The following is a 113,765-nucleotide window of genomic DNA, read 5'->3' on the forward strand; positions in this document are numbered from 1 at the left end:
CCCGAGCTGGGGCCCTTGGAGTTCGAGTGCCGCGTCCTGCTGGTGCCGGAGACCGACCAGCGGATGATCGTCTACGTCCCCGAGCCCGGATCGCCGACCCACGCGGTGTTCCGCCGGATCGCCGAGCGCGTCGGCTCCTGAGCGCCGGGAACAGCGTGATTGACCCGCCGGGAACAGCGTGATGCCTCAGGGTCATCAAGATGACTCTGAGGCATCATGCATTCAGGAGACCTGCCCGCCGAGCGGCGGCCTCAGGTCAGCGGGGGACGTAGGCGAAGGTGTCCGGGTTCGGGCCCTGCCGCCCGGCCTCGCCCTTGTTCAGCGCGGTGATCCGCTCCATCGCCGTGTCGTCCAGCTCGAAGTCGAAGATCCGGGTGTTCTCCTCGATCCGCTTCGGCGTGGTCGACTTCGGGAAGATGATGTCGCCACGCTGCACGTGCCAGCGGAGCACCACCTGCGCCGGCGTTCGGTCGAGCTGCCCGGCGATGTCGACCACCGTCGGGTCGTCCAGCACCTTGCCCTGCGCGATGGGCGACCACGCCTCGGTGAGGATGTTGTGCTCGCGGCCGTAGGCGCGGACCTCGTCGTTGGTGAAGTACGGGTGCGCCTCGATCTGGTTGACCGCCGGCACGACGTCCGCCTCGGCGGCCAGCCGCTCCAGGTGCGCCACCTGGAAGTTCGACACGCCGATCGAGCGGGCGCGGCCGTCGCGCTGGAACTCCTCCAGCACCTTCCAGGTCGAGACGTAGTCGCCGTCGTACAGGGTCGGCAACGGCCAGTGGATCAGGAACAGGTCGATGTAGTCCATCTTCAGCGCCGCGAGCGTCGAGTCGAACGCCTTGCGGGCGTCGTCGGGGCGGTGAAAGCCGTTGTTCAGCTTGCTGGTCACGTACACCGAAGCCCGGTCGAGGCCGGACATGCGGACCGCCTCGCCGACCTCGGCCTCGTTGCCGTACATCTCGGCGGTGTCGATGTGCCGGTAGCCGGTCTCAAGGGCCGTGGTCACCGCCGCGACGGTGTCCTTCGGCTCGATCTGGAACACCCCGAAGCCGAGCTGCGGAATGGTGGTGCCGTCGTTCAGGCTGATGTCGGGAATGGTGATTGCCACTGCGGCTCCTTCGCGTCATCTTCGTTGCCTGTCATCCATACCCGGGTGTGCGGTCGGTGCACCGCCCAAACCGAGGTGACGAGCGCAACGCCGGGACGGTTCACCCGGTCGTGTCGAAGAGCACAGGCCAGGGCCGTGCCGCCGGCGGCGAGGTTCCGGCCGGCGCGGGCGGCGCGGGCTCGGCGTCGGCCAGCACCTCGGCGGCGAGCTGCCCGAACATCGACGCCGCCGGGTGCGCCGACCGGTCCGGCCAGGCCGCCGACGTCCGCTTGGCCAGCGGCGCGCCGGCGATCGGCCGCCAGGCGACGCGGGGTTCCCGTCGCGCCACCGTCGCCGGTTCCACGGCCACCCCGCCGCCGGCCAGCACCAGGCCGAAGAGGAACTCCGGGTTGCGGGCGGGGCGCACCCGGGCAGGTCGCCAACCCTGCTGTCGGCACACCGCCAGCAGGTGGTCGTGCCAGCCGGGAGCGGTAGCCCGGGGCGCGGCCACCAGATCCAGACCGGCCAGCGACGCGAGTGCCACCTCCCGGTCGCGGGCCAGCGGCGAGGTGCGGGGCAGCAACACCCCCAGGGGTACGTCCACCGGGGCGCCGAAGCGCAGCCCGTCCGCCGACACCGGGTGGTGCACGAGCCCCACGTCGAGGGTCCGCTCGGCGAGCATCCGCACCTGCTCGGCGGTCGTCAGCTCGTGCAGTTCGACGTCCAGGCCGGCTGCCCGGGTGGTGAGCCCGTCCAGCAGCGCGCGCAGCGTCACCGCGGGCGTCTCCGGTGGCACCCCGGCCCGGAGTACGCCCAGCTCACCGGCCCGGACCTGCCCCATCAGGTTGCGGAGCCGACCCTCACCCGCGAGCAGGTCCTCCGCCTCGCCGAGCAGCAGCTCACCGGCGGTGGTGAGGCGTACCTGGCGGCGGGACCGGTCGAACAACTCGACGGTCAGCTCCCGTTCCAGCCGCTGGATCGACTGGCTCAGGGGCGGCTGGGCCATCCCGAGCAGCTCCGCAGCCCGCCCGAAGTGCAGTTCGTGCGCGACCACCACGAAGTGCCGCAGGTGCCGGAGCAGATCCACGGCCGGACCCTACGCCAGCGCCGAAGCCTGGCCGCTGGATACCGTGCTGGCGTGGACGTCAGCGAGCGCATCGAGGCCATCTTCGCCGCCGTGGGGGTGACGGCCAGCCTGCACGTGGTGGACGTGGACGCCACCGACCCGACCCCCGGCGGCACCGCCGACGGCGTTCCGGAGATCGGGCTGCGGGCCGACGACCAGGTGGTGATCGCCTCGATCTTCAAGGTCCTGCTGGTGCTGGAGTTCGCCCGGCAGGTCGAGGCCGGTCAACTGGACCCCACCGAACGGGTCCTGGTCACCGCCGACGACCGGCTCGGTGGGTGGGGTCTGGCCGGCTGCACCGACGACGCCGAGGTGTCGCTGCGCGACCTCGCGTACTTCGCCATGTCGGTCACCGACAACACCGCCGCCGACCTGCTGCTGCGCCGGGTCGGCCCGGACCTGCTGCCGATGCTCGCCGCCGAGCTGGGGCTGAGCCGTACCCGCGTCCTCGGCGGCCCTCGGGACCTGGTCGAGTTGATGCTCGCCGACGTGGGCGCACGCACGGAGGCGGAGTTCGCCCGGATCTTCCCCACGTTGCCGGAGGAACGGGTCCGGGCGATGCGGGTCTTCGACCCTGAGCACACCACCTCCAGCACCGCCCGGGAGATCACCCGGTTGCTCACCCTGATCTGGCGGGACGAGGCCGGGCCGCCTGCCGCCTGCGCGATGGTCCGCACCTGGATGGCCCGGCAGATCTTCTGGACCCGGCTGGCCGCCGGGTTCCCGCCGGGCGTCCGGGTCTCCGGAAAGACCGGCACCCTGCCCGGTCTGCACCTGGAGGCCGGGGTTGCCGAATATCCCGACGGCGGCCGGTACGCGATCGCCGTCTTCGCCCGTGCCGACCGGTTGGCCTCGCGGCGGATCGACGTGGACCTGGCGATGGGGGAGGCCGCCCGGACGGCCGTCGAGGCGCTGCGCGGCGACTGATTCCGCACCCGCCGCAGCCTCGGCGCGTGGCACCTGAGCTGGCCCGATATCCGCTGACGTATCGGAGCCGGTCGTCTTCGATCTTGGACCGGAGCCCGGTGGCGCTGGTTGGCTCGTGGTCGACCAACCGCCCGACCACGGGGAGTGGAACCGCATGCCCAGTCTCGACCGCCGACGTTTCCTGCGCGACACCGCCGCCACCACCGCCCTGGTGACCACCGGTGGGCTCGCCGCCGGCGCCGCCACCCCGGCCCACGCCGCGACGCCGGCCGCCGCACCCACCCCCACCGCCCGCCGCAGGGGCGCGGTCAGCTTCCGCTGGTGGGGTACGGCCGGCTGGCGCGTCGACATCGCCGACCGCACCGTTCTCGTCGACCCGTTCCTCAGCCGGATCGACACCGGGCTGTTCACCGGCGCGTTCAGGACCGACACCCCGTTGACAGTGCGCGCCGACGTGATCGACCCGCGCGTCGAGAAGGCCACGACGGTGCTGGTCACGCACACCCACTGGGACCACTTCATGGACGTGCCCCACATCGCCAAGCGCACCGGCGCGCGGGTGTTCGGCACGCTGACCGCGTACCACCTCGGGTTGGCCTACGGGGTGCCGTCGACGCAGCTCAGCCCGGTCAAGGGTGGGGAGGTGCTGGACTTCGGGGACCACACCGTCGAGGTCGTCGGCTCGCTGCACAGCCGCAACCCGTCGTACTCCCTGGCCTTTCCGGGGGTGCGGGTGAGCCAGCCCGCGCAGCCGGCGACCATCGCGGACCTGCCGGAGGGCGACACGCTGGGCTACCTGCTGCGGGTCGACGGCGGACCGTCGGTGTACTTCACCGGGGCCAGCGACGTCGCCGAGCGGAACCTCACCGGCCTGTCGCCCGACGTGGCGATGGTGGCCCTGCAGAACGCCACCACCACCGGCGACTACCTGCCGCGTCTGCTGGCCGGCCTCGACTATCCGAAGGTCGTGGTGCCGGTGCACTTCGACAACTTCGAGACGGCGCTTCAGAACCCGCCGCCGGTCGCGCCGACCGACCGCACTCGGTTGAACGACATGATCGCGGCCGTGCGCCGGATCTCGCCGCGCAGCCGGGTGCTGGTGCCCGAGTACGAGACCGCGTACCACTTCTGAGCAGCGTCGGTGGGGGTCGCCGAGCCGCGGCCCCCACCTTGGTCAGGCGGCGGTCATCTCCGCCAGTGCCCGCACCGACTTCCAGTTGCGGCTGGTCGACACCACGCCGAGCTTCTTCTCCAGGTACGCGTTGGTGAACTTCGACCGCCCGTAACCGCCGTCGACGAAGTGCAGGAAGACCTCCCGGCCGGTCACCGTGAACGACACGTTCTCCCCACCGGGCACGGTCAGCGCGTCCACCGTGGACTTCTTCGGCGGGGTGGCGAGGAAGGCCACCAGCAGCCTCGTCGGGTCGTCCTCCCGGTCGGCGTACGGGTTGCCGCCGGCCACCGCCGCCAGCTCCCGGCCACTGCGCACCAGCACCGGCACCGTCAACGCCAGCTCGTCGGCGAGGGCCCGCTCGATGCCGGCGGCCAGCTTCTCCGCGTCGCGCACGGTGCTGTCGAAGGCCACGTTGCCGCTCTGCAGGTACGTCTTGACGTCCTCGTGCCCGAGGTCGGTGACGATCCGACGCAGGTCGGCCATCGCCAGCCGGGTGGTGCCGACGTTGACCCCGCGCAGCAGGGCGACGTACCGGGTCATGGCTCCTCCTGGGTTCGCGGCCGACCGGCTCAGCGTAGGCCGCCCGCGCGCCGGCCTCGCCGAGCAGGTCGGTGCCCCCGTCGACCTGGTGGTGCCGTGGTCGGTGGTCGCCGGGGTGGTGGGGCTGTGCCTGCTGCTCGCGGTGCTGGCGAGCGTGCTGCCGACGTGGCGGTCGCTGCGACACCGCCCCGCGCGGTCCTCGGTCGGGGTCGCCGGATGACCGCGTCCCCGCCCCCCGAGGAAGCGGCCGGGCCGCTACCGTCCACGGATGCGATTCGCGCGTTCGGTCGGCCTGCTGCTCTCCGCCGCCGCCGTGGTGCTCTGGGCGTACGGCGTGACCGTGCTGCAACCGCTTACCGAGCCGATCGGTCCGTGGTCGGAAAGTCTGCCGGGCAACAACGCCTACTGGGCGCGCGACCTGCGCTTCCTAGCGATCATGGCAGTGGCGATCGGGCTGGTGCTGGCCGGCCGGGGGCACCTGCGCTGGAGTCAACCGGCGGTGGCGCTCGGCGGTCTGTGGGTCGCCGCCGACGTGGCGATCGACCGGGCCGACCCGGCCGGCGTCGAGGCGACGGTGCTGCTCGCCGTCAGCGGTTGCGCCGTGCTCGCGGCGCTCGCGGCGGTGCTGCATTGGCGGGAGCGTGCCACGCCGCCAGCCCGGGAGCGTGGCACGCCCTCAGCGGTGGAGCGGAAGGCGTTGACCGGCGCGGCGTGTGTGGCCGGGGTTCTGGCGCTTGTGGCGGCCGGCATCGAGTCACCGACCGACCGGGAGCCGGAGCTGAACCAGGGCGCCCTGGCCACCGCGGCGTTGCTTGTCGTGCTGGCCGTCGGTGCCGCCCTGGCGGCGGCCCCGGCACGGACCCAGGCTCGCGTCGGGCTGGCGGCCGGTCTCGTCGTGGCGGCCCTGCTCGGCGTCGGGCTGGCGCGTGCCGCCCCGCCCGGCTCACGCCTCCTGCCGGAGGTCGCCCTCGGGGCGGTGCTGCTCACCGGGATCACAGTGCTGGCCTGGGACTGGCCGGGCGGTCGGCCGATCTGGTGGCACCACGCACTCGCCGCTCTCGTCGCGGTGGTTGGCCCGACGGTGTTCCTGCTGGCCACGGCAATTCCCATCATGATCCTGCTGCCGATCGGCGCGACGTTCACCAGGCTGGCCGGCAACAGCCCGATCAACGGCGCCGACTCCGACGTGCTGATTTCGCTGTTCGGGCTGCTCTCCGGGCTCGCGATGTCCCTGCTGCTGGCGCGACCGAGCGTCGAGGACCGTCGGCGGCTCCGGTAGCTCACTCGACGACCGGCAGCACGACCTCGTTGCGGCGCAGGAACCACGGTTTCCACGGCGGGTCGAAGCGTGCGTACCGGATCGCGCCCGTGGGTTGCAGCCCGGCGGCGGTGACCGACCGGCCGAGCATGGTTGCCCGCTGGCTGAACGCCTGCTCCGTCCACCGGCCGGAGAAGCGCATGGCCGCAGCCAGTTGCGCCGGAATCTCGCGGATCCGCACCCGGGCGTCCACCGGCTCGGGCACTGTGGCGGCGGTGAAGGTGGCCGGTATGACGAACTGGAGCAGGTACGCGCCCGGCCACTCACCCTCCACCTGCACCATCGGCACCGTCATGGCGATCTTCTCCGAGCCGTCGGACGCGGACGTCGCCGGCGTGTTCGACCCGATCGGGTGCCGAGCCCGGTTGGCACCCGCGAGGTACGCGGCCAGCGGCCGGAACGCCTCGATCGGCGCCCTGGTGAACGACGCCTGGATCTGCATCTCGGCCACCAGGTGGGCCGGGTACCGACGCAGCTCGAAGCCGGGGTGTCGGGACACCACCCGGTACGGCTGCTGTTCGGTCATCGCGCGGCTCCCAGGGTCTGCTGGGACAGACGCTACCGCCCGTCCGGCTCCCGCTCGGCCGAAGTCGACTGCTCCGGCCCCGGGGCGACAGCTCGCGCGGTCAGCCGCCAGTACTGCCGCTTGCTCTCGTCGCGCAGCACCACACCGATCAGACCCAGCTCCCGGCGCAGCTCCCGGGCGTCGTCGCGGCGGTCCCGCTCGATCGCCCGAACGCGCGCGCGCAGCAGTGCGTCCGCGCCGGCGGGCAGGCCGGGCAGGTCGGGCACCCACAGCCGGTACGCCGACCGGTGGGGGTCGTCATCCGCCCAACCCCAGCCGTGCGTCCGGAACGCCGCAGCCAGTTGGTTGGCCGGCAGGTCCGTCGGCTCCCGGACGAGTTCCGCGCCGTCGGCGTCGAGCAGCACCAGGTGCCCGTCGGTGAGGAAGACCACCCGGGCGTCGACCCGTGCGACGGTCCGGTCCTGGTCGGAGCGGCGCAGCCGGACCTGCGCCGGGTCGACGGTGACGATCAGCCGCTCGGCGGTGCCGATCCCGGCGATGACCAGACCGCCCAGGACGCCCACCGCGATCGTGCCGGCGGTGGCCTGCGGCTCGGGCAGCCGGTCCAGCCACTCGATCAGATCGCCGAACGGCACCCAGGGCAGCCGGGCGAGCCAACCCGTCGTGGCCGCGAGGAGCCATCCCACGCCCGCGCCGAGCAGCGGAAAGCCGCCCCACATGACCGCCAGCTCCACCGGGCCGCCGCTGACCACGGTGCGTGGTCGGTAGCCGGCCGTGTCCATGGTCAGGACACCTCGCGGCGGAGCGTCCGGAACAGCCCGGCGGCCAGTGGCAGGACCAGCCAGACCAGCAGGGACACCACGATCCGTCCCCACTGCTCCCCGGTGAGGGCGTCACTGCTGAACAGCGGTTCCATCGTCTTGCTGGTGTCGAGCCATTCGGAGGGGCCGCGCAGAGGCCGGACCATCTCGCCCAGCACTCCCCAGATGGTGGGCAGCAGGAAATAGCCGACGATGGCCACCGGCGGGTTGAGCAGCAGCAGACCGAAGGCGGCGCCCATCAGCACGCTGGTGACCTGGAGGATCACCGCGTTCACGATCAGCGACCCGTCGAGCTGCCAGGTGCCGGCGCCGCCGATGGCGGAGGCCACCAGCGTCCCGACGGCGGCGAGGGCGAGGCTCGCCAGCACCGAAGCGAGTGCCGCCACCATGACCGCGACCAGCTTGGCGGTCACCACCCGCTCCCGACGGGGCACCAGGGCGTACGTGGTGAGGGCGGTCCGTTGCGACCACTCGCTGGTGATCGAGAGGATGCCGAGCACGGGCAACAGCACCCCCACCGGCAGCAGCGAGGGGACGAAGAAGTTGGAGAACGTCTGGTCGGCGTCGTCCGCGTAGATCAACTGGAGGGTGACGACCACTGCGGCGATCAGGCCGATGGTGATCAGCAGCCAGCGGCCGGCCCGGGTATCGACGAGTTTGCGCAGCTCCACGACGGTGAGCCGGAGCAGCGACGGTCGGCGTACCGGATTGTGCTGCTGGGGCGCGACGGCGCTCGCGGCGGGCGCGGTGGTGGTCATCGGACGGCCTCCTTGGTGGATTCGCCGGCGGTCAGGGTGAGGAAGAGTTGTTCGAGGCCACCGCCGCTGGCGGGGCGCAGCTCGGCCAGCGCGACGCCGGCATCCGCGGCGGCCTGGCCGACCACCTCGGCGTCGGCCTGCACGAGCAGTCCTTCCGAGCTGTCGGCGGCGCTCAGCCCGGCAACCTCCAGCGCCCGGCGCAACGCCGCGCCGTCGCGGGCCCGGACCACAGTGCCGCCGCCGGCCAGCAGCTCGTTCTTGTTGCCCTGGGCCACGATCCGGCCACCCCCGATCACCACCAGCCGGTCCGCGACCGCCTCCACCTCGCGCAGCAGGTGGGAGGAGAGCAGCACCGTGCCGCCCCGGTCGGCGAAGTCGCGCAGCAGGCCGCGCATCCAGAAGATCCCCTCCGGGTCCAGGCCGTTCGCCGGCTCGTCGAGGATCAGCACCCGGGGGTCACCGAGCAGCGCATGCGCCAGGCCCAGGCGCTGGCGCATGCCCAACGAGTACGCCCGGACCCGGCGCTTCGCGGCCACCGCGTTCAACCCGACCAGGTCGAGCTTCGCGGCGACCTCGCGCCGGTCCAACCCCATGGTGTACGTGGACAGCGTCAACGCCTCGCGGCCGGTCCGCCCGGCGTGCTGAGCGGAGGCGTCCAGCAGCACCCCGACCTCGCGCCCCGGGTTGGGCAGCTCCCGATAGGGGCGCCCGGAGACGGTGGCGCGGCCGGCGGTCGGCGCGGTTAGCCCGCAGATCATGCGCATGGTGGTCGACTTGCCGGCGCCGTTGGGGCCGAGGAAGCCGGTGACGGTCCCCGGCTCGCAGTGGAACGAGACGTCGTCCACCGCCGGGTGTGGCCCGTATCGCTTGGTGAGGTTCTCCACGGTGATCATGTGGTCGAGCCTGCCCGCGCCGCCCGGCCATCCGCTGCGGCCGCCGGTCGATGCCGTACCGACCTTGGTCGACCGGCGGGTCTCGACTTTGGTAGCTGGTCGTGGCGCCCTTCGGCTGCCTAGCATGGTGCCGTGACCAGCCTCGCCGTGCCGGAACACCCCTGGCTGCTGCCCGGGGCGCTGGCCGGCGCGACCAGCCCGGAGACGGCGACCCGCCGGCCCCGGCGGACCACCCGGGACTGGGCGGTCGACACCCTGGCCTTCCTGATCAGCCTGCTCTGGGTGCTGTACGCCACGGCGGACGCCCTGTCGCCGAACCCGGAGACGGCGGTCGCGCTGCCGCACGACTGGATGGTCGGCGTGGACGCGCTGATCGGGCTGGTCTGCTGCGGGCTGCTCTGGCTGCGGAGGCGGTGGCCGCTCGGGTTGATGGTGGCGACCCTGCCGTTGAACCTGTTCTCGATGGCCGCCTCCATCCCGCTGTTGATCTTCTACTTCACCGTGGTGGTCCACCGGCGCACCGCGGTCGCGGTCGCGGTGACCGGCGTCGGTCTCATCACCAACCTGGTCTACAGCTGGACTCGTCCGGATCCGGTCATGCCCTACTGGGCCACCGTCGCCTGGGGTGTGGTGATCACTCTCACCGTGCTCGCCTGGGGAATGTTCGTCCGGGCCCGGCGGCAGTTGATCGTGTCGCTGCGGGATCGGGCCGAGCGGGCCGAAGCCGAGCAGCAGCTTCGGGTCGCCCAGGCCCGTCACCTCGAACGCACCCGGATCGCCCGGGAGATGCACGACGTGCTGGCCCACCGGATCTCGCTGCTCAGCCTGCACGCCGGGGCGCTGGAGTTCCGCCCGGACGCTCCCGCGGACGAGGTGGCCCGGGCCGCCGGGGTGATCCGGGGCAGCGCGCACGCCGCCCTTCAGGATCTGCGGGAGGTGATCGGGGTGCTCCGGGCCGAGAGCGACGACGGCGACGCCCCGGAGCCGCCGCAACCCACCCTCGCCGACCTGCCAGCCCTGATCGCCGAATCGCGGGCAGCCGGGGTGCGCGTCAACGTCAGCGACAGCGTCGCCAGCCCGGGGGAGGTGCCGGCGGCGCTGGGGCGGGCCGCGTACCGGATCGTGCAGGAGGGGCTGACCAACGCCCGCAAGCACGCGGCCGGCGCGGCGGTCACCGTGGACGTCGCGGGCGGCCCGGGCAGCGGCCTGACCGTGGCGATCGGCAACCGCTGGCCGGTCGGCGCACCGGCCGGCGACACGCTGCCAGGCGCCGGCACCGGCCTGGTCGGCATCAGCGAACGGGTCACCCTCGCCGGTGGCCGGCTCGCCTACGGTCGCGACGACGCAGGCGACTTCCGGCTGGCCGCCTGGCTGCCGTGGCCGGCGTGACCGGCCCTTCCGGCGTGACCGGCCCTTCCGCAGCGGCGGGCCCTTCCGGCGCCGCCAACGCCTCCGGAGTGGTCGGCCCTTCCGGTGCGGCGGTGCCGCAGTCGGCAGTGTCGCCGGTGCGCGTGCTGATCGTGGACGACGACGCGCTGGTCCGGGCCGGGCTCTCGATGATCCTCGGCGGTCTGCCGGACCTGACCGTGGTCGGCGAGGCGGCCGATGGCGGTGAGGTCCCCGCCGCTGTCGCCGCGTACGCCCCGGACGTGGTGCTGATGGACATCCGGATGCCCCGGGTGGACGGGCTGACCGCCACCGAGGCCCTGCGTGCCCAGCCACACCCGCCGGAGGTGCTGGTGCTGACCACCTTCGACGCCGACGAGCAGGTGCTGCGGGCGTTGCGCGCCGGGGCGGCCGGTTTCCTGCTCAAGGACACCCCGCCGGCGGAGATCGTGCACGCCGTTCGTCGGGTGGCGGCCGGTGAGGCGGCCCTGTCCCCGACGGTGACCCGCACACTGATCGCCCACGTGACCGCCGCCACCCCCGGCCGGGCCGGCCCCGACCCGCGGCGGGAGCGGGCGCTGCGGTTGCTCACCGGGCTCAGTGAGCGGGAGCGGCAGGTGGCGGTCGCCCTGGGCCGCGGGCACACCAACGCGGAGATCGCGGGGGAGCTGTTCATGAGCGTGGCGACGGTGAAGGCGTACGTCTCCCGGCTGCTGACCCGGCTCGACCTCAACAACCGGGTCCAGGTGGCCCTGCTCGTGCACGACGCCGGCTTGGTCTGACGAGCCGTTCGCTGGGCCAGATGGCCAGGCATACCAACACGGATGAGGTTACACTCATTTTTGGTTGTTCCATTGTTGGTTGTGTCAGGAGTGATCGTGGATGGCTTTGTCGGACGGGACCGTGAACTCCACCTCCTCGGCGGCATGCTTTCTCGGGTGCAACGAGGTGGTCGTGCTGGTCGGCCTGGGCGGGCCCTTCTCATGCGCGGTCGCCGGCGGGTAGGCAAGTCCCGACTGGTGGAGGAGTTCGTCGAGCGGGCCGACGTGCCGTATCTCTTCTTCACCGCCTCCGCGCAGCCGACCGTCGCAGCCGACCTCGCACTCTTCGTGGAAACGGCGGCCGCCTCGACGCTGCCGGGGGCGCAGATCCTTAGTGAGCAGCAACCGCAGACGTGGGACGCCGCTCTGACCCTGCTCGCCGCCGCGCTGCCGTCCGACCGACCGAGCGTCGTCGTCCTGGACGAAATGCCGTACCTCATCGCGAGTGACCCGGGCTTCGAGGGAACGTTGCAGAAGGTCTTCGATCGCGAGTTGTCCCGGCGGCCCGTCCTGCTGATCTGCGTCGGCTCGGATCTGGCGATGATGGAGGCCCTGAACGACTACGGCCGGCCGTTCCACCAGCGAGCCACCGAGATGGTCATTCCGCCGCTGAGCCCAGCCGACGTCCGCGACATGCTCGACCTGTCCGCCGCCGACGCGTTCGACGCCTACCTGGTGTCCGGCGGTCTGCCGCTGATCCTCGACGAGTGGCCGAACGGCGCATCCGTCCACGACTATCTGAGCGAGGCGGTACGGGATCCGACCTCCGCTCTGCTGGTCAGCGGCGAGCGAGCACTGGCGGCGGAGTTTCCGCCCCAGTCCCAGGCAGGGCTGGTGCTGCGGGCCATCGGCAGCGGTGAGCGGACCTTCTCGCTGATCTCCCGCGCTGCGGGGGATCTTCCACAGGCGTCCCTGAACCGCGCCCTGCGCCTGCTGGCCCAGAAGCGGGCCGTGGAGGTCGCCGTTCCGCTGTCGACCAAGCCGTCGCGGGAAACCCGCTATGCGGTGGCCGACCCGTACCTGCGCTTCTGGCTGTCATTCCTGGGATCTCACCTGTCCGAGATCGAGCGCGGGCGAGGTGACCTGACCCTGGACCGGATCGTCCGGTCGTGGGCGTCCTGGCGGGGACGGGCCATTGAACCTGTCGTCCGAGAGGCGCTGCGCCGGCTGAGCGGCGACCACCTGCCGGCGGAGGCAGCGGTGATCGGCAGCTACTGGACCCGGACCAACGACCCGGAGATCGACCTGGTTGGCGCCGACCGGGGGCCCGTCGCTCAGCGCATCAGTTTCTTCGGTTCGATCAAATGGCAGGAGAGCCGGCCCTTCGACGCGCATGACCTGGGTCGGCTGCTGCTGCATCGGTCCCGGCTGCCCGGTGCCGACGACGCGGTGCCGGCCGTTGCCGTGTCGCGCAGCGGCACCGTCGTCGAGGGGATCCGAGTGCTGTCGCCGGAGGATCTGCTTACCGCGTACCAGAATTGAACTTTCGTCCGGTGCCGGCCGTACCCATGGCCGAGGATGTCGGTGCGGTGGGTCCGCCGTACCGCTGCCGAACTGCGGGAGGCCTGCCGTGCGAGTTGGTGAGCAGTCGACGGATCCCATCGATCAGGTACTGGGTGAGGTGCCGATGCCGGCATCGCTGACCCCGGAAGATGTCCGGCTGGCGGTTCGGGCGGTGGTCGTGCACACCGCCGAGGAGTGGCCCACCGGGCCGCTGTGCCGCAATGACGGCGCCTCCTACCCGTGCCGCCTGCACCGGTGGGGGCGACGGGTGTTGGAGACACACGGGCTCAACGAACGCCAGATCGAGGCGTTGATCCGGCACGGCAATCCGTTCGTGCACGTACCGTTCCCGTTCACGGCGACCGGGCCGTCTCCCGCACGTCCCGCCGGTAGCCGGCCGGCAACGACCGGCTACCAGGCGCCGGCCGGGCGTACCGGTGGGTTGCCGGCGCGGCAGCAGGCCGCGCGGGTCGTCCCACCGGGTGTACGGCCGACCGCTGCTGGCCGGCCGGTGACTCCCCCCGTCACCGCGCCGCGCTGGCCCCGGGCGAGCTGAGCGCACCCCTCCGCCCACCCGACCCGGGGCGACACCACGTCGGCCCGACGCGGAGATCCCCCTCCGCGTCGGGCCGACGTCGCGCCCAACAGATGAGTCGGTCGTCGCCGGCTCAGATCCCGCAGTCCGGCGCGGACCAGTTCGTCGTGTTCGAGCTGTTGTCCCTGTTGTTCTCCCGACGCGAGTCGACGTGCACGTGGTCGTCGTGGTCCGGGTAACCCGGACCGTAGATCCCGCTGAAGCCGTTGTTACGGGCGCCGCGGGCGACCTGGCACAGCGACGACGTCCGTGAGGTGACGTCGGCCGCGTTGCCGTACAGGTGCTGGCTGTCCGACGCGCCGCCGACCTGGTTGTTGCAGGCGCGGCTGCGGTATCCGCTGGACACGTTGAGCGGTTTGTCGCCGAGGCTCTTGCGCAGCGCCTCCAGCTTCCACATGGTGCGCAGCGCGTTCTGCTTGGTCTGGGCCGCCGACAGCGGACCGCCGCTCCACCCACTTCCGCCGCACCCGTTGTCGAGTTCGTTGTAGCTGAAGTGCGCGGGTGTGCAGTCGTTGTCCTGGAGCTGGTACAGCTTCGCGTAGGTCTGCGGGCCGGCGACGCCGTCGGCGCGCAGCCCGTACGCCTGTTGGAACCGCTTGACCGCGGCGGCCGTCTTCGGTCCGTAGCGGCCGTCGTTCTCCACGATGTTCCGGTTGCCGGCCCAGCCTGCGACCCGGATCTGCAGCTGTCGGACGTCGTCGCCGGAGCGCCCCTGGGCCAGGGTGCGGTTCCACGTGTAGCAGCCGTCCGCGTACGCCGCTGGCGCGGCGACCACCGCGGCGATCGCTGCCCCGGGCAGCGCCAGGGCGAATGCGATGGCAGCACGCTTCAAGGTGTTTACGCGCACAGAAGTCCTCCCGATAGGAGAGCGAATGGGGTGGCCACGGGACATCGACCGAGAAGTCCCGCGATCTCCACCCTGACACTGATCGGTGTGGTTGGAGGCGATTAACGAGAATCGTCCTCACAATCTGCAGTACCTGGGTATTGGCTGGGAATTAGGCTGATTTGCGAAACAGCCATTGATCGCCGATCGGCCCTTGCGGGATCAAGCGCACCGAACGTCGCAATCTGCCACACCGAGGGTGATGTTCCCTGGCTGGTGGCGGCCGGTAACGTCAGCCTCGGGCTGCGGACTGGCGGAGGTGCACGTGGCACGCGGTGGCGTCTTCTGTGTCGAGGGTCAGTGGCACCGCGACCTCAACGAGCGGGGCTCCGTCCTGCCCACCCTTGAGCTGCTGGAGCGGCTCGGCAAGATCCGTTTCATCCACAAGGACGCGGCCACCCGCGACGAGTTGTTCTACTTCCTGGACCGCTGGCTGCTCAAGCAGTACGCGGACCACCGGGTCGGCTTCTTCGCGATGCACGGCGAACCGAGCCGGCTGTGCCTCACCGACTGGCAGTCGGTGGAGTTGAACGAGGTGGCCGACCTGATGGCGGGCCGGGCCGAGGGGCGGCGACTCTATTTCGGCAGTTGCTCGGTCCTGCGGGCCTCCGACGCGGTCCTGCGCGAGTTCCTTGAGGTCACCGGAGCTGCTCTGATCTGCGGTTTCACCCGAGAAGTCGACTGGGTCGAATCGGCGGCTTTCGAAACCGTCCTCCTCGACGTGCTCGCCAACGGCCAGCGGCACAATGCCGCCGAGCTGCGAATGGGTTCGGCCCACTGGGCGCCGCTGGCGTCGTACCTCGGCTTTCGGGTGATCTACGCCAACGGTCGGGCCTGGCGCCCGTCCAGCCGCCCCCGGGTGCCCACCCAGGCGGTACACCGCTCCACGGCCCGGCCCCGCTGACCCGCTGCCGCCGCCCCGCCCGCACCCTGGTAGGAACGAGGAATGGCGCGCAGCATCGCACGGAACACCCGGGTCGACCGGGACAGCCTGCTCGACTTCCTCCGGCCGCGACACCGCGTGCTGCTGATGACCACCCGGGCCGACGGTCGCCCGCAGTCCTCCCCGGTCTCGGCGGGGATCGACGGGCAGGGCCGGCTCGTCGTCTCGACCTACCCCGAGCGGGCCAAGGTGACCAACATCCGCCGCGATCCGCGCGTCTCGGCGTGCGTGCTCAGCGACGACTGGAACGGCCCCTGGGTGCAGATCGACGGCACCGCCGAGGTGCTCGACCTGCCCGAGGCGCTGGAGCCGCTTGTCGAATACTTCCGCAGCATCTCCGGCGAACACCCGGACTGGGACGACTATCGGGCGGCGATGGTGCGCCAGGGCAAGTCGCTGATCCGGGTCACCATCGACGCCTGGGGCCCGATCGCCACCGGTGGCTTCCCCGCCCGCCTCGCCGACTGAGGTCGATCGCGCTCGGTAGGCCAGCGCGGCGCCCCGACCACCTCGACCACCGACGACCGCGGACACCCGAGGCGGAGGTCATGGGGTGGGGCCGCCGTGCTGTAGAGCTGCTCCGGATATGGGGCGGCCGGAGGCGGCAGGTCGCTGGCCGCGCTCGAGGTGCGGTGCGCTTGGGGTGCGGCGCGCTTGGCGTGCGGCGGGCTTGCCGGGACAGCTGCCGCCGCGTGCCCCACATCTGGGGCAGCTCTACAGCGGTGGCGACACACGGGTCGGGTCGGCGGCCTGACCTCCCGGCGTCACTGCCGCCGGGTCCGCGGAGGTCAGCGCCGAGCGGCGCGGCGGTCGTACCGGTCAGTCGAGCAGCGCGGCGTAGACGAGTTGACGCAGCTGGGAGCGCAGCGGGTAGGTGCTCGACGGCATCAGCTGGGTGAACAGCAGCGCGGTGATCTCCTCGGTCGGGTCCACCCAGAACGCGGTGCTGGCCACTCCACCCCAGTAGTACTCGCCGACGCTGCTCGGCACCCGGCTGGGGATCGGGTCGTCGGTCACCGCGAAGCCCAGGCCGAAGCCGATCCCGTCGAGGGTCGACTCCGCGAAGCCGCCGGTGGACAGGGTGCCCAGGTCCTGCCCGCCGGGCAGGTGGTTGCGGGTCATGAACCGCACCGTGCGCGGCCCGAGCAGCCGAACCCCGTCCAGCTCGCCGCCGCGCAGCAACATCTGGGTGAAGCGGTGGTAGTCGGCGGCGCTGGAGATCAGGCCACCGCCGCCGGACAGCAGGGCTGGCTTGCTGAACGCGAGCGAGCCGAGGCTGTCGTAGCGGACGGCCCGCCCGCTGCGCGGGTCCGGGACGTAGAGCGCGGCCAGGCGGTCCGCCTCCTCGCCCTCCACCCACCAGCGGGTGTCGGTCATGCCCAGCGGGCCGAAGATCCGGTCGGCGAAGAACGCGTCGAGGCTCTGCCCGGAGATCACCTCGACGAGCCGACCGAGTACGTCGGTGGCGACCGAGTAGCCCCAGGCCGAACCGGGCTGGAACAGCAGCGGCAGCTTCCCGAAGACCGCGCAGGCGCCGGCCAGGTCGACGTCCGCCGGCGGGTACAGGTCGTAGCCGGCGGCCCGGTAGAGCCCGTCGACCACCGACGTCTGCATGAAGCCGTACGTCAGGCCGGCGGTGTGGGTGAGCAGGTGCCAGACCCGGATCGGCTCGGTCGCCGGCACGGTGTACGGCTTGAGCACCGATCCCTTGGAGTAGACCCGTAGGTCGGCGAACTCCGGAAGCCAGCGGCTGATCTCGTCGGTCAGCTCGAACCGGCCCTCCTCCCACAGCATCATCGCCGCGACCGAGGTGACCGGCTTGGTCATCGAGTAGATCCGCCAGAGCGTGTCGGCCTCGACCGGTGCGCCCGACTCCCGGTCCCGCAGCCCGTACGTCGAGGAGTGCGCCACCTCGCCGCGACGGGTGACCACCACCTGCCAGCCGGCCAGCCGGCCGTCGTCGACGTACCGGCCGAAGTGCTCGTCGATCCGCGCCAACCGCGCCGGGTCGAAACCGATCTGATCCGGGTCCTTGCTCCGAGCCACACTCACGTCGCCGAACCTACTCGCCGGTTCGCCCGTACCGGAAGGGGGTCACAGCGGGCCACGCCGGCTGCGCGGCTGTCGTTGCTGGCCACTAGCCTGGCCGGATGCCGGAGCTGACCGAGGACGTGACCTACCGTAACGAGGACTGGTATGGCGAGGAGCTGACCGACCGACACTTCGTGGGTTGTGAGTTCTTCGACGTGGACCTGACCGAGGCGGTGAGCCGTGGAGCGGTCTTCACCGGGTGCACGTTCGGCAACGTGCGGTTCAACGCGTCCCGGCACGTCGACTCGGCCTTCACCCGTTGCGTGTTCCGGCGGTGCAACTTCTTCGAGGCCGAGTTCACCGGCTGCAAGCTGGTCGGCAGCACCTTCTTCGAGTGCGACCTGCGACCGTTGACCGTCGACGGCGGTGACTGGTCCTTCGTCGCCCTGCCCGGCGCTGACCTGCGGGGTGTTCGGCTGACCGGGGTGCGGATGCGCGAGGTGGACCTGACCCGGGCCAATCTCACGGGGGCCACCGTGGCTGGCGTCGATCTGTCCGGCGCGCAGCTGCTCAACGTCAAGCTGGGCGGCGCCGACCTGCGTGGCAGCGATCTCACCGCGCTCGACCCGACGGCCGTCGAGCGGGCCGGAGCCGTCATCGACGTCGGGCAGGCCGTGGTCATCGCGCAACTCCTCGGCTTCCGGATCGGCTGACGCGAGCGGCGCTCGTGGCCTGCCGAAGTGCCGGTTCCCGCGGGCGGGTTGTCCGGCAGCGTCCGGTTGCGGGCTGGACACGTCAGGCAGTCCGGATCTAGCGTGTCGTCCACGCCGGTACGAACGCGAAACGGCCCACAGTGGACGGTATGACGCGCGGCGGTCGACGGCGGCCGGGTGGTGGAGTTGGAGGGGTCGGTGTCGGACGAAGACCGCATGCGGGCGGATCCGGGTGCCGGGGACGCGCCGCCGAAGCACCGCTCGGGCGCCGGCACCTTCGGGCAGACCCTCGCCGTGCTGCGCCGTGTCGCCCGTGTCCGGCGGCGGCGACGTTGGGCGGTGGAGGGTGCGGCCGTACTCGCGTGTCTGGTGGTGCTGGTCGCCTACCTCGGCAGCCGGTCGGACCCGGAGCCCGGCGACGGCCAGGGTGGTCGCTCCGGCGATGTGACAGCGGGTGCCGCCCGTTCCCCCGGTCTCTCGGCCACCGACGGGCGCACCGGTGAGGGGGGGCCGGCGATGCCGGGCCTGCGTCCGCGGCAGCGTCCACCCTCGCCCGAGCCGACACCGTCGGCCAGCGCACCGGCTCCACCGCCGCCATCACCTGAGGCGTCGGCGCTGTCGGTCACCCAGGCAGAGATGCCCGCCGAGGTCGACCTCACCGCCGTGGGCGCCCGGGACTGGATGCACTGGGGGGAGCGCGGCGGCACCTCGACGGTCCGCAAGCGCGCCGGCTCCGGGGAGATCGCCGACGAGGGCGGTGCCGGCAGGCGGGTCGGCTGGGACGGCAACCAGGAGCACGTCCGCTGGTCCGACGGATCGTCCCAGCGGTCGGCGAGCGACAGCTCCAACGGCGTCTACACCTGCGGCGCCGGCAACGGTTTCCGCCTCGCCGTCGCCGGCAGCGGTGAGTCGCGCACGGTCCAGTTCTATGCCGGCACGTGGATGGCCCGGGGGCGTCTGGACGCGCGACTGTCCACCGGCGGACCTGTCAGGACCGCCGTGCTGGAGGACCCGTACACCGGTAAGAGCGCTCAGTTCACCGTCCGGTTCACGGTGCCGAAGGGTGCCAAACTGCTCCTGACCTGGACCGTCGAGAAGGTCTTCACCTCACACTGCGGCAACGTCGGCCTCCAGGCCGTGGCGGTGCGCTGACCAGCCGACCGCTGCGCGAACGCACAGCGGGACAGTTTGTCCGTCGCGGACCGTCGATATGGTCGTAACTTTCTGCTGTTCCCACCCGACCATCCAGTGTGGAGGCAGCGGAGATGAGCAGTAGCACCGCCCACCGCGTCCGTGGCGCCGCTTCGTCCGGTGCCGGTGAAGCGTCCGGGGAGGTGCTCCGCGACATCCCCCTGCCGCCGTACGTGACAGGCGAGGACACCCAGTTCGCGGTGCGGGCGGTGGTGGTGCACGCCCCCCGGCGGTGGTCCGGGGGAGTGGTCTGCCGCAACGATGCCAGCCCGCACCCGTGCCGCCTGCACCGCTGGGGCACCCGGGTGCTGGCGCTGCGCGGGCTGCGGGCCGCCGAGATCGACGCGCTCATCGAGCGTGGCGACCCGACGGCGGTGGTCCCCCCACCGGACCGACCGGCCTGAGCGCGCGCCCGGCCGGGAGGCACACCGGTGCCTCCCGGCCGCAGCTCAACAGGTGATCGGCTTGACCCAGGAGCACTCGACGCCCTCCGGGGTCCGAGGCGTCTCCGGCACCGCTGGCGGTGCCATCCGTGCCGCCGTCGCAGCATCCTCGCGGAACCCTGCCAGGGCCACGGCGATCTGATCCTCCAGCGACTTGACCGACGCCGTCAGGTAGTTGTTCAGCAGGATCGAGAACGCCAACAGGCGGCCGTCGGCGCTGGTGACATAGCCGGAGAGTCCGGAGACACCGGTCAGGCTTCCGGTCTTGGCGTGCACGTTGCCCGCCGCCGCGGTGCCGGCCATCCGGCTGCGTAGGGTCCCGCCGACGAACCGCTCGGGTTGCCCGGCGATCGGCAGGGCCGCGTACCAGGTCTCGAACCACGGTTCGGCGCGCACGGCGGCCAGCAGGTCGACGAACTCCGTAGCTGGCACCAGGTTGCGCCGGGACAGCCCCGAGCCGTCGCGCTGACGCAGCCGACCGGTGTCCATTCCGGTGTCGGCGACGTACTCGCTGATCGCGGTCAACCCGGCCGCCCAGGTGCCCTCGCCGGACAGCACCCGGCCGATCTCCTTGGTCAGCACCTCGGCGTGCCCGTTGTTGGAGAGCTTGAGGAACGGCGTCATCAGCTCGCCCAGGCTCATCGAGTCGTGCCGGGCCACCGGGTGGGCCGTCTCCGGTGTGGGCTGGCCGAGCACGGTCCGGCCGAGCACCCGCACACCGTGCCGGTGCAACGCCGACCGGAACACGTCGGCCGCGTAGCCGGCGGGCTCCCAGACGGTCACCCAGTCGCTGGCAGGCTCGTCACCGACGGCGATCTGGCCGGTGACCACGATGGTGTTGCCGCCGTGTTCGCGTTCGATCGAGATCGAGGTCTCGCCCTCTGCGACCGTCTCGGCCCGGTTGTCGACGCGGATGTAGCCGGTGGCCGGGGTGGTGCTGACCACCGGCGGGGCACCAGCCCGACCGGCCGGGGCGGCCTGCACGATCACGGTTCCGGCGTCGTAGTCGGTGTCCGGGGCCACGGTCAGCGCGGAGACCTGGGCGGCGTAGTAGTAGGGCTCGTCGTCCCAGGTCCAGTCGGGTCCGAGCCGGGTGCGGTCGTAGCGGGTGTCGTCGGCGACCAGGTTGCCGGCGACCACCCGTACGCCGTCGGCGGCGACCTGCGCGGCGAGCGCGTCGTAATCGGCGGCGAGCATGGTCGGGTCACCGCCACCGCGCAGGTAGAGGTTGCCGGAGAGCAGGCCGGCGCGGCGCTTGCCGCTGGTACGCACGTCGGTGGTGAAGCGGTGCCCCGGGCCGAGGAGCTCCAGGGCCGCCGTCGAGGTCATCAGCTTGGTGTTGGAGGCCGGGACGAGCCGGCGGTCACCGTTGCGGTCGTAGAGCGTCTGTCCCGTGCCGGTGTCGACCACGACCACCGACGCCTGAGCGCCAGCGAGTCGGGTGTCGGCCAGGATCGTGTCGATGGTGGCGTGTAGTCGGGTCGTCGCGGGGGTGGGCGACTCGGCCGTGGCGCCCGGCGCGCCGACGGTGGCCACGGTGGCGACCAGCGTGAGCAGCGCGAGGGCTCGGGGAAAGTGACGGCGATGCATGCGCTGATGCTGCCACGAAGGTATTCGCCGGAGAAGAGCAGCGCGCGAAAGTTACTGCCACGTGAGCTACGTCGGCCGGCCGACCGACTTCTCGTGCCCACCCCAGTAGTGCCGCTGCGCCCCCATCACCAGTGGAGCGACCAGGGCGGCGAGCGCACCGCCGAGCAGCGGGAAGACGATGAACACCCAGAGCTGCCGCAGGGCCACACCGCCCTCGAAGACCGCCGGGCCGAACGCTCGGGCCGGGTTGACCGCGGCGCCGGTGAGCGTCACGCCCACGAGTTGGGTGGCGGCGAGGGCCAGCCCGATGGCCGCCCCGGCGGTCCCCGGATTTTCGCTCCGGCTGGTCACCACCAGGACGACCAGGACGAAGAGGAAGGTCAGCACGATCTCCAGCACCGCCGCGCCGCCCCGGTTGATGTGCGCGCCGTATCCGTTCGAGCCCAGTGCACCGGTCTGGTCCGCGACGTCGCCCCAGCGGGTCAGCCCCCAGAGCAGGAAGGCGGCCACCGTCGCGCCGACGAACTGCGCGATCCAGTAGGCGATCGCACCGACCACCGAGATCTTGCCGGACAGCAGCACACCGAGCGTCACCGCCGGGTTGACGTGACTGCCGGAGAGCGGGCCGATCGTGTAGACGAGGGCGAGCATCACGAAGCCGAAGGCCAACGCGACCACCACCACGCCGCCCTGAACCCGAGCGGCCACCGCGCTGCCCACTCCGAAGAAGACCAGCAGCAGGGTGCCGAGAAACTCTGCCGCGTACCGACGGAAGTCGCTCATTCGCTCAGCGTAAGCGCAGGTCAGGTGACAGTCGCCGGAATGGCGGTCTGTGATCGGCGCGACGGTCGAAAGCGGGCACAGCGGTGCCGGACGCGGCGTTGTACACCGCGTGGACACCCACTCCGCGGACGTCGTGGTGATCGGCGCCGGTCAGGCCGGCCTGAGCGCCGGCTACCACCTGCGCCGGACCGGCTTCCCGCCCGGAATCGGCTTCGTCATCCTCGACGGCGACGACGGGCCGGGCGGGGCCTGGCAGCACCGCTGGCCCACACTGGTCTTCGACCGGGTGCACGGTTTCCACGACCTGCCCGGGCTGCCGCTCCCGCCCGCCGAGCCCAAGCGCCCGGCGGCCGAGCAGGTGAGCGCCTACTTCGCCGCGTACGAGAGGGCATTCGAGCTGCCGGTGCGACGGCCGGTGCGGGTACGTGCGGTGCGCTCCCGGCCGGACGGCCGGCTGGACGTGGAGACCGACCAGGACCGGTGGATCGCCCGGGCGCTGATCAACGCGACCGGCACGTGGACCCGGCCGTTTTGGCCGCACTACCCGGGTCGGTCCTCGTTTCGCGGCCGGCAGTTGCACACCGCCGACTACCGGGGCCCGGCCGAGTTCGCCGGCCTGCGGGTCGTGGTCGTCGGTGGCGGGACCTCCGCCGTGCAACTGCTCGGCGAGGTGTCCACCGTCGCGGCGGCCACCACCTGGGTCACCCGCCGGCCGCCGGAGTTCCGGGACGAGGAGTTCGGCGCGGAGCTGGGCCGTGCCGCTGTCGCCCGGGTGGACGAGGCGGTCCGGGCCGGCCGCCCACCGGGCAGTGTGGTGGGCGTGACCGGGCTGCCGGTCACCCCGGAGGTACGCCGGTTGCGTGAGCGGGGCGTCCTCGACCGGCTACCCGTGTTCGACCGGATCACACCCGACGGGGTGGCCTGGGCGGACGGGCGACACGTGTCGGCGGACGTGATCCTGTGGTGCACCGGCTTCCGCGCCGCCATCGACCATCTCGCCCCGCTGGGCCTGCGCGCGCCGGGCGGCGGTATCACGATGGACGGCACCCGGGTGGTCGCCGACGAGCGCGTTCACCTGGTCGGGTACGGCCCCTCGGCCAGCACGATCGGCGCCAACCGGGCCGGCCGCGCGGCGGTCAACGAGATTCGCGCCCTGCTGGCCCCGGCCCCCGCTCTCGACTGACCTGGCTCTATTTGACGGATCGCCGACCAGCGGGCACGGTGGAGATGACGGGGCCGTCAGCTGCCCCGATCCGATGCGACGGCGATGACCGCTCGCCCCTCCTGTCGCCTCCCACGTGTGCTCGTACGCGGGCCGACTGTCCGGTCTGCCCGTCATCCGACCGCGAGCCGAGAATCCACGAGGAGTTCCGCTCATGCTCACCATGACCGATAACGCTGTGCTCGTCATCCGTGACCTCGCCAACCAGCAGGACGTCGCCCAGGACGGCGGGGTGCGCATCGCCGCCGACACCGAGGCGGGTTCGCTCACCGTGGAGTTGGTGCCCGAGCCGGCGCAGGGCGACCGTGTGGTCGACAACCAGGGCGCCCGGATCTTCCTGGACGAGGATGCAGCCGAACTGCTCGGCGACGCGTCGGTGGACGCCACCGTCGACGACGAGGGCATCATCCAGTTCGGCTTCACCGAGAGGCAGTAACAGGGGCTTCACCGAGGCGTTCGCCCCCGCTGCGGCGGACCCGGCCGGGGGCGCCAGCTCGGCGCGATGTCGTCGTCCGGGCGGAGGGCGTCTTCGTCGGCTCCGGCATCTTCAAGGCCGGCAACCCGGCGCGACAGCGTCGCGAGCACGTACGCCAGGTGGTGGGAGGTGCTCCACGCCGCCCAGTTGGCGGCCGAGCCGGCGCCGGCGCCCCGACGGGCCCGGCGCAGCAGCTCGTGGTCGCCCCAGGAGAAGGCCGCGCCGGTGCTCGGCCAGTGCGGCGCGGACACCAGCGTGCGGCACAGGTCGGCGAACCGTTCCTCGCTGCGGCCACCTCGCCGCGCCCAGCGGTAGACCCACCAGCTGCCGTCGTCGGTGTATCGCACCGTCGGCAGCCGGTCACCGGGTTCGCCGGTGCCGGGCACGGCCGGGTGCACGCCGTAGTCGCCGTAGTCGACACCGACGTCGGCCAGTCGTTGCCAGAGCTGCCAGTCCCAGCGGTCGAGCCGGATCGGCTCGTCGGTGGGCAGCCGGGACAACGTCGGTGGCATCCCGCCCGCCGCCACCGTCACGGACCGCCAGGCGTGCCGGCGCGCCCAGTCCAGCAGGCGACGCACCCGAGGCTCGGCTGACCGCACATCCGCCGGGCAGCACACGTCCCCCGCGTCCACCAGCAGGTCGCACTCCTCGGGGGCGAGGGCGGTGCACCGCCAGACCCGTTCCACGGCGGTCGTGCTCCCGTCCGGCCCGGCCCGGTCCTGACCGGCCCGCAGGCGGACCAGCGCCCGCCGGCCGTGCGTCCGCGCCGCCGCGCCGTGCGCGGCCAGCCGGTGGTCGCTCTCCGCGAGCCCGATCACCGGCACCAGCGGTACGTCCCAACGGCCCAGTTCTGTCGCGGGGGTGTCGGGCAGCGCGCTGACGTCGACGGCCGGCAGGAGTCCGGGAGGTAGTCGGCGGAGAGTGTCCATGGTGGACCTGTCGATCGTGCCGATCTCCAGGATCGGGGCGACCAGTGCGGCGGCTGTGGAGTCGAGGTGGCTCAGAGCGTCCAGCTCGCCTCGTCGGCAGGCGAGAATGGGGCGGTAGACCGGTTCCGCCGCCCGGCTCCCGTGGGCGGGCACCATACTTCAATCTAGCCAGGCATGCGCATGTCTCACAGGCCGTGGAGTCGTAATTCGGCTGCTCCGCTGTCGGCTGCGCGACTACGATTTCCCGATGCCCACGCCAGCCCATCGTTACCGCTCCGACGACGAGGACAGCGCCCGGTGGGTCGGATTTCCCTTCCGCGACGGCGACATCGTGATCAGCACCCGCTCCAAGAGCGGCACGACCTGGATGCAGATGATCTGCGCTCTGCTGGTGCTGGGCACCCCGGAGCTGCCGGCGCCGCTGAACGTGCTGTCGCCGTGGCTGGACTGGTTGGCCGAGCCGCAGGACGCGGTGTACGACCGGTTGGCCGCGCAGCCGCACCGGCGGTTCATCAAGACGCACACCCCCCTGGACGGGGTGCCACTCGACCCCCGGGTGCACTACGTGGTGGTGGCCCGGCATCCGCTGGACATGGCGGTCTCCCTCTACCACCAGGCCGGCAACCTCGACCGGGTACGCCTCGCCGAGCTGACCGGCCAGCCCGCCCCGACCGGGCCGCCGAAAAAGCGCCTCCCGGTGGAGCAGTGGTTGCCGAGCTGGGTCGACCGGGAGGTGGATCCGCGTACCGATCTGGACTCGTTGCCCGGGGTGATGCTGCACCTGCGTGACGCCTGGGCCCGTCGACACGAGCCGAACGTCGAGTTGGTGCACTACGACGATCTGCTGGCCGATCTGGGTGGTGAGATGCGGCGGCTCGCCGACCGGTGGGGCATCCCGGTCGCCGCCGAGCGTTGGCCGGAGCTGGTCGAGGCGGCCACCTTCGGGCGGATGCGGGAGCGCGCCGACCGGCTCGCCCCGGACACGCTCGGCGTGCTGCGCGACCGCCGTGCCTTCTTCCGTCAGGGTGGCTCGGGCCAGGGGCGCGACCTGCTGGACGCGTCCGCGCGGGCCCGCTACCAGGAGCGGGTCTCGGCGCTGGCCCCACCCGATCTGCTCACCTGGCTGCACCGCTAGTCCGTGCCCGGCCGTCGTGGATGGTGGAGGCGGCGCGGCCCAGAAGAGCGCGCGGCGCCGCTCGACCGTGGTCGAGCGTCGCCGCGCTCTGGCCGTCTCCCACCACCGCAGCCGTTCGGCGGTACGCCGGCGGGGACCTGGCTCGACCGGCTGTTCGTGCCGGTCCGCGTTGTCGATCCCCGGTCCGCCCGGATCCAAACCCGCCGACCGTGGGGAATTCCACCATTCGCGAGTCCCGGCGTGGCGCGCCGCAGAACGGGGTATGAGCGTGGGCATGGAACATTTCACGATCGCCACCGTCGCCGAGAAGAGCCCGGATTTCCGTCGGGTGCTGTGGACCGGTGAGCACACCCAGTTGGTCATCATGACCATCCCCGCCGGTGGGGAGATCGGCGAGGAGGTGCACGAGGACATCGACCAGATCCTGACCTTCGTCAGTGGCGTCGGTGAGGCCCGGGTCGCCGGCGCCAAGCGAAAGGTCGCCGCGGGTGACCTGGTCGTCGTGCCGGCGGGCACCAAGCACAACTTCGTCAACACCGGCCCCAACCCGCTGGTGCTGTACACGGTCTACGGTCCGCCGGAGCACGCCGACCAGGCCGTGCACAAGACCAAGGAGGAGGCCGACGCGGCCGAGGCTGCGGGCGAGGACGAGCCACCGACCGAGTGACGGCCCCGGGCGCGGCCTGATCCGGGCCGCCACGGGTAACCGCAGCGGGTGGAGCAGCAGCCGGCGATCTCCGACTACGGGTTCCTCTCGGACTCCCGTTCGGGTGCCCTGGTCGGCAAGGACGGCTCGATCGACTGGTGGTGCCCGCACCGCTTCGACGGAGCTTCCGTGTTCGGGCGGCTGCTCGACCCGCGCGCCGGGCACTTCAAGCTGGCGCCGGTCGGCGTCGGCGGCCCGGGGTTCCGGGTGGAACGCGCGTACCGGCCGGACACGTTGGTGCTGCGGACGGTGCACCACACGCCGCACGGCAGCGTGGCGGTCACCGATGCCCTGGCCGCCGAGATCGGCGCCCGCGCCCACGAGCTGGGCAGAAACTCACCCGCCGTGCTGATCCGGGTGGTGCAGGGGCTGTCCGGCCGCGTCCGGATGGGCCTGGACTTCGCGCCCCGCCCGGAGTACGGCCTGCTCACGCCGTACCTGCATGGGCAGGCCGACGGTGGGGTGCTGGCCCGCGCGGGCCCGGTGGTGCTGGTGTTGCGCGCCAACGGGCTGCACCTGCGGGCGGGCCGCGACCGGGTGACCCACGAGTTCGAGGTGTCCGCCGGTCAGGTGGTCGGGATGGACGTGGCCTTCGGCGAGGCCTACGGCGATCCGCCGGTCCGGATGGACCCGGTGGCGATGCTCGCCGAGACCACGCGGGCGTGGGAGGCGTACCGGGAGACGCACGGGTACTCCGGTCGGTATCCCGAGCTGGTGCGGCACAGCGCGACAGTGCTGACCGGCCTCACGTATGCCCGCAGTGGTGCGGTCGCCGCCGCGCTGACCACGTCGTTGCCGGAGCAGATCGGCGGCGACCGCAACTACGACTACCGCTACTCCTGGCTGCGGGACTTCTCGTTGACGATGCGCGCCCTCTGGGTGGCGGCCTGCCCCCACGAGGCGTCCCGGCTGTTCGCCTGGGCGACCCGCTCGATCGGCCGGATCGGCGACGAACCGGTGCCGGTGCTCTTCGGCGTGGAGGGCGAGCGCGACCTTTCCGAGCACCACTGTCACCAGCTGGGCGGATACCGCGGCAGCACTCCGGTCCGCATCGGCAACGACGCCTGGCGGCAGCGGCAGCTGGACGTGCCGGGTGAGGTCGTGTCGGCGGTGTGGCGGCTGCGCGACTATCTCGGCGCGACGTTCGAGGAGGAGTTGCGGGAGATGGTGCTCGGGCTGACCGAGCAGGTGGCGGCGACGTGGCACCTGCCGGACCGGGGCATCTGGGAGACCCGGGACGAGGAGCGGCACTACCTCTCGTCGAAGGTGTCCTGCTGGCTGACGATGGACCGGGCGGTGGGGCTCGCCGACCGGCTCGGAGATCGGGCCGACGCTGGTCGCTGGGCCCGTGTGCGCGACGAGATCCACGACACCGTGCTGCGCGAGGGGTGGAACGACCGGATCGGGGCGTTCACCGGCGCGTTCGGGTCGGCGGAGCTGGACGCCTCGGTGCTCGCCCTGCCGGTGACGCACTTCCTGCCGGCCACCGACCCGCGGATGCGCTCGACCATCGCGATGGTCGAGCGGGAGTTGGGCACCGAGGAGGGCCTGCTGCGGCGGTGGACGACGGACCCGGCCGGGTTCCTGTTGTGCTCGTTTTGGCTGGTGGAGTGTCTGGTGATGGCGGGTGAGCCGAAGCGGGCCGAGGCGCTGTTCGAGCGGGTGGTCGGGTACGCCAACGACGTGGGCCTGTTCAGCGAGCAGATCGATCTGGCCACCGGTGCGCAGCTCGGCAACATCCCGCAGGCGCTCTCGCACATCGGGCTGATCAATGCGGCGTGGCGGTTGACCAAGCCGGACAGTTACTGATCATCCCGAAATCCTGCAACAGACCTGCAAACGCCAGGCATTGACGTCGATGTGTGCGCAGTCCTAGCCTCGAAGGAGCGGGAAAGCCCTTTCCCAGGGCCTTTGATCCCGCTTCACCCCGCTTCGGTCCGGGCATCCGACGGGGGCGCGCACCGATCCCCGGCAATGGCCGAAGGCCGTGCCGACACGTCCCGAGTGGGCGCCGAGGGATCGCCACCACATGCGTCAAGGAGGACAACTGTGCAGAAGAGACGACTCTCCGGCCGCCGACCACTACTCCTGGCGGTGGGCGCCGGCGTGACCGCGGCAGCCCTCACCGCCGGCATGACCTCGGCCTTCGCGGCCACCGTCTTCAGCGACGACTTCAACGACGGCAACACCTCCGGCTGGTCCAAGTCGGGCGGCACCTGGACGGTCGACGGCTCGGGCGTGCTCAACCAGTCCAACGCCGGCAGTGAGCTGGCCCGGCAGTTCGCTGGCCAGACCAGTTGGACCGACTACTCCGTGCAGGCCCGGGTCAGGCCGGCGAGCTTCGGCTCCTCCAGCGCCCTGGTCGGGCTGGCCGCCCGGTCCACCAGCAGCACCAAGATGTACCGGCTGGCCCTGCTCGGCTCCGGTCGGGCCGAGCTCCAGGCAGTCAACGGCAGCAGTGTCACCGCGATCGGCTCGGCGGCGCTGGGCGTCGGCACCGGCACCTGGTACACCCTGCGCATCGAGACCAGCGGCAGCACCATCCGGGGCTTCGTCAACGGCACGCAGATCGCCTCCGGCAGCAACAGCCTGGCCGGCGCGGGCCGCATCGGCCTGGTCACCGCGTACGCCAGCGGCGGCTTCGACGACGTGACTGTCGACTCGTCCGGTGGCGGCACCCCGACCACGCCGCCACCGACCACCACGCCGCCACCGACCACGCCGCCGCCGACCACCACTCCGCCGCCGGCTGGCTGGCCGACGCCGACCGGCAGCCAGAAGGTCGACGCCACGATCGCCGTCTCCGGCACGTTCGACGGCGGGCTCAAGCGCTACTACGGCATCGGCGACGGCGGGCAGAGCGAGAGCCAGGACCCGATGTTCGAGCTGGCCGCCGGCGCCACCCTCCGCAACGTGATCATCGGTGCGCCGGCCGGCGACGGCGTGCACTGCGAGGGCAACTGCACCCTGATCAACGTCTGGTGGGAGGACGTCGGCGAGGACGCGGCCACCTTCCGGGGCGGCACCACGTACACGGTCGACGGCGGCGGCGCGCGCTCGGCCAGCGACAAGGTCTTCCAGCACAACGGCTCGGGCACCGTCTACATCAAGAACTTCCGGGTGGAGAACGCCGGGAAGCTCTACCGGGCCTGCGGCAACTGCTCGACGTCGTACCAGCGGCATGTGGTGATCGACAACGTGATCGTCCGGGACACCGACGCGATCGCCGGCATCAACACCAACTGGGGTGACACCGCTCGGTTCAGCCGGATCACCATCATCGGCGACCCGGACCGGGAGACCTCCATCTGCGTCAAGTACAAGGGTGTGCCGAAGGGCAGCGAGCCGACCGAGATCGGCGAGGGCGCCGACGGCGTCAACTGCCTCTACTCACCCTCGGACATCACCTACCAGTAGATCGACACGTCGGCACCCCGCGGACCACCACGTCCGCGGGGTGCTCGCGCATTCAACCCATCAGGGGTACGCCGGACACGTCGACGGTGTCCGGATACTTCAACCCGGCGCCGGTGTTGAGCACCACCACCCGTTCGCCGGCCCGGATCCACCCACCGGCGCGCAGGTGCCGGGCCGCGGTCAGACAGGCCGCCCCCTCCGGGCAGAGCAGCAGCCCCTCCCGGGCGGCGAAGTCCCGAAGGTCGGCCAGGATCTCCGCGTCGTCGACGGCGACGGCCGTGCCGGAAGACTCCCGCAGCGCCGCCAGGATCAGCTCGTCACCCAACGGCGTCGGCACGGTGATGCCGAACGCCACAGTGTGTGCGTCCACCCACGGCTGCGCCCGATCCTCGCCGGCGGCGAACGCCCGCACGATCGGCGCGCAGCCGGTCGACTGCACCGCCACCAGCCGGGGCAGCTTGTCGCCGATCCAGCCCAGCTCGCGCAGCTCGTGTAGCGCCTTGTGGATGCCGATCAGGCCGACACCGCCGCCCGTCGGGTAGATGATCACGTCCGGCGCCTGCCAGCCGAGCTGCTCGACGATCTCGTACCCCATCGTCTTCTTGCCCTCGAGCCGGTAGGGCTCGCGCAGCGTGCCGGCGTCGAAGATCGACCCGTTGGACGCGGCGATCAGCTCGGCGACCCGCCGACCGGCGTCGCTGATCAGCCCGTCCACCAGGCGCAGGTCGGCGCCGGCGGCGACGCACTCGCGCCGGCAGATGCTCGGCGCGTCCAGCGGCATGACGATGGTCGCGCCCATTCCGGCCCGCGCGGCGTACGTGGCCCAGGCCGACCCGGCGTTGCCGTTGGTGGGCATCGCGATCCGCTCGACGCCCAGCTCACGAGCCCGACTCACACCGACCGCCGCCCCGCGCGCCTTGAACGAGCCGGTCGGGATCAACCCCTCGTCCTTGACCATCAGGTCCGTGATGCCGATCTCGGCGCCGTACGCCGGGGTGCGCAGCAGCGGCGTCCAGCCCTCGCCGAGCGTCGTGACGTGCCGCGGGTCGGCGACCGGCAGCAGCTCCCGGTAGCGCCACAGGTCGGCCGGGCGCAGCGGAAAACGTTCCGGGGTGACCGCCTTCGCCACCGCCGGCAGGTCGTAGCGGGCGAGCAGCGGGGAACCGCACTCGCAGAGGTTCTGCAACACCTCGGCGGCGTGCTCCTTGCCGCAGCGCGGGCAGTCCAGGTGGGTCAGGTACACGTCGCTCCTCGCCGTCACACCGCGTCGACGCTCAGCCAGCGTCGACTGCGCCGCCCCGGCTCGTAGACCGAGTCCAGCCGCTTGGCGACCACGCCCGGCAGCTCCTGCTCCTGCCCGGCGCGCAGGGCCTCGTCGCCCGCGCCGGGGAACCACGGCGGAGTCTGCCAGTGCGCACCGGCCAGGGCCAGCCCATCGAGCAGCTCCCGGCGTTGCGCGTACGGCACGTCGACGCTGCTGACGCCCTCCAGCCAGAGCAGGTCGACGATCAGGTACTGCGCGCCTGCGGGAACCCGGCTGCCCGTGCTCTGGCGGACCGGACGCACCCGGCCGGCACCGTCGATGCGCACCAGCACACCGTCGAGCACAGCCTCGGTGGGCGCGAGCGCCTCGGCCATCGCCCGCAGCCACGGATAGCCGCCGGTGATGTCCTCGTCGGTCTCGGAGAGCAACCGCAGCCGCCCGCCGGAGACGTACGCCATCGCCCGGACCCCGTCCCAGCGCAGCTCGTACCCCCAGGCGGCGCGGTCGCGGGGGAGCCTGGCGGCCGGCGTGGCGTGCATCGGGCGGACCAGGTCGGGCATCGGTGTCCAACCCGGAGGCGCCGCGTCGGTGCGTCGGACCATCCAGTCCCGGCCGCCGGTGGCGAACAGGACGTAGCGACCGGCGGTCCGGTCACCGGCGAGCGTCACGATCACCTCGTCGTCGCGCCACTTCTCGCACCGGTAGGTGCCCCGGTCGTGGATCAGCATCCGGCCCCCGCCGTACTCGCCAGCGGGGATCTCGCCGGAGAAGTCGAGGTATTCCATTGGGTGGTCCTCGGTGTGCACGGCGAGGTGGTTGCGGCCCGGGTCGCGGGGGAGGCCACGCGGCACCGCCCAGGAGGCCAGCACCCCCTCGTGCTCCAGGCGCAGGTCCCAGTGCAGGCTGCGGGCGTGGTGCTGCTGGATGACGAAGCGGCCGGCGTCGGTGTCGGTACCGGCCGCCGTGGGGCTCGGCACCGGCACCGGCTCCGGCGTACGGGCCGCGTCCCGTCGTCGCCGGTACTCCTCCAGCCGGTCGGTCACACCCGCATTCTCCGGCAAACCGGACCACCGCGCTGGATGCCGGAGTGTCCGGTTCGCTCGGCGGCCGGGGGCGCGGCGGGGTAGAACGGACCTCATGGACCACACCGACCAGCCCACCGCCCTGCTCCCCGGTGACGTGCGGATGCCCCTGCTCGGCTTCGGCACCTGGCAGGCCACCGGCCAGGCGGGCTACGACGCCGTGCTGGCCGCGCTCGACACCGGGTACCGGCACCTCGACACCGCCACCATGTACGGCAACGAGCGCGAGGTCGGCCGGGCGGTGCGCGAGAGCGGGCTGCGCCGGGAGGACATCTTCATCACCACCAAGCTCCCGCCGGACCGGGTGGGCCGGGAGCGCGCGACGTTGGAGGCCAGCCTGGAGGCGCTCGGCGTCGACCAAGTGGACCTCTGGTTGATCCACTGGCCGCCGTCGTCGGCTGCGGACAGCATCCCGATGTGGCGGGAGCTGCTCGCCGCCCGGGACGAGAACCTCGTCCGGGCGGTCGGGGTGAGCAACTACAGCACCGCGGAGATCGACGAGCTGATCCAGTCCACCGAGGAGAACCCGGCGGTCAACCAGATCCGGTGGAGCCCGTCGCTGTACGACCGGCAGCGGCACGCCGAGCACCGGGACCGGGGCGTGGTGCTGGAGGGCTACAGCCCGTTCAAGACCAGCGACTTGAGCGACCCGGTGCTGACCAGGATCGCCGGCGCGCACGGTGTCTCCCCGGCGCAGGTGGTGCTGCGCTGGCACATCGACCACGAGATCGTGGTGATCCCGAAGTCGGTGACCCCGGAGCGGATCACCGCGAACTTCGACGTCTTCCACTTTTCGCTGACGGCGGAGGAGATGCGCGACATCGACGCGCTCGGCGAGGTCTGAACCGGCGCTTTCCTTCAGCGCGTGACGCGTCCTTGAAGGGTATCGACATCGACGCTCATGACGGTATAGCGTGCGCGTCATCACGTACGTCGATGCGTTCGAACCCGTCGTCGCTGGAGGAGTCTTCATGGCCCGGTCACCATCCATTCGTCTGCGCCGCCGCGGGGTGCTCGGCATCCCCGCCCTGGTGGCCGCGGCGCTGACCACCGTCGTTGTCCGGCCCGCCCCGGCGAGCGCCGCGCCGAAGGCCGAGTGCCTCGCCGACCTGCTCCAGGACGCCTGATGGCCACCATTCCCTGGCTCGTGGACGTGCTGCGCGGTGCCGGGGTCCAGGTCGTCGTCGAGGGCGACTGGCTCAACCGGATGCGGCCCGGATCCTTCGACCCGATCGGGGTGCTCTGGCACCACACCGCCGCGACCTCCAGCGCCAGCAACCCGCACCCGGCACTCGGCATCTGCATCAACGGCCGGTCGGATCTGGCCGGCCCGCTCTGCCAGGCGCTCGTCGACTACAACGGTGTCTTCCACGTCATCTCCGCCGGCCGCTGCAACCACGCCGGGACCAGCGGCGGCAGCGGGCCGATCCCGGCCGGGGACGGCAACACCCTGATGATCGGGTGGGAGATCGACTACAACGGCGTCAACCAGGAGATGACCGCCGCGCAGTACAACGCGTCGATCGCCGCCACCGCCGCCGTGCTCACCCGGCTGGGCCGGGACAGCAGTTACGCCCGGGGGCACCGGGAGACCAGCACCAGCGGCAAGATCGACCCGTCCTTCATCGACCTGAACGTCATGCGCGCCGACGTGGCGGCGAAGATGTCGGGCGGCGGGAACCCCCCGGCGTGGTCCTCCATCGTGGACAACACCACCGCCGGTCGGTTCACCGCCAGCGCCAACTGGGGTGTGTCGACGTACTCCGGGCAGCGGTACGGCGCCGACTACCGCTACGCGGAACCCGTCGCGGCCAGCGACGTCGCCTGGTACAGGTTCAACGTCCCGGCGACGGCCAACTACCGCGTCGATGCGTGGTGGCCGGCGACCTCCGGCTACAACGGTGCCACCCCGTACGTCGTCTCCACCACGACCGGCAACCGGACGATCATCGTCGACCAGCGGGCCACCGGTGGGCAGTGGCGGTCCCTCGGCACGTTCACGCTGCCGGCCGGCGACGCCAACCGGGTGGGCGTGAGCCGGTGGAGCAGCGCGACGGGCCTCATCGTCGCCGACGCCGTACGCCTCACCCGGCTCTGACCCGAACGGGCGCCGGTCGCCGGCAGAAGGGAGGTGTGCTGTCCACCCGGCAGCGCACCTCCCTTTTCGCGTCGAGGGCTTCCCTCTGGCCCGGCGGGGTTGGCACCTAGCGGACGTGCACCTTGCTGCCAGTGCTCGACCGGTGACTTCCGCGCCGGCCGCGGCCATCCTTGTCCTACCGGGCTGCACGAGCACGGCGAAGACAAGGCCAAGGGGTGGAGATGCGGTACGCGTCAACAGCGGCCACGGCGACGAACCCGGGAGTGCGGCTGGTGGCCGCCCGTTCGTCGGCGCTCGGGCCGACCGCCGCCATCTCCGTGGCTCCTGCGATCGACGGGGGAAGTGAGTGGGGATGAGTGCGCCTGTTCAAGGTCGAGCTGTGGCCGACCGAGCCCGCCGGTGTCGCGATCGCACCGGAACAGGTCAGTGATCTGATCTGGACTCATGCCGATCCTGACGACCAACTAGAGCACCTGCGGGTGCGGGTCGTCGACGACCACGCGACGGTTGTTCTCTTTCTCCGCACCACCGGTGGGCGATGCGTTCATCGGACGGCCGCTGGTCTCCTGGAACGGACATTGACCGCCTGCGCACTGCGGGGCTGGGAGATTCGGCAGTAAGCACATTGAACTGACTCGGCGACGTTTCGACAAACGTCGCCGTGCTGAACCGTGCCCACCAAATCCCATTCAAGGAGTGGAATGTTCGGGAAAGAAATCGGCCTGCGTCGTGCCGTCACCGGGTTGCTCGGTGTCACCCTCGCCACCATCGGCGCGGTGGCCACCGCCCCCAGCACGGCGATGGCCGCCCCGCCCACGCCCGTCTTCGGTTCCGCCATCGACGGCTACGCCTCCTACCAGGGCCAGGAGATCTGCGACCCGACCGACAAGCCCGGGGTGGTGGGCTTCAAGGACCTGCTGAAGTCGACCTACGGCGACCGCGACTGGAACATCTCCCGGGACTGCGACGCGGGCGACACGAGCGAACACAAGGAGGGCCGGGCGCTCGACTACGGCTTCGACGTGACCGACAGCGCGGAGCGGGCCCAGGCCGACGACGTGATCAACTGGCTGCTCGCCACCGACCAGTACGGCAACAAGCACGCCATGGCCCGCCGCCTCGGCATCATGTACATCATCTGGAACAAGCAGCAGTGGCGGGCCTACGATCCGTCCGCCGGCTGGCAGCCCTACACCGGCGATATCCCGCACACCGACCACATCCACTTCAGCTTCAGCTGGTCGGGTGCGAACAAGCGCACCTCGTGGTGGTCTGCCAACCCGGTCGGCGGAGGCTCGGAGGACTTGCCGATCTCGGGTGACTGGGATGGCGACGGCGACGAGACCGTCGGTGTGTTCCGGCCGAGCAACTCGACGTTCTACCTTCGCAACATCAACGGCGGTGACGCCACGTCCATCTTCAAATTCGGTCACGGCCCCTCGGGCGACATCCCGATCGCCGGTGACTGGGACAACGACGGCAAGGACACCGTCGGTGTCTTCCGGCCGAGCAACTCGACGTTCTACCTGACGAACGGCACCACCAGCACCGACGCGTTCTTCAAGTTCGGGAACGGTGCGGCCGGCGACCGCCCGGTTGCCGGTGACTGGAACAACGACGGCAGGGACACCGTGGGTGTCTTCCGGCCGGGCAACTCGACGTTCTACCTGACGAACGGCACCACCAGCACCGACGCGTTCTTCAAGTTCGGGAACGGTGCGGCCGGCGACCGCCCGGTTGCCGGTGACTGGAACAACGACGGCAGGGACACCGTGGGTGTCTTCCGGCCGGGCAACTCGACCTGGTACCTGACCAACGGCACCACCAGCACCGACGCCTTCTTCATCTTCGGGCACGGTCCGTCGGCCGACGTGCCGGTGGTGGGCGACTGGGACAACGACGGCGACTCCACCGTGGGCGTCCGCCGACCCGCGAACAACACCGTCTACCTCCGCAACACCAACAGCGGCGGTGCGGTCGACATCCAGTTCGTCTACGGCATCTGATCTCACCCGTACGCTGGCGGGGCCCGGAACTCCTCCGAGCCCCGCCAGCCGCGCCGTAGGCGCCGGTCAGATCCAGCCGCGGCGAGCGGCCTCCACACCGGCCTGGAATCGGCTCCGTGCCTGCAACCGCTCCATCAGGTCCGCCGCCATCCGGCGCGCCGTCCGCAGGGACACCCCGAGCTTGCGCGAGGCCATCTCGTCGGTCTGCCCACCGGCCAGCAGCTCCAACATCTGCCGGTTCTGCGGATCGAGACCGTTGGCGTCGACCGGGGCGGCATCCCCGAACGGCACCGCCGACGACCAGAGCTCGGCGAAGAGGGCGAGCACGGCGGCCACCACGCCGGGGCTGCGCACCTCCAGCGCGCCGAGCCTGCTGTTGGCCGGGTCGAGGGGAAGCAGCGCCACCTCGCGGTCGTACACGATGGCGAGCATCGGGACGGTGGAGACGGTCCGCAGGTGACCGCCGAGAGCGGTGAGCCAGCGCGCGTAGCTCACCAGCGCCGGCTCGTTGCGGCAGCTCTCCTGGTAGATGCAGCGGAGCTGGACGTCGCGGGCCATCATCTGCTCGTTCAGCCGGCTGCTGGCCGCCTTGGCGTCCGAGGTCTGTGCGTTGCGCGGGTTGAGGGAGACGCACTCCACGCGGGCACCCCGGCTCAGGTCCTCAAGCCGGGCCCGTACCGCGTCGATCCCCTCCAGCCGCACGGACTTCTCGCGCTGCGACTGCCGCCCCTGCTCCAGGGCGATCGCGGCGATCGCGTCCCGGGCCGCTGCGAGCTGGCGCTGACGCTCCAGCATCTCGGCTTCGGCCCGGGCGAGCAGGGCGCCAAGCCCGACAGTTGGACGGACCACGCGGACCCCGCCACCGGCATCGTCGTCGGTGAGCAGCGCCAGGTCGGCGAGCTGGTCCAACGCGTGGCGAATTTGTTTTTCGGTAGCGCCGAGGCGGACCGCCAGTTCCTGCACACCACCCGTGGGGTCGGCGAGCATGGCACGGTACACGGATTCGGCGAACCCACTTATGCCCAAGGTCATCAACACTGAACACCCCCGTATTCGGATCCTGCGATTATGGAGAAGTAACGGGGTGTTCACAAGATTCTTAAAAGTCAATGTGAAGCGACTTTTCCCGCGGTCGACCGGTGGGTCGCGGCGGTCCCCGACTGTCGGTGGGCTGATCTATGATCATCGCTCCACCTCAACAAGGAGCACCGTGATCCGCATTCGCACCATCCTGGCCGTTGGCGTCACCACCGCCGCCACCGTCGCGCTGGCCGCCGGCCCGGCGCAGGCCGACACCGTCAACCGGTACGCGCACGCCCACTTCGACGGTGACGGCAGCATGTACGTCGACGTGACCCGGCCGGCAGTCGGCGACACCGTCGTCGACGTCGAGTGGCAGAAGAGCGTCTGTGCCGTCACCGACGGCGTGCGCGGCTGCGACAGCGTCTCCCGCCGCGCGTACGACGTGCCGGTCACCCGCTTCTCGTTCTCGTTGACGGGTGCGAACCTCACCGCGACGGTGCCCTATCAGGAGTCTCAGCAGCACTGCGACTTCGTCGACGGGGACGAGATCTGCGGCGAGCGGCAGGAGAGCACGGGCAGCACCACCCTCAAGGTCACCTGGGTGGCTCTCGATGAGCCGCTTCGGCGCGAGCGGTGGACGGGTGAGGACGGCAGCGTGCACATCAGCACGTCCGCCTGGACGACCGTCTCCGGCAGCGGCTTCGGCAGCACCTACGAGGATCCAGCTACCAGCTTCGGCCAACTGTCCCGGACGCGGACCATCCCGCCGGCTGCCTGAGCAGGTCCGGCACTGACAGACGCCGCGGGGGCGTGACCGTTCAGGTCACGCCCCCGCAGCCTGCTGATGCCCCTCAGTTCCTTGAGCAGGTCGCGCCGTTGAGCGAGAAGCTGGTCGGGGACGAGTACGACCCGCTCAGCGTCCCCTGATAGCCGAAGCTGGCCGTGCCGCCCGGTGCGACGGACCCGTTGTGGCCGGTGTTGCGGGCGGTCACCGTGGAGCCGCTCTGGCTCACCGTGGCGTTCCAGGCATTGGTCACCTGCTGCCCGCTGGGCAGGCTGTAGGTCAGCGTCCAACCGTTGATCGCGCTGGACCCGGTATTGGTGATCTGCACGTCGGCCGTGAACCCGTTGTTCCACGAGTTCGCCGTGTACTTCACCGCGCAGGCCGCATTGCCCGGCGGCGGGGTGGTCGGCGGCGGGGTGGTGGGGTTACCGCCGCCGTTGACCGAGGCCGAGAACGACGTCACCGCGAGGCCGACGCCGCCCTGCCAGGGCTCGAAGCCGGCCTGGATGCTGGTCAGGTACCAGGAGTTGGTGATCGCGCCCCGGTTACGGACGTCGTTGATGAAGTCCAGCACGCTGAAGTTCAGGCTGGAGATCGCCGACGGCGCGACGTACGAGATGACGTTGTTGGAGCCGTTGCTGCCCCGCCAGACCTCCCAGGTCCGACCGGCCAGATTCGTCGTGCCGACCACGGAGCCGATGGGCTGGATCGGGCCCTGCCGGTTGAGCCAGATCATGATCTCCATCTGGTTCACCCCGTCCCGCTTGGGCGACGGGTCCAGCCAGATGTCGTACGACGCGTTGTAGGTGGCGCCACTGACGTACCGGTAGGAGATGCTGCTGGTGGCACTGCTGATCTGACTCACCTGGATCGGCAGGTTCGTGCCGGGGGAGCAGTTGGTGTAGTGACAACCGAAGAACACCGAGGGGTACGCAGTCGGTGCGCCGTTGGTGGGGCTGCTGCCGTTGAGGGTGGTGATCTCGAAGCCGCTGCCGGTGACGTTGATGCACTGCTGGGCGGTGGTGCCCCAGCGGTTGTTCTGCACCACGTACCGGCTCTGGATGACGGTCGAGCCGTACTGTTCGCAGATCTGGGTGTCGGCGGAGGCGTTGCCGCCGAAGGCCACGGCGACGAGCGAGCTGCCGAGCAGCAGACCGGCGGCGGCCAGGGCTCGAAGTTGACGTTTCATGACGCTCCTTGACTCGGCGCGTGCCGGGCGCCGGAAGTGGTGGGGCTGTGCGGGAGCGCTCCCACGCTCAATGACACATTCACATGTCTGAAACTCATCCGCAACCGCGCGCGTCAAACTGGTGAATTGTGAGGATTGCCACCACCCCCCCGGACGGCTGTCGCCTGACGGCCAGCTAAGCGACGCGCGCCGCCGACGAGCGCCGCCGAGCCGGCCGATTGGGGCCTGGTGTGGGCGAATAGCTCCGAGTAGCGTGTTGCCTCCAACGCGTGCCGCTCCCCCTCCGGAGGCGTACACCACCATGGGTGGCTCCCCCCTGCGCATCCTCGTCGTCGGCGCGGGCATCGCCGGCCTGGCCGTGGCCCGGGCGCTGCGCCTGGCGGGCTTCCGGCCGGACGTCACCGACAGGCTGCCGCCCGGGGAGTCCACCGAGACCGGCCTCTACCTGCCCGGCAACGCCGCCCGCGCGCTGCACCGTCTCGATCTGCACGACCCGGTCCGTCCACTCGGGCAGGTGATCCACCGGCAGCACTTCTTCGATGCCGCTGGTGCGAAGCTCTGCGACGTCGACCTCGACACCCTCTGGGCCGGGGTCGGCGAATGCCGGGCGCTGCCCCGGGCGGACCTGCACCGGGTGCTGCTCAGCGGCGCCGGCGGCGCTGTTCGCCACGGCGCCGAGGTGCGCACCCTGGACCTGCTTCCGGGCGCCGTCGGCGTCACTTTCACCGACGGCACCACCACCGAGTACGACCTGGTCATCGGCGCCGACGGGCCGCGCTCCTCGGTGCGGGCCCTCGCCGCGCTCGGTGGGCCGCCGCGCCCCGTCGGGCAGGTGGTCTACCGGGCCGTGCTCCGCGACGGCCCGCCGGTCGCCGAGTGGACCGCCCTGCTCGGTCAGCGCTCCGGGTTCCTGATGGTGCCGATCGGTGCCGGGCGACTGCACCTGTACGCCGACGAGGCCGGCACCGAGGAGCCGGCCGAGCCACTGGCCCGGTTGCGCGAACTCTTCGCCGACTACCGGGGCCCGGTGCCCGAGGTGTTGGCGGCGCTCGACGAGGTGCACGTCGGGATCACCGACGAGGTGGAGCTGGGCCGCTGGTACCGGGGTCGCGTCCTGCTGATCGGTGACGCCGCGCACGCCACCGCGCCGACCCTGTCGCAGGGTGCGGCGATGGCGCTGGAGGACGCCGTGGTGCTGGCCGAGTCGCTGCGTGCCGCCGGCAGCGTGGACGCGGCCCTGGTCGCGTACGAGAGTCGTCGCCGGCCGCGTACGCGCTGGGTGCGCGACCGGACCCGGGACCGCAACCGCACCAGGGACGTGCCGCCGGCGCTGCGCGACCCCCTGCTGCGCGGACGCGGCGGCCGCATCTTCGGGGAGCACTACCGGCTCTTGCTCGGCCCGCTGTAGGCCCGTAGTAGATCGTGTCACGCCACCCCACGCGGCGCTGCGACCTGCCGGGGACTATCCTCCTTGCGGATGACGGCCCGCCGATAACCAGCGTGTGCCGAGCGGGACAACCGAGAACCGGAGGCCACTCGTGACCACCGTCGCACCCAAGCCGGTCGTGACCCGGCCCTGGCCGGTCCGGGAGCCGGTCAAGGGGTCGGCCATCGCGCGGCTGCTGCGAACCACGGACGCGAAGCAAATCGGGATCATGTATATGGTCACCGCGTTCGCGTTCTTCATGATCGGCGGCCTGATGGCCCTGATCATGCGGGCTGAGCTGGCCCGACCCGGGCTGCAGTTCCTGTCGCCCGAGCAGTACAACCAGCTCTTCACGATGCACGGCACGATCATGTTGCTGTTCTTCGCGACGCCGATCGTGTTCGCGTTCGCGAACTACATCGTGCCGATCCAGATCGGCGCACCCGACGTCTCCTTCCCCCGACTCAACAGCTTCGCCTACTGGCTGTTCCTGTTCGGCGGCACGATGGCGACGGCCGGTTTCATCACCCCGGGTGGTGCCGCTGACTTCGGCTGGTTCGCGTACGCGCCGCTGAGCAGCGTCGAGCACTCGCCCGGCGTCGGGGCCAACATGTGGGTCATGGGTCTGGCCATCTCCGGCCTGGGCACCATCCTCGGTGCGGTGAACATGATCACCACGGTGCTGACGCTGCGCGCGCCCGGCATGACCATGTTCCGGATGCCGATCTTCACGTGGAACATCCTGGTCACCAGCCTCCTGGTGATCCTGGTCTTCCCGCTGCTGGCCGCCGCGCTGTTCGCGCTCGCCGCGGACCGCATCCTCGGCGCCCACGTGTACGACCCCGCAACCGGCGGGCCGATGCTCTGGCAGCACCTGTTCTGGTTCTTCGGGCACCCCGAGGTCTACATCGTCGCGCTGCCGTTCTTCGGCATCATCAGCGAGGTCATCCCGGTCTTCTCCCGCAAGCCGATCTTCGGCTACAAGGGTCTGGTCGCCGCGACCGTCGCGATCGCCGCGCTCTCGATGAGCGTCTGGGCGCACCACATGTTCGCCACCGGTCAGGTGCTGCTGCCGTTCTTCAGCTTCCTGAGCTACCTGATCGCCGTGCCGACCGGTATGAAGTTCTTCAACTGGATCGGCACCATGTGGCGGGGCCAGATCAGCTTCGAGACGCCCATGCTCTGGGCGGTCGGCTTCCTGGTCACCTTCCTCTTCGGTGGTCTCACCGGTGTGCTGCTGGCCAGCCCGCCGATCGACTTCCACGTGTCGGACTCGTACTTCGTGGTGGCGCACTTCCACTACGTGCTCTTCGGCACGATCGTGTTCGCGGTGTTCGCCGGCATCTACTTCTGGTTCCCGAAGATGTTCGGCCGGATGCTCGACGAGCGGCTGGGCAAGATTCACTTCTGGCTCACCATGATCGGCTTCCACACCACGTTCCTGGTGCAGCACTGGCTCGGTAACGAGGGCATGCCCCGTCGGTACGCCGACTACCTGCCCAGCGACGGCTTCACCACGCTGAACATGATCTCCACGATCGGTGCGTTCATCACCGGTATCTCCACGCTGCCCTTCATCTACAACTGCTGGAAGTCGTACAAGACCGGCCCGGTGGTCGAGGTGAACGACCCCTGGGGTCACGGCAACTCGCTGGAGTGGGCGACCAGCAGCCCGCCGCCGCTGCGCAACTTCGACCGGATGCCCCGCATCCGTTCCGAGCGGCCGGCGTTCGACGAGAAGTTCCCGGAACTGGCCGCTGGCGGCCAGAGCCTGGCCGGCCCGCCGGAGGGCGGCTCCAAGCCGCTCACCAGTGAGTCGGACGGCGGTGCCAGCTACCGCGAGGACACCGGCAGCGACATCGACCGGCACTGACGCTCAACCCAGCTGTACGACGGGCGCCGCCCCCGGGACCACCGGGAGCGGCGCCCGTCGCCATGTCCGGCCGGGCTCGGCTCGACCGGTCTGGCTCCGACGGGGCTGTGTGCCTGAAGTGCCTGATGCCTGTGAGTCATCAAGATGACTCACAGGCGTCACGCTCTTCAGGATGCATGCCAGTCGGAAGCCCGGCAGACACCCGACTGGTCCGCTGCCGCGGCACGCCCGGCCAGCCCGAGCCCCGACCCCCGCCGTCCGCGGTGTGGGTGCAGCCGTCAGCGGGCGGTGGGGGCGAGGTCGGCCTCGACGGGCTGCGCGGGGTTGGCCGCGTCAGCGGTGCGGCGGCGGCGTAGCTCGATCGGGAGCACCACGAGGGTGACCAGCGCGCCGAGCGCTCCGGTGACCACGAAGCCCCAGAGTGGCGAGCTGGCGTCGATCACCGCGCCGGCGAGCGGCGCGCCGATCGCGATGCCGACGGTGACCGCCGACCCGTGCAGGCCCATCGCCTCACCGCGTACCTCGGCTGGGACCAGGCGGCTGACCGCGTCGGAGCCGGCCGCGATGGTCGGCGCGCAGAGCGCGCCAGCCGGGATCAGCGCCAGGCACAGCAGCCACCAGTGCGCACCGCCCAGCCCGACCGGGATGGTGCACAGGGCGAGTGCGGCGGTCAGCGCCAACGGGGAGAACGAGCGGTGCACGGCTCCATAGGCGAACCCGCCGAACAGCGAGGCGACCGCCCAGATGGCCAGCACCGCGCCGGTCCAGCCGACCTCGCCGCTGGCGCGCAGCACGGCGACCACCGCCACGTCGGTGCCGCCGAGCACCAGGGTCGCAGCGGCGCTGAGCGCCAGCACGGCGAGCAGTCGGGGGGTCAGCCACTCCCGGCGAGGCACCCGCCGCGGTGGGCCGCTGGGCTCGGCGGCTCCCCGGATCGGCGGGTTGACCACCCACAGGGCGATCCCGGCGGCGACGATGCCGCCGCCGACCAGGTACATGGTGGTCTGCGCGGAGATCGCGGTGACCAGGGCCACCGCCAGCGCCGGCCCGATCATGAAGGACAGCTCGACCGACATGGAGTCCAGCGCGTACGCCGGGCGGCGCTGAGCCTCCGGGACCAGCGCGGCGATGGACTGACGGACCACGGAGAAGATGGGTAGGGCCAGGGAGCCGGCCACGAAGGCGGCCGGCAGCAGCAGGGGGTACGGCAGCGTGGGCGCGGTGGACCAGAAGATCGCCTCGGCGATGCCGGTGACCACCAGGACCGGGCGCAGTCCGCGACGGTCCACCAGTCGGCCGAGCAGTGGCCCACCGATCGCCGCGCCCACTGTGACGGCCGCGCCCACCAGACCGGCGGCCCCGTAACCGCGATCAAGATCGAACACCACGTGGAAGGTCAGCGTCACCCCGGTCGCGGTGAGCGGGATGCGGGCAAGGACGGCGACCAGCAGCAGCGACCGCAGGCCGGGCAGGGCGAGCGCTTGCCGGTAAGGCTTCATGTTCACGTGGGTCCGTACCTCCGGCGACATCCTCGACCGGAGGCGGACCGTTGGCCAACCAATTACGCCCTCATGCGGCCCTGATCACAGGCTCGCCGTGCAGGGTCACCCCGGCGCCGTCCATCGCGCGCAGCGCCACGTCGGTGGTCGCCGGAGCGACGGCGGCGGTCAACTCGAGCAGCACGGTGGTGGCGAAGCCCTCCCGGGCGGCATCCAGCGCGGTCGCCCGGACGCAGTGGTCGGTCGCGATGCCGACCACGTCGACCTGATCGACGTCGTGCCGGCGCAGCCAGTCGGCCAGGCACTCGCCGTCGTCGGCGTGCCCCTCGAAACCGGAGTACGCCGCCGCGTGCTCGCCCTTGTGGAAGATCGCCTCGACCCGGCCGGTGTCCAGCTCGGGGTGGAACTCGGAGCCGCTGGTGCCGACCACACAGTGCCGGGGCCAGGACTCCACGAAGTCCGGCGGATCGCCGAAGTGCGCACCCGGGTCGACGTGGTAGTCCTTGGTGGCGACCACGTGGGACCACCGGTCCGGCTCGGAGGCCAGCAGCCGGGAGATGCCCGAGGCCACCCCCGCGCCGCCCGCGACGGCCAGTGAGCCGCCCTCGCAGAAGTCGTTCTGCACGTCCACGATGATCAGAGCGTTGGCCATTCGGGGGTTCCTCTCGTGATCCGGCCTGCGCGGGCGGTCTGGGTCGAGGTCAGTCGGAGGGTACGACGGTGACCGGCACTGCCGGGTCGCCGGCGGAGAGCTTCAGCCCCTCCCACGGGATGGAGATCAGGCACTCGCGCAGGTGCTCCCGTGACTCGTCGAGGGACGGTAGCGAGACCGGCTCGCCCCCCACCACGTACGTGCGCTGGAGCATCCGGTCGTTGGGCTTCCGGTCCGGCACACCCTGCGGGACGATGATCTCCTCGGTGGCGGTGCCGGTCGGCTTGTGACGGCGGACCGCGACCTTCCGGCCGCCGATGGTGGCCTTGTGCTCGGAGCGCTTCACCACCGGGCGTCCCTCGACCTCGACGAGCTTGTAGACCAGCCCGGCGGTCGGTGCACCGGAGCCGGTGACCACGGCCGTGCCGGCGCCGTACATGTCCACCGGTTCGGCAGCCAGCGCGGCGATCGAGTACTCATCGAGGTCACCGGAAACAATGATCTTGGTTTCGGTGGCGCCCAGCGAGTCCAGCAGCTCCCGGGACTGCTGGGCGATCACCGCCAGGTCACCCGAGTCGATCCGTACCGCCCGCAGCTCCGGCCCGGCCACCGCGATCGCGTTGCGGATGCCCTGGCTGATGTCGTACGTGTCGACCAGCAGCGTGGTGTCCTTGCCCAGCGTGGCGACCTGCGAGGCGAACGCCGCCCGCTCGTCGTCGTGCAGCAGGGTGAACGCGTGCGCCGCCGTGCCCGCCGTCGGGATGCCGTAGCGCTCACCGGCGGCGAGGTTGGAGGTGAACCGGAACCCGGCCAGGTACGCGGCCCGCGCCGCGGCCACCGCCGCCTCCTCGTGTGCCCTACGCGACCCCATCTCGATCAGCGCCCGGCCCCGCGCCGCGGTCACCATCCGCGCCGCCGCTGCCGCCACGGCGCAGTCGTGGTTGAGCACGGAGAGCGCCACCGTCTCCAGCACCACGCACTCGGCGAAGCCGCCGGAGACGGTGAGGATCGGCGAGCCCGGGAAGAACAGCTCACCCTCGGCGTACCCGTCGATGTCGCCGGTGAAGCGGTAGTCGGTGAGCCAGGCCGCGGCCGCGTCGTCGACCACCCCGGTCCGCAGCAGGAAGTCGACCTCGGTGGGGTCGAACCGGAAGTCGCGGATCAGCTCGATGAGCCGGGCGGTGCCGGCGACCACGCCGTAGCGGCGGCCACTCGGCAGCCGGCGACTGAACACCTCGAAGACACACCGGCGGTCGGCGGTGCCGTCCTTCAGTGCCGCGCTGACCATCGTCAGCTCGTAGTGGTCGGTCAGCAGCGCGGGGCGGTGGGTGCTCACCGCCCCAGCCTAAGGTTCAGCCCGCGTCGCCGCCGTCGTGGCCCGGGATCGAGCGCAGCGCGGCCCACAGCTCGGCGCGACCGGTCACGCCGAGCTTTGCGTAGATGCGCTGAAGGTGATTTTCCACGGTGCGCGCCGAGAGGTAGAGCCGCTCGGCGATGGCCCGGCTGGGTGCGCCGTGCGCGGCGAGGCGCGCCACCTGCCACTCCCGCTCGGTGAGCACCGGCGCGCCCGCCTGCAGTGCCGGTGTGCGGATCAGGTCACAACGCCCGAGCAGCCCGGCCAGGCGCTCCCGGGCATCGTTGGCCGCGGGCGAGTGCTGCCGGCGCAACCGCTGAACGGCCTGGGAGGTGGCCTCCGCCGCGAACACGGTCAGCTCCAACGCGGCATAGTCGTCGGCGACCGCGAGCAGATCGGTGGCGGAGTCGGTCACCGCCGCGTGGGCGTGCCGGGCCAGCAGCGGCGGAAGCGCCCCGTCGACCCGTTCGGACAGCTCGGCGAGGCGCTGCGCGACGGTGCGGCGGCCACCGTCGGAGCAGGTGGGACCGACCGGCATTCCCGCCTGGTCCAGCCGCACCAGATCGTGCAGGACGTGCACCTCGTGCCCGGCGAAACCATCCGATCGCAGGCGGTCGACCAGGTCGCCGAGGTGCTTGACCGCGCCCGGCAGGTCGCCCGATGCGGCGAGCGCCGCGCCCCGGGCCTGCTCCAGCCACGGGTAGAGCACCGCCATGCCCGGCGCGTGGGTGCGGTCCGCTTCGGCCATCGCCGCGGTGGCCTGCGCCGAGTCGCCGCGCAGTGCCGCCGACTGGGCGCGCTCGGCCTGGGCCAGACCGGCGTAGACCCGGCTGGTGGCCAGCACCGCGCAGGCGCCCAGGGAGGTCCGCATGGCCGCGTCGCTCTGCCCACGCATCCGGGCCGCGTACGCCTGGAGGATGGCCAGGTAGCCGGTGCCGAGCCGGAAGTCGCCGGCACCGGCGAGGTCGGCGAACTCGTCGGCGACGATCGCGTCGATCCCGGCCAGGTCACCGGTGAGCATGAGCCTGGTGCCCCGGGCCAGTTCCAGTGCCAACTGCAGGTACGGCATGTCGGTGCGCCAACTGCCCGCGGCGGAGTGCACCTGGGCGATCGCCGTACCGCTGCGGTTGAGCTGGCCCTGTGCGGCCTGGACGTACGCGATGGTGGATCGGGCCAGCTCGCGGGCGGCGACGCCAGCCGCCGGCCGGTCCAGTACGCGTTGGCTGAGCCGCACCGCCTTCGTCGTGTCGAGCCCGTGCAGGCGCATGATCGCCTCGAAGGCGTGCACCCGGGACTGGTCCGCGGAGTCACCCAGCTGCTTGACCCGGCTGGCGAGCTCCTCCACCGTGGACTGCCGGCTCAACCCCCAGTAGCTCACCATTCCGCGCACTGTCAGCCAGCGGCAGAGTCGCCGTTCGTCGCCGGGCTCGGGTGGCACCGCGTCGAGGACGCCGATCGCCTCCTCAGGCCGATCTCCGAACATCAGGATGGTGGCCAGCAGCTCGGCCGCGTCGGAGCCGCCGTCGGCGTTGAGCGCGGCGCGCGCCAGGCGGGTGGCCAGCGGCACGTCGTAGCGGGTGAAGGCCTGCACCGCGGCATCGAGCAGCATGGCCGGGTCCTGTGCGGTGCCCGAGTCGAGTCGCCAGACCGCCACCCGCAGCAGGTCGTCGCGTCGGCGCTTGCCGACCTGCTCCAGCAGCTCCGCGAGGTGTGCCTTAAGGCGGCGGGTGCGACTGACCGGGCAACGGCGACGCATCACCTCGCCGTAGAGCGGGTGGGCCAGCCGGACGTTGGTCCGCCGGTCGTGCTGGATCACGCTGATCAGACCGCGTTCCTCGGCGGTCTCGACGTCTGCCTGGTCGGCGGCCTGCTTGAGCAGGTGCAGACCGAGTGGTTCGCCGAACGCCACCAGCTCGACGACCGCGCGGACGCCGTTGGTGAGCTTGCCGACCCGGGTGTCGATCAGGTCGGTCAGGCTCGGCGCCAGCTCCAGTCGGCCGGTCCACTTCCAGATGCCGTAGGTGCGCTTCAGCTCCGCGCTGCCGGTGGCGGCGTGCACCAGCTCGCGCAGCAGCAGCGGGTTGCCGGCCGACAGCTGACCGAGCCGGTCGGCGGAGCAGGCGTCGACCGGACCCTCCAGGATGGCCGCCAACAGGCCTGCGGTCTCCTCCGGTGGCATCGGGGTCAGCTCGACGTGCTCGACCAGATCGTCGGTCCAGAGTGCACGGATCGGCAGCGGGATCTGCTCGCCGTCGCGCAGGGTGCCGAGCACTGTGGCGTTCTCCGAGCGGGCGACGAGGTGCACCAGCGCCGCCGAAGGCGGATCGAGAAGGTGGGCGTCGTCGATGGCGAGCACGATGCGTCGGCCGGCCGCCTGCTGTTGCAGCAGGTTGAGCGCCCAGCGCAGGATGCCGGCGGGGGAGAGGCCCTGGGGTTGCTCGGCGGGGAGCACCTGCACCAGCCCGCCGAACGGCAGCGCGGCGGTGGTGGCACTGGCCGCGATGGACCAGATCGCGAACCGGTCGGTGGGCAACGCGTTCACGCCCTCACGCAGCAACCGGCTCTTGCCGATGCCAGCGCTGCCGCTGAAGAAGAGCCCCCGGCCAGCTTCACCGGTCACCGCCGCGAGCAGGCGGTTGAGCTCATCTGTTCGGCCGACGAACTCCCATCGACTCATCCGGGCAGCATATCGATGAATCCCGTCCGCGCTCGTACCGTCACCGAACGAAGTTGAGTAGCGGCACAATTACCGGTGAGTATCGGAGGTGTTCCGCCCGGTCGTCGGCTCGCCCGTAGTCTTCGACATCCGGGGGTTGCTCTACCGGAATGTTCACGCGACCGGGCAACCGGCCACCTGCAACGGGAGGCACCTGATGATGCAGGGCCCTCTCCCCTCGGTCGACTCGCCGGACGAAACGACCGGCCCGACCGACCTGCCCAGTTGCGGCCCGCTGCCCACGCGGGTCGGCGTGACCGGGCCCGCACCGGAGGAGCCGCTCGGCGTGGTCGCCGTCGGCCCGGCCGGTGCCGAGCGGCGCGCCGTGCTCGCCACCCTGCTCAACCTCGACCCGGTGATGCTCACCGTGCCGGCGGGCAGCTGGTTGGTGGTGCGCAACGCCAAGGTGCCCACCCGGGCGGCGTTCGTGCCCGGTTACCGTCAACCGCACTCGTACGGCGCGGACCGGGACGCCGCCGGTCCGGCGTTGGCCCGTCCGCCCCGGCGGGTCGAGCTGAGCGTGCCCGAGCCGCTGCTGCGGCACTTCACCCTGATCGACGTTCCGGACACCGCCACCCTCGGCGCGGCCGGCAACCGGGTGCTGCTCGAAGCGGTGGGCCGTGCCGGTGCGCTGCTCTTCGTGATCGCCGCCGACCAGGCGTTCACCGCCACGGAGCTGAACCTGCTCGCCGAGGTTGCCCCGACCTCGGTGGAGGTCGTCTTCGCGGTCACACCCGGCGCGGCGGGCTGGGCCCCGCTGGCCGACGGCGCGGCGACTACGGAGGACGCGGGGGCGTCCGTCCCGCCAGCCGGGAGCGGAGCGACGGAGGCCACCGCGGCTGCGGTGACCGTCGCGGCCCACCGGGCGGCGCTGCTGGCGGCGGTGCCGGCGCTGGCCGGCGCGCGGTGGTTCCCGGTCGACGACGCCGACTCCGCCGCCGATCTGCGGCGGGCCCTGGTGGGCTGGTCGTCGCGGGAAGGGTTGCAACGGGCCAGCGTCAACCCGCCGGTGCTGCCGGGTCAGCACGACCGGATCGCGGTGGCCGCCGACCCCGGCGACTGGTCTGAGCGGCTCGACCGGCAGACCCGCTCGTGCGCCCAGCGGATCCGCCAGCACCTCGCCCTGGAGCTGGCGAACATCCACCTGCGGGCGGTCCAGGAGATCGTGTTCGGGGTCGGCTGCGCCGGCCTTCCGGATCTCCTCGACCGGGAGATGGCGGCGTTGTCGTTGTTGGCCACGGCGCAGTGCGACCAGGCCGTGCGCGGGATCATCACCGACGCCGCGAGCCGGGTGCTCGGCGCGCCGCCGACCGAGGGCGTGCACCGGCGGATCGCCACCGCCGTGCAGTACGGCCTGGTCGACGACCGGCCCGGCCAGGACCTGGACAAGGTGCTGCTGATCACCAGCACAGCCGGGGTCGCCGGGCTGACCGGCCCGGAGGCGATCGACGCCCTGTCCTGCTACCCCGCGGCGGCCCGTTCCGAGGTGCTCCCGCCGGTCGCCGTGGCGCTCTCCGGCGGTTGCTGGCAGCAGTGGCGTACGCCCGGCAACAACGACCACAGCGCGGCGCGGGCCTGGTCCCAGCGGGCGGTGCGGGAGGTCGAGCTGGGGTTGTCCCGGGAGATCTCCCGACGGTTCGAGGTGATCCGCCTCTCGCTGGGCGCGGTGCTCTCCGATGCAGTCGATCACGGCATCCTGCTCGCCTGACGGCGTGGCGACCCTTCGGTTGGGGTCCGCCTCGCACCGCGCGCCCGACGGCGTTTGGGGCGAGTCAGGGGTGCCCGGGGTGGGCGATCCACGCCGGGCCGGCGTTCCGGTTCCTCGGTTCCGGGAAACCGGTGGCACGATGGGGGGCATGGCGGCTCCGCAGGTTGCACCAGTCGAGACGCCGGACACTGACGAGGTGCCGGCGTCCGACCGGCAGTGGGTGACGATCGTGTGGGACGACCCGGTCAATCTGATGACGTACGTGACCTGGGTCTTCCAGAAGCTTTTCGGCTACAGCCGGGAGAGGGCCGAGCAGCTGATGCTGGACGTGCACCACAAGGGCCGAGCCGTGGTCTCCACCGGTGCCCGGGAGCGGATGGAGCACGACGCGTCGCAGCTGCACGCGTACGGGCTGTGGGCGACGGTGGACAGATCATGAGCATGTTCCGTCGCCAGTCCGGCCGCTATGTCGCCACCTTCGCCGTCGACGAGGTGCGGGTGTTGCGCAAGGTCGCCTCCGAGGTGGTCGGCCTGCTGACCGATGGCTTCGACCACACCGACCCGGTCGTCGGGCGGCTCTTCCCGGCGGTCTATCCCAAGGACGCCCCCGGCACCGCCGAGTTCCGTCGCTACACCGAGGGCGACCTGAAGACCGCGAAGATCGATCAGGCCGGGGCGATCCTCGCCGCGCTTCCCGACGAGGCCGGCGGTGAGGTGCGGCTGGACGCCGAGGCGGCCGAGGCGTGGCTGCGGGCGTTGAACGACGCCCGGCTCGCGATGGGCGTCCGGCTGGAGATCAAGGACGGCACGGACCTGGGCGAAGAGCTGGACGACGCGGTCGCCGAGGATCCGGCCTCCAGCAGGGTGTTCCAACTGTCGGTCTACGCGTACCTCGGATATTTGCAGGAGTCGCTGCTCAACGCCTTGATCGACTAAGCGTGACCGGCACCACTTCGGCCCGTGCTCATCAGGCGTTAGGCTGGTGCTCGTGCTGAGCATCGACCGGTCGATCATCGACGCGATCGTCGCCCACGCGCGCCGGGACCACCCCGACGAGGCGTGCGGCGTCGTCGCTGGTCCCGTCGGCAGCGACACCCCCACCCGGCACATCCCGATGGACAATGCCGCGCGGTCGATGACCTTCTACGAGTTCGACTCGATGGAGCACCTGCGGGTGTGGCGGGAGATGGACGACCGGGACGAGGAGCCCGTGATCATCTACCACTCGCACACCGCCACGGAGGCATACCCGTCACGGACGGATGTCTCCTTCGCAGGCGAGCCGGGCGCGCACTACCTGCTCGTCTCGACCCGTGAGCCCGACTCGGAGGAGATTCGGTCCTTCCGGATCGTCGACGGTGTGGTGGCCGAGGAGCCGGTCCAGGTCGTGGAGGCGGGCGTCGACCCGCATGCGGTCCAGTCCTACATGTTCGGGCAGAGCCCGGCGACGGTCGACTACGAGTGTTCCGACCGCTGACCCGTCAGCGCCCGCACCCGTTCGTCCCGTCACCGTAGGCACACCCGATCGAGGAGCTCGACATCATGGCCATTGAGGTTCGCATCCCCACCATCCTGCGCAGCTACACCGGCGGCGCCAAGGTCGTCGACGGCAGCGGCGACACCCTCGCCGATCTGCTCACCGACCTGGACTCCCGCCACGGCGGTCTGCGCGGCCGGCTGATCACCGAGACCGGCACGTTGCACCGTTTCGTCAACGTCTACGTCAACGACGAGGACGTCCGCTTCCTCGGTGCGCTGGACGCCAAGCTCTCCGACGGCGACAGTGTGACCATCCTGCCGGCCGTGGCCGGCGGCGCGTTCGGCTTCGCCGCGGCTGCGGCGATCAGCTCGCACAGCGCCGTCGCGGCTCGCTGAGGTCGTCCGCCATGGCGCGGTACGACAGTCTGCTGGACGCCTGCGGGGGTACGCCGCTCGTCGGCCTGCCCCGGCTCTCGCCGACGGTGCCCGACGGGGCGCCACCGGTGCGGCTCTGGGCCAAGCTGGAGGATCGGAACCCGACCGGCAGCATCAAGGATCGCGCGGCGCTGTTCATGGTCCGTGCGGCGGAGGAGGCCGGCCGGCTCCGCACCGGTGACACCATCCTCGAACCGACCAGTGGCAACACCGGCATCTCGTTGGCGATGGTGGCCAAGCTGCGCGGTTACCGACTGGTCTGCGTGATGCCCGAGAACGTCTCCACGGAGCGGGTCCAACTGCTCCGGATGTACGGGGCCGAGATCATCTTCTCGCCGGCGGCGGGTGGTTCCAACCAGGCGGTCGCCACCGCCAAGCAGATCGCCGCAGAGCACCCCGACTGGGTGATGCTCTACCAGTACGGCAATGAGGCCAACGCCCGGGCGCACTACGAGACGACCGGGCCGGAACTGCTGCACGACCTGCCCACCATCACGCACTTCGTGGCTGGGCTGGGCACCACCGGCACGCTGATGGGCACCGGACGCTACCTGCGGGAGAAGGTCGACGGCATTCAGGTCGTGGCCGCCGAGCCGAGGTACGGCGAGGTGGTCTACGGCCTGCGCAACATCGACGAGGGGTACGTGCCGGAGCTGTACGACGCCTCGGTGCTTTCCCGGCGGTTCTCGGTCGGCACCCGGGACGCGGTGCTGCGTACCCGGCAGCTCGTGGAGGTGGAGGGCATCTTCGCCGGGTTCTCCACCGGGGCCATCCTGCATGCCGCGCTCGCGGTGGCGCACGAGGCGGTCCGTGACGGCCAGCGCGCCGACGTGGCTTTCGTGGTCTGCGACGGCGGGTGGAAGTACCTGTCCACCGGCGCGTACGGGGGCACGCTGTCGGATGCCGAGGACGCCCTGGAGGGGCAGCTCTGGGCCTGACCGACGTGGTCTTCCCGGGCACGGGCCGCCGATCCGTGTCGGCGGCCCGTGCCTTGTCCACGGCACCGTGAGCAGGTGTCACGTTCGTGACAACTTCGGTTGGATCATTCTTGCTGCCGGGCACCCCGGCGTAGGCTGCGCAGCGTGACGCACGCGTCGGTAGAGATCATGGCTGGGGCGACGGCCGCCACGGATGCTACTGACAGTGACAGCGAGACAACTCGATGCGACTGACCGTCCTCGGCTGCGCCGGCAGCTTTCCCGGCCCGGAGTCACCGTGCTCGGCCTACCTCGTCGAGGCCGACGGTTTCCGGCTCCTGGTCGACTTCGGCTCCGGGTCGCTGTCCAGCCTCCAGCGATACGCCGGGCTGCACGCCCCGGACGCGATCCTGCTGACCCACCTGCACTGTGACCACATCCTCGACGCCGTGACGTACGTGGTGGTCCGCCGGTACGCCCCGGACGGCCCCTACCCGGCGCTTCCGGTGTACGCGCCCTCCGGCGCACCGGACCGGCTCAGTGCCGCCTACGGCGACGAGGGCACCGTGGAGGACGTGTACCAGTTCTACGCCCTTCAGCCGGGCACCTTCCCGATCGGCCCGTTCACTGTCACCGTCGACCGGGTCAACCACCCCGTGGAGACGTACGGGGTGCGGCTGGAGCACGACGGTCGGTCCCTGTGCTACTCGTCGGACACGGCGTCCTGCGACGCGTTGCTGCGGCTGGCCCAGAACGCCGACGTCTTCCTCTGCGAGGCCAGCTACCTCGACGGGGTGGACAACCCACCGGACCTGCACCTGACCGGCCGGGAGGCCGGCGAGACGGCGACCAAGGCCGCGGTGGGTCGGCTGCTGCTCACCCACCTGGTCGCGGCCTGGGGCAGCGAGGCGCACACGTTAGAGTCGGCCGCCGCCGAGTACACCGGACCGATCGACGTGGTCCGGCCCGGCGCGAGTTACGACGTCTGACCTCCCGCGCCTTGCCGGCGGGACACCCCGGCGGAGGTGGAGGGTCGCACCGCATAGGGTGCAGGTATGGCGCGACCTGACGGGCGAGGGCCCTCTCAACTCCGACCGGTGACCCTGACCCGAGGCTGGAGCACCCATCCGGAGGGCTCGGTGCTCGTCGAGTTCGGTGGCACCCGGGTGCTCTGCACGGCGAGCGTCACCGAGGGGGTGCCCCGCTGGCGCAAGGGCTCCGGGCTCGGCTGGGTGACCGCCGAGTACGCGATGCTGCCGCGGGCCACCAACACCCGCTCCGACCGGGAGAGCGTCAAGGGCCGGGTCGGTGGTCGCACCCACGAGATCTCCCGGCTGATCGGCCGCAGCCTGCGGGCCAGCATCGACCTCAAGGCTCTCGGCGAGAACTCGATCGTGCTGGACTGCGACGTGCTCCAGGCCGACGGTGGCACCCGCACGGCGGCGATCACCGGCGCGTACGTCGCACTGCACGACGCGGTGGGTTGGCTCGCCGCCCGGAAGTCGTTGGCGGGTAAGCCGGAGAAGGTGATGCACCGGTCGGTGGCCGCGGTCAGCGTGGGCATCATCGCCGGCGAGGCGCGGCTCGACCTCTGTTACGAGGAGGACGTCGCCGCCGAGGTGGACATGAACGTGGTATGCACCGGCGCGGGTGACTTCGTCGAGGTGCAGGGCACCGGTGAGGCGGGCGTGTTCGCCCGCGACCAGCTCGACAGTCTGCTCGACCTGGCCGTTGCCGGCTGCGCCGAGTTGGCCGAAGCCCAGCGGAAGGCACTCGGGTGAGCGTGAGGAGTGAGCTTGCGAGCCCCGCAGTCGCGAACAAAGGTGTCTCAGCATGAACAAGGTCCTGCTCGCCACCCGTAACCGCAAGAAGCTGGTCGAGCTTCAGCGGATCCTGGACGGCGCGCTCGGCGCGCACCGGATCGCCCTGCTCGGGCTGGACGACGTCGAGCAGTACGCGGAGCTGCCGGAGACCGGTCTTACCTTTGGCGAGAACGCGCTGATCAAGGCGCGAGAGGGGTGCCGGCAGACCGGGCTCCCGACGATCGCCGACGACTCCGGCCTCGCGGTCGACGCGCTCAACGGGATGCCGGGGGTGTTCAGCGCCCGCTGGTCCGGTCGACACGGCGACGACCAGGCCAACCTTCAGCTGGTGCTGGACCAGATCGGCGACGTGCCGGACGAGCAGCGGGCGGCGTCGTTCGTCTGCACCGTGGCGTTGGTGCTGCCCGGCGGCAAGGAGCACCTGGTCGACGGCCGGCAGTCCGGGCGGGTGCTGCGTGCCCCGCGCGGCGATGGTGGGTTCGGCTACGACCCGATCTTCCTGGGCGACGGACAGGACCGGACCAACGCCGAGCTGACCCCGGCGGAGAAGGACGCCATCAGTCACCGGGGGAAGGCGCTGCGCGAGCTGGCCAAGCTGATCGCCAAGGTGCTGCCACCGTCCGCAAGCTGAGACCGGGCGTGTCCGGATGTCGCCCGCGGGTGGCGGAGCGGCCCGTCGATGGCATGTACTGATCTCGGGAGTCCGGGGCACCGGCTTGGCAGGTTGTCGGGGAGACAGGATGGCATGGGCCGGTAGGCGCGGCGTGCTGGCGGCACTGATGGGGGTAGGCCTCCTGGCCGGAAGCGGTGCTCTCCTGGCGTTCACATCCGACGCGCCCGAGAGCAAGGCATCCGGTGCCTGGGTCGTCGACCCCATTCCGCCAACGCCGCCGTTGACCGAGTCGCGCGATCCCCGCAGCGGGTTCGTCCACCCTGGCGTGCTGGTGACCAGTGAGCAGTTGAACTTCGTGAGCCGCAAGGTCAGGGCTGGCGAGGAGCCCTGGCGTTCGGCCTGGCTCGCCATGCAGCGCAGCCAGTACGCCGAGCTGTCCTGGCGCCCGCGCCCGGTGACCACCGTGAACTGCGGCTTCTACTCGCAGCCGGACACCGGATGCACCGCGGAGGCCGAGGACGCGGTGGCCGCGTACACCCATGCGCTGATGTGGTGCTTCACCCGAGACCGCAGGTACGCCGACAAGGCCATCGGCATCCTGGACGCCTGGTCCGGTGTGCTCAAGGAACACACCAACTCCAACGCGCCGCTGCAGGCGGGGTGGGCTGGGGCAACCTTCGCGCGAGCCGCGGAGCTCATCAAACATACCTACACCGGCTGGGATCCCCGTCGGTTGGCCCGTACCGAGCGGATGCTCAGGACGGTCTACCTACCGGTGGTGCTCCGCGGTACCGACGGCACCCGGGCCGGGAACTGGGAGCTGATAATGCTCGACGCGGCGGTCGGCATTTCGGTCTTCCTCGACGATCGCGCCTCGTTCCTCAAGGCGATCGAGAAGTGGCGACTACGCCTACGGGCGTATGTCTATCTGAGCGGCGACGGCCCCATGCCGTACGCGCCGCCCGGGGACGCCTTCACGAAGTCGCAGCTCACCGACTACTGGGGCGGGCAGAAGCTGCTCGTCGACGGGCTCGCACAGGAGACCTGCCGAGACTTCCTGCATACCGGTTGGGGTCTCGCGGCAGCGGCGCACGTTGCCGAGACGGCGTGGATCCAGGGCCGGGACCTGTACGCCGAGGCGCGCGAGCGGTTGACCCGTGCGTTGGAATTCCACATGGGGTTCGAGCTGGGCAAGTCGGTGCCGTCCTGGCTGTGCGGGGGTCGACTCGTGACCGGGTTGGCGCCCTCGCCTGAGATCGCCTTCAACCACTACACCACGAGGACAGGGCTCGACCTGCCGAACACCAGGCGGATAGTGGAGGCGGACCGACCCGCCGGACCACCAGCGTACTTCTTCGCCTGGGAGACGTTGACCCACGCGGGAAACCCGAACTGACGGCACCGGGTGGCGGGCCACCGGACATGCCGGATCACGGTCCGCGACAGCGTGTCCGAATGGGAGCCACAGCGGCAAGCGGAGCGACGATCCCCGGGTAGAAGAACGGCCTGACAGCCGTATACCCTCGCCGTCGCCACCACTCTGTGGCGGGTGGCCGCTACGCGCCCCCTTACCCCTACCGCCGTGGTGAGGCACAGTGACGGATTCGAAGCGGACCTCCCGTGGACTTCTGCGACCGGAGATCCAGGCATTGCGGGCACTCGCTGTGCTCCTGGTGGTGCTGTTCCACTTCTGGCCGCATCGGATTCCGGGCGGATACGTCGGTGTCGACGTCTTCTTCGCGATCAGTGGCTTCCTCATCACCGCTCACCTGGTGCGGGAGGTGGAGAAAAACGGATCAGTTCGCCTCCGCACCTTCTGGGCACGCCGGATCCGACGCCTTTTGCCGGCCTCTCTGCTCGTGCTCGTCGCCACCGCGGGGGCCGTCTTCATCTGGGTGCCGCAGCTCTACTGGCCGCAGATTCTCCGCGAGATCGCGGCAGCGACGCTCTACGTCGAGAACTGGCAACTGGCTCACGACGCCGTCGACTACCTCGCCGCGGAGAACGTCCGGTCGCCGGTGCAGCACTACTGGTCGCTGTCCGTCGAGGAGCAGTTCTACCTGATATGGCCCATCTTGATCGTGCTCGCCGTCCTGGTCGCCCGCCGGGTCCGGCGAACGGACCCGATCGGCGCGATCCGAGTCACGCTAGCCCTGATCGTCGCGGCCTCCTTCGCCTACTCCGTCTACGAGACGTCGGCGAACAGCGCCGCCGCCTACTTCGTCACACCAACCCGCGCCTGGGAGTTCGGGGCCGGCGCGATGCTCGCGACCCTGCCGGGGCTCGGTCGGTCGGCGAGTGACCGCACCCGTGCGGCAGTCTCGTGGCTGGGGCTGCTCCTGATAGGCGTGGCCGCTTTCGTTCTCCACTCCGGGACACCCTTCCCGGGCTATGCCGCGGCGCTGCCGGTCGTCGGCACGCTCGCCGCCATCTGGGCCGGCGCTCCCAGCCCGCGCTGGTCGCCTCTCCGGCCGATGGCGTCGGCGCCGGTGCAGAAGCTCGGCGACTGGTCGTACTCCATATATCTCTGGCACTGGCCGCCCATCGTGATATTCGAGCTGGCCACCGGCGACAAGATGACCTGGCCGGTCAATTTCGTCGTCATCGCCGGTGTGGTGGCACTCGCCGCGCTGACCAAGCGGTTCGTGGAGGACCCGGTGCGGTTCGGCGTGTTCACCGGTGGGCGCCGGCTGTGGCCGCAGTACGCGGCCGCAGCGATGTCGATGGTGCTGGTCCTGTCCGTCGTCGTCGCCGGTAACCGACTGCTCGAACAGAGCAGTCAGGCGAACACCTCGCGTCTTGAGCAGTTGTTGGCCGCGGGTACGCCGTGCCTCGGCGCGGATGCCAGGGTCGAGGCCCAGCGTTGCGAGAACGGCGCCCTCGGCCGGGAGATGTTCCCCGAGATGTCGATGCTCACCAAGGACACCGGCTCCGCGTACCGCTGCTATGACCAGGAGCCGGGCGCGAAGCTCACATCGTGCCGAGTCGGATCGGAACGGCCCGACGCGACCAGGGTCGCGCTCGTTGGAGACTCGCACGCGGCGATGCTCATCCCGGCGATCGAGGGTCAGCTGGACTCCCGAAACTGGGCCGTCGACACCTATGTCGCGCGTGGATGCATCTGGGCACAAGTGGGGGCCGCTGATCAGTCCGATCCGTGCTATGCGCGGCGGCACGCAATGATGCAGCGGCTTGGCGACGGCCCGAAGTACGATCTCGTGATCCTGAGTGGGAAGCGCAGTGCGAGCGCCGACCCCCGAGCGGCCGCAGGTCAGATCCGGAGATACGTCGAGGCGTGGCGTCCGGTGTTGGAGCGGGGAACCAGGATCGTCGTGGTGGTGGACAACCCGGCGCTCGGCGCGACAGACCTCGGCTGCCTCGTCGACGACGCGGCGAACGGTGGGGATCCGATGCGGTGCGCCGTCGACCGGCAGGCCGCGCTCGGCACCCGGGACGCCCTTGAGGAGGCCGCGAAGCGGACCGACGGCAAGGTGCAGATGGTCGACCTCACCGACCTGTTCTGCACCGCGACCCGGTGTGCGTTGGTGATCGGCAATGTCATCGTCTACCGCGATGCGCACCACTTGACGGCGACCTACGCGCGGACCCTCGGGCCCCACCTCGTTGAGCGCGTCGCGGCACGCCTCGCGCTGTGACGCCGAGCCGCGACACCGTCACTTTTGGGGCGGTCGTCGGTCGGTCAGGCCGTCGACCAAGGCGACCTCTATCGGTTATGGCGCTCGCGTATAGTGCCCCGAGGGATAACGCTGAGAGGATCATGAAATGGACATAATGCCTCGAAAGGCGGCGACGGCTCCGATCAAGGACAGTGGCCGGCGACTCGGGCGTTATCCGTGGGCGGCTGCCCAAATAATGGCTGCGCTCGCCATGATGTTTATCGGCGTTAAGTCGTTCTTCGACATTTTCGGCGAGAAGGTCGCAGCGGACACCGTTGACGCCGGCATGGTGGCGACGGTGATTGGCGCCCTCCTCATGGTGGGTTCATTCGTCGCCACGATCATCGCGCTGAAGCGTTTTCCGACCACTCTGGCGCCTTCGGTTCTCGCGGTGCTGATTCTGGGTCTGTTCTCTATTGTCGGCCTGCTCGCGATATCTGCGCGAGCGGACTTCGTCCAGATCTTTGCCACGGCGGACGTGCGCGAGATCTTCGGTCCGCACGTCTCGCCGAAGAGCGGAGTCATCACGCAGGGTGCCCAACTCGCGGTCGGGTTCGCGCCGATCGCGTTGTTGGCGGTCATGTTCGTCAAGCCGGACTGGTTCTCGCTCGAGCGGCTGCGTTGGGTGCTGCTGCTCGTGATCCTCGGTGCCGTCGCGCACTCGGTGATCGCCTGGCTGCAGGTCGTCGGTGTGGTCCCGTACACCTACTTCTTCAATCTGATGAGCGGCAAGGTCGGGCGGGCGTCGGGAGGCTACTTCCACCCGGCCTCCCTTGGCCGGCTCCTGATTTTCGCGGTGTACATCCTCTACGCCGCTGGCGGCCGGCTACGTTTCGGTGCGGCGGCCCGCTACGGCGTTGTCGCATTCCTGGCCGCCACCGCGGTCGTCAGCACGCACCGGATAACCATCCTCTGTGTGGCGTTGGTGATCGTCGCGTTCGAGCTGCGCCGGCTCCCCGATCTTGTTCGGCAGATTTCCGACCTGCCGTTCCGCACCGCCGTCTGGGGAGCCGCCGTCCTCGTCGTTCTGATGGTGCTGGGGGCGATCCGTTGGGGAGGCTATCTGTGGGACCGTGCACTTTTCCTCCTCACGCAGGTCGGTTCGCTCAATCCCACCAACGATGAGTTCCTGCACGGTCGCGGGCAGATCTGGTTCCGCGTGGCGGAGGTATGGCAGGACGCGCCGTGGGATGTCTGGCTCATCGGGCTCGGCTACGAACCGTGGAACACCCACGCGGACCCGTTGCGGATTTTCGTGGTATGGGGCTTGCTCGGACTTATCCTGATGGCGATCATCTTCGTCAACCTTTGGCGGATGACGAAGCGAGCGATCACGGTTGAGGCCAGATGGATGCTCACAATCCTCTACGTCCTGACGGTGATTTCTGCCATGACGCAGAAGCCGACCTCCTACTCGTACTTCATGTGGTTGTTCTTCCTTTCCCTCATGCTTCTCGTCAGATTCTTCCCCGTTGCGAGCGCGCCGGTGGGCGTGCCTACTGATGCTGATGGTGATCATAGATGAACTCCCCCCTGTTCATTTCGTGGAAGCGTTATCAGCGTCGTTCCGACGTGCTCGCGGAGGCGTTGGGCGCCGAGGTGGCCTGGCGACCGTCCAAGGCGACACCGAAGGCCCTTCGTCCCTTCGACTACCTCGCCCACACGCGAAACGATCTCAAGCTGCTCCGCTCGCGTCGGCCGTCCTTCGTGGTTGCGCAGGCACAGCCCCATCTGTCCGCGCTGGCGCCCTATCTCGGCAAGGTTCCTTACATCGTCGACGCGCACAACGGGCAGTTCCAGTCGTGGTGGCGCCGGGTTCCCAGCACCGCCTCGATCCTGCGCGGTGCGCGACTTGTCCTGACCCACACCGAAGAGGCCGATGCCATCGCCCGTGCGGAGTTCCCGGGCCTGCGCACGCTCGTTGTGCACGATCCACTTCGAGAGATCCGTCCCGCGGCGCCACGGGACTGGGTGTTCGTCGTGGCCACCGTCGCCCCGGACGAGCCGATGGACGTCCTCATCGACGCGATCGAGGCGATGCCCGACGTCACCTTCACGACCACCGCACCACTGCACCGGTTGCCGCCGCCGCTTCGTGAGCGCGCGGAGCGCCTGCCCAATTTCACCACCCTGGGCTTTCTCGACCTCCCCGACTACGAGGCGGCCGTCGCCGCCGCGCGCGCGGTCGTCGTGCTGACCGACCGCGACGCCACGCAGCCCAGTGGCGCCTGCGAGGCGTTGAGCGCGGGCCGACCGCTGGTCCTGTCCCGCACCCGGACCACCGAGGCCCTGTTCGGAAGCTTCGCCACGCTCGTCGCCAACCAGAGCGATGCCCTGGTCGCCGGCGTTCGGCACGCTATCGCCGACGATCCGGCCGCGGCTGGGCGGATCGCGTCTGCCCGCGCTGCGTGGATGAGTCGGACGGATGCCGAGGTGGAGACATTGCGATCGCACGTGCCGGCCACGGCAACCGCGTGACGGTCGGACGATGACCGGAGTCGAGGTGCAGACCGGTACGGCGACCGCCGGTCGGCCCAGCGGCATGGCACGCCGCCTTCGCCAGCTGGGGCTGCTCGGTATCAGCCAGGCCGGCGTCACCGTGATCGCGTTCCTCACCCAGGTGCTGCTCGCCCGCACCCTGCCCAAGGCCGACTTCGGCGCCTTCATGGCGGTGATGTCCCTGGTAACGCTGGCTGGGCCGCTGGCCATCTTCGGGGTCGCCGAGTTCTGGCTACAACGGTTCGGGCGCGAGGGTCCCCGGGCGTTCCGTTGGGTGCGGCCATCCATTGCTCTGGTCGTGGTCACGTCCGGTGTGCTGGTCGCCGCGCTCGTCGGTTGGGGGCTGCTCGACCGGCACGATCCCGGCACGGGCGATCTGCGGATCGGGCTCGCCCCGATCATCCTTTCGCTTGTCGCCATGGCGCTGTCCGGGTCGGTCCTGCAACTGCAGGGCGCCTACGGGCGGCTCGCGGCGCTGCAACTGGCGCCGCAGGTTGGGCGACTCGTCGTGGCGGTCCTGACCCTGTCCTTCGGGTTGTCGGCGCTCATGGTGGTGCTGGGCTACGCACTCGTGGCTGCCGTCACGGTGGCCATGAGTGTCCTGGTGATCGCACCGTTCTGGTATGGGCGGGCGACGTTGGAGGGCCACTCGTCGGTGCTCCGTCGCCCGACGCGGCCACCCCGGGCGCGCCACCTGGTCGCTGCGACGTGGCTGTTCCTGCTGGGCAGCCTGTTCTACCAGCTCGGCATGCAACTGGGCGTCATTGTCTCCGCGGAGTTCCTGAGTTCGGAGTCCGCCGCAGTGCTCGCGGTGCCCATGACGCTGTTGACCGCGATCTATCTTCTGCCGCGCATCGTCTATCAGCAGTACTTCCTGGCCAAGCTGCACCGGTGGTCCCGCTCCAACCGCAGCGCTGTCCTCATCGCGTACCGCGCCGGCACGGTCGGAATGATCGGCCTCGGCTTGCTTCTCGGCGCCGTCGTCGCGTTGGCCGGCCGTTACGCCATCCCCCTGATCTTCGGCCCGGAGTATCGGACGTCCGTTCCCGTGATGGCCATCCTCGCGCTGGCGATCCCACTGCGCTTCGGTGCGGCCAGTGTCGAGTCGCTGCTGATGAGCGGCGGTCTGGTGCGGCAGAAGGTGCTGTACCAGGGGCTGGGCTCGCTCGCCTACCTGGTCGCGCTGGCCACCGCGATCCCACTGTTCGGCGTCGCTGGCGCCGCCTGGGCGACGGTACTGTCCGAGGCGATCGTGCTCGTCCTGTTCTGGGTGCGAGCCAAGCGTGATGTCGTGGCGGGCGCCGAACTGCCCTCCTGGGCGGAGATCCGACAAACGGTCGTCAGGAGCTAGCGGCTTCGACGGGTGGTCCGGCAGGCCCCGACGCCAGGCGTCGGGGCCACCGGTCGTCAGGCCAACGGGCCGATCTCCCGTTCGATGGCGGCGCGCAACTCCGGCCCGGCGACGACGGCGCGGGCCGCCTCCATCACCGGGGCGAGGAACACGTCCGGGCCGGGCTCGCCGGCAGCCGGGCCGAGCGCCGCGACGGCCGCCCGCCCGGCCGCTGACGGTTCCAGCGGGGCGCGCAGTTGCAGCCCGCGTACGCCGGCCAGCAGCTCCACCGCGAGCAGGCTGGTGAGATTGTCCAGCACGGTGCGCAGCTTCTTGGCCGCGGCCCAGCCCATCGAGACGTGGTCCTCCTGCATGCCGCTGGTGGGCAGGGAGTCCACCGAGGCGGGGGCGGCCAGCCGACGGTTCTCGGCGACGATCCCCGCCGCCGTGTACTGGGCGATCATCAGCCCGGAGTTGACCCCGGCGTCGGGGGAGAGGAACGCCGGCAGTTCCCGGGAACGGGTGACGTCGAGCAGCCGGTCCACCCGACGCTCGGCGATCGCGCCCACCTCGGCCGCGGCGATGGCCAGGAAGTCCGCGGCGAAGCCGAGCGGCGCGCCGTGGAAGTTACCTGTCGACTCGACCCGCCCGTCCGGCAGCACCACCGGATTGTCCACAACCGACACCAGCTCCCGACCCGCGACAGTGCGGACGAAGTCCAGGGTGTCGCGGGCCGCGCCGGCCACCTGCGGGGCACACCGCATCGAGTACGCGTCCTGCACGGCGTGCGCCAGGTCGTCGCGGTGCGAGTCCATCACCCGGGAGTCCTGCAACAGCCGGTGGATGTTCGCCGCCGACGCCGCCTGGCCGGGGTGCGGCCGGATGGCGTGCAGCTCGGGCAGGAACGGTCGCTCGGAGCCGAGCATCGCCTCGATGGCCAGCGCGGCCGTCACGTCGGCCATGGCGAACAGGTGCGCCGCGTCGTGGATGGCCAGCAGCAGCATGCCGAGCATGCCGTCGGTGCCGTTGATCAGCGCCAGCCCCTCCTTGGCTGCCAGCTCGATCGGCTTGAGCCCGGCGGCGGTCAGCGCGTCGGCCGCGTCCTGCCGCTCGCCGGCCGGGCCGAGGACCCAGCCCTCACCAAGCAGCACCAGCGCGCAGTGCGCCAGCGGCGCCAGGTCACCGGAGGCGCCCAGCGAGCCGTGCTCCGGCACCCACGGGGTGATGTCGTGGTTGAGCAGGTCGACCAGGGCCTCGGCGACCAGCGGCCGGACCCCGGAGCGGCCGAGGGCGAGCGACCGGACCCGCAGCACCATCATGGCCCGGACCACCTCGCGCGGCATCGGGGCGCCCACCCCGGCGGCGTGCGACCGGATCAGCGCGTGTTGCAGCTCAGCCCGCCGCTCGGGGGCGATGAAGGTGTTGGCCAGCGCCCCGAACCCGGTGGAGACCCCGTAGACGGGACGGCCGGACGACTCGATGCCGTCCACGATGGCCCGACTGGTCGCCATGGCGTCGATGGTGGCCGGGTCGAGGACGATCGTGGCGCTGCCGCGGGCCACCGCGAGAACGTCGTCGGCGGAGATGCCGGTGGGTTGGATGGTCACGGTCGTCATGGCGTTACTCCGTTGCGCATTACCTGGCGGATCAGGGGGACACCGGGCCGGTAGGCCAGGTGCAGGTAGGACGGCGCGTCCAGGACCACGAGGTCGGCCCGCGCGCCGGGGGTGAGGACACCGATGTCGTCGCGGCGCAGCGCCCGCGCGCCACCGGCGGTCGCGGCCCAGATCGCCTCCGCCGGGGTCATCCGCATCTCGCGGACCGCCAGGGCCACACAGAACGCCATCGACGAGGTGTACGAGGAGCCGGGGTTGCAGTCCGTCGCCAGCGCCACGGTCACACCGGCGTCGAGCAGCCGGCGGGCGTCCGGGTACGGCGAGCGGGTGGAGAACTCCGCGCCGGGAAGCAGGGTCGCGACGGTGCTGGTGTGCGGACCCTCGTGGCACATGCAGTCGACCAGGGAGGACGCGAGCGCGTCGACATCGGCGTCGGACAGGTAGGTGCAGTGGTCCACGCTGGCCGCGCCCAGCTCCACGCCGAGCTGCACGCCCGGTCCGGGGCCGAGCTGGTTGGCGTGCACCCGCACACCGAGCCCGACGGCCTGCCCGCAGGCCAGGATCGCCCGGGCGTGATCCACGTCGAAGGCACCCCGCTCGCAGAACACGTCGATCCACTTGGCGTGCGGCGCGGCGGCGGCCAGCATCGGCCCGCAGACCAGCCCCACGTAGTCGTCCGGGCGGTCGGCGTACTCGGCGGGGACCACGTGCGCGCCGAGATAGGTGGTGTCCTCGGTGAACTCGGCGGCGATCCGCAACGAGCGGGCCTCGTCGGCGACGGTCAGCCCGTACCCACTCTTGATCTCCATGGTCGTGGTGCCCTGGCGCAGCGCCTCCCCGCGCAGCCGGCGCACGGTGGCCCGTAGCTCTTCGTCGGTGGCGGCCCGGGTCGCTCCGACAGTGGTCCGGATGCCGCCGCCGGTGTAGGGCTCACCGGCCATCCGGGCGGCGAACTCGGCGGCGCGATCCCCGGCGAAGACCAGGTGGGCGTGGCTGTCCACGAAGCCGGGCAGCACGGCCGCCCCGCCAGCGTCGAGTCGCCGGTCAGCCGCCGGCGCGTACGCGGACGGCCCGACCCAGACCACCCGACCCTCCTCGACCAGCACTGCCGCGTCCCGGCGAATGCCCAGCGGGCCCTCACCGGCACCGTTGGTGACCAGTTCCCCGATGTTGTCGACCAGCATGCTGCTCATGAGGGCGTGACCGCCTCGATCGACGCCGACAGCTCGGCCGGCACGTCCACGCTCAGGTGCCGGCCGTCGGCCACCACCACCCGACCGTCGACGACGACCTGTTCGACGTCCGCCGCGGAGGCCGTGAAGAACACACCCACCGGCGGCACCCCGGCGGTGCGGGCGGTGTCCAGCCGTACCGTCACCAGGTCGGCGCGGGCGCCGAGGGCGATCCTCCCGGCGTCGGCCCAGCCCAGCGCGGCGTGCCCGGCGGACGTGGCGGCCGTCAGCAGGTCGACCGGCGCGAAGTGGCCCCGTCGGCGGGTCCGCAGGCGCTCGTCCAGCTCCACCGCCCGGGCCTCCTCGAACAGGTCGACCACCGCGTGACTGTCGCTGCCCAGGCTCAGCCGGATCCCCGCGTCGGCCATCCGGCGGGCCGGGCCGATGCCGTCGGCGAGGTCCCGCTCGGTGGTCGGGCAGAGGCACACCCCGCTCCGGCTGTCGCCGAGCAGTGTCAGGTCGGCGCTGGTCGGGTGGGTGGCGTGCACGGCGGTGGTGTCCGGCCCGAGCACACCGTGCTCGGCGAGCAGCGCGGTGGGCGTACGCCCGTGCACGGCCCGGCACTCGTCGTTCTCGGCGGGCTGCTCGGAGAGGTGCACGTGCAGAGGTGCCCGCCGCTCCCGGGCCCAGTCGGCGACCGTGCGGAGCTGGTCGGCCGGGACGGCCCGCACCGAGTGCACGGCCGCGCCGACCCGGACGTGGGAGTCCGTCGGCTGGAACGCCGATGCCCGTTGCGCCCAGCGGGCCGCGTCGCCGTCGCCGAACCGGCGCTGCGGGCCGGCGAGCGCGTGACCGTCCACGCTGGAGGTCAGGTAGCAGGTGTCCAGCAGGGTCAGCCGGATCCCGGCGTGCGCGGCGGCCTCGACGAGCGCCGCGCCCATCTCGTTCGGGTCGTCGTAGGCGCCGCCGTCGGGCCGGTGGTGCAGGTAGTGGAACTCGCCCACACAGGTGATCCCGGCCAGCGCCATCTCGGCGTAGACCGCGCGGGCCAGGGCGAGGTAGGTGTCGGGATCCAGGCGGTCCGCCACCGCGTACATCTGGTCCCGCCAGGTCCAGAAGTCGCCCCGACCGCCGTGGGTACGCCCACGCAGAGCCCGGTGGAAGGCGTGTGAGTGCACGTTGGACAGGCCGGGCAGGGTCAGGCCGGGCAGCGGCACCGCGTCGGCGTGCACCTCGACCCCGGACGGTGGCTGACTCTCGGGCGTCAGTGGCGTCACTGCGCTGATCCGGCCGTCCTCGACCTCGATCAGCACGTCGGGTGTGGGTTCGGCGTGCTCGGGCAGCCAGGCGTACTCGGCGAGCCAGCGGGTCGGTGTCACCGGCATGTCAGCTCCTTCAACACCTGGGCCAGCGCCCGTACCCCGGCGGCACAGTCGTCGTCGGTGGCCGCCTCGGCGGGGGAGTGCGACACCCCGGTCGGGTTGCGCACGAAGAGCATCGCGGTGGGCAGGTGCCCGGCGAGCACACCCGCGTCGTGTCCCGCACCGGTGGGCAGCACCGGCGCGTCGAGCAGCGCGGCCAGCCGTTGGGCCAGCCCGCCGTCGAAGGCGACCAGCGGGGTCGCCGACTCCTCGGTGACCGTCACCGCCGTACCGTCGCGCCGCGCCCGCTCGGCGAGTTTGCCGCGCACCGCCTCCACCAGACCGGAGAGGGTCTGCGGGTCGGCGGCCCGGGCGTCCAGCCAACCGGTCACCCTCGACGGGATGGCGTTGGTGGCGTTGGGTTCGACGGAGACCCGACCCACTGTGGCGTGCGCGCCCCGCAGCCGGGCCTCCTTGTTGGCCGCCAGCACCGTGAACGCGTACGTCAGCATCGGGTCGCGGCGGTCGGCCATCCGCGTGGTGCCCGCGTGGTTGCCCTCGCCGTCGACGTCGAAGCGCCACCGGCCGTGCGGCCAGATCGCGCTGGCCACCGCGACCGGCGCGTCGGTGTCGACGAGCGCGCGGCCCTGCTCGACGTGCAACTCCACGAAGGCGCCGAACCGGCCCAGCAACTCCGGGCGGGCGCCCGCCGGTTTGTCGCCGAGCGCCTCGGCGAAGCTCACCCCGGCCGCGTCGCGCAGGCCGGCCGCGCGCTCGGGCGGCAGCGCCCCGGTGAGCAGCCGCGACCCCAGGCACGGTACGCCGAAGCGCGCACCCTCCTCCTCCACGAACGCCGCCAGCACCAGCGGCCGGTCCGGGGTCACCCCGGCGGCGCGCAGCTCGTCCACGGCGAGGAACGCGCTGACGATGCCGAGCGGCCCGTCGTACGCCCCGCCGTGCGGCACCGAGTCGAAGTGGCTGCCGGTGAGCACGGCATCCTGGCCCTCCGGGTCACCCCAGTGGGCGAAGAGGTTGCCGTTGCCATCCTCGGTGACCGGCATGGCACGTTGCTCAGCCTGTGCGCGGAACCAGCCGCGCAGCTCGATCTCCGGGGCGGTCAACGCGTACCGCAGGTAGCCGCCGCTGTCGGCGTCCCGCCCAACCGGCGCGATCTCGTCCCACAACTCCCGGAACCGGGCAGCAAGGTCGTCGCTCATGCCGGTCCGCCTTCCGTCATCGGCACCCGGACCCCGGTGCGGTCGGCGACCTCGCGGGCCGAGTCGTAGCCGGCGTCGACGTGCCGGATGACGCCCATCGCCGGGTCGTTGGTGAGCACCCGCTCGATCTTCTGACCGGCCAGGGCGGTGCCGTCGGCCACGCACACCTGCCCGGCGTGGATCGACCGGCCGATGCCCACCCCACCGCCGTGGTGGATGGACACCCACGAGGCGCCGCTGGCGGTGTTGACCAGGGCGTTGAGCAGCGGCCAGTCGGCGATCGCGTCGGAGCCGTCGGCCATGCCCTCGGTCTCCCGGTACGGGCTGGCGACGCTGCCGGTGTCCAGGTGGTCCCGGCCGATCACGACCGGCGCGGAGAGCTCGCCGGAGGCGACCATGTCGTTGAACCGCACACCCGCCTTGTCCCGCTCGCCCTGACCGAGCCAGCAGATCCGGGCCGGCAGGCCCTGGAAGGCGACCCGCTCGCCGGCCAGCTTGATCCAACGGGCCAGCGACTCGTTCTCCGGGAACAGCTCCAGGATTGCCCGGTCGGTGGCCGCGATGTCGGCCGGGTCGCCGGAGAGCGCCGCCCACCGGAACGGGCCCTTGCCCTCACAGAACAACGGCCGGATGTACGCGGGCACGAAACCGGGGAAGTCGAAGGCGCGCTGGTAGCCACCGAGCTGCGCCTCACCGCGGATGGAGTTGCCGTAGTCGAACACCTCGGCCCCGGCGTCGAGGAAGCCGACCATCGCCTCGACGTGCTTCGCCATCGACGCCCGGGCCCGGTCGGTGAACTCGGCCGGCTTCGCCGCGGCGTAGTCCCGGGCGTCGTCCAATTCCACCCCCACCGGCAGGTACGCCAGTGGGTCGTGCGCGCTGGTCTGGTCGGTCACGATGTCGATCTCGACGCCACGGGTGAGCAGCTCCGGGAAGACCTCGGCGGCGTTGCCGACCACGCCGACGCTCAGTGCCCGGCGATCCCGCTTCGCGGCGAGGACCCGCGCGACCGCGTCGTCCAGGGAGTCGGCGACCTCGTCCAGGTAGCGGTCGTGCACCCGACGGTCGAGCCGGGTGCGGTCCACGTCGACGATCAGGCAGACGCCGCCGTTCATGGTGACCGCGAGGGGCTGCGCGCCGCCCATCCCACCGCAGCCGGCGGTCAGCGTCAGCGTCCCCGCGAGAGTGCTGTTGAACCGCTTGGCGGCTACCGCCGAGAACGTCTCGTAGGTGCCCTGGAGGATGCCCTGAGTGCCGATGTAGATCCACGAACCGGCGGTCATCTGCCCGTACATGGTCAGGCCCAGCTGCTCCAGCCGGCGGAACTCCGGCCAGGTCGCCCAGTCGCCCACCAGGTTCGAGTTGGCCAGCAGCACCCGGGGTGCCCACTCGTGCGTACGCATCACCCCGACCGGGCGACCCGACTGCACCAGCATCGTCTCGTCCTCACGCAGGTCAGTCAGCGTGCGAACCAACGCGTGGTACGACGGCCAGTCCCGTGCCGCCTTGCCGGTGCCGCCGTAGACCACCAGGTCGTCGGGGCGTTCGGCCACCTCGGGGTCGAGGTTGTTCATCAACATCCGCAGGGCGGCCTCCTGCGGCCACCCGCGGGTGGTGAGCTGGCTGCCCCGAGCGGCGCGGACGGGCTGGGTCATCTCTGGTCTCCTCCGGTCATCCGAGGAACAACTGTCGGCGGGCCGCGGAGGCTTCGAACGCCTCCAGTCGGCGTTGGGTGTCGGCCGGCGCGGCGTCGCAGATCGCCTGCAACAGCACCATGGCCAGGGTCATCGGGGCGGTGTGCAGGTCGAAGACGAGCTGCGCGCCGACCGCGGCGGGGAGCACCACGTCGGCGTGCTCGGTGGCCGGGCTTACCGGTGAGTCGGTGATCGCCACCACGGTCAGCCCGGCGGCGCGGGCGTCGCGCAGCGCGTCCAGGGTCTCCCTGGGATAGCGGGGCAGCACGAAGGCGAGCACGGCGGACGCCCCGGCCTCGGCCGCCTGCTCCAGGCGGTCGGTGAGCAGGCTGCCGCCATCGTCGAGCACCCGCACGTCCGGGTGCACCTTGGCGGCGAAGTAGGCGAAGTACGCGGCCAGCGGCGCGGCGGCGCGCAGGCCGAGCACCGGCAGCGGGCGGCTCTCGGCGAGCAACCGCCCGGTCTCGGCGATCCGGTCCCGGTCGGCGAGCTGACCGGACAGTCGGTCCAGGTTGCCCATCTCTGCGCGTACCGCCTGTTGGAGTTCGTTGCCGGCGTCCGTGGACCCGCCCGGTGTCGCGGCCGTGAGGTCGCGCAGCCGGCGGCGCAGGGCCGGGTAGCCGTCGTGGCCGAGCGCGACGGCGAAGCGGGTGACCGACGGTTGGCTGACCCCGGCCAACTCGGCGACCTCGGCGGCGGACAGGTACGCCACGGCGGGAGCGTGCTGCACGAGACAGTGCGCGATCCGGCGCTGCGTGGGGGTGAGGCGCACCCCGTCGAACAGGTCGAGTATCTGCTCGACCGGCCGCCCGTCAGCTCCTTCATTCACGCGATGACTCTATGCATGAAAACTTTCATAGGGCAACCGTCTCGTGTCGGCCGGACGTTTTGCTGACTGGCCGGCTAGCCGACCGGCGGACGACCGCCCTAGCGTCCCCTCTGTAGGATCCGCACGGCGGTCGAGCAGAGGAGTGCGCATGCAGTCGGTTGGCCCGTACCGGTTCACCCACATGTTGGGCACCTGCCCTGTGGGAAAGGCCTGGGCTGCCATCGACGAGCAAGGCCGTTTCGTGACGGTGGCCGTGCTGGACGCCGTGGCGGCGAACACGCCCGGCTGGCGGGAAGCCTTCTCCGGCACCGCCAACGCCATGTCGCAACGGCCGGGCGGCCAGGCCTTCACGTACGCCGACTTCTTTGCCGATGAGCCATGGGCGGCCTACCCGGCGGAGGTCGGCCCGGGCGCCGAGAAGTTGTTCCGCGCGCTGGGGCAGGAATATCACCCCGTGCCGACGGAGAAGAATGGCTCCACGGAGCCGGTCAGCGAAGTGCCGCGGCAGGCCTCCGGGCCTCCGCACCCGGTGTCCGGCCCTCCGCAGCAGGTCTCTGCGCCGCCACAGCCCGTCTCCGGTGTTCCGCAGCCGACGTCCGGCGCGCCGCTCGCGCCGTGGGCGCTGCATGCCGGAGAGCTGCCCACGGTGCCGCCTGCGCCGAACCCGCCGTCCGCCGCCGACGCGCCTCAGTCCCCGGCGCCGGTGTCTGCCGCTCCGGCAGATCCGCCGTCGTACGATCCGTTCCGCGCCCCGGTTCGGCGCATCAAGCCGTCAGAGCCGCCCCGGCGGCGCACCGGGCTCTGGGCGGGGCTGGCCGCGCTCGCGCTGGTGGCGGCCGTGGGCAGTGGTGCGGCCATCTGGGGGATCGCCGGCACGGACGAGCCCGATCCATACGTTCCACCGACGGCCGCCGCCGCGACGGCATCCGCTACCGTCGCTCCGATCGACCCGGCGTTGAAGCCGTGGGCGCAGGCCCCCCTGTACAGCCCGGAGGAGAAGGCCCTCGCGGTTGCCGCACCGTCGCTGGTCTTCGTCGAGGCGGTTTTCACCGGATACGTCCGGGACGCCAGGACGAACGCCTTGGTGTACCCCGAGCCCGTCTCCTTCATCCGTCGGTGCAGTGGTTTCCTGGTGACTCCCGACGGCCATGCGGTCACCAACGGATCCTGCGTCAAGCCGGCCGAGGGGCACGCCCGTTGGCTCGCCGTCGACGCGTTGGCCAGGGTTCTCCTGCAGAAGAAGCAGCTTCCAGGCGGCCAGATCTCCGCCTATGTCGAGGCAAACCTCGGCAAGGTGCGGTTCACCGGCGTCGAGCCGGGCACCGAGCCGACCACTGCGCTTTACGGCCAGCTCAACAGGGCCAAGGGCAACGCGGTGGAGGAGCCGGCCATCAAGGCCGAGGTCGTCCGGAGCCTGCCCGAAGACAGTGGCAACACCGCCCTGATCAAGCTTGCCCGAGGCAATCTGCCCGCGGTGGAACTCAATCCGTCGGCCAGCCTCGCAGAGGGCGCCACGGTGCGTATCCTCGCCTTCGCGACCTCCGACGCCGTCTTCCGCAACGCCGCGTACCGCCCTCAGTCGAGGTTGGTGACGATCACTGGGACGAGCCAGCGCGGGCCGATCTCGATCTACCTCGTCAATGAGGACCTGGGTGCGGCGTCGCACGGGGGCATCGCCCTCGATTCCGCAGGTGAGGTCGCTGGTCTGGTCTACCAGGATCAGGCGCGGCCGGACCGCGCGAACCGAGCGATCCTGCCAGCGTCAACGATCAGCGCGCTGCTGAGCGAGGCTGGGGTCGCCAACACGCTCGGCGACACCGACAAGGTTTACCGCAGCGGGCTGGACGCGTACTTCCGAGGGGACTCGTCCGGCGCCGTCACGCAGTTGGGGAAGGCGGCCGCCGAGACGCCCGACAACGTGCTGGCGCAGGCATACCGGCAGAACGCCGCCGAGCGTCAGCGGTTGGAGAGCGCGTCGCGGGAGCAGTCCGACACCCTGGTTCTGGTGCTGGTCGGGTGCTCGGGCGTGTTGCTCATCGCCCTCGCCATCCTTGTCGTGCTGCTCATCCGGCGCCGCGGCCGGTAACCACTGGTCACACAATTCGCGGATCGGACACATCGGAGCATAGGCGGCGTATTTTGCCGTCAGCAATCCCTCTTATTGGTCATTCATCCTCAGTAGACAATCCGTACTGTCGAAAAGATTAGATGTTCGATTGAGGGCGATCCCGCCGTACGGTGCTACTTCGCTCGCCGACTTCGGCAGAGTTTTCAGCCCGTGTCCATCGGGGTGCTGGCCAGCGAATCCCCATTGCTGGGTCCCGTTTTTCGGTCGACATCCTGGCTGCCGCTAGGTGATGGTGTGCGGGTGCGGCGATCGCTATACTCCGTCTTGTTGCGCGAAGGACCTTCATTGTCGTCGATCAAGGGAACGGTCCTGCGAACGCGTCGCTGAAATCGCCGCGATTGGTGGCTTTTCATGGGGGTGGCGAAGGTGGGCGTGTCGGATCGTCGTGTCATGCGGGCCGGCGGGGTTGGTCTGTTGGGTGGCCCAGGTGGTCCGGGCGGACTACGAAACGGCTTCCGTCCGTGACGAGCCACCCCGCCTACTCGCCTCCCTCCGTGCACGACTCCGCTGGCGGCAGCCTTTCTTCGGAACGAGGCTCCCCGCAGTCGATGATCGACGGGCCGACGGAGCCGGCGATGCCGGTTGTCGACGCCTCGACGCTCCCGCTGATGCGGGCAGCGGAGCAGGTCAACCCTGCCTTCTCGGTGTGCATCGCTGTCCGGGACCGGCCCGAGCTTCTGGTGAAGTCCATCCAGAGTGTACTCGCCGGCAGTTTCAGCGACTTCGAGCTCATCGTGGTCGACGACGGCTCGGCCGTCGCCGTGCGGGACGGGTTGGCCGCAGCGGGCCTGCTCGCCGACGAGCGGATCCGCGTTCTCAGGCAACAGCCGACGGGGATCAGCGCGGCCCGAAACGCCGCCCTGCGTATTGCCCGCGGCAGAGTGGTCACCGTGCTCGACTCGGACGACGAGTTGGCACCCGACGGCCTAGCCAGGCTGCATGACTTCCTTGCTCGGACGGATGCACGCTGGGTCTACACCGACTACGAGGAGGTCGTCGGCGATTCGACGAAGGTGATCAGGCTGCCCTCCTATCGTGATCCCCGTCGGATGCTCCGGTCCGTGCTGACCCGGCCCCGGTTGCCGTTCAAGCATTCCGGCATGACCATCGACCGTGAGTTGTTGCTGCAGCTCGGCGGGTACGACGAGCAGATGACGATCAAGGTGGATGTCGAGCTTGTCCTGCGCGCCCTCAGCAACGGGGTGCACCTGCAGCGGCTTGACGAGCCGATCGTTCGATTTCAACGGCACAGCGGCAGCATCAGCCGGCGACGCGTCGCCGGTCTCGTCGCGTGGCGCAAGATGATCAAGATGTACAGCCGTCCACACGTTCCGGGCCTCGCGCTGTGCATCGTGACGGTGCGTGCGGTGAGTGAGATCGGCAAATGGGCGATCACCGCCGCCGGGCGGTGATCCGCCGTCCAACGAGCCCGCAGCGGAACGGCTCACCCACCGATATGTCCAAACACGACAGTGCGGTTGGCTGTGCCGGCGGCCCCCGCGAGACCTGTCGGGCCGGCCTCCCCCTTTCGAAACCAGCGCTTGAGGCAAACGCCGACATCTGGCGTGTTAATGCGGAGTTGCGGGTTCACCGCTACGGGGTGAAGAACTGATCGAGCTATAGCAGGAGCACCCGAACCGCCACTAGGCAGGACGTCTTTCTGGCGCATAGTGTGCACGCGCGATCTCCCGACGGGGGCGACATGGGAAAGGAAGGTCGTGTCCGCACATACTCAGTTCCTCTCGGCTGTCACCTCACAGCAGAGACCGACTTTCGACCCTGACCTGGGGGTGATCACGCCCCCCTCCAACGGCATGGCCCGGTCGGTGTTCGCGCGTCCGGTCGCTCCTCGGGCCAACTGGCGCCGCCGCTACGTGGCCTGGCTGGTCCTGCTCGACATGCTCGCGGCTCTGGCCGCCAGCCGGACGGTCGTCGCCCTGCTGGCCGACGCCGACGCCGGTTTCTGGGACCAGCGGGTGCTCGGGAACGTCAGCTCCTTCAGCCTCGCGGCCTTTGTCGGCGTCCCGCTGGGCTGGCTGATTCTGCTCGTCGCCTCCGGGGCGTACGACCAGCGTGCGCTCGGGCTGGGCACCGAGGAGCTCAAACGGGTAGCCCGCGCCAGCCTCGCGATGGCCGCCACCGTCTCGTTCCTGGCGCTCGGCTTCAAGAAGGACCTGTCCCGGGCGACGGTTGCTGCCATCATCATCTGCCTGCTGCTCTACACGCTGGTGGTTCGGTTCGCCGCCCGCGTGGTGCTGCGGCGGATCCGGCGTACCGGGCAGGCATCGCAGAAGGTGCTGCTGGTCGGTCGTCTCGTCGACGCGCTCGCGGTGCATGAGGTGGTGACCCGTAACTACGGGGCCGGGCTGCACCCGGTCGCCATCCACCTGCCACACCACCCCCGCCCCGGCGAGCGGGTGAACGCCCCGGTGCCGGTGTACGTGGGCTGGGATCTGGTCCCACTGGTCCAGCAACTTGGCGCGGACACCATCGCGGTCTGCGGCCCGGCAAGCCTGGAGTCGTACGAGCTTCGCAAGCTCGCCTGGCAGTTGGAGGGCACCGGCCTGAACCTGGTGGTGGTCCCCCAGGTCACCGACGTCACTGGTCCCCGCATCCACGTCCGGCCCATCGAGGGCCTTCCCCTGCTCAACGTGGACGAGCCGACCATCTCCGGTCTCTCGTTGTTGGCCAAGAGCATCCTGGACCGTGTGACCGCGCTGGTCGGGCTGGTGCTGCTGAGCCCGGTGCTGCTCGCCATCGCCCTGGCCATCAAGTTCAATGATCCGGGGCCGGTGATGTTCCGGCAGACCCGGATCGGCCACGAGGGTCGCGCGTTCAAGGTCTGGAAGTTCCGGACGATGTACACCGACGCCGAGCAGCGGCTGGCAGCCCTGCAGCATCGGAACGAGAGTGATGGCCTGCTCTTCAAGATGAAGGACGACCCTCGGGTCACCCCGATCGGCCGGCACCTGCGGGCGCTCTCCCTCGACGAACTGCCCCAGCTGATCAACGTGCTGAGCGGGCAGATGTCGCTGGTCGGCCCGCGCCCACTGCCCACAGAGGACGACGACTACCGCGGTGACGTCCGTCGACGGCTGTTGGTGCGGCCTGGCATCACCGGCCTCTGGCAGATCTCCGGCCGCTCCGACCTCACCTGGGACGACGCGGTCCGGCTGGACCTGCACTACGTGGACAACTGGTCACTGGTGTACGACCTCGCCATCCTCTGGAAGACGGCCAGCGTGGTGCTGGCCCGGCGTGGGGCGTACTGACCGACCCGATCACCGGTGGTTCCCGGCAGGGCCACAGACATACAGCGACGGGCGGCGGCCGTGAGGCCGCCGCCCGTCTGCTGTCTTTCGACTGCCGGCGGGTCCCGCGCCGGCCCCAGGTCATTTCTTGCCGAGGCTGACGATCTCACCGACCGAATCCCGACGGACCGCGTCGTAGAACGTCTTGGCCCGCGCGTTGTCGGCCAACACCACGCTTTCCGAACCGATCCGGCCGGTGCCCTTGGTGGGACTGGTCACGAAGGTCATGTTCCCGCCGCGAACGCCGCGCATCTGCGTCGCCATGTCGAACAGTGACAGCTCCTTGTCCACCGAAACCGAGCTCGAGGTGGCCTTGAGGAAGCTGTTCAGCTTGCCGGGGTTGGCGAGAATGCCGCCCGAGGAAGCCTTGTCGATGATGGCCCGGATCACCTGCTGTTGGTGGCGGATCCGTGCGAAGTCACCGTCCGCGAACTGCTTGCGCTGGCGGGAGTAGTCCAAAGCCGCCTCCCCGTCCAGCTGCTGAGGACCCTTCCTGAAAGTGCGGAACGGCTCGTGGATCGAGGTGAAGCTCTTCTCCGAGTTGATTTCGACACCGCCCAGGGCGTCGATGATCTCCTTGAAGCCGGCGAAGTCGATCAGCGCCACGTGGTCGACCCGAACGCCTGTGAACTTCTCCACCGTCTGCACCATGAGCGGCACACCACCCCAGGCGTACGCTGCGTTCACCTTGGCGTCCCGACCACCGTTGTTGCCGTCCTGCGACTTCGGCACCGACACCCAGGTGTCGCGGGGGATCGAGATCAGCTGCGCGCTCTTCCGGTCCTTCGGCAGGTGGGCCAGGATGATCGTGTCGGTACGCGAGCCGCCCGTCTTCTCCGGGTCGCGTGAGTCGCTGCCAAGGATCATGATGTTCATGGCGCCGTCGACGCCCGCCTGCGGGCGCGACTCCTCGGGCACGCCATCGAAGGCGTCGACCCGGTCAATTCCCGACTCGACAGATCGCAGGTAGAGACCACCGGCCACCAGGCCGCTGCCACCCAGCACCATCAGTGCCAGCAGGCTGAACAGGACGATTCGGCGCCACCGGCGGGGGCGCCGCGGCGCTGCGCCCGGCGAGGGATCCTCGGTCGGCTGCGGCCCGCTGGCAGCGCCGTAGGTCGGGTCCGTCCAGGACTCCGCGGTGTGTTCACGACGTGGCATGGGCGCGATGCTACTGAACGCGGTTTCTGACCGCGTCCCCTCGTCCGGCCACCATCGCGCACCATCGGGTCCGAATCAAGCGGCGGATGCGCCCAACTTCCCCCTGCCGGCGTCACCGCAGAGCTGGTATGAACCTTCCGTGGACGCAACGAAGCTCCGACACGCGATCGCCCGTACCCGACTTGCGCCCGTCGCCGCCTTCCCCAAGCGGCTCGCCCGGGTCGCCCGCCACGACGCCAAGGTGCTGCGCATCTCGGCTCGGTGGCTGGTCACCTCCCGGGAACATCACAACTACACGTACGAGCTGACCAAGCTCAGTCGTCACCACCTCGCCTGGTTCGTCAGCGTCGTCTGCGACCGGCCGGTCAAGCAGGTCCGTGGGTGGCTCGACGAGGTCGAGTCCGACAAGTCACTACGTCAGCACATCGAGCGGGCCACCGCAGGCGCCGCCCGCCGTGGTCTCGCCGACAAGCAGGTCCACTACGCCCGCCGGATCGGCTGGTACGCGATCGTCCGCGCCACCCGTCCCGCACACGTGGTGGAGACCGGCGTCGACAAGGGGTTGGGCACCTGCGTTCTCGCGTCCGCCCTGCTGCGCAACGCCCAGGAGGGGCACCCGGGCCGGATCACCTCGCTGGACATCAACCCCGAGGCCGGCTACCTCGCCCGGGTCGCGCCGTGGTCGGAGGTCGTCGACCTGGTGATCGGCGACTCGATCGCCTCGATCGGCGCACTGGACCGCCCGGTCGACCTTTTCCTGCACGACAGCGACCACAGTCGCGCCCACGAGAAACGCGAGTTCGATGCCGTCGAGCCGAAGCTCGCCCCCGGCGCCATCCTGCTCACCGACAACGTCACCAGCACCAATGTGCTCGCCGAGCACGCCGAGCGCACCGGACGGCGGTTCCTCGCCTACCGGGAGAGCCCCGCCAACCACTGGTACCCGGGAGACGGCATCGGCGTGGCATGGTGACCGGGTGCGGCTGACCTCGATTCACACGTACCCCGTCAAGGGTTGCCACCGGCTCGACCACGACGGCGCGTTCGTGCAGCCGTGGGGCCTGGCCGGCGACCGACGCTGGATGGTCGTGGACGCCGACGGCGTCGGCGTCACCCAACGCGAGACCACCCGGCTGGTCGGCCTGCGCGCGACCGTGCGCCCCGGTGGTCTGGTGCTGAGCGCCGACGGGCGGCCCGACCTCGACGTGCCCGAGCCGATCGACGGTGCACCGGTCGCGGTGCGCACCTTCCGCAGCCGCAAGCTCCCGGTCCCGGCGCTGCCGGCCGGCGCGGCGGCCGACGACTGGCTCGGCGCGTTGCTCGGCCGACAGGTCCGGCTGGTCTGGCTGGGTCAGCCGACCCGCCACCTGGCCGCCGGGGACCGTGAACACGACACCGGTGACCAGGTCAGCTTCGCCGACGCCTACCCGCTGCTGCTGGCCAACGCCGCCTCCCTCGACGCCCTCAACGGCTGGCTCGCCGAGGCGGGGGAGGAGCCGGTGCCGATGACCCGGTTCCGGCCCAACCTGGTGGTCCACGGCGCGCCGGCGTGGGCCGAGGATGACTGGGCCGGCCTGTCGCTGCACATCGGTGACCTGCGGTTTCGCGCCGCCGGGCCGTGCGACCGCTGCGTGGTGACCACCACGGACCAGGAAACCGGGGTACGCACGAAGGAACCGCTGCGCACACTCGGCCGACACCGCAACGTCCAGCAGAAGCTCCTCTTCGGACTGCACCTGGTGCCGATCGACAGTGGACCCCTGACCGTGGGAGCCCCGGTCGTCCTCGCGACCTGACGGGCGGGCCCGACCCACGACCGGAACGCGGCGATCACCATCCGTCGATGCTGTCTTAGCTTTGGCTTAGCCGGCTTGTCCGCCCGCGCCCGGGTCCGGCAGCATCGCCGTCGTGACGGACGAGAGCGCTGTCGACATCACCATCGACCTGGACCATCCTCCCGAGGAGCGGCCCGCGTCGTCGTCCCGTCCGGTGCCCTGGCTGGTGGCGACCGGCGTCACCGTTCTCGCGGCGGCGCTCGGCCTCACCCTGACCCTGCGGTCCGGCGCCGCCCCGGCCTGCGCCGCCGCCCTGCCGCTCGCCGCAGCGCCACCCACCGGCAACGCCACACACAGCGGCAAGGCCACCTTCTACGACTCGAAGGGTGCCGGCGGCAACTGCTCGAACCCCGCCGCCCCGGCCAACCGGCTCTACGTGGCGCTCGGCCCGAGCGAATACTCCGCGGCTGCCGCCTGCGGCGGATTCCTCGACGTGACCGGCCCGAAGGGCACCGTCCGAGTGCTGATCATGGACCAGTGCCCGGAGTGCGCGCCCGGACACCTCGATCTGTCCCGCGAGGCGTTCGCCCGGATCGCCGACCCGGTCCAGGGCCTCGTCCCCGTCACCTACCGCGCCGCGGTCAACCCGCCGCTGCCCGGACCGCTCACCTTCCGGATGAAGGAGGGCGCGTCGCAGTGGTGGTTCGCTCTCCGGGTCGGGAACCACGGCAACCCGCTGCGGTCCGTCGAAGTCCGGCAGGGCGACAGTGGTGTGTGGCAGTCGGCCGCCCGGCAGGACTACAACTACTGGCTGATCGACTCCGGCGCCGGGCCCGGCCCGTTCAGCATCCGCGTCAGCGACGTCTACGGAAACCGGGCCACCGTCGGCGGCGTCCGCCTGGCACCCGGTCAGGTGCAGAACAGCGTGGTCCGGATGTACGGGCGCGGGGCCGTGGCGGCCACCCCGCGCGCCTCCACATCGGTCCGGCCGCCCGGCAGTCGACCCGCTGTCACGCCGACCCCGGCCCGCCGTCCGGTCGAGGTGGCGAAGGCGAGCGCACCAACCACCGGTACGCCGACCACCCAGCCGGCCGGAGCGAACGCCCGCTGGTGCGCGGGCTGACCGCTCAGTCGACCGGCGTCAGATCGAGCCACATCAGGATCTCGTCGCGGTCGTCACCGGGCGCCACCCGCAACGCGCGCGGCAGCCGGCCGATCTCCCGATAACCGAGACGGGCGTAGAACGTGTCCAACCCCAAGCCGTCGCGCACAGTGACGTGCAACGCCTCGTGGCCGAACTCCCGCCCCAACCGGGCCGCCTCGACCATCAGCGCGGCACCGTAGCCGGCGCCCTGAGTGTCCGGGTGGACCATCACCCGCTTCAACACACACCAGTGCGCCTTGAGCGGGAAACGGTTGTCACTGAAGATCAGAACCGCCACCAGCCGGTCTCCGGAGTAGCCGACCAGCAGCCGGTCCGGACCGTCGGCGATACCGGCGAAGGTCGGGTCGGCGAGGACGTGAACGTCAGCGGCGGTGACCGGCGGCACGAAACCGACGGCGCCGCCGGCGTTGCTGACGTCCGCCCAGAGGTCGACGATCTCGGCGCGCAGCTGCGGGGTCAGGTCGGGGTCGAGGACGAAGTGCAGACTCACGCCCGCCATCCTGACCCGCTGACCAGGCCCGCGACCCACGACAGTGACGCGCCCGACAATCGCGCTCTGGTGCGGGGGTGTGTGTCGACCTGTGCGGGAGAGGGGATTCGAACCCCCACATCCTTCCGGATACAGGTTCCTAAGACCTGCGCGGCTGCCGTTACGCCACTCCCGCCAACGCCCTGAGTCTAGAGCGTCTGGCGTCGACGGTGTTGAGCCCGGCCTCCCTGAGGATGGTCGAGACCGTGCCATGACTCACCCTGCATGCTCGGCCCGGCAGATTGCGGAGGATCCCCGACAGCCGCTTCGGTCCAACATCAGGATGCGCCAGCGCCTGTTCTATCACCACGTCGCGATGAGCCCTCGAACGCCACCTGCGGTCCGGACGTGGCCTCAACACTCCGTCCTGCTCGAGCTTCCGCCGAACCTTGTGCAGATAGGCCGGGGACCAGTCCAACTGCCGTGCCGCCTCCGAGGCCGTCACCTGCTGCGCGTCGACCTGACCGAACAGGTTGACGAGATCCTCCCGCGTTGCTGGTCGGCGACCGGATCCGGCAGTCTCGTGCGAGCGTTCCTGGTCACCGGGCGCCGGGTGCACGGGAACGGTGGGGATACGAGCCCGGTTCCGCCGGCCGGCGTAGGTGGAGGTCTGACTGTGGCAGTTGGGACAGAGGAGCCGCAGGTTCGGTGGCCGGTTGTCGAGGAAGTCCCCGTTGATGTGGTCGACGTGCAGGATGAGTGGAGCGCCTCGCCACACCGGCCCTATCCCGCACCCCTCGCACTCCTGCGGCACGCCGAGTGTGCCCAGCGCCCACTTCAATCGCACGCCGGGTGTCCGACGGGAACCCTCGGGCAGCACGACCAGAAGCTCTGCTGAAGTGGTGCGCCGTTCACCTCGGCGACCCTTGTTGTGTGCCTGACCAGTGAAGTGCGAGGTGTCGATGCCGAATCTCTTGAGCTGCCGACTGATGTGCGCGTGCGAGCCACCGCTGACGCGAACGCCGAGCAACCGCATCACCTCGGTGATTGGGCCTGCCCCGTTTTGACGGACATCCGAGATCAGGGGACCTGGGGTCTCCGGGAGGATGTCCATCATCATGGAGAGCATGGGGAAGAAGCGGCCGCGGCCTCGGCGTTCGTTCACGCCGGAGTTCAAGGCCGAGATCGTCGAGTTGTGCCAGCGTGGTGACCGCACGCTTCGGCAGGTCAGCCAGGATTTTGATCTGACCGAGACGGCGGTGCGTGAGTGGGTCAAGCAGGCCGAACTCGACACCGGCGTCCGCGCCGACGGGCTGACCACCGACGAACGGGCCGAACTCGCACAGCTGCGCAAAGAGAACCGCAGGCTGCGCGAAGACGTCGATGTGCTCAAACGGGCGACGGCTTTCTTCGCGAAGGAGACCCGGTGAACGTCTTCCCGTTCATCGCCGCGGAGCAGGCCGGCAAGCACAACGTCAAACGTGCCTGCGAACTGCTCGAGGTCTCCCGATCCGCCTACTACCAGCAGAAAGCCGGCACCCAGTCGCAGCGCGAGCGGGTCGATGCGCAGCTCACCGACAAGATCACCGTGCTGCACGAACGGTCCAAGGGCACCTACGGGGCGCCGCGGATCCACGCTGACCTCACCGAACAGGGGCTACGGCACGGCCGTAAACGCGTCGCCCGGCTAATGCGCACCGCCGGACTCGCCGGCAAGAGCCCACGCCGCTGGCGCACGACCACAATCCCGGATCGGGCCGCCGGGCTCCGACCTGACCTGGTCGGCCGCGACTTCCGTGTTGATCCCGGCGTAATCGATACCCGCTGGTGCGGCGACATCACCTACATCAACACCTGGCAGGGCTGGCTCTACCTGGCCACCGTCATCGATCTCGCATCACGCCGGGTCGTCGGCTGGGCCGTGGCCGACAACCTCAAGACCGACCTGGTCGACGCCGCCCTCGCCGACGCTCTCGCACGCCGCCGACCCGAGCCCGGGCTGGTGTTTCATTCCGACCGCGGCACGCAATACCTCAGCGCCCAGCACGCCCGCCTCGCACACCGTCACGACATCCGCCTGTCCGTCGGACGGCGCGGACAGTGCTGGGACAACGCAGTCGCCGAATCGTTCTTCGCCACCATCAAAACCGAACTCCTGCACCGCCAGGCCTGGCCCACCCATCAAGCCGCCCGCCAGGCCATATTCGAATACATCGAGGGCTGGTACAACACCCGCCGCCGACACTCAACCCTCGACTACCTCAGCCCTGCGGCCTTCGAGGCCACCAGCTCACAACCGCTACCGATCGACCAAGCCGCCTAACTAAGATCAACACAACGACCCTGTCCGTCGAAACGGGTCAAGCCCAGATGTTGCGCGCGGCAGCGGAGGCGGCGGCCAACGCTTCGGGCGTGTATTTGTATCGAACCACTGACGGAACGTAGCGTCCCGGTACGACAGATCAGTCCAGGCCGAGGTCGCGGCGGAGCTTGGCGACGTGGCCTGTGGCCTTGACGTTGTAGAGCGCCCGCTCGATCTTGCCGTCGGCGTCGATCACGAACGTCGAGCGGATCACGCCGGTGACGGTCTTGCCGTAGAGCTGCTTCTCGCCGTACGCGCCGTAGGCGGTCAGCACCGCCTTGTCCGGGTCGGACACCAGCGGGAAGGTGATCGCGTCGCGCTCGCGGAACTTCGCCAGCTTTTCCGGCTTGTCCGGGGAGATGCCGACGACCTCGTAGCCAGCGGCCTGGAGCGAGGCGAGCGAGTCGCGGAAGTCGCAGGCCTGCTTGGTGCAGCCGGGGGTCATCGCCGACGGGTAGGCGTACAGGACGACCTTGCGGCCTCGCAGGTCGGCGAGGGAGAGCTGGTCGCCGGTGTCGGTGGCGAGGGTGAACTCGGGGGCGGGGTCACCGGCGGAGAGGCGGTCGGGCGCGGTCATGGCCCGACGATACCGCTGGGTTGGCCGGTGCCGTCGTCGGCGAGCCGCGCGGATCCGCGCCGGCGGGTGAAGATCGACTCGTGGTTCTGGAAACCGGGGCATCCCCGACCCGCGGACACCCCGACATCAAGAAAGGTGAGTCGATCACCAGGCGGATACCCCGACATTCACGGAAGTCGAGTCGATCACCGGGACGTGTCGACGCCGCACCTGACCTGGAAGGTGATCAAGCTCATCCGTTGTTGCAAGACTCTGGCAACAACGAGGTTTGGGAAATAGGCTGACCCACGCCGGCCCGGTCGGGCCCGCGGACGCGTGGGAGGTCGCGTGGAAACACTGGCGATGCACATCTCGAACGGGATCATCGACGGTCCGGTTGCAGCGATCTTCGCTGCGCTGGCCCTTGCCGCGCTCACCGTCTGCGTCCTGCGCGGTCGGCGCGACCTGGACGACCGGCTGGCCCCGATGGCGGGCCTGGTGGCGGCGTTCATCTTCGCCGTCCAGATGCTCAACTTCCCGATCTTCACGGCCGGCGTGAGCGGCCACCTGCTCGGTGGCGCGCTCGCCGCCATGCTGGTCGGTCCTTGGGTCGGCGCGCTCTGCGTGGCCGTGGTGCTGGTGGTGCAGGCACTGATCTTCGGTGACGGCGGCGTGGCGATGCTCGGCCTCAACATCACGAACATGGCGCTGCTCGGCACCGCCGCGGCGTACGTGCTGATCGCGGTGCTGCTGCGGGTGCTGCCCCGTACGCGGGCCGGTCTGGCCGTGACCGCGTTCGTCGCCGCCACGCTCAGCGTGGTGGTCGCGTCGCAGGGCTTCGTCCTGCAGTACTGGCTGGGCGGCACCACCGACCTGGGTAACAACCTGACCGGCCTGGCCGGCACGATGGCGGGCGTCCACCTGCTGATCGGCATCGGCGAGGGCCTGATCACCGCGACCACAGTGCTCACCGTCGCGAAGGTGCGCCCCGACCTGGTGTACGCGCTGCGCTCCCTGCGCACGCCCGCCGCCCCTGCCGCCCCCGCTGTCCCCGTCACCGGAGGTGCCCGATGAAGAACCGTTCCTGGGCCTTCCTGGCCGGTGGCCTGCTGGTCGCCCTGCTGCTCGCCGGTGTGGTGAGCAACTACGCCTCGTCCCACCCGGACGGGCTGGACTCGTCCCTGCTCAAGGGTTGCACAGTCGACGCCGACGACAACATCGTCGGCGGCAGTTGCCCCGCCCAGCAGGCCCGTGACCACGAGCTGGCCGACAGCCCGCTGGCCGACTACGGCGTGCGTGGCGTGCGGAACAGCTTCGTCTCCACCGGCCTCTCCGGGGTGCTCGGGGTGCTGGTGACCTTCGCGATCGGCGCTGGCGGCTTCTGGCTGCTGCGCCGCCGGGGCACAACCCCGACCGACGGCACGACGCCCACCGACGGCACCACGCCCACCGACGGCACCACGCCGACCGACGGCACCAACCCGACCGACGGTGACCCCGCGACGTCCGACGACGTCCGGCGCCGCGCCGACGCGGCCAGCTGAGCAGGGGTACGCGCAGATGGGTGCCGGTCACGGGCACGTGCTGTACCGCGAGTCGGACTCACCGGTGCACCGGCTCCCGCCCGAGGTGAAGATCGTGGCGATGGTGGTCTTCACCATCGCCGTGGTGGCCACCCCGCGTACGGCGTTCTGGGCCTTCGGCGCGTACGCCCTGTTGGTGGCGGTGGTGGCGGCGCTGGCCCGGGTGGGGCCGCGGTGGTTGCTGAGCCGGGCGCTGATCGAGCTGCCGTTCGTGCTGTTCGCGGTGGCGCTACCGTTCCTCGGCAGCGGCGACCGGGTCGAGGTGCTGGGCCTGCGGCTGTCCGAGGACGGCCTGCACGGCGCGTGGAACATCGTGGCCAAGGGCACCCTGGGCGTGCTCGCCTCGCTGTTGCTTGCCGCGACCACCACGACCCGGGACCTGATCGTGGGGCTGGACCGGCTGCACTGCCCGCAGGTGTTCACCCAGATCGCCACGTTCATGCTGCGCTACCTCGACGTGCTGATCGGAGAGGCGCGGCGGATGCGGGTGGCCCGGATCTCCAGGGGTGACGACCCGCGTTTCCTGTGGCAGTTGCGCGGCTTCGCCGCCGGGATCGGGGCGCTGTTCCTGCGCGCCTTCGAGCGGGGTGAGCGGGTCTACCTGGCGATGCTGTCGCGGGGTTACACCGGGCGGATGCCCGCCGTGTGGCAGAGCGAGGGCGCGGCGACCACCGGCCAGTGGCTGGTCGCGGCCACAGTGCCGGTGTTGGCGGCCTCCATCGCCGCCACCGCCGTCGTGCTGTCATGATCGGTGTCGTGCAGACCGCTGTCTCGCTGGACGTTCGTGGCGTTCGCTACGCGTACCCGGATGGGCATGTCGCCCTGCACGGGGTGGACCTGAGCGTGCCGCGCGGCGATCGGGTGGCGTTGCTCGGGCCCAACGGGGCCGGCAAGACGACGCTGGTGCTGCATCTCAACGGCATCCTCACCCCGACCGAGGGCAGCGTGAGCGTCGGCGGGCTGACCGTGACGCCGGATCGGGCCACCCTGGGCGAGGTGCGTCGCCGGGTGGGCATCGTCTTCCAGGACCCGGACGACCAGTTGTTCCTGCCCACGGTGGCGGAGGACGTGGCGTTCGGGCCGGCGAACCTGGGCCTGCGCGGGGCGGAGTTGGCCGCGCGGGTGGACGAGGCGCTCGCGGCGGTGGGGATGAGTGAGCACCGGGAGCGGGCCCCGCAGCATCTGTCGTTCGGGCAGCGCCGCCGGGTGGCGGTGGCCACCGTGCTCGCCATGCACCCGGAGATCCTGGTGCTCGACGAGCCGTCGTCGAATCTGGACCCGGCGGCCCGCCGTGAGCTGGCCGAGATCCTGCGCGACCTGCCGGTGACCCTGCTGATGGTCACGCACGACCTGCCGTACGCGGCGGAGCTGTGCGAACGCTCGGTGATCCTGGACGGTGGCCGGATCGTCGCCGACGCCCCCACCGGAGACCTGCTGCGTGACGAGGCCCTGCTGGCCCGTCACCGCCTGGAACTTCCCTACGGTTTCACCCCGCGGCCGTAGCTCCGCGTTCGGCGTCGTCGGCCCGGGGTGCTGCGGTGGCGGCCCGGGAGGCGGCGTGCAGGCGGAGGACTCCTGCGGCTGTCGCGCCGGCACCGGTGATCAGCACCACCGCCACCATGACGCGGGCGACCTCGGGCGACCAGGGCACCGGGGCGATGGACCGGGCGAACACGGCGGCGTTCGCCGCGCCGCCGAAGAGCGCCAGGCAGGCCCCGGCCAGCGCCACAGCGAAGTCGGCGGCCGGGCGCCGGGCCAGCGCGTACCAACCGGCGGCGACCGCGCCGAGGCCGGTGAGCAGCGACCAGATCTGCCCGGACAGCAGCCCGACCAGCACTCCGCCGACACCCTGCGCGCCCGCGTCCAGTTCCCGCCCCACCGGGTAGACGACGGTCAGTGCGCCGCCGACGACCAGCAACGCGCCGACGGCGGACAGCGCGCGGGCGCCGGCCGGCGCGGCGGCGGCGACCAGGCCGAGCGCGCCCACCGCGAGCAGGCCCACGATGGTCACCGTCCACCAGGTGTACGCGTCCGGCGGTGGCACCCAGTCGAGCGTGCCGCCGATGACCACCGGGTCGGCGCCGTCGCGCAGTGGGACCGTCCAGTCGCGGACCCGGTGCTCCCGGTCCGGTGCGGCGCGTACCGCCGGCGGTGGTGCCGACTTCTGCCACAGTGCGCGCTGGTCGTGCCAGCGCGCCGTCGGCCCGTCGTCGATCCGCCGCCAGTTCGGCGGGGCGGCCGGGTCGGCCTCGGCCGGGAGCGCGGTGTCCCCGGTGATGGTGCGGTTCAGGTACGTGGCGGGGGAGCGGCTGTTCTCGAAGATCCCGTCCGGGCCGACCCGCAGGTACGGCTCGCCGGAGTAGCCGATCACCTCGACGGTGCGGCCGGTGCGGTTGGTCAGCTCCAGTCGGGCGCCCGCCTCGACGACGCGTACCTCCAGCCCTGGCCGTGCCGGTGCGACCCCGGTGGTCCGGGTGCGGTAGTCGGTGCCGTCGGGTGCGTCCGCGCCGTGCGCGGCGGCGGGCGCCGCGGTGAGCAGGGTGGCCGCGCAGGCTGCGGTGGCGACCAGGCCGGCCCGGGTCAGCAGGGTACGGATCACTTGCCGGCCGCCGCCACGGCTGCGGTGAGAGCGTCCGGGGTGGGGTTGTCGACCGACTTGCCGTTGACCTTGACGGTCGGCGTGCCGGTGACGTTGCTCCGGCTGGCGTCGTCGGTGACGTGTTCGGTCCACGTCCGGTAGGTCTTGTCCTTCACGCAGGTGCCGAAGGAGCCCCGGTCGAGGCCCACGCCGACACCGATGTCGATCAGCTGGTCGTCGGTGAGCCCGGCGCTGCCCTCCGGCGGCTGCTGGGCGAAGAGCGCCTTGGCGTACTCGTGGTACTTGCCGCCCGCCGAGGCGCAGCCGGAGGCGGCCGACGACCGGGTCGAGTATTCGGTGGTCGAGAAGCGGTTCAGGTACGCGACGGGGTGGTAGACCACCTTCGCCTTGTTCTCGGCCACCAACTGTTCGAGCGTCGCCCCGCTGGTCTGCTCGAACTGTTTGCAGGCCGGGCAGAGGAAGTCCTCGTAGACGTCGACGGTGACCGGCCCGCCGCCGGTGACGATGCCGGTGCCGGCCGCGTTGGCGCCGGGCGGGGTGGTGAACTCGTCGGAGCGCTGGCTGGACCAGGCGGCCCAGCCGATGACACCGGCGATGACCAGGACGACGACGGCCGCGGCCGAGACCCATATCGTGCGCCTGCGCCGCCGCTCTCGGGCGAGTTGCTCGCGGACCACCCGGGCGGCGTCCCGCTGCCCCTTGCGACTACTCATCCTCGTCCTCCACAACGGGCTCGCCGGACAACCATCCGTCCACCGAGACGGGCGTACGTGGCCAGATCAGCAGAAATCCGGCCAGTACCAAGAATCCCAGGTCCCGAAGGATCTCCGGGAGGTAACTGGGGGCCTGTCCCTCGGCCAACTGCCCACCGCTGCCGAAGCAGCCGCAGTCGATGGCCAACCCCCGCGCCCAGGCCGAGGCGATCCCCGCGATGAAGACCACCAGGAGTGCGGCAGACACCCCGGCGACGAGCCGGGTGGCCAGCCCGAGCAGCAACAGCACGCCCAGCGCCAACTCGACGAAGGGCAGGGCCGCGCCGATCACGCTCGCCACGTCGTACGGCATCACCTGGTACGCGTTGACGGCACGCCCGGAGGCGGCCAGGTCGCCGACCTTCGACGCGCCGGCCACGAGCCAGACGGCGGCGAGGCCGAGCCGGGCCGCCGTGCCGAGCCAGGGCCGGACGACAGGCCAACGGCCAGCCCCGGAGGGAGGTGCAGTCACGCTCATTTGTCGTCCCGTCTCCGCCGGAAGTTCCGCGCTCAGCCGGTCAGCGCGTCGCCGGCCGCCTCGACCAGGTCGTCGCGGGCCCGGGCGACCCGGGAACGGATGGTGCCCACCGGCACCCCTTCAACGGCGGCGGCCTCGGCGTACGACAGGCCGAGCAACTGGGTGAGCACGAAGGCGGCACGCCGCTCGGCGCTGAGCCGGCGGACCAGGTCGGCGGCCCCGAGCTGGCCGGCCGGGTCCGGGTAGGGGCGGTCGGTGAACGCGTTCGCCGCCAGGCGCTCGTCCAGCCGCCGACGGCGGACCACCGTGCGCAGGTGGTCGGCGCAGGCGCGCCGGGCGATGCCGAGCAACCAGGTGCGGGCGCTGGAGCGACCCTCGAACGCGGGCAACGCCCGAAACGCGCGCAGGTACGTCTCCTGGGTCAGGTCGTCGGCGCTGTCCGGGTCGACCAGGGCGGCGGCGAACCGCCAGACCTCGACCTGGGTCAGCCGGACGAACGCCGCCTGGGCGCTCGGGTCACCGTCGCGGGCGATCAGCGCCCACTCGGTGGCCGGGTCCCGGGCGACGTCGCCGGCCGGCTCTGCCGGACCGGCGGCACCGGTGTCACGCGGGACGGGGATCACGACAAACCAGGTTACGCGGCGCCCGTCGCGGCGTCAGGGTCCTTCGGCCCTTGGATGTTCTGCACCACGTCGGGAACTTTTTCCCAACGCGAGCCGACTACCTGCTCATGACACGCGATCCCTCCCGCGCGGCACTGGCGGCTGAGCAGAGTTGAGCCCTTCGCCCGACTCGGGTCGCCGAGATCCACACCGGTCGGCGACCATGGCTGGCATGACTGTCGCCCCCCGCCGCTGGTTCGCCCGGCTGGCCGCAGCTGCCGGCCTGCTGGTCACCGTCGTCGCCCTGTTGATCGCGCCGGCCACCTCCGCGAGCGCCCACGCGGTGCTGGAGAGCAGCAGCCCGGCCGCCTCCTCCATCGTGCCGAGCGGGCCGTCCGAGGTGGTGCTGACGTTCAGCGAGTCGGTCCGCAAGGTTCCCGGCAAGATCCGGATCATCGCGCCCGACGGGGCCCGGGCCGACCGGGGTGAGCCGTCCTTCGCCGGCGGTGTCGTGACCATTCCGGTGGACCCGGCCGGGGGCCGAGGCACCTACCTGGTCAGCTTCCGGGTGATCTCCGCCGACAGCCACCCGGTCTCCGGGGCGTTCACCTACTCGGTCGGCGCACCCTCGACGCCACCCATCGACTCCGGCTCGGACAGCCGCGCCAACCCGGTGGTGGGTACGGCGGTGAAGGTGGCCCGCTTCCTCGGCTACGCCGGCCTGGTGCTGCTGGTCGGGCCGGCGCTGGTGCTCGCCGCGCTCTGGCCCCGACGGCTCTCCCGCCGGGGGCCGACCCGCCTGGCGTGGACCGGCCTGGGTCTGGTGGCCGTCGCCACCCTCGCCGACCTGTGGTTGCAGGTGCCCTACACCGCCGGCGGTGGCCTCTTCGACGTCACCGGCGAGGGTTTCGGCAGCGTGTTCGGCAGCGCCTTCGGCGCCGCCCACCTGGTCCGGCTCGGTCTGCTGGCGGCGTCCGTCTTCCTGCTCCGGCCGCTGCTGGCCCGACCGACCGGCCGCGCCGACGCGATCATCCTGGCCGTGCTCGGCGGCGCCACCCTGCTGACCTGGCCCCTGGCCGGGCACCCGGCCGCCTCCCCGGCGCCGGCGGTCTCCGTGGTGGTCGACGCGGTGCACCTGGGCAGCATGGCCGTCTGGCTGGGCGGTCTGCTCATGCTCGCCGGCTTCCTGCTGCGCCAGGCCGACGAGCGGGAGTTGAGCGCGATCCTGCCGATCTGGTCGCGCTGGGCGGCGCTCGCCGTGTCGGCGCTGCTGCTGGCTGGCACCGTCCAGGCGCTGATCGAGGTGGCCACCCCGCAGGCGCTGTTCGACACCACCTACGGGCGGCTTCTGCTCGCCAAGATCGGGCTGTTCGCGCTGGTGATCGCCGTGGCCGCGTACTCCCGGCAGTTGGTCCGCCGCCGTGTCGCCGCGCAGCGACCGGCGCCGGTACGCCGGGCGGTCTGGGTGGAGCTGGCGGTCACCGTGGTGGTGCTGGGCCTGTCCGCCACGCTCGTGCAGACCACGCCCGCCCGCACCGCCGTCGCCGGGCCCTCCAGCACCGAGGCCGGCCTGTTCAGCACCAGGCTGTCCAGCCCGCTCTACGAGATGCAGATCGAGGTGAGCCCGGCCCAGCGGGGCAACAACTCGGTGCACCTGTACGCGTACGGCAAGGACAACCTGCCGCTGCCGGTCGTGGAGTGGAAGGCGACCGCCGCGCTGCCCTCGGCCGGGATCGAACCGATCGACGTCCCGCTGCTGCCGTTGACGGACAACCACGCCTACGGCGACATCAGCCTGCCCGCAGCCGGCGACTGGCAACTGAAGATCACCGCCCGAACGACCGACATCGACCAGGCCACGGTGACCGCCACCGTGCCGATCCGTTAGAGAGGTCCGCGAAACCCATGACCCGAATCCGGCGTACCGCAACCGCCGCTGCCGCACTGGCGTTCGCCGCCGCCGCCACCGCTGTGCTCGGCTTCGCCGGACCGGCGTCCGCTCACGTGACGGTGAACCCAAAGGAGGCGACCCAGGGTGGCTACGCCCGGGTGGCGTTCCGGGTGCCGAACGAGAGTGACACCGCGTCGACCGTCAAGCTCGAGGTGGTCCTCCCGGAGAACGCCCCGGTCGGCTCGGTGTCGACCATGCCGGTCCCCGGTTGGACGGTCGCGACGGAGAAGCGCAAGGTGGATCCGCCGATCGAGGTGCACGGCAGCCAGCTCACCGAGGCGGTTTCCAAGATCACCTGGACGGCCACCGGTGACGCCGGGGTGAAGCCGGGCCAGTTCCAGGAGTTCCCCGTCTCGATGGGGCCGCTGCCGAAGGTCGACTCGATGGTCTTCAAGACCCTCCAGACCTACTCCGACGGCAACATCTCGCGCTGGATCGACGAGCAGGCACCGGGCGGCGAGGAGCCCGAGAGCCCGGCTCCGGTGCTCACCCTGACCGCCGCCGCCGCGCCGGGTGGTTCGGCCGCACCGGCCTCCGCCGCCGCCGTCGCGGCACCCGACGATGACGACGACGACGAGGACGGCAACGGCCTCGCGGTGGGCCTCGGTGTGGCCGGTCTCGTCGCTGGTCTGGCCGGCCTGGTGCTGGGCGGGTTGGCGTTCACGCGGACCCGTCGGGAGCCGGTCGCCAAGTCCTGACCCCCGTCCCACCGCTGGCCCGCCGGACCATCCGGCGGGCCAGTGCGCTTTCTGGAGTCCGCACCGCCCGTGCCGTGGATATCCGCTGATCAGACGGTCTGCGTCGGTAAGGTCGGCCGGGTACTTGGCTACGGAGGGGGACGGTGCGGATGCGGTTCGTGCGGATGATCGCCGGAGTGCTGCTGTTGGTCGTGGGGATTCCGGCGTTGTTCGCCGGAGGCGCGCTGTGGCTGGTGACCCGCCACGCCGACCCCGACGGGGCCTTCGCCGCCCGCTTCGAAACGGTCCGCACGCCCGGTCACGCGGTCGTGGTCACCGACCTCGACCGGTTGCTGCGGCAGGAGGCGCCGTTCGCGCGTACCGCGCAGACCCGGCTGCGACTGGACGCCCGCACCGCGGACGGCCCGGCCTTCGTCGGGCTGGCGCCCACCGCTGAGGTACGCCGCTGGTTGGAGTCGGCACCGTACGCCTCGGTTCGCCGGGTGGCGCTGGCCCAGGGCCCGCTGCCGGTCCGGCTGGACGCGGCCGGTCCGGCCGTGGGCACCCGGACCGCGGCTGAGGCGGTCACGCCGCTGGGGCGGTCCTTCTGGGTACGCGAGGGGATCGGCTCGCTGGAGTGGAGTGTCGGGGACCTGGCCGGTGAGCCGATGAGCCTCGTGGTGATGCGCCCCGACGGCGGGGCGGATCTGGCGCTGGACCTGCGCGCCGAGTTGCGCGCCGGGTGGACCGGGCCGGCCACCTGGGGTCTGCTGGCCGTGGGCGTCCTGCTGGTGGTGTGTGCGGTGCTGCTCCTGCTGCGGCCGCTGCGCCCGCGTGAAGTGATCTTCGTGGTCGAGCCGGATCAGGTGCCGGTGCTCGCCGGCCGGCTCGGTGTCACCTCGCTGAGTGGCCTGGGCTCCCGGGAGCAGGGCTCGACCCCGCCGTTGCCGGCGGTCCGGCAGCTCACCCCGGTCGGCTCGGGTGCGGGAGAGCGGCTCCGCTCGGCGATCGGCACCGAACCGTCCCGGCCGGTCACCCTCGCCGACCTGGACGAACCGGCCCGGTTGCCGCGCCCACCGGAGGTGACGCTGAGTCTCGCGTGGCCACCGGCCGGTACGGAGGCCACGGACCAGCCGGTGGAGGTGCCGCCGGTGGTGCCCGGTCGGTGATTACGCGGCTGGCGGGGGACGAAACGGCGAGTGGCCCTCCGCGCTGCCGACGCGGAGGGCCACTCTCACCGGGGGATCGGTGCTACCTGAGCGACGCTTGAGGTAGATGAGGTCAGATTAGCGCTGATGGCGGCTACTGGGGAGATCTGTCCATTTGGCGCGATTTTTCCTCACGGTGGCCTGAGTCTTCCTCAGCGCGCCGCGCGCCCACCGGCAGGACCACCAGCAGCAGCGCGCTGATCAGCACGTAGGCGTTCTGCACGACGAAGTCCGCCGGGTTCTCGGTGCGGACCGGCTCCACGCCCCAGGCCTGGAACGTCACCACGCCATAGACGATCACCGCGGTGATGCCCAGCGCGAGCCCGGCCAACCACCGACGCCGGCGTGCCTCGTCCGGCCGGTCGGCACTCAACGCCGCGTCCGCGAGCAGCACCACCGCCGGAACGAACCAGTAGATGTGGTGGGTCCAGGTGATCGGGCTGACCAGCGAGCCGACCAGCCCGGTCAGCGTCAGGCCCGTCAACGCGTCACCGGCCCGAGCAGCGCGGGCGGCCCGCCACAGCCCGTAGACGGCGACCACGGCGACCAACAACAGCCAGAGCAGCTGGTCCGGCTTCGCCGGCGCGGTGAACCGGCTGAGCAGGCCGAACAGCGACTGGTTGCCGACGTAGTCGGTGCGCCCCACCCGATCGGTGGCCCACAGTTCGTGCGTCCAGAACCGCCACGAGTCGCTCGGGGCGATCGCCGCCGCGAGCAGGGTCGCTGCCGCCGCGGTCGCGCTGGCCACCGCCGCGGCCCGCCACCGCCGGGTGGCCAACAGGTACACGATGAAGATGCCGGGAAAGAGCTTGAGTGCCGTCGCCAGCCCCACGCCCACCCCGGCCCAGCGCCGCGCCTGCGGCACCGCGTACAGCAGGTCTGCCAGGATGAGTACGACCAGCAGCATGTTGATCTGACCGAAGGTGATCGTCTCGCGGGTGCTCTCCACCGCCAGCACCAGCAGCACGGCGACGACCAGGGTGAACGTTCGCGGCAGGTGGTGCCGGTCGATGAGCGGCATCACCACCCACCGGGTGGTCAGCACCACGGCCGCCATCGTGAGCACCGTGAAGATCGTCACGGTGGCGCCGAGTCGCAGCAGACCGAACGGCCACAGCAGCAGCGCGCTGAACGGCGGGTACGTGAAGTACAGCTCGCCCTGCACCCGGTCGGGTTGGACGTAGTCGTAGAGCGGGTGGCCGACGCGCCACCAGTCCATGGCCGACATGTAAATCTTGAGGTCGAAGAAGTTGTGCACGAGGCCGCGCAGGTAGAGCGCCGGGAGCACGGCGACAAGAGCCACCACCGCGACCAGGCGACGGACCGTACGGCCGCCGGGATCGTCGTCCGTGACGGCGGGCGGTGCGACGGGTTCTGCTGGCACCCCGAAACCCTAGCGGTCCGGTCGGCCGAGAGCGCGCAGCTGCGGGTCGTGGGCTGCGCGTAGGCTGTCCCGGTGGCTGATCTCCTTGTCTGGATCGACTGTGAAATGACCGGGTTGGACCTTGGCAGGGACAAACTGATCGAGGTTGCGGCACTGGTCACCGATCCCGACCTCAATGTGCTGGGTGACGGTGTCGACGTGGTGATCCACGCCGATGAGGCGGCATTGGAGGCGATGCCGGAGATCGTCCAGACGATGCACGCCAAGTCCGGCCTCACCGAGGAGGTCCGCCGCTCGGCGGTCACCCTCGCCGAGGCGGAGGACCTGGTCCTGGACTACGTCCGGACCTTCGTCAAGGATCCGCGTACGGCACCGCTGTGCGGCAACTCGATCGCCACCGACCGGGGCTTCATCGCCCGGGACATGCCCCGACTCGACGCGCACCTGCACTACCGGCTGATCGACGTGTCGTCGATCAAGGAACTCTGCCGCCGCTGGTACCCGCGGGTGTACTTCGGCCAGCCGCAGAAGGGCCTCGCGCACCGGGCGCTGGCCGACATCCGGGAGAGCATCCGGGAGTTGGAGTACTACCGGCGTACGGTCTTCGTGCCGCTGCCCGGCCCGGACGTCGAGACCGCCAAGGCGATCGCCGCCGAACTCTGACCCGCGGCGGCTCGTACGGGGACCGGGGAACCCGCTGGACGAGGCACGCCGCGATGTGGCTATTATTGGTCCGCACCCCGCCCGGGGCTATCGACCGGGCGACGGCGGCGTGGTGGCTGTAGCTCAGTTGGCAGAGCACCGGGTTGTGGTCCCGGTTGTCGTGGGTTCAATTCCCATCAGTCACCCAGTTGGTTGTGCTGCTCAGGCCCCCTCCTCGGAGGGGGCCTGAGTCGTTTCGTGGGCCCGATAGGGGCATCCACGACGAAGCCCTCTCCGCGTGGGAGAGGGCTTCGTCGTTCGGGTCAGGCGGTCGGCGTGGGGGTCGGGGTGACCGCGCCGTCCGGCGTCGGCGTGGTGTCCGGGTCCGCGGGAGGCTCGTACGGCAGGGCGCTGCCCTTGACGTAGTCGTCCCAGCTCATGTTCCAGTCGGTCCAGCCGTTGCCGTTCTGCAGCTTGCGCTCGGTGCCCTTGACCGTGATCGGGTCACCGATCTGGGTGTTCTTGAACAGCCAGTCGCCGTTGGCCATCGACACGTTCACGCAACCGTGCGAGACGTTCACGCTGCCCTGCTGGCCCTCGGACCAGGGCGCCGCGTGGATGAACTCCCCACCCCAGGTGAGGCGCTGCGCGAAGTCAATCTTGGTGCGGTAGCCCTCTTCCGGGCCCAGCTCCTCGAACGTGTCGAAGACCGTCTTGCGCAGCTTCTCAATCACGACCATGGTGCCGCTGGACGACGGGGTGCTCTTCTTGCCCAGGCTGACGGGGATGGTCTTGATCACGGAGCCGTTGCGGGTCACCGTCATCCGCTTGGTTTTGTTGTCCACCGTCATGACCGTCGCAGCGCCGATCTTGACGTCCACGCTGAGGTCGGCGCGGCCGTACCAGCCCTCGCCCATCGGCAGACCGCCGGCCTGCACCCGGTAGGAGATCTTGCTGTCGGCCTTCCAGAACTCCTTCGGCCGGTACCGGATCTCGGTGGGGCTGACCCAGTGCCAGATGCCCTCCTGCGCCGGCGTCGACGTCACCGTCATGCGGCGCTGCACGTCGTCGCGGTAGTCCTCCGGGATGTTCCGGCTGAACTTCACGATCAGCGGCATGCCGACTCCGACCACCTGGTTGTCGCCGAGGAAGCTGGTCACCCGTACCTGGTTGTTCGGCTTGGCCATCGTGGTGAAGGTGCTGGTCGCGGTGGCCGGACGGTCGTCGTCGCCGGTGGCGGTGACGGTCGCCGTGTAGGCCGTGCCGTACTCCAGCGCGCCGGCCGGCAGCCACGTCGTGCCATCTGCCGCGAGGGTGCCCTCGACGGCCTTGCCGGCCGCGTCCTTCAGCTCGACAGCGGTCTTCGCGGCGTCCTTGGTGGTGAAGGTGATGCCGGTGGACGCTGGCACGTCCTTGGCATCGGCGGCCGGTTCGCTGATGGTCGCCGCCGCCTTCGGTGCCGGAGCCTCGTCGCCGCCCTGCCAGGAGGACGGCTTGCCGCCGTCGCCGTCGGTGCAGGCGGAGGTGAAGGCCAGCGCCACGGCGAGGAGCCCTGCCGCGAACACGCGGCGTCGCCCACCGCGTCTGATCAGCTGGTCCTGGCTAGCTCGCATGATTCCCTCACAGTCGTGGTCGCTGCCCCATCGTCTCCTACTGACGCGCCAGAGCCGGCCCCGGTTGCCGAGGGTGAACCGAAACACGCCGACGATGATGCCGGATTTTTGCTACTATCCGGCGTTTCGTGAGCCTGGCTCGTCTCCGTACCGGGACCGAGGGGTCGCCGCGGCGTCGTCGCAGCGCGGGAATGCAAGGGTACGCGCCGGCCCGGCCATCGGCAGGGCCGGCGCATCGATGCCGGTCGGCTCAGAGCGCCGGGCCGGCCCCACCCTTGGGTACGGGTAGTGCGCTGCCCTTGATGAACGCCGACCAGCTCAGGCTCCACGCCGTCCAGCCGTTGCCGGCGGCGATCTTGCGCTCGGTGCCCTTCACCGTGATCGGGTCACCGATCCGCGTCTTCTCGAACAACCACCGGGCGTTCAGCATCGACACGTTCACGCAGCCGTGCGAGACGTTCTGCCGCCCCTGCACGTGCTCCGACCAGGGTGCGGCGTGGATGTACTCGCCACCCCAGGTGAGCCGCTGGGCGAACTGGATGTCGGTGACGTAGCGGTTGGCCGGGTCCGGGTCGTCGCGGGTGTCGAAGGTCGTGGCTTCCTTCTTCTCCATCACGACCATGGTGCCGCTGGACGACGGCGTGCTCTTCTTGCCCAGGCTCACCGGGATGGTGCGCACCAGCGCGCCGTTCTCGTACACCAGCATCTTCTTGTTGGCGTTGTCGACCTTCATCTCGAACGACCGGCCGATCTTCGCGGTCGCCTTACGGTCCATGTCGCCGTACTTGCCGTTGCTCAGCGGCATCCCGGCGAGGGCGATCCGCACGCTGATGGTCGTGCCGGGCTTCCAGTACTCCGGGGCCCGGTAGTAGGCCTGCGTGCCGTTGTCGACCCAGTGCCACGCCCCCGGCTGCGGCGGGTCGGTGCGGACGAACATCCGCTTCTGCACCGCCGCCCGGTCCTTCTTCGGGATGCCCGGGTGGAACTCGGTGACCACCGGCATGGCCACGCCGTAACTCTTGTCGTCGAAGAGATACAGGCCGGACCCGATCGTCGACTTCGGCTTGGCCATCGTGGTGAAGCTGCTGGTGCCCCGGCTGCTCGTGCCGTCGGACCCGTTCGCCGTCACAGTGGCGGTGTAGCGGGTGCCGAACTTCAGCGGGGCGGACGGCACCCAGGCCGAACCGTCGGTGCGCAGCTTGCCCTCCACCGAGCCCCCACCGTCCGCCGTCAGCGTGACCGCGGACACCTTTCCGCCGTTCGGGAGCTTCGCGCTGATCTCCGTGCTCACCGGCCGGCCCTTGGTGCCGTCCGCCGGGCTCAGCGTGAGCGTCGGTCCGCTCGGCGCGCTCGGGGTTGCCGGTGCCGAGGGCGCGGACGAGCCAGCTTCGGCACCCGCGTCCGCCGGCGACGTCCCGCCAACGAATTCCGGCTTCTTCTCGTCGCCGCACCCGGTCAGTGCCAGCGACGCCACCAGAGCCAGAGCGCCCACCACCGCCCCGGCTCGCGTGAACCGTGTCATCCCCACCTCTGTTCTCGCGTACCTGGCGGACATCGTGCCGCATCGACGCCGCAACCCACGCCCCTGCCTTGAGCCGGCTGGCCAGTTTGGGGCTTTTTGTCGGCAAAGCTCGACCGAAGGGGGGAGCCCGGTAGCCGGATTGGAGCCGGGGTTTCGGGGGTGCTAATGTTCTCTCCGTTGCCGAACGAGCGCCGCTAGCTCAACTGGCAGAGCAGCGGACTCTTAATCCGCGGGTTCGGGGTTCGAGTCCCTGGCGGCGCACCAACGATGAAGGTCCTGACCTGGCAGATCCCTGCCGGTCAGGGCCTTTTTCGCGTACGCCGGTGCAACGAGCCGCAGATTCCGGCGGCTAGAGGCGGAGTGCGGCCCTGACAAGATCGGCGACAGCTCGGGAACGGCTGTGCGGGGGCCAGGCGATGACTGTGGTGACTTCCGGCGCGTCCACGATCGGCACGGCGACGAGATCGTCGTTCAGCTGGGATCGGGCGGACTCGGGCACGACCAGCAAGGTCCGGCCAAGGGCGGTGAGCTGGAAAAGTTGGGAGTGGCTCTGGGCCTCAGGACCGGGGCCGTCGGGATAGGTGCCGTCATGCGCCGGCCAGCGCGGTAGAGGCAGGTCCGGCAGCTCGGTCACCTCGCTCAGCTGCACACTCTCGCGAATGGTGAGGGGATGGCCGGCCGGGAGGATGGCGACCTGGCCCTCGGTGAGCAGTTCCTCGGTGTCGAGCCCCGTCAGGTCGTCGAACGGGTGGTGAAGGATCGCGACGTCGGCACGGCCGGTCCGCAACAGTCGTTCCTGTTCGCCGGGGCCACACAGCACCACGTCGACGTCGACCGATCCGGGTTCGGTGGAGTAGGCGTGCAGCAGCTTCGCGAGCAACTCGCTGGACGCTCCGGCCTTGGTCGCCAGGACGACGCTGGCGTGACCGGTGACGGAGAGAGCTGCGCGTCGGGCGCGATGTTCGGCAGCTTCCACAGCGTCCAGTGCTGCTCGTCCCTCGTGCAGCAGGACCGCACCGGCTTCGGTCAGGGTCACCGAGCGGCTGTCACGCTTCAGCAGGGCGGCACCCAGACGGCGTTCGAGCTGACTGATCGCCCGCGACAATGGCGGCTGGGCCATGCCCAGGCGTTGCGCCGCGCGGCCGAAGTGCAGTTCCTCGGCCACGGCGACGAAGTACCGCAGCTCTCGTGTCTCCACGTGTCCAGCCTAGCCCGTAACGGAGGCGGCGATACCTTCCGGGTATCGCCCATGACTCAGGTGGTCTTGGACGACTCGCGGGCCGTGACCCACAGTCGAAGACATGAGTGACAAGAAGATTGCCCTGGTCACCGGGGCCAACAAGGGCATCGGGTACGAGATTGCGGCAGGCCTGGGTGCGCTGGGCTGGAGCGTGGGTGTCGGCGCGCGCGACCAGGCCCGGCGGGACACGGCGGTGGCACGACTGCGGGACGCTGGCGTCGACGCCTTCGGTGTCCCGTTGGATGTCACCGACGACCGCAGTGTCGCCGCCGCAGCCGATCTGATCGCCGAACACGCCGGACGCCTCGATGCGCTGGTCAACAACGCCGCGATCACCGGTGGCGGACAGCAGCAGCCGAGCAGCGTCGATCTGGCCGTCCTCCGCACCGTGGTGGAGACCAACGTCATCGGCGTCATCCGGGTGACGAACGCGATGCTGCCGCTGCTCGGCCGCTCGACCTCACCGCGCATCGTGAACATGTCCAGCGGCGTCGGTTCTCTGACCCGGCAGTCTGGCCCCGACGGTGACACCACAGGTCCGGTCGCTGTGGCCTACGCGCCCTCGAAGTCGTTCCTGAACGCGGTGACCCTTCAGTACGCCCGGGAACTGGCGGACACGAAGATCCTCATCAACTGCGCCTGCCCGGGCTTCGTCGCCACCGACCTCAACGGCTTCCGTGGCGTGCGTACTCCCCAGGAGGGCGCGGCGACCGCCATCCGCCTGGCCACACTGCCCGACGGGGGCCCCACCGGCGGCTTTTTCGAGGACGCCGGTGTGGTGCCCTGGTGACGGCTCGCGGCTCTCATGCCCGGCCCGACGCCGATCGGCGTCGGGCCGGGCGCGCAGTCGACGCTGCGCCACTCTCACCTGCGGAGAGTTTCAGTAATCGATGTTGATGGCAGCGATCTGACGGGTGCCGTTGAAGACGATGGCGGGGCCGGCGAAACGGGAGCTGGCGTAGGTCAGCGCCTGCTTGTGCCCGGGACTGTTGAACCAGGCGTTGATCATCTGCTCGGGGGATGAGTTGCCCGAGGACGCCCACAGAACCTCATGGCCGCAGTGCTCGAAGGCGCCCGTATCCAGGTTCTGCTTCACGCAGGTTTCCGCGGCGCGTTGCTCCGTCGTGCGCAGCTCGACAGCGGGCAGCCCGAGCGCGCGGCGCCGCTCGTTGAGCAGCACCAGCAGACGCTGTTCCGCAGCGGACACGCCGGTGGACGTGCTGGCAGGCTTGGTCGGCGACCTGGTCGGAGTCGGCGGCCTGGTCGGTGACTTGGTTGGCGCCGGTGACTTGGTGGGGGCGGAGGCCGGGCGCGAGGTGGTCGGGGACGCGTCGAGCGCCGTCGGGGAAGGTGAATCGAGTGCGGACCCGGGTGTCTCGGAGGCGGATTCGGTGATCGCGGTCGAGGGCTGGGCGGCTGTCACGCTCGCCGGTTGCTGGCTCGGCCCGGCCTTGTAACCGGCGACGACGATCCCCGCCCCTCCGACCAGGGCGACGGCCGCGAACGCGCCGACCAGGGCCTTGGGCAGGGACAGGACCGCGACGCGGGCCTGCTGCGGCAACCCGACGATCTTCGCGCGTGTGCCCGCCGACGCGACGCCTTGTGACGGGCCCGCCGAGGCGACGGCGTGTGACGCGCCCGCCGACGAGATGCCCTGCTGCGCGCCGGTGATGCCGTGCACCTGATGTGTGACGCGCGAGGCGAGGTCGGGCGGGAACGGCGTGAGCGCCATGCCGGCCAGCAGCCGCTCGGCCGGTACCAGATCGAACGTGGCATCCGGGCAGTGCGCGCAGGTCCGAATGTGCCGCGCCAGCCGCTTGCGCCACACCGGCGCCGGTCGGCCGTCCCAGTCGGACGCCATGTCGTGCAGGCCGCCGCAGCCGGGTCGCGTGGTGAGGGCTCGCACCACCAGCCGGGCGGTGTCCAACTGCGCCTTCATGCGGGCCACGCGGACGGTCACGTGATGTGGATCCAGTTGCAGGGCCTCGGCCAGGTCGGCGCGGGAGAGGTGACCGGCCTCGGCCAGCCACCACAGGGACAGCAGGTGGCGGTGGTCGTCGTCCAGCCAGCGCGTGGCAAGGGCGACCTCGCGGCGCTGATCGGACAGGCGAAGCTGGGTGAGGGTCAGGTCCTCGAAGTCGGAACCCGGGTCGATCAGGTTGTCGATGTCCTCCGGCGGTGCCGGTGTGGTGTGCCGGAACTGTTGGTGGGCACGGACCTCGTTCATGGTGACGGCCACCAGCCACGACCGGAAGACACCCGGATCGCGTACGCCCGCCAGCCCGCGCACGACGCTCAACATCGTGTTCTGCACCACGTCGTCGACATCCGCCGACCGGTTCAGTGCCCGACCCACGATGTTGTACACCAGTGGCAGATAGTGCGAGACCAGCTCGTCCATCGCCGCCTGGTCCCCGCGGCGTGCCGCGTCCACCACCGCCGACAGGTCAGTCCTGTTCGGATACGCGTGATCGGTCACGCTCACAACCTCGCCTTCACGAAAAATCGCCGTACACCGTGGGAGATTGGTTGGCACCCGTCCAGGTCACACAAACTGGCGTCGTCACCGTCGAAACGCCCTGACGGTACGGGGCTCCGGCGGCGGCCAACGACAGGCGTTCCAGGTGGCGGCGCTGATCGCTTCCGCGCCACACAGCATGTCCGGGGTCCACGCTACGGTCTGCGCCATGCCGATGATCACAATCGCCGATGAAGCGACCGGTGGGCCGAGCGTTGCCGAGTGGACAATGGAAATCTTCGACGAGACAGTCCGTCTCGACGAGCTGATCCGCCGGCGAGTGGTCCTGGAAGTCGCCGAGTCCGGCGCGGGCGTCGATCCGGAGGAACGGACGCGGGCGACGCTCGAGGCGTTCGGCCGCAACGGTTTCGTGGTGCTGGTCGACGATCGTCAGGTCACCAGCCTGGACGACACGGTCCACCTGCACGCGGGCTCCCGTGTCACGTTCCTCAAGCTGGTCCCGCTGGTGGGTGGCTGATGGACACGTTCGATCCGGAGCTGGCACTGCGCGACGTGGTGGACACCGTCAGGGGATGGTGTGAGCGGAGCAAGAACACCCTCAACGCACATGGTCGGCGGGACTTCGTCGATCAGGTGGCCGTGGTGTGCGGCTGGGCGCCGGCCAGCACGAGCCCGACGCTGCTCGCCGCGCTCAACGATCCGAACGGCCCGTACGATCTTGCTTCGCCGCAGATCGAGTTGTTGCCGGAGGCGACGCGCCAGGCGGAGCTGCTCAGCTCCGCCATCGCGGCGCTGGACGGCGCCGAGGCGGATCATGAGCGGCGTGTCGCCGCGGCGATGACGGTGATCGGAAGCCTGCCACGCCACCACAACATCACCAGCGAATCCTCATGGGGGGCCGCCTGCCGCGAGGTGTGGGAGCGGGTTGAGCAGATCCTGGCCGCGCAACCGGTGCAGGTCCGGCAGAGGGTGTTCGACGCGTTGGTCGTGCCCGGGCAGGACAGGGATGGGCTGACCACGTTCATCCGTGTTCTGCTCTCGGGCGGTGGGCTGAACGGCGCCGCCTGGCTGGACCGGCTGGGCGGTCAGGCGTGGCTGGGATTCGGCCGGTGGAGCACGTCGCTGGTGAGCTTCACCAGGGAGTCGCTACAGGCCGAGCACCTCGCCGGGCGTTCGCATCCGGCGGCGCTGGCGACGTGGCGTCGGACGCGGATCGAGCGCGCATACTCCCTCATGGGCGAGGACGACCTGGCGATGTGGCCGCTCGTCAACGTCGGTGAGCAGTGGGCTGACCGGGCCGTCGTGGACATCGAGGCGATGCCGGAGGGGCGCCGATCCGGGTGGCAGGCGTTGCTTGCGCACTGCCTGCTCGGCGCGGACAAGGCGCGGCCGACGGCCGCCTGGCAGAAGAGCGCCCGGGTTCTGCTCGACGCGGTCGGCGTCGACGAGTTCACCGAGCGGCTCGACGACTGGCTTCCGCTGGTGGGTCTGCCGCGCAGTCTGCCGCTGCGCATGACCACGTGCTGCCCCGGTCACGTCGACGATTTCCCGCCGCGGTTGGTCGATCGGCACAACGTCGGGGTGCTGTGGGGTCTGCTCTGGGCGCGAGCGATGTGCCCGCCGTCGGAGGAGACCCTGCGCAGTCTCGGCCACATCGCGGAACGGGCCGCCCGCAAGGTTCCCGGGCACGGTCCGTCGAGCCCGAAACTGGCGAACGTCGCGGTGGCGGTGCTCGTCGACACCGATCACCCCGCCGCCCTCGCGCAGCTGGCCCGGCTGGCGTCGCGGCTGACCTACAAGAGCACACTCCGCATCGTCGAGAAGGGCCTGACCAAGCACGCCGAGGCGCTCGGCATCGGCCGTGAGGACGTCGAGGAGATGGCGCTGCCCGGCTTCGGGCTGCCACTCGCGGACAAGCTGGGTGACAGCTCGTACGAGGTCGAGGTGCGCGGCGTCGACGCCACAGTGGTGTGGCGCAACTCCGACGGCAAGGTGGTCAAGACTCCTCCGGCTCAGGTGCGCAAGGACCACGGCGAGGAGTTGAAGGAGCTGAAGGCGACAGTCGCGGACATCGGCGCGACGCTGATCGGGACCCGCGACCGCCTGGAGGGGCTGCTGCGGCGCGACCGTGCGTGGACCGTCGAGCAGTGGCGGGAACGGTTCCTGGACCACCCGCTGGTCCGGACCCTGGCCCGACGGCTGATCTGGACCGTCGACGGCGTCGCCTGCTGCTGGGGCTCCGACGCCCTGCGGACCGTGGACGACACGGTGTTCGAGCCCGCTGGCGACGCCACGGTGCGGCTGTGGCACCCGGTCGACGATCCGACCGCGGTCCTGGCCTGGCGGGATTTCCTGGCCCGGCACACGATCACCCAGCCGTTCAAGCAGGCGCACCGCGAGCAGTACCTGCTGACCGACGCGGAGCGGGCCACCGGCACGTACTCCAACCGCTTCGCCGCACACATCGTGCGCCAGCACCGTCTCATCGCGCTGCTGTCCCGGCGCGGCTGGTCGCACGTTCGACACCGCAACGACGGCGCCAGCTACCAGGACCCCTGGCTTGCCCTTCCGGACTGGGAGATGCGCGCCGTGCTGCACATCGCCGGGATCGAGGATCAGGGCGACGACCTGATGTTCGACACGATGGGGACCGACCAACTGGTGTTCCTCCGGGGGGAACGGACGCCGGTGCCGCTGGAGGAGGTTCCGGCGGTCGTGCTGAGCGAGGTGATGCGCGACGTCGACCTGTTCGTTGCCGCGGCCGGGGTGGGCAACGACCCGAACTGGTACGACGGTGGTCCACAGGGCCGGTACCGCGACTACTGGTCGCAGAACAGCTTCGGCGACCTCAGCCCGCCCGCTCGGACGCGCCGGGAGGTGCTGGCCGAGCTGGTTCCCCGGCTGGCGATCGCCAACCGGTGCACGTTCACCGACCGGTTCCTCGAAGTACGGGGTGATCTGCACACGTACCGCATCCACTGCGGCTCGGGCAACATCCTGATCGCCCCGGAGGACCGGTATCTGTGCATCATCCCCGACTCGGCGAAGGCGAAGCAGCCGGAGATGTACCTGCCCTTCGAGGGCGACAGCCGGCTCGGCGAAATCATCAGCAAGGCGTTGCTGCTGGCCGCCGACAAGAAGATCAAGGATCCGGTGATCCTGCACCAGTTGGCGCGGTGAGGTAGCGACCGTTGCCTCGCCAGTGGGGTCCACCGCACTGGCGAGGCAGGTCAGCTGGAGGTCCGCTTCGGGAGCAGCAGCTCCTCGTGATCGAGTTCCCGTTCCAGGACGCGGAGCTCCTCATCCGGCAGCCGGCCGGAGTCGCGCCAGCGCACGAGTTCCTCGCGCTGCGCGTCGATCGTTGTCCGCCGGACACGAAGCGCCGTCTCGTACTCCGGTGAGGTGGGCATCTCGGATGAGTCGCTCTGCTCCAGCAGGTCCAGCCGCCCGCGGTAGCGCGCCAGTCGGGCCAGCAGCTGCGTACGGATGGTGTTGACGGCCACCGCGCTGTCCGGCTCCGCGGCGGCAACCTCGTCGAGGCGGGCCAGGGCGGCCTCGACCGCCGCCGAACGGGCCTCGTTGCGTACGCGGGCCTGGTCTGTCTCGTTGGCGCGCAGGCCCAGCATCCGCACGAGCGGCGCGAACGTCATGCCCTGCCCGACGAGTGTCACCAGGACTACCACGAAGGTGCAGAACAGCAGGAGGTCACGGTCGGGAAAGGGTGCGCCGCTGTTGGTGGTCAGCGGCAGGGTGAAGATCGCGGCCAGGCTGATCACGCCACGGGTGCCGGACCAGCTCAGTGCCACCACTTCGCGGGAGGTGAGTCGGCGGGCGTTGCGGTCAGCGCGCTCGATCTGCCGGGCAGTCCCGGGTTCGTCCGGGTCGTCCTGCTCGGAGATGCCGCCCAGCCGGGTGTGCAACGACCGGGGGAGGGACTGGGTCATCACCAGCCACGCGGGGCGCAGCAGGAGCACCACGCCGACCGACACCGCGACGGCGATGACGATGGTCGACGTGTCGTACTGACGCAGACCCTTGACGACCTCGGGAAGCTGCTGGCCGATCAGCAGGAAGACGAAGCCTTCGAGGAGGAAGTCGACCAGCCGCCACACAGCGCTGGTCTGCAGCCGGGCGGCGCCAGAGGTGAGCTGGGGCGTCTTGTGGCCGACGATCAGCCCGGCGATCACCACGGCGAGCACCCCGGAGACGTGCAGTTCCTCGCCCAACAGGTAGGCCACGAACGGTGTCGCGAGCGAGATGGCGTTCGACAACAGTGGGTCTGCGGTGAACGGTCGGGCCAGACGTACCAGCCAGGCGACAGCCGCTCCCACGGCGACCCCGCCGACCGCCGCCAGCACGAACTGGCCAACGGCGGACGGGAAGGAGAACTCGCCACCCACGGCGGCGGCCACCGCGACGCTGAGCATCGTCAGCGCGGTGGCGTCGTTGAGCAGCCCCTCGCCCTGAATGATCGTGACCATCTTCGGTGGCAGGTTGACCCGGCGGCCCACCGCCAGGGCTGCCACCGGGTCGGGTGGCGCGATGGCGGCGCCGACCGCGATTCCGGCGGCCAGCGTCGCCCCGGCGACGAACAGGTGGAACCCGATTCCGACCAGCACCCCGGTGAGGAGGACCAGCAGCACGGACAGGCTGACCACGATGCGGAGGTTCCGGCGGATGTCCAACAGCGAGGAGTCCAGTGCGGCGCTGTAGAGCAACGGCGGCAGCACGATCATGAGCACAAGGTCGGGATCAAGGCCGACGTTGGGGCCGGGGAGCAACGCGTACGCGATGCCGATGAGCGGAAGAAGCGCTGCGGCCGGCAGACCGGTGCGGGCCGCCACCCACCGCACGACGACGATGACCGCGACAGCGGCGAGCACGAACAACAACATCGAATGGGTGCTCACCTGGTTGCTTCCCCCTGGAGCGGCGCGACGTTCCTCGGATCCGCTGCGGCTCGCGGCCGAGCCGGCCGTTCGGCGCCGTTTTGGTGCCGGGCAGCGCAGCATGCAGCGGTAACGAGCGTACCCGCTTGATCAACCGGGCTTGGCGGACTGTTGGACACGGCCACCGCGCCCCGGCTGGGACCGGTCCCCGACAGAGCGTGCGGAGACCGGCCGTCGCGCCCCTACAGTCCGCACCATGAGGTGGACTGTGCGACTCGCGGCCACGTTTCCCGTACTGCTGACCGCCCTGGCGGCCGGCGCGGTGAGCGCCGCAGCGGCGCCCGCTGACGGCGGCCTCGGCCTGGCCCTGCGGCCAGGCCAGGCCGACTACCGGGCCGGCGACCAGGTCCGCCTCGACCTCACGGTCACGAACACCACCGACGCGGCGTGCGCGCTGCCGACCAGCGCCGTGGGCACCGTCCAGGTGACCGGGGCACGCCTCGACGGGCGCGACCTCACGCCGACGCTGGCCCGCAGCTTCCACGACGACGGCATCGGTGCTGCCGCCACCGCCGGCCTCACCACCGTGGAAGCCGGTGCGACCACGACGGTGAGCCTGACCGGCGTACGCCTGCACGACGGTGACACGCCCGACGCGGTGGTGCTCCGCTCGGTGGCCGCCACCCCGGACGGCGGTGGCCTGGACACGCTCTGGCCGGTCGGCGCCCCCGGCCGGTACGAGGTGACCGCCGGCTACCTGCCACTGCCGGTGACCGGCGCGACCAGCCTCTGCGCGGGCGGGACCACGCTGCGGACCACCACCTTCACCGTTGGCGAGGGCGGCGGCGCGACCGGACGGCGCTGGTTGTGGCTTGCCGGCGGAGGGCTGCTGCTGGCGCTGTTCGGTGTCGCGCTGGTGGTCCTGCTGCGGGCACGTCGCCGCCGGCCGACCGCCGCCGCGGTGGCCCTGCTGCTGGTGTCCGTCGGCGCGTTGGTCGTCGGCGGCTCCCGACCGGCCCGGGCCGACTACGCGGTGGACCCGACCGGCGGCGTGCCGGTCAGCGGCGTCGACTTCCAAGGCGCGGTCGACAACTGCCTGAAGGGGTTCGCCGGGCCCGGCGGGGACCCGTCCGGCGTGCTGCCGCGGCTGCGGGACAAGAAGTCCCCCCGGGTGCGGATCATTCCGACCCCCGGTGGCTCGGGCGCGTTCGAGACCCCGGACAGCCCCGACGGGAAGGGTTCCTCGACGGTCACGTGGAATCCGACCTCCGTCGACCCGTACGGCGACGGCGTGACCCGGGACCCCTGCGCCGCGCTCTACCACGAGCTGAACCACGCCGACGACATCTCCCAGAGCAAGGTTCCGCAGGGCGACTGCGGCAGCACCGGCATCCGTACCGCCGAGGTGAAGGCGACACTCGCGGAGAACCGCTATCGGACGGCGAAGGGCCTGCCGCCGCGCACCGAGTACGACGGGAAGCCGCTGCCGAAGAACCTCGACGAGTGCAAGAAACCGGCGAAGAAGACGCCCCCGCCGAAGGGTCCGGTGAAGCTCTGCGAGGAGGGCGCGAACTGCGGTGGCAGCAACGGCGACCCGCACCTGGTCACGTTCGACCGGGTCGCCTACGACTTCCAGGCCGTGGGCGAGTTCACGCTGGTCACCGCCACCGGCAACGACCCGTTGGAGGTGCAGGTCCGGCAGGCGCCGATGGCCGGCACCAGGACCGCCTCGGTCAACTCGGCGGTCGCGTTCCGGATCGGCGCCCACCGGGTCGCGCTCACGCTCACCGACGGCGGCACCCGGGTGCACGTCGACGGCGCGCCACTGGCCGCGCCGCCGGAACGCACCGACCTGCCCGGCGGCGGCACCCTCACCCGCCGCCCCTCAGACACCGGACCCACCGTCGGGTACGACGTGACATGGCCGGACGGCTCCGGGGCTGCGGTGGACCAGATCGGCCACTACGGCTACCGGGTGCTGGTCAAACTCGCCGACGGCCGGGCCGGGAAGGCACGCGGCCTGCTCGGCGACTTCGACGGCGACCCGACCGATGACATCGCGCCCTCCTCCGGGACCGCGCTCACCCAGCCGGTGCCGTTCGCGCAGCTCTACCCGACGTACGCGGACAGTTGGCGGATCGCCCCGGACCGCTCGCTGCTGCACTACGACGACGGGCAGGACACCGGCACGTTCACCGACCGCGCCTTCCCCGAACGGGAGGTCACCGTCGGCGACCTCGACCCGGCCCGTCGCGCCGCGGCCGAGCAGATCTGCCGGTGGGCCGGTGTCAGCGCCCCCGCCCAACTCGCCGAGTGCGTCTTCGACGTCGCGGTCAGCGGCCGCCCCGAGTTCGCGGTGGCCGGCGCCACCACCGAGCGGGTCGCCCCGCCCGCCACCACGCCGATCACCGCCGTACCCGTGGCGACCGCCAGCCTGACCCCAGGCGGGGCGCCGCTGACATTCCCCGGCCGGGCCGGCGACGTCATCTTCGTCGACGCCACCGCGCCCGGGATGGGTAACCGCTGCTCGCCGTACACGCTCACCGACCCGACCGGCCGGGAGATCGCGAGCGGCTGCGCCATCAACGGCGTCGGCTACATCGACCGCGTCGACCTCACCGCCACCGGCACGTACGCCGTGCGGGTCACCGCCGCCCCCGGCGACACCGGACGAGCCGCCATCCTGGTGTACGCGGCTCGGGACGTCGACGGCACGCTGCAAGCGAACGGCCCGACGGTCATCGCGACACTGGAACAGCCCGGCGCGCGGGCCCGGTACCGGTTCACCGGGCGGCAGGGTGAGCGCGTCTTCGTCGAGGTGCCCACGAGCACACTGACCGACCAGTGCTCCCCACTGGAACTGCGCGACACCGACGGCCGGCTGCTGCACAGCGGCTGCGTGATCAACGGCGTCGGCGAGATCGACGGCACTCTGCTGCCCGCCGACGGGACGTACACCGTGGTGGTCGACCCCAGCGGACGCAGCACCGGCGCGACCACAGTGCGGCTCGTCAGCAGCCGCGACCGGGCTGCGACGATCACCATCGGCGGGCCGCAGGTCGTCGCCACCGTCGACCAACCCGGGGCTGTCACCACCTACCGGTTCACCGCCAACGCCGGCACGTCGGTGAGGCTGACCGCGACCGCCTCCGACCTACCCGACCAGTGCGGCGTGCTGGAGCTACGCGCCCCCGACGGCAGCCCCATCACCAGCGGCTGCGTGGTCAACGGGGCCGGCGACATCGCGCCGACAGTGCTGCCGGCCTCCGGCACGTACTCCCTGGTGGTGGACCCGTCCGGGGTCGCGACCGGGAAGGTCACGCTGACGCTGCGGTGAGGCGGACCCCTGCTCGTTCGGGGTGGCATCCGGGGCGTGCTACCGTCTCGTCCCGTTGCCGGCGAGCGCCGCTAGCTCAACTGGCAGAGCAGCGGACTCTTAATCCGCGGGTTCGGGGTTCGAGTCCCTGGCGGCGCACAAGCAGGACTCAGGGGCATGGCCAAACTGGCCATGCCCCTGATTCGTCCGGGTTTTGGTGCGCGAGCCTGGGGCATCGTGGACTGAGCAGGCCATGTCAGCCAGCACCAGTCGGAGCCTGCCGGGGGTCATCGTGGGCGACCTGAACGCCGTCAACCAGTCTCATCTACAGCACTACCGGACGACTGACATCGAGGAGGCGCACCAGTTCTTCCGCACCGCGCTCGTGGACCTTCAGGTGCGGTTCAGCAAGCCAGGACCCGAGGGTGCCCTGCTGGACACCAGTGTGGCCAGTCTGGACGATCTGACGGTGCAGCGACTGCACTATTCGGTGGGCACCCTGGTCCGGACCGAGCCCAGCGCCGACCTGAACATCAACGTGATGCTCGACGGGCACTTCGTCATGGAGGACGGCCGTGACCGCTTTCCCGTCAAGGCCGGCGGAGTCGTGCTCCAACCCCCGGACCGCCCGCTGATCGTCACGTTCCGCGGTGTGGACGTCCTGACGGTACGTGTGCCGCGATCGCTGGTCGAGGACGCCGCCCAGGAAGCCGGCCTCGACGCTGCGGGTCTTCGCTTCGGCGACGGCCGGCCAAGGACCGACGTGTTGGCCCGTCACTGGTCACAGACCGTGTCGTACGTCTGGCGATCAATGCGGTCCGTGCCGGAGGTTGCCAGCAACCGCCTGATCGTTGCCCAACTACGCCGCCAGCTGGCCACAGCGGCACTGGCTACCTTTTCCAATGCCACGCAGGACGGCGACCAGAGTTCCGGAGCGCGCCCGGTCGCACCGGCGACGCTACGGCGGGCCATGGCGTACACCGAGGCGCATGCCGACCGCGGCGTCACAGTGACCGACCTGGCTGCCGAGGCCCGTCTGAGCGTCCGTGCCCTACAGAACGCGTTCCGCCGGCACCGTGACATGACCCCGTCGCAGTACGTGCGCCAGGTCCGCCTGGACCGTGCCCACCGGGACCTGCAAGCCGCCGATCCGGGCACCGGAGCGACGGTGGCGGCAATAGCGGCGCGCTGGGGTTTCCCCCATCCAGGACGCTTCAGCACCGACTACCGCCGGGCGTACGGCCACAGCCCAGGCCGGACGCTGCACACCTGAACCGAGCGGTGCACCGTGCTGCGTGAGGGGCAGACCAGGCGGCTCGGGCGTTGATCGGGCAGCACTGCTGGTCAAGAATCGACGCCGTGGAGGACGTGGATCTGTCTCAGGAATGGGCCCCGTTGCTGGGTCAGCTTGACCGGCACGTGTCTTCCGGGCGGCTCTCGCCGGACACGGCGACGTTGTCCGATCTGATGCGCATCTACCAGGTGCCGGGGGTCAGCATCGCCGTCGGGCACGTGAGTGGACGGGTGTGGGCGACCGGGTACGGCGTCACGGGTGGTGAGGCGTCGACGCCGGTGACCGCGGGCACCGCGTTCGCGGCCTGTTCGATCAGTAAGCATGTCGCCGCGTTCGGCGCTTTGCTGCTGGTCCAGGACGGTGTGCTGGATCTGGACGCCGACATCAGCGAGTACCTCACGTCGTGGCAACTGCTCGACCGCGCGGGTCAGCCAACTCGAGTGACGGTACGACAACTGCTGGCGCACACCGCCGGTCTGTCCGACACCTGGTATCGCGGCTACGCCGCGGATCAGGCCCCGTCGCTGTTGCAGGTCCTGGAGGGCGGCGGCTCCACGACCACTGCGCCGGTTCGGTCGACCCTTCTGCCGCGCACCCGTTTCCGGTACTCGGGAAGCCACTACTCGGTGCTCCAGCAGTTGATGGTGGACGTGACCGGGACCCCGTTCGAGGACCTCATGCGATCGCTGGTCCTGGAACCGCTGGCCATGGCCGACAGCAGCTTCGACCAGCAGTTTCCGCACCAGCGACCGCATCCGGTGGCTCGTGGCCATCATGGGGGCGGCGCCGGGGTGCCCGGCGGTTGGCGAGTGCAGCCGGAGACGGCGGCAGCTGGGCTTTGGAGCACCCCGACCGACCTGCTCCGGTTCGACCTTGAGATCGCCAGGGCGGCCTCGGGGGACTCGAAGCTGCTCAGCCGCGACCTGGCCACCGAGATGTGGACACCGCAGATCCCCGGCGGCGTCTACGGGCTCGGCACCGAGCTCGCCGACCGCGCCGGATGCCGACGGTTCGGGCACACCGGGCAGAACGTCGGCTACACCTGCTTCTCCTACGTCTGGCCCGACAGCGGCACCGCGGTCGCGGTGATGACCAACTCCGAGGATGGGTGGGAGCTGCTGGCCAGCGTCCGTGCCGCTGCCGACCGTCACTACGCCACCGATGTCACCGCCGAACCACTTGGTGAAGTGGCGGGCCGTTACGTCCTCCGCGACGACTACCCGATCGACATCGTGGTCAGCGACGGCAGCCTGACCTTCTCCGCTGCCGGCCAGGAGCCGGTCGTCCTGCTGGCGGAGTCGGGCGGTCGCTACCTGCATCCGGGACTCGATCTG

Annotated in this window: 104 protein-coding genes and 4 tRNA genes (2 of these 108 only partly in view); 67 read left to right on the forward strand and 41 right to left on the reverse strand. The window is 70.8% G+C overall.

The features are described from left to right. Positions 1-141 carry the 3' portion of a helix-turn-helix transcriptional regulator gene (locus FBZ33_RS04030; protein WP_141908042.1) on the forward strand. 702 nt of this gene lie to the left of the window's left edge, so 141 of the gene's 843 nt are visible here — the last part of the coding sequence; its start codon lies beyond the left edge, outside the window; it ends in the stop codon at positions 139-141. A gap of 115 nt (positions 142-256) precedes the next feature. Here the strand turns inward: FBZ33_RS04030 and FBZ33_RS04035 are convergent, their stop codons facing one another. After that, on the reverse strand, positions 257-1,108 hold the full coding sequence (locus FBZ33_RS04035) for an aldo/keto reductase (protein WP_185755201.1): 852 nt from the start codon (positions 1,106-1,108) through the stop codon (positions 257-259). Positions 1,109-1,208: 100 nt separating this feature from the next. Beyond that, positions 1,209-2,174 (reverse strand): LysR family transcriptional regulator, encoded by a 966-nt coding sequence (locus FBZ33_RS04040; RefSeq protein WP_141908043.1) that lies wholly within the window; start codon positions 2,172-2,174, stop codon positions 1,209-1,211. 51 nt (positions 2,175-2,225) lie between these two features. Between FBZ33_RS04040 and FBZ33_RS04045 the strand changes: the two genes are divergently transcribed. Then, positions 2,226-3,140 carry a serine hydrolase gene (locus FBZ33_RS04045; protein ID WP_141908044.1) on the forward strand — a complete coding sequence of 305 codons (915 nt, stop codon included), beginning with the start codon at positions 2,226-2,228 and terminating at the stop codon, positions 3,138-3,140. A 154-nt stretch (positions 3,141-3,294) separates the two neighbouring features. Beyond that, positions 3,295-4,272: an MBL fold metallo-hydrolase gene (locus FBZ33_RS04050; RefSeq protein ID WP_141908045.1), complete on the forward strand. Its 978-nt coding sequence runs from the start codon at positions 3,295-3,297 to the stop codon at positions 4,270-4,272. 42 nt (positions 4,273-4,314) lie between these two features. Here FBZ33_RS04050 and FBZ33_RS04055 read toward each other — a convergent pair whose 3' ends face one another. Next, positions 4,315-4,854: a DUF1697 domain-containing protein gene (locus FBZ33_RS04055; protein WP_141908046.1), complete on the reverse strand. Its 540-nt coding sequence runs from the start codon at positions 4,852-4,854 to the stop codon at positions 4,315-4,317. Between FBZ33_RS04055 and FBZ33_RS04060 the strand changes: the two genes are divergently transcribed. Together FBZ33_RS04060 and FBZ33_RS04065 are read left to right on the forward strand one after the other, a co-directional pair. After that, entirely contained in the window at positions 4,853-5,074 is a 222-nt protein-coding gene (locus FBZ33_RS04060) for a hypothetical protein (RefSeq protein ID WP_141908047.1), read from the forward strand. The genes FBZ33_RS04055 and FBZ33_RS04060 overlap by 2 nt on opposite strands. A 48-nt stretch (positions 5,075-5,122) precedes the next feature. Beyond that, positions 5,123-6,133: an NAD(P)(+) transhydrogenase (Re/Si-specific) subunit beta gene (locus FBZ33_RS04065; protein WP_141908048.1), complete on the forward strand. Its 1,011-nt coding sequence runs from the start codon at positions 5,123-5,125 to the stop codon at positions 6,131-6,133. 1 nt (position 6,134) lies between these two features. Here the strand turns inward: FBZ33_RS04065 and FBZ33_RS04070 are convergent, their stop codons facing one another. The 4 genes from FBZ33_RS04070 to FBZ33_RS04085 are packed head-to-tail and all read right to left on the reverse strand — an operon-like array spanning position 6,135 to position 9,170. Next, positions 6,135-6,698, reverse strand: a complete 564-nt coding sequence (locus tag FBZ33_RS04070; protein WP_088946402.1) for a heme-binding protein — start codon at positions 6,696-6,698, stop codon at positions 6,135-6,137. Positions 6,699-6,730: 32 nt separating this feature from the next. Further along, positions 6,731-7,480 (reverse strand): hypothetical protein, encoded by a 750-nt coding sequence (locus tag FBZ33_RS04075; RefSeq protein WP_141908049.1) that lies wholly within the window; start codon positions 7,478-7,480, stop codon positions 6,731-6,733. 2 nt (positions 7,481-7,482) lie between these two features. Beyond that, the gene (locus FBZ33_RS04080; RefSeq protein WP_141908050.1) at positions 7,483-8,277 is read right to left on the reverse strand and encodes an ABC transporter permease; all 795 of its coding nucleotides are present in this window, start codon (positions 8,275-8,277) and stop codon (positions 7,483-7,485) included. Next, positions 8,274-9,170, reverse strand: coding sequence for an ABC transporter ATP-binding protein (locus FBZ33_RS04085; protein WP_141908051.1), 897 nt, complete (start codon positions 9,168-9,170; stop codon positions 8,274-8,276). Before FBZ33_RS04085 ends, FBZ33_RS04080 begins: the two co-directional genes overlap by 4 nt. 132 nt (positions 9,171-9,302) lie before the next feature. On the opposite strand from FBZ33_RS04085, the gene FBZ33_RS04090 reads away from it, so the two are divergent. The 4 genes from FBZ33_RS04090 (at position 9,303) to FBZ33_RS04105 (ending at position 13,436) form a co-directional block, all read left to right on the forward strand. After that, positions 9,303-10,559, forward strand: a complete 1,257-nt coding sequence (locus FBZ33_RS04090) for a sensor histidine kinase (RefSeq protein WP_141908052.1) — start codon at positions 9,303-9,305, stop codon at positions 10,557-10,559. Beyond that, positions 10,538-11,338, forward strand: coding sequence for a response regulator transcription factor (locus tag FBZ33_RS04095; RefSeq protein ID WP_141912395.1), 801 nt, complete (start codon positions 10,538-10,540; stop codon positions 11,336-11,338). The genes FBZ33_RS04090 and FBZ33_RS04095 overlap by 22 nt, the downstream gene beginning before the upstream one ends. Positions 11,339-11,539: 201 nt before the next feature. Beyond that, positions 11,540-12,859 (forward strand): ATP-binding protein, encoded by a 1,320-nt coding sequence (locus tag FBZ33_RS04100; protein WP_370452967.1) that lies wholly within the window; start codon positions 11,540-11,542, stop codon positions 12,857-12,859. A gap of 145 nt (positions 12,860-13,004) precedes the next feature. After that, complete coding sequence (locus FBZ33_RS04105) at positions 13,005-13,436, forward strand: hypothetical protein (RefSeq protein WP_231927230.1); 432 nt, start codon at positions 13,005-13,007, stop codon at positions 13,434-13,436. Positions 13,437-13,548: 112 nt separating this feature from the next. Here the strand turns inward: FBZ33_RS04105 and FBZ33_RS04110 are convergent, their stop codons facing one another. Then, on the reverse strand, positions 13,549-14,322 hold the full coding sequence (locus tag FBZ33_RS04110) for a D-Ala-D-Ala carboxypeptidase family metallohydrolase (RefSeq protein WP_088946408.1): 774 nt from the start codon (positions 14,320-14,322) through the stop codon (positions 13,549-13,551). Positions 14,323-14,626: 304 nt separating this feature from the next. On the opposite strand from FBZ33_RS04110, the gene FBZ33_RS04115 reads away from it, so the two are divergent. Together FBZ33_RS04115 and FBZ33_RS04120 are read left to right on the forward strand one after the other, a co-directional pair. After that, the gene (locus FBZ33_RS04115) at positions 14,627-15,265 is read left to right on the forward strand and encodes a hypothetical protein (RefSeq protein ID WP_088951490.1); all 639 of its coding nucleotides are present in this window, start codon (positions 14,627-14,629) and stop codon (positions 15,263-15,265) included. A gap of 42 nt (positions 15,266-15,307) precedes the next feature. After that, a complete protein-coding gene (locus tag FBZ33_RS04120; RefSeq protein ID WP_099850879.1) occupies positions 15,308-15,772 on the forward strand; it encodes a PPOX class F420-dependent oxidoreductase in 465 nt (154 codons plus the stop codon). A 351-nt stretch (positions 15,773-16,123) separates the two neighbouring features. On the opposite strand, the gene FBZ33_RS04125 is transcribed toward FBZ33_RS04120, so the two are convergent. Continuing rightward, a complete protein-coding gene (locus FBZ33_RS04125) occupies positions 16,124-17,356 on the reverse strand; it encodes a serine hydrolase (protein ID WP_141908054.1) in 1,233 nt (410 codons plus the stop codon). Between the two features lie 98 nt (positions 17,357-17,454). Here FBZ33_RS04125 and FBZ33_RS04130 point away from each other — a divergent pair, with 98 nt between their 5' ends. The 3 genes from FBZ33_RS04130 (at position 17,455) to FBZ33_RS04140 (ending at position 19,643) form a co-directional block, all read left to right on the forward strand. After that, positions 17,455-18,048 carry a pentapeptide repeat-containing protein gene (locus FBZ33_RS04130; protein WP_088946411.1) on the forward strand — a complete coding sequence of 198 codons (594 nt, stop codon included), beginning with the start codon at positions 17,455-17,457 and terminating at the stop codon, positions 18,046-18,048. A 198-nt stretch (positions 18,049-18,246) separates the two neighbouring features. After that, complete coding sequence (locus FBZ33_RS04135) at positions 18,247-19,200, forward strand: hypothetical protein (protein WP_185755203.1); 954 nt, start codon at positions 18,247-18,249, stop codon at positions 19,198-19,200. A gap of 113 nt (positions 19,201-19,313) precedes the next feature. Continuing rightward, positions 19,314-19,643 (forward strand): hypothetical protein, encoded by a 330-nt coding sequence (locus FBZ33_RS04140; protein ID WP_172861950.1) that lies wholly within the window; start codon positions 19,314-19,316, stop codon positions 19,641-19,643. Between the two features lie 45 nt (positions 19,644-19,688). Here the strand turns inward: FBZ33_RS04140 and dacB are convergent, their stop codons facing one another. Both dacB and FBZ33_RS04150 read right to left on the reverse strand, forming a co-directional pair. Continuing rightward, entirely contained in the window at positions 19,689-21,272 is a 1,584-nt protein-coding gene (gene dacB, locus FBZ33_RS04145; protein ID WP_141908055.1) for a D-alanyl-D-alanine carboxypeptidase/D-alanyl-D-alanine-endopeptidase, read from the reverse strand. Between the two features lie 66 nt (positions 21,273-21,338). Continuing rightward, entirely contained in the window at positions 21,339-22,055 is a 717-nt protein-coding gene (locus FBZ33_RS04150) for an MIP/aquaporin family protein (RefSeq protein ID WP_099850885.1), read from the reverse strand. A gap of 109 nt (positions 22,056-22,164) precedes the next feature. On the opposite strand from FBZ33_RS04150, the gene FBZ33_RS33615 reads away from it, so the two are divergent. Beyond that, positions 22,165-23,238: an NAD(P)-binding domain-containing protein gene (locus tag FBZ33_RS33615; protein WP_141908056.1), complete on the forward strand. Its 1,074-nt coding sequence runs from the start codon at positions 22,165-22,167 to the stop codon at positions 23,236-23,238. A 193-nt stretch (positions 23,239-23,431) separates the two neighbouring features. Further along, positions 23,432-23,713 carry an adhesin gene (locus FBZ33_RS04160; RefSeq protein WP_088946415.1) on the forward strand — a complete coding sequence of 94 codons (282 nt, stop codon included), beginning with the start codon at positions 23,432-23,434 and terminating at the stop codon, positions 23,711-23,713. 8 nt (positions 23,714-23,721) lie between these two features. Here FBZ33_RS04160 and FBZ33_RS04165 read toward each other — a convergent pair whose 3' ends face one another. Further along, positions 23,722-24,837, reverse strand: coding sequence for a beta family protein (locus FBZ33_RS04165; RefSeq protein ID WP_185755204.1), 1,116 nt, complete (start codon positions 24,835-24,837; stop codon positions 23,722-23,724). Positions 24,838-24,928: 91 nt separating this feature from the next. On the opposite strand from FBZ33_RS04165, the gene FBZ33_RS04170 reads away from it, so the two are divergent. The 4 genes from FBZ33_RS04170 to FBZ33_RS04185 all read left to right on the forward strand — a co-directional run bounded on the left by FBZ33_RS04170 (position 24,929) and on the right by FBZ33_RS04185 (position 29,939). Next, positions 24,929-25,816, forward strand: coding sequence for a sulfotransferase domain-containing protein (locus FBZ33_RS04170; RefSeq protein WP_141908057.1), 888 nt, complete (start codon positions 24,929-24,931; stop codon positions 25,814-25,816). A gap of 274 nt (positions 25,817-26,090) precedes the next feature. Beyond that, complete coding sequence (locus tag FBZ33_RS04175; protein WP_141908058.1) at positions 26,091-26,483, forward strand: cupin domain-containing protein; 393 nt, start codon at positions 26,091-26,093, stop codon at positions 26,481-26,483. Positions 26,484-26,531: 48 nt separating this feature from the next. Then, positions 26,532-28,331 carry a glycoside hydrolase family 15 protein gene (locus FBZ33_RS04180; RefSeq protein ID WP_141908059.1) on the forward strand — a complete coding sequence of 600 codons (1,800 nt, stop codon included), beginning with the start codon at positions 26,532-26,534 and terminating at the stop codon, positions 28,329-28,331. Positions 28,332-28,571: 240 nt separating this feature from the next. Beyond that, positions 28,572-29,939, forward strand: a complete 1,368-nt coding sequence (locus FBZ33_RS04185) for a pectate lyase (RefSeq protein ID WP_141908060.1) — start codon at positions 28,572-28,574, stop codon at positions 29,937-29,939. 52 nt (positions 29,940-29,991) lie between these two features. On the opposite strand, the gene FBZ33_RS04190 is transcribed toward FBZ33_RS04185, so the two are convergent. Then, complete coding sequence (locus FBZ33_RS04190; RefSeq protein ID WP_141908061.1) at positions 29,992-31,182, reverse strand: threonine synthase; 1,191 nt, start codon at positions 31,180-31,182, stop codon at positions 29,992-29,994. A gap of 14 nt (positions 31,183-31,196) precedes the next feature. Next, the gene (locus FBZ33_RS04195) at positions 31,197-32,246 is read right to left on the reverse strand and encodes a DNA polymerase ligase N-terminal domain-containing protein (protein ID WP_141908062.1); all 1,050 of its coding nucleotides are present in this window, start codon (positions 32,244-32,246) and stop codon (positions 31,197-31,199) included. Between the two features lie 94 nt (positions 32,247-32,340). Between FBZ33_RS04195 and FBZ33_RS04200 the strand changes: the two genes are divergently transcribed. From FBZ33_RS04200 to FBZ33_RS33215, 5 genes are all read left to right on the forward strand, one after another. Beyond that, complete coding sequence (locus FBZ33_RS04200; protein ID WP_141908063.1) at positions 32,341-33,129, forward strand: aldo/keto reductase; 789 nt, start codon at positions 32,341-32,343, stop codon at positions 33,127-33,129. A 127-nt stretch (positions 33,130-33,256) separates the two neighbouring features. Then, positions 33,257-33,412, forward strand: coding sequence for a hypothetical protein (locus FBZ33_RS32600; protein WP_185755206.1), 156 nt, complete (start codon positions 33,257-33,259; stop codon positions 33,410-33,412). Continuing rightward, positions 33,412-34,383 (forward strand): N-acetylmuramoyl-L-alanine amidase, encoded by a 972-nt coding sequence (locus tag FBZ33_RS04205; protein WP_141908064.1) that lies wholly within the window; start codon positions 33,412-33,414, stop codon positions 34,381-34,383. The genes FBZ33_RS32600 and FBZ33_RS04205 overlap by 1 nt, the downstream gene beginning before the upstream one ends. Before the next feature lie 356 nt (positions 34,384-34,739). Beyond that, complete coding sequence (locus FBZ33_RS04210; RefSeq protein WP_141908065.1) at positions 34,740-35,003, forward strand: hypothetical protein; 264 nt, start codon at positions 34,740-34,742, stop codon at positions 35,001-35,003. Between the two features lie 81 nt (positions 35,004-35,084). Then, on the forward strand, positions 35,085-36,389 hold the full coding sequence (locus FBZ33_RS33215; RefSeq protein WP_255508710.1) for a VCBS repeat-containing protein: 1,305 nt from the start codon (positions 35,085-35,087) through the stop codon (positions 36,387-36,389). Positions 36,390-36,455: 66 nt separating this feature from the next. Here the strand turns inward: FBZ33_RS33215 and FBZ33_RS33220 are convergent, their stop codons facing one another. After that, on the reverse strand, positions 36,456-37,421 hold the full coding sequence (locus FBZ33_RS33220; RefSeq protein WP_141908066.1) for a helix-turn-helix transcriptional regulator: 966 nt from the start codon (positions 37,419-37,421) through the stop codon (positions 36,456-36,458). A gap of 178 nt (positions 37,422-37,599) precedes the next feature. Between FBZ33_RS33220 and FBZ33_RS04225 the strand changes: the two genes are divergently transcribed. Beyond that, on the forward strand, positions 37,600-38,190 hold the full coding sequence (locus tag FBZ33_RS04225; RefSeq protein WP_141908067.1) for a hypothetical protein: 591 nt from the start codon (positions 37,600-37,602) through the stop codon (positions 38,188-38,190). A gap of 73 nt (positions 38,191-38,263) precedes the next feature. On the opposite strand, the gene FBZ33_RS04230 is transcribed toward FBZ33_RS04225, so the two are convergent. Next, the gene (locus tag FBZ33_RS04230) at positions 38,264-39,385 is read right to left on the reverse strand and encodes a cellulose binding domain-containing protein (protein ID WP_141908068.1); all 1,122 of its coding nucleotides are present in this window, start codon (positions 39,383-39,385) and stop codon (positions 38,264-38,266) included. Between the two features lie 301 nt (positions 39,386-39,686). Between FBZ33_RS04230 and FBZ33_RS04235 the strand changes: the two genes are divergently transcribed. Both FBZ33_RS04235 and ctaD read left to right on the forward strand, forming a co-directional pair. Further along, positions 39,687-40,793 carry an FAD-dependent monooxygenase gene (locus FBZ33_RS04235; RefSeq protein ID WP_088946426.1) on the forward strand — a complete coding sequence of 369 codons (1,107 nt, stop codon included), beginning with the start codon at positions 39,687-39,689 and terminating at the stop codon, positions 40,791-40,793. Between the two features lie 130 nt (positions 40,794-40,923). Further along, the gene (gene ctaD, locus FBZ33_RS04240; protein ID WP_088946427.1) at positions 40,924-42,684 is read left to right on the forward strand and encodes a cytochrome c oxidase subunit I; all 1,761 of its coding nucleotides are present in this window, start codon (positions 40,924-40,926) and stop codon (positions 42,682-42,684) included. Positions 42,685-42,962: 278 nt separating this feature from the next. Here the strand turns inward: ctaD and FBZ33_RS04245 are convergent, their stop codons facing one another. The 4 genes from FBZ33_RS04245 to FBZ33_RS04260 are packed head-to-tail and all read right to left on the reverse strand — an operon-like array spanning position 42,963 to position 48,866. Beyond that, on the reverse strand, positions 42,963-44,213 hold the full coding sequence (locus tag FBZ33_RS04245; protein WP_141908069.1) for an MFS transporter: 1,251 nt from the start codon (positions 44,211-44,213) through the stop codon (positions 42,963-42,965). A 40-nt stretch (positions 44,214-44,253) separates the two neighbouring features. Beyond that, complete coding sequence (locus FBZ33_RS04250; RefSeq protein WP_088946429.1) at positions 44,254-44,835, reverse strand: isochorismatase family protein; 582 nt, start codon at positions 44,833-44,835, stop codon at positions 44,254-44,256. 49 nt (positions 44,836-44,884) lie between these two features. Next, positions 44,885-46,171, reverse strand: coding sequence for a nicotinate phosphoribosyltransferase (locus FBZ33_RS04255; RefSeq protein WP_141908070.1), 1,287 nt, complete (start codon positions 46,169-46,171; stop codon positions 44,885-44,887). A gap of 16 nt (positions 46,172-46,187) precedes the next feature. Then, on the reverse strand, positions 46,188-48,866 hold the full coding sequence (locus tag FBZ33_RS04260; protein ID WP_141908071.1) for a LuxR C-terminal-related transcriptional regulator: 2,679 nt from the start codon (positions 48,864-48,866) through the stop codon (positions 46,188-46,190). 196 nt (positions 48,867-49,062) lie between these two features. Between FBZ33_RS04260 and FBZ33_RS04265 the strand changes: the two genes are divergently transcribed. From FBZ33_RS04265 to FBZ33_RS04330, 14 genes are all read left to right on the forward strand, one after another. Next, a complete protein-coding gene (locus tag FBZ33_RS04265; protein WP_141908072.1) occupies positions 49,063-50,613 on the forward strand; it encodes a hypothetical protein in 1,551 nt (516 codons plus the stop codon). Positions 50,614-50,761: 148 nt separating this feature from the next. Next, on the forward strand, positions 50,762-51,052 hold the full coding sequence (clpS, locus tag FBZ33_RS04270; RefSeq protein ID WP_088946433.1) for an ATP-dependent Clp protease adapter ClpS: 291 nt from the start codon (positions 50,762-50,764) through the stop codon (positions 51,050-51,052). Continuing rightward, positions 51,049-51,549 (forward strand): DUF2017 domain-containing protein, encoded by a 501-nt coding sequence (locus FBZ33_RS04275; RefSeq protein WP_088946434.1) that lies wholly within the window; start codon positions 51,049-51,051, stop codon positions 51,547-51,549. The genes clpS and FBZ33_RS04275 overlap by 4 nt, the downstream gene beginning before the upstream one ends. A 52-nt stretch (positions 51,550-51,601) precedes the next feature. Beyond that, complete coding sequence (locus tag FBZ33_RS04280) at positions 51,602-52,090, forward strand: Mov34/MPN/PAD-1 family protein (protein WP_088951494.1); 489 nt, start codon at positions 51,602-51,604, stop codon at positions 52,088-52,090. Positions 52,091-52,155: 65 nt separating this feature from the next. Continuing rightward, positions 52,156-52,488 (forward strand): MoaD family protein, encoded by a 333-nt coding sequence (locus FBZ33_RS04285; protein WP_099850930.1) that lies wholly within the window; start codon positions 52,156-52,158, stop codon positions 52,486-52,488. Positions 52,489-52,499: 11 nt separating this feature from the next. Continuing rightward, the gene (locus tag FBZ33_RS04290) at positions 52,500-53,465 is read left to right on the forward strand and encodes a PLP-dependent cysteine synthase family protein (protein WP_099850931.1); all 966 of its coding nucleotides are present in this window, start codon (positions 52,500-52,502) and stop codon (positions 53,463-53,465) included. A gap of 224 nt (positions 53,466-53,689) precedes the next feature. Further along, complete coding sequence (locus FBZ33_RS04295) at positions 53,690-54,433, forward strand: MBL fold metallo-hydrolase (RefSeq protein WP_141908073.1); 744 nt, start codon at positions 53,690-53,692, stop codon at positions 54,431-54,433. 66 nt (positions 54,434-54,499) lie between these two features. Further along, positions 54,500-55,225, forward strand: coding sequence for a ribonuclease PH (rph, locus tag FBZ33_RS04300; protein ID WP_099850933.1), 726 nt, complete (start codon positions 54,500-54,502; stop codon positions 55,223-55,225). Between the two features lie 52 nt (positions 55,226-55,277). Then, a complete protein-coding gene (gene rdgB / locus FBZ33_RS04305; RefSeq protein WP_141908074.1) occupies positions 55,278-55,898 on the forward strand; it encodes an RdgB/HAM1 family non-canonical purine NTP pyrophosphatase in 621 nt (206 codons plus the stop codon). 109 nt (positions 55,899-56,007) lie between these two features. Then, positions 56,008-57,276 carry an alginate lyase family protein gene (locus FBZ33_RS04310; RefSeq protein WP_141908075.1) on the forward strand — a complete coding sequence of 423 codons (1,269 nt, stop codon included), beginning with the start codon at positions 56,008-56,010 and terminating at the stop codon, positions 57,274-57,276. Positions 57,277-57,475: 199 nt separating this feature from the next. Further along, a complete protein-coding gene (locus tag FBZ33_RS04315; RefSeq protein ID WP_141908076.1) occupies positions 57,476-59,536 on the forward strand; it encodes an acyltransferase family protein in 2,061 nt (686 codons plus the stop codon). A 127-nt stretch (positions 59,537-59,663) separates the two neighbouring features. After that, entirely contained in the window at positions 59,664-61,082 is a 1,419-nt protein-coding gene (locus tag FBZ33_RS04320; protein WP_141908077.1) for an O-antigen ligase, read from the forward strand. After that, positions 61,079-62,035 carry a glycosyltransferase gene (locus tag FBZ33_RS04325; RefSeq protein WP_141908078.1) on the forward strand — a complete coding sequence of 319 codons (957 nt, stop codon included), beginning with the start codon at positions 61,079-61,081 and terminating at the stop codon, positions 62,033-62,035. Before FBZ33_RS04320 ends, FBZ33_RS04325 begins: the two co-directional genes overlap by 4 nt. 10 nt (positions 62,036-62,045) lie before the next feature. Next, positions 62,046-63,407 carry a lipopolysaccharide biosynthesis protein gene (locus FBZ33_RS04330; protein ID WP_185755207.1) on the forward strand — a complete coding sequence of 454 codons (1,362 nt, stop codon included), beginning with the start codon at positions 62,046-62,048 and terminating at the stop codon, positions 63,405-63,407. A gap of 56 nt (positions 63,408-63,463) precedes the next feature. On the opposite strand, the gene hutH is transcribed toward FBZ33_RS04330, so the two are convergent. The 6 genes from hutH to FBZ33_RS04360 are packed head-to-tail and all read right to left on the reverse strand — an operon-like array spanning position 63,464 to position 71,275. Further along, complete coding sequence (gene hutH / locus FBZ33_RS04335; RefSeq protein ID WP_141908080.1) at positions 63,464-65,002, reverse strand: histidine ammonia-lyase; 1,539 nt, start codon at positions 65,000-65,002, stop codon at positions 63,464-63,466. Beyond that, positions 64,999-66,195 (reverse strand): imidazolonepropionase, encoded by a 1,197-nt coding sequence (hutI, locus tag FBZ33_RS04340; RefSeq protein WP_141908081.1) that lies wholly within the window; start codon positions 66,193-66,195, stop codon positions 64,999-65,001. Before hutI ends, hutH begins: the two co-directional genes overlap by 4 nt. Continuing rightward, positions 66,192-67,559, reverse strand: coding sequence for a formimidoylglutamate deiminase (locus tag FBZ33_RS04345; protein ID WP_141908082.1), 1,368 nt, complete (start codon positions 67,557-67,559; stop codon positions 66,192-66,194). The genes hutI and FBZ33_RS04345 overlap by 4 nt, the downstream gene beginning before the upstream one ends. Then, positions 67,550-68,752, reverse strand: coding sequence for an allantoate amidohydrolase (locus FBZ33_RS04350; RefSeq protein ID WP_141908083.1), 1,203 nt, complete (start codon positions 68,750-68,752; stop codon positions 67,550-67,552). The genes FBZ33_RS04345 and FBZ33_RS04350 overlap by 10 nt, the downstream gene beginning before the upstream one ends. Beyond that, positions 68,749-70,407 carry a urocanate hydratase gene (gene hutU, locus FBZ33_RS04355; RefSeq protein WP_141908084.1) on the reverse strand — a complete coding sequence of 553 codons (1,659 nt, stop codon included), beginning with the start codon at positions 70,405-70,407 and terminating at the stop codon, positions 68,749-68,751. Before hutU ends, FBZ33_RS04350 begins: the two co-directional genes overlap by 4 nt. A 16-nt stretch (positions 70,408-70,423) precedes the next feature. Then, complete coding sequence (locus tag FBZ33_RS04360; protein ID WP_141908085.1) at positions 70,424-71,275, reverse strand: MurR/RpiR family transcriptional regulator; 852 nt, start codon at positions 71,273-71,275, stop codon at positions 70,424-70,426. A 181-nt stretch (positions 71,276-71,456) separates the two neighbouring features. Between FBZ33_RS04360 and FBZ33_RS04365 the strand changes: the two genes are divergently transcribed. The 3 genes from FBZ33_RS04365 (at position 71,457) to FBZ33_RS04375 (ending at position 76,675) form a co-directional block, all read left to right on the forward strand. Further along, positions 71,457-73,361: a trypsin-like peptidase domain-containing protein gene (locus tag FBZ33_RS04365; protein WP_141908086.1), complete on the forward strand. Its 1,905-nt coding sequence runs from the start codon at positions 71,457-71,459 to the stop codon at positions 73,359-73,361. A 617-nt stretch (positions 73,362-73,978) separates the two neighbouring features. Further along, entirely contained in the window at positions 73,979-74,815 is an 837-nt protein-coding gene (locus FBZ33_RS04370; protein WP_185755208.1) for a glycosyltransferase, read from the forward strand. A gap of 402 nt (positions 74,816-75,217) precedes the next feature. Beyond that, a complete protein-coding gene (locus FBZ33_RS04375) occupies positions 75,218-76,675 on the forward strand; it encodes a sugar transferase (RefSeq protein WP_141912400.1) in 1,458 nt (485 codons plus the stop codon). A gap of 120 nt (positions 76,676-76,795) precedes the next feature. On the opposite strand, the gene FBZ33_RS04380 is transcribed toward FBZ33_RS04375, so the two are convergent. Then, positions 76,796-77,875 (reverse strand): LCP family protein, encoded by a 1,080-nt coding sequence (locus FBZ33_RS04380; RefSeq protein ID WP_141908088.1) that lies wholly within the window; start codon positions 77,873-77,875, stop codon positions 76,796-76,798. A gap of 139 nt (positions 77,876-78,014) precedes the next feature. On the opposite strand from FBZ33_RS04380, the gene FBZ33_RS04385 reads away from it, so the two are divergent. The 3 genes from FBZ33_RS04385 (at position 78,015) to FBZ33_RS04395 (ending at position 80,773) form a co-directional block, all read left to right on the forward strand. Continuing rightward, positions 78,015-78,848 carry an O-methyltransferase gene (locus FBZ33_RS04385; RefSeq protein WP_141908089.1) on the forward strand — a complete coding sequence of 278 codons (834 nt, stop codon included), beginning with the start codon at positions 78,015-78,017 and terminating at the stop codon, positions 78,846-78,848. A gap of 4 nt (positions 78,849-78,852) precedes the next feature. Then, a complete protein-coding gene (locus FBZ33_RS04390) occupies positions 78,853-79,671 on the forward strand; it encodes an MOSC domain-containing protein (RefSeq protein WP_141908090.1) in 819 nt (272 codons plus the stop codon). Between the two features lie 112 nt (positions 79,672-79,783). Next, positions 79,784-80,773, forward strand: coding sequence for an expansin EXLX1 family cellulose-binding protein (locus tag FBZ33_RS04395; protein WP_185755209.1), 990 nt, complete (start codon positions 79,784-79,786; stop codon positions 80,771-80,773). A 4-nt stretch (positions 80,774-80,777) separates the two neighbouring features. Here FBZ33_RS04395 and FBZ33_RS04400 read toward each other — a convergent pair whose 3' ends face one another. The 3 genes from FBZ33_RS04400 to FBZ33_RS32605 form a co-directional block, all read right to left on the reverse strand. Next, positions 80,778-81,305, reverse strand: a complete 528-nt coding sequence (locus FBZ33_RS04400) for a GNAT family N-acetyltransferase (protein ID WP_088951496.1) — start codon at positions 81,303-81,305, stop codon at positions 80,778-80,780. A gap of 92 nt (positions 81,306-81,397) precedes the next feature. Then, a tRNA-Leu gene (locus FBZ33_RS04405) sits at positions 81,398-81,480 on the reverse strand. Continuing rightward, positions 81,466-82,404 carry an HNH endonuclease gene (locus FBZ33_RS32605; RefSeq protein ID WP_221629430.1) on the reverse strand — a complete coding sequence of 313 codons (939 nt, stop codon included), beginning with the start codon at positions 82,402-82,404 and terminating at the stop codon, positions 81,466-81,468. Before FBZ33_RS32605 ends, FBZ33_RS04405 begins: the two co-directional genes overlap by 15 nt. On the opposite strand from FBZ33_RS32605, the gene FBZ33_RS04415 reads away from it, so the two are divergent. Both FBZ33_RS04415 and FBZ33_RS04420 read left to right on the forward strand, forming a co-directional pair. Further along, complete coding sequence (locus FBZ33_RS04415) at positions 82,403-82,714, forward strand: transposase (protein WP_221629431.1); 312 nt, start codon at positions 82,403-82,405, stop codon at positions 82,712-82,714. The genes FBZ33_RS32605 and FBZ33_RS04415 overlap by 2 nt on opposite strands. Beyond that, a complete protein-coding gene (locus FBZ33_RS04420; protein WP_185755211.1) occupies positions 82,711-83,607 on the forward strand; it encodes an IS3 family transposase in 897 nt (298 codons plus the stop codon). Before FBZ33_RS04415 ends, FBZ33_RS04420 begins: the two co-directional genes overlap by 4 nt. Before the next feature lie 139 nt (positions 83,608-83,746). Here the strand turns inward: FBZ33_RS04420 and bcp are convergent, their stop codons facing one another. Continuing rightward, positions 83,747-84,223 (reverse strand): thioredoxin-dependent thiol peroxidase, encoded by a 477-nt coding sequence (bcp, locus tag FBZ33_RS04425; protein ID WP_088946464.1) that lies wholly within the window; start codon positions 84,221-84,223, stop codon positions 83,747-83,749. 327 nt (positions 84,224-84,550) lie between these two features. Between bcp and FBZ33_RS04430 the strand changes: the two genes are divergently transcribed. From FBZ33_RS04430 to FBZ33_RS04445, 4 genes are read left to right on the forward strand one after another with little or no spacing between them, the layout of a single operon-like run. Beyond that, positions 84,551-85,276, forward strand: a complete 726-nt coding sequence (locus FBZ33_RS04430) for an energy-coupling factor ABC transporter permease (protein ID WP_099850968.1) — start codon at positions 84,551-84,553, stop codon at positions 85,274-85,276. Continuing rightward, positions 85,273-85,746 carry a PDGLE domain-containing protein gene (locus FBZ33_RS04435; RefSeq protein WP_255508711.1) on the forward strand — a complete coding sequence of 158 codons (474 nt, stop codon included), beginning with the start codon at positions 85,273-85,275 and terminating at the stop codon, positions 85,744-85,746. The genes FBZ33_RS04430 and FBZ33_RS04435 overlap by 4 nt, the downstream gene beginning before the upstream one ends. 16 nt (positions 85,747-85,762) lie before the next feature. Next, positions 85,763-86,533, forward strand: a complete 771-nt coding sequence (cbiQ, locus tag FBZ33_RS04440; RefSeq protein ID WP_088951497.1) for a cobalt ECF transporter T component CbiQ — start codon at positions 85,763-85,765, stop codon at positions 86,531-86,533. Then, positions 86,530-87,288 (forward strand): energy-coupling factor ABC transporter ATP-binding protein, encoded by a 759-nt coding sequence (locus tag FBZ33_RS04445; protein ID WP_099850971.1) that lies wholly within the window; start codon positions 86,530-86,532, stop codon positions 87,286-87,288. The genes cbiQ and FBZ33_RS04445 overlap by 4 nt, the downstream gene beginning before the upstream one ends. Here FBZ33_RS04445 and FBZ33_RS04450 read toward each other — a convergent pair. From FBZ33_RS04450 to FBZ33_RS04465, 4 genes are read right to left on the reverse strand one after another with little or no spacing between them, the layout of a single operon-like run. Further along, entirely contained in the window at positions 87,272-88,384 is a 1,113-nt protein-coding gene (locus FBZ33_RS04450) for a hypothetical protein (protein ID WP_141908094.1), read from the reverse strand. The genes FBZ33_RS04445 and FBZ33_RS04450 overlap by 17 nt on opposite strands. Beyond that, a complete protein-coding gene (locus tag FBZ33_RS04455; protein WP_141908095.1) occupies positions 88,381-89,097 on the reverse strand; it encodes a thioredoxin domain-containing protein in 717 nt (238 codons plus the stop codon). The genes FBZ33_RS04450 and FBZ33_RS04455 overlap by 4 nt, the downstream gene beginning before the upstream one ends. Next, on the reverse strand, positions 89,090-89,614 hold the full coding sequence (locus tag FBZ33_RS04460; RefSeq protein WP_141908096.1) for a MauE/DoxX family redox-associated membrane protein: 525 nt from the start codon (positions 89,612-89,614) through the stop codon (positions 89,090-89,092). Before FBZ33_RS04460 ends, FBZ33_RS04455 begins: the two co-directional genes overlap by 8 nt. Before the next feature lie 32 nt (positions 89,615-89,646). After that, on the reverse strand, positions 89,647-90,237 hold the full coding sequence (locus FBZ33_RS04465) for a sigma-70 family RNA polymerase sigma factor (protein ID WP_141908097.1): 591 nt from the start codon (positions 90,235-90,237) through the stop codon (positions 89,647-89,649). A gap of 202 nt (positions 90,238-90,439) precedes the next feature. On the opposite strand from FBZ33_RS04465, the gene FBZ33_RS04470 reads away from it, so the two are divergent. The 3 genes from FBZ33_RS04470 to FBZ33_RS04480 all read left to right on the forward strand — a co-directional run bounded on the left by FBZ33_RS04470 (position 90,440) and on the right by FBZ33_RS04480 (position 94,013). After that, positions 90,440-92,104 (forward strand): copper resistance CopC/CopD family protein, encoded by a 1,665-nt coding sequence (locus tag FBZ33_RS04470; RefSeq protein ID WP_141908098.1) that lies wholly within the window; start codon positions 90,440-90,442, stop codon positions 92,102-92,104. Positions 92,105-92,121: 17 nt separating this feature from the next. Then, on the forward strand, positions 92,122-92,865 hold the full coding sequence (locus tag FBZ33_RS04475; protein ID WP_141908099.1) for a YcnI family protein: 744 nt from the start codon (positions 92,122-92,124) through the stop codon (positions 92,863-92,865). Positions 92,866-93,014: 149 nt separating this feature from the next. Then, positions 93,015-94,013 carry a hypothetical protein gene (locus FBZ33_RS04480; protein WP_141912401.1) on the forward strand — a complete coding sequence of 333 codons (999 nt, stop codon included), beginning with the start codon at positions 93,015-93,017 and terminating at the stop codon, positions 94,011-94,013. Between the two features lie 133 nt (positions 94,014-94,146). On the opposite strand, the gene FBZ33_RS04485 is transcribed toward FBZ33_RS04480, so the two are convergent. Continuing rightward, positions 94,147-95,436, reverse strand: coding sequence for a glycosyltransferase 87 family protein (locus FBZ33_RS04485; protein ID WP_141908100.1), 1,290 nt, complete (start codon positions 95,434-95,436; stop codon positions 94,147-94,149). A 72-nt stretch (positions 95,437-95,508) separates the two neighbouring features. Between FBZ33_RS04485 and orn the strand changes: the two genes are divergently transcribed. Both orn and FBZ33_RS04495 read left to right on the forward strand, forming a co-directional pair. After that, positions 95,509-96,099: an oligoribonuclease gene (gene orn / locus FBZ33_RS04490; protein WP_088946475.1), complete on the forward strand. Its 591-nt coding sequence runs from the start codon at positions 95,509-95,511 to the stop codon at positions 96,097-96,099. 112 nt (positions 96,100-96,211) lie between these two features. Beyond that, positions 96,212-96,284: transfer RNA gene (locus FBZ33_RS04495), tRNA-His, on the forward strand. Between the two features lie 117 nt (positions 96,285-96,401). Here FBZ33_RS04495 and FBZ33_RS04500 read toward each other — a convergent pair. After that, positions 96,402-97,691, reverse strand: coding sequence for an Ig-like domain-containing protein (locus tag FBZ33_RS04500; protein WP_141912403.1), 1,290 nt, complete (start codon positions 97,689-97,691; stop codon positions 96,402-96,404). 250 nt (positions 97,692-97,941) lie between these two features. After that, the gene (locus FBZ33_RS04505) at positions 97,942-99,213 is read right to left on the reverse strand and encodes an Ig-like domain-containing protein (protein WP_141908101.1); all 1,272 of its coding nucleotides are present in this window, start codon (positions 99,211-99,213) and stop codon (positions 97,942-97,944) included. Positions 99,214-99,401: 188 nt separating this feature from the next. On the opposite strand from FBZ33_RS04505, the gene FBZ33_RS04510 reads away from it, so the two are divergent. Further along, positions 99,402-99,477, forward strand: a tRNA-Lys gene (locus FBZ33_RS04510). A gap of 85 nt (positions 99,478-99,562) precedes the next feature. Here FBZ33_RS04510 and FBZ33_RS04515 read toward each other — a convergent pair. Continuing rightward, positions 99,563-100,411 (reverse strand): LysR family transcriptional regulator, encoded by an 849-nt coding sequence (locus FBZ33_RS04515; protein ID WP_141908102.1) that lies wholly within the window; start codon positions 100,409-100,411, stop codon positions 99,563-99,565. A gap of 103 nt (positions 100,412-100,514) precedes the next feature. Between FBZ33_RS04515 and FBZ33_RS04520 the strand changes: the two genes are divergently transcribed. Continuing rightward, the gene (locus FBZ33_RS04520) at positions 100,515-101,243 is read left to right on the forward strand and encodes an SDR family oxidoreductase (protein WP_141908103.1); all 729 of its coding nucleotides are present in this window, start codon (positions 100,515-100,517) and stop codon (positions 101,241-101,243) included. A gap of 90 nt (positions 101,244-101,333) precedes the next feature. On the opposite strand, the gene FBZ33_RS04525 is transcribed toward FBZ33_RS04520, so the two are convergent. Continuing rightward, entirely contained in the window at positions 101,334-102,932 is a 1,599-nt protein-coding gene (locus FBZ33_RS04525; protein WP_255508712.1) for a sigma-70 family RNA polymerase sigma factor, read from the reverse strand. A 145-nt stretch (positions 102,933-103,077) separates the two neighbouring features. Between FBZ33_RS04525 and FBZ33_RS04530 the strand changes: the two genes are divergently transcribed. Continuing rightward, entirely contained in the window at positions 103,078-103,449 is a 372-nt protein-coding gene (locus FBZ33_RS04530) for a hypothetical protein (protein WP_255508713.1), read from the forward strand. Beyond that, on the forward strand, positions 103,449-106,112 hold the full coding sequence (locus tag FBZ33_RS04535) for a DUF4132 domain-containing protein (RefSeq protein WP_141908105.1): 2,664 nt from the start codon (positions 103,449-103,451) through the stop codon (positions 106,110-106,112). The genes FBZ33_RS04530 and FBZ33_RS04535 overlap by 1 nt, the downstream gene beginning before the upstream one ends. A 50-nt stretch (positions 106,113-106,162) precedes the next feature. On the opposite strand, the gene FBZ33_RS04540 is transcribed toward FBZ33_RS04535, so the two are convergent. After that, the gene (locus FBZ33_RS04540; protein ID WP_185755465.1) at positions 106,163-107,827 is read right to left on the reverse strand and encodes a Na+/H+ antiporter; all 1,665 of its coding nucleotides are present in this window, start codon (positions 107,825-107,827) and stop codon (positions 106,163-106,165) included. Positions 107,828-108,077: 250 nt separating this feature from the next. On the opposite strand from FBZ33_RS04540, the gene FBZ33_RS33620 reads away from it, so the two are divergent. The 4 genes from FBZ33_RS33620 to FBZ33_RS04560 form a co-directional block, all read left to right on the forward strand. Continuing rightward, the gene (locus FBZ33_RS33620; RefSeq protein ID WP_141908107.1) at positions 108,078-111,158 is read left to right on the forward strand and encodes a VWD domain-containing protein; all 3,081 of its coding nucleotides are present in this window, start codon (positions 108,078-108,080) and stop codon (positions 111,156-111,158) included. 65 nt (positions 111,159-111,223) lie between these two features. Further along, a tRNA-Lys gene (locus FBZ33_RS04550) sits at positions 111,224-111,296 on the forward strand. 94 nt (positions 111,297-111,390) lie between these two features. Next, positions 111,391-112,410, forward strand: coding sequence for an AraC family transcriptional regulator (locus tag FBZ33_RS33035; RefSeq protein WP_141908108.1), 1,020 nt, complete (start codon positions 111,391-111,393; stop codon positions 112,408-112,410). Positions 112,411-112,496: 86 nt separating this feature from the next. Further along, positions 112,497-113,765, forward strand: partial view of a serine hydrolase gene (locus tag FBZ33_RS04560; RefSeq protein WP_141908109.1) — the 5' portion only. It continues 93 nt past the right edge of the window; the window shows 1,269 of its 1,362 coding nt (coding positions 1-1,269); it begins with the start codon at positions 112,497-112,499; its stop codon lies beyond the right edge, outside the window.

Source organism: Micromonospora sp. A202, from assembly GCF_006715105.1.
Classification (GTDB): domain Bacteria; phylum Actinomycetota; class Actinomycetes; order Mycobacteriales; family Micromonosporaceae; genus Micromonospora; species Micromonospora zamorensis.

Excerpts from the sequence above, each read along its gene's own strand:
- FBZ33_RS04535 (WP_141908105.1), top strand. The coding sequence starts at position 103,449 with ATGGACACGTTCGATCCGGAGCTGGCACTGCGCGACGTGGTGGACACC.
- FBZ33_RS04275 (WP_088946434.1), top strand. The coding sequence starts at position 51,049 with ATGAGCATGTTCCGTCGCCAGTCCGGCCGCTATGTCGCCACCTTCGCC.
- FBZ33_RS04105 (WP_231927230.1), top strand. The coding sequence starts at position 13,005 with ATGCCGGCATCGCTGACCCCGGAAGATGTCCGGCTGGCGGTTCGGGCG.
- FBZ33_RS04325 (WP_141908078.1), top strand. The coding sequence starts at position 61,079 with ATGAACTCCCCCCTGTTCATTTCGTGGAAGCGTTATCAGCGTCGTTCC.
- FBZ33_RS33035 (WP_141908108.1), top strand. The coding sequence starts at position 111,391 with ATGTCAGCCAGCACCAGTCGGAGCCTGCCGGGGGTCATCGTGGGCGAC.
- FBZ33_RS04260 (WP_141908071.1), bottom strand. The coding sequence starts at position 48,866 with ATGAGTCGATGGGAGTTCGTCGGCCGAACAGATGAGCTCAACCGCCTG.
- FBZ33_RS04080 (WP_141908050.1), bottom strand. The coding sequence starts at position 8,277 with ATGACCACCACCGCGCCCGCCGCGAGCGCCGTCGCGCCCCAGCAGCAC.
- FBZ33_RS04175 (WP_141908058.1), top strand. The coding sequence starts at position 26,091 with ATGGAACATTTCACGATCGCCACCGTCGCCGAGAAGAGCCCGGATTTC.
- FBZ33_RS04375 (WP_141912400.1), top strand. The coding sequence starts at position 75,218 with ATGGCCCGGTCGGTGTTCGCGCGTCCGGTCGCTCCTCGGGCCAACTGG.
- FBZ33_RS04070 (WP_088946402.1), bottom strand. The coding sequence starts at position 6,698 with ATGACCGAACAGCAGCCGTACCGGGTGGTGTCCCGACACCCCGGCTTC.
- FBZ33_RS04350 (WP_141908083.1), bottom strand. The coding sequence starts at position 68,752 with ATGAGCGACGACCTTGCTGCCCGGTTCCGGGAGTTGTGGGACGAGATC.
- FBZ33_RS04540 (WP_185755465.1), bottom strand. The coding sequence starts at position 107,827 with ATGTTGTTGTTCGTGCTCGCCGCTGTCGCGGTCATCGTCGTCGTGCGG.
- hutU (WP_141908084.1), bottom strand. The coding sequence starts at position 70,407 with ATGACCCAGCCCGTCCGCGCCGCTCGGGGCAGCCAGCTCACCACCCGC.
- FBZ33_RS04150 (WP_099850885.1), bottom strand. The coding sequence starts at position 22,055 with ATGAGCGACTTCCGTCGGTACGCGGCAGAGTTTCTCGGCACCCTGCTG.
- FBZ33_RS04100 (WP_370452967.1), top strand. The coding sequence starts at position 11,540 with ATGCGCGGTCGCCGGCGGGTAGGCAAGTCCCGACTGGTGGAGGAGTTC.
- FBZ33_RS33620 (WP_141908107.1), top strand. The coding sequence starts at position 108,078 with ATGAGGTGGACTGTGCGACTCGCGGCCACGTTTCCCGTACTGCTGACC.
- FBZ33_RS04130 (WP_088946411.1), top strand. The coding sequence starts at position 17,455 with ATGCCGGAGCTGACCGAGGACGTGACCTACCGTAACGAGGACTGGTAT.
- FBZ33_RS32600 (WP_185755206.1), top strand. The coding sequence starts at position 33,257 with ATGGCCCGGTCACCATCCATTCGTCTGCGCCGCCGCGGGGTGCTCGGC.
- FBZ33_RS04445 (WP_099850971.1), top strand. The coding sequence starts at position 86,530 with ATGATCGGTGTCGTGCAGACCGCTGTCTCGCTGGACGTTCGTGGCGTT.
- FBZ33_RS04205 (WP_141908064.1), top strand. The coding sequence starts at position 33,412 with ATGGCCACCATTCCCTGGCTCGTGGACGTGCTGCGCGGTGCCGGGGTC.
- FBZ33_RS04290 (WP_099850931.1), top strand. The coding sequence starts at position 52,500 with ATGGCGCGGTACGACAGTCTGCTGGACGCCTGCGGGGGTACGCCGCTC.
- rph (WP_099850933.1), top strand. The coding sequence starts at position 54,500 with ATGGCGCGACCTGACGGGCGAGGGCCCTCTCAACTCCGACCGGTGACC.
- FBZ33_RS33215 (WP_255508710.1), top strand. The coding sequence starts at position 35,085 with ATGTTCGGGAAAGAAATCGGCCTGCGTCGTGCCGTCACCGGGTTGCTC.
- FBZ33_RS04120 (WP_099850879.1), top strand. The coding sequence starts at position 15,308 with ATGGCGCGCAGCATCGCACGGAACACCCGGGTCGACCGGGACAGCCTG.
- FBZ33_RS33220 (WP_141908066.1), bottom strand. The coding sequence starts at position 37,421 with ATGACCTTGGGCATAAGTGGGTTCGCCGAATCCGTGTACCGTGCCATG.
- FBZ33_RS04200 (WP_141908063.1), top strand. The coding sequence starts at position 32,341 with ATGGACCACACCGACCAGCCCACCGCCCTGCTCCCCGGTGACGTGCGG.
- FBZ33_RS04055 (WP_141908046.1), bottom strand. The coding sequence starts at position 4,854 with ATGACCCGGTACGTCGCCCTGCTGCGCGGGGTCAACGTCGGCACCACC.
- FBZ33_RS04245 (WP_141908069.1), bottom strand. The coding sequence starts at position 44,213 with ATGTCGCCGGAGGTACGGACCCACGTGAACATGAAGCCTTACCGGCAA.
- cbiQ (WP_088951497.1), top strand. The coding sequence starts at position 85,763 with ATGGGTGCCGGTCACGGGCACGTGCTGTACCGCGAGTCGGACTCACCG.
- FBZ33_RS04160 (WP_088946415.1), top strand. The coding sequence starts at position 23,432 with ATGCTCACCATGACCGATAACGCTGTGCTCGTCATCCGTGACCTCGCC.
- FBZ33_RS04295 (WP_141908073.1), top strand. The coding sequence starts at position 53,690 with ATGCGACTGACCGTCCTCGGCTGCGCCGGCAGCTTTCCCGGCCCGGAG.
- FBZ33_RS04310 (WP_141908075.1), top strand. The coding sequence starts at position 56,008 with ATGGCATGGGCCGGTAGGCGCGGCGTGCTGGCGGCACTGATGGGGGTA.
- FBZ33_RS04230 (WP_141908068.1), bottom strand. The coding sequence starts at position 39,385 with ATGAAACGTCAACTTCGAGCCCTGGCCGCCGCCGGTCTGCTGCTCGGC.
- hutH (WP_141908080.1), bottom strand. The coding sequence starts at position 65,002 with ATGACGACCGTGACCATCCAACCCACCGGCATCTCCGCCGACGACGTT.
- FBZ33_RS04365 (WP_141908086.1), top strand. The coding sequence starts at position 71,457 with ATGTTGGGCACCTGCCCTGTGGGAAAGGCCTGGGCTGCCATCGACGAG.
- FBZ33_RS04330 (WP_185755207.1), top strand. The coding sequence starts at position 62,046 with ATGACCGGAGTCGAGGTGCAGACCGGTACGGCGACCGCCGGTCGGCCC.
- FBZ33_RS04250 (WP_088946429.1), bottom strand. The coding sequence starts at position 44,835 with ATGGCCAACGCTCTGATCATCGTGGACGTGCAGAACGACTTCTGCGAG.
- FBZ33_RS04285 (WP_099850930.1), top strand. The coding sequence starts at position 52,156 with ATGGCCATTGAGGTTCGCATCCCCACCATCCTGCGCAGCTACACCGGC.
- FBZ33_RS04480 (WP_141912401.1), top strand. The coding sequence starts at position 93,015 with ATGCGGTTCGTGCGGATGATCGCCGGAGTGCTGCTGTTGGTCGTGGGG.
- FBZ33_RS04380 (WP_141908088.1), bottom strand. The coding sequence starts at position 77,875 with ATGCCACGTCGTGAACACACCGCGGAGTCCTGGACGGACCCGACCTAC.
- FBZ33_RS04455 (WP_141908095.1), bottom strand. The coding sequence starts at position 89,097 with ATGAGTAGTCGCAAGGGGCAGCGGGACGCCGCCCGGGTGGTCCGCGAG.
- FBZ33_RS04085 (WP_141908051.1), bottom strand. The coding sequence starts at position 9,170 with ATGATCACCGTGGAGAACCTCACCAAGCGATACGGGCCACACCCGGCG.
- FBZ33_RS04370 (WP_185755208.1), top strand. The coding sequence starts at position 73,979 with ATGCCGGTTGTCGACGCCTCGACGCTCCCGCTGATGCGGGCAGCGGAG.
- FBZ33_RS04075 (WP_141908049.1), bottom strand. The coding sequence starts at position 7,480 with ATGGACACGGCCGGCTACCGACCACGCACCGTGGTCAGCGGCGGCCCG.
- FBZ33_RS04235 (WP_088946426.1), top strand. The coding sequence starts at position 39,687 with ATGGGTGGCTCCCCCCTGCGCATCCTCGTCGTCGGCGCGGGCATCGCC.
- FBZ33_RS04065 (WP_141908048.1), top strand. The coding sequence starts at position 5,123 with ATGCGATTCGCGCGTTCGGTCGGCCTGCTGCTCTCCGCCGCCGCCGTG.
- FBZ33_RS04415 (WP_221629431.1), top strand. The coding sequence starts at position 82,403 with ATGGAGAGCATGGGGAAGAAGCGGCCGCGGCCTCGGCGTTCGTTCACG.
- FBZ33_RS32605 (WP_221629430.1), bottom strand. The coding sequence starts at position 82,404 with ATGATGATGGACATCCTCCCGGAGACCCCAGGTCCCCTGATCTCGGAT.
- rdgB (WP_141908074.1), top strand. The coding sequence starts at position 55,278 with ATGAACAAGGTCCTGCTCGCCACCCGTAACCGCAAGAAGCTGGTCGAG.
- dacB (WP_141908055.1), bottom strand. The coding sequence starts at position 21,272 with ATGCATCGCCGTCACTTTCCCCGAGCCCTCGCGCTGCTCACGCTGGTC.
- FBZ33_RS04060 (WP_141908047.1), top strand. The coding sequence starts at position 4,853 with ATGGCTCCTCCTGGGTTCGCGGCCGACCGGCTCAGCGTAGGCCGCCCG.
- FBZ33_RS04500 (WP_141912403.1), bottom strand. The coding sequence starts at position 97,691 with ATGCGAGCTAGCCAGGACCAGCTGATCAGACGCGGTGGGCGACGCCGC.
- FBZ33_RS04140 (WP_172861950.1), top strand. The coding sequence starts at position 19,314 with ATGAGCAGTAGCACCGCCCACCGCGTCCGTGGCGCCGCTTCGTCCGGT.
- FBZ33_RS04320 (WP_141908077.1), top strand. The coding sequence starts at position 59,664 with ATGGACATAATGCCTCGAAAGGCGGCGACGGCTCCGATCAAGGACAGT.
- clpS (WP_088946433.1), top strand. The coding sequence starts at position 50,762 with ATGGCGGCTCCGCAGGTTGCACCAGTCGAGACGCCGGACACTGACGAG.
- FBZ33_RS04520 (WP_141908103.1), top strand. The coding sequence starts at position 100,515 with ATGAGTGACAAGAAGATTGCCCTGGTCACCGGGGCCAACAAGGGCATC.
- hutI (WP_141908081.1), bottom strand. The coding sequence starts at position 66,195 with ATGAGCAGCATGCTGGTCGACAACATCGGGGAACTGGTCACCAACGGT.
- FBZ33_RS04435 (WP_255508711.1), top strand. The coding sequence starts at position 85,273 with ATGAAGAACCGTTCCTGGGCCTTCCTGGCCGGTGGCCTGCTGGTCGCC.
- FBZ33_RS04265 (WP_141908072.1), top strand. The coding sequence starts at position 49,063 with ATGATGCAGGGCCCTCTCCCCTCGGTCGACTCGCCGGACGAAACGACC.
- FBZ33_RS04165 (WP_185755204.1), bottom strand. The coding sequence starts at position 24,837 with ATGGTGCCCGCCCACGGGAGCCGGGCGGCGGAACCGGTCTACCGCCCC.
- FBZ33_RS04475 (WP_141908099.1), top strand. The coding sequence starts at position 92,122 with ATGACCCGAATCCGGCGTACCGCAACCGCCGCTGCCGCACTGGCGTTC.
- bcp (WP_088946464.1), bottom strand. The coding sequence starts at position 84,223 with ATGACCGCGCCCGACCGCCTCTCCGCCGGTGACCCCGCCCCCGAGTTC.
- FBZ33_RS04505 (WP_141908101.1), bottom strand. The coding sequence starts at position 99,213 with ATGACACGGTTCACGCGAGCCGGGGCGGTGGTGGGCGCTCTGGCTCTG.
- FBZ33_RS04460 (WP_141908096.1), bottom strand. The coding sequence starts at position 89,614 with ATGAGCGTGACTGCACCTCCCTCCGGGGCTGGCCGTTGGCCTGTCGTC.
- FBZ33_RS04170 (WP_141908057.1), top strand. The coding sequence starts at position 24,929 with ATGCCCACGCCAGCCCATCGTTACCGCTCCGACGACGAGGACAGCGCC.
- FBZ33_RS04470 (WP_141908098.1), top strand. The coding sequence starts at position 90,440 with ATGGCTGGCATGACTGTCGCCCCCCGCCGCTGGTTCGCCCGGCTGGCC.
- FBZ33_RS04050 (WP_141908045.1), top strand. The coding sequence starts at position 3,295 with ATGCCCAGTCTCGACCGCCGACGTTTCCTGCGCGACACCGCCGCCACC.
- FBZ33_RS04345 (WP_141908082.1), bottom strand. The coding sequence starts at position 67,559 with ATGCCGGTGACACCGACCCGCTGGCTCGCCGAGTACGCCTGGCTGCCC.